This is a genomic window from Sphingobacterium faecale (genome assembly GCF_016746095.1).
GTDB classification, from domain to species: domain Bacteria; phylum Bacteroidota; class Bacteroidia; order Sphingobacteriales; family Sphingobacteriaceae; genus Sphingobacterium; species Sphingobacterium faecale.
In genome coordinates, this window is sequence record NZ_JAERTY010000008.1 from 171,470 (window position 1) to 286,812 (window position 115,343).

Consider the following 115,343-nt stretch of genomic DNA (forward strand, 5'->3'; position numbering starts at 1 on the left):
TCTCTGAGGATTTGATTACTTCTATTGTCAATAATGAGCGCAAGTCTCAGATTGCACGAAATGATAGTTATCAAAGTAGAGCGGAAGAGTTAATGGGGGCTTTTACCTCCGAGTTGGATTGGGCTAATGAGTTGCGCAATACCGATTGGTTAGCTACGGTGACTAAAAAAGATATCGTTGATTTTGCTAACAAATATCTGAATGATCAAAACTATGTGGCTATTTACAAGCGTCAGGGAGTAGATGAAAATGTGGTGAAGGTCGTGAAACCGGAGATCACACCGGTAACTGTAAACCGGGAAGCGCAATCGGAGTTCTTGACGAAAGTTAATGCGATGCCTGAAGAGGAAATTAAACCGGTATGGTTGGATTACAGCAAAGATATCCAGAAATCTTCCTCTCACGGCGTGGATGTTTTGGCCGTAGAAAATAAAGACAATGAATTGTTCAGTTTAGTATATCGCTTTCCTTTGGGCTCATGGAATAATAGACTGTTGGGATTAGCAACGGGATACTTGGAGTTTCTGGGAACTAAAGAGAAGAGCAGCGAACAATTCAGTAAGGATTTTTATAAGTTAGCTTCTGATTTTTCTGTTTCTGCGGGTAATGAGGAAACGACTGTTTCTATAGCCGGACTGGATCGTAATTTTGAAGCTTCTGTAGCCTTGATACAAGATCTGTTGAGAAATTGTGTGGCGGATCAATCTGCATTCGATGCTTATATCGGCCGGTTGAAAAAGTCGAGAGTGAATGCCAAGGAAAACAAAGATGCTATCATGAACGGTCTTAAAGCTTATGCAAAGTATGGTGCGAAAAATCCATTCAACTATACATTTACCGATGCAGAATTAGATCAGCTTAAGGCAGGGGATTTGGTACAGGCATTGCATGACTTATCGAAGACTAAACATACCGTTCTTTATTTTGGCCCTAAGAAGGTAGCGCAGTTGACCGCTGCTTTGCCTGCGTTGAAGGTAGGTGCCGGAGCATTTGTGACTATTCCACAGGGTACATCGTTTAAAGAGTTGGCTACGACCGAAAATCAGGTGCTGTTTTCTAACTATAACATGAAGCAGGCCGATATCTTCTGGTTTAGAAATTCGGATACCTACAATGCGGCTTTAACCCCTACGGTGTCTTTATTCAATAGTTATTTCGGTGGCGGAATGGGAAGTATTGTTTTCCAGACGATCCGCGAGTCCAAAGCTTTAGCCTATTCGACCTATGCTTTTTACGGCGCTCCTTATAAAAAGGAAAATCATTATACGGTAGGTGCTTACGTGGGAACACAGTCCGACAAATTTATGGACGCTATAAAAGGTATGAATGAGCTTATCGACGTATTACCGGAATCTTCAAAATCTTTCGAGACGGCGAAGATCAGTTTAATGAAATCTATCGCTAGTGAACGTATAACTAATACAGGAATCTTGAATAGTTATCTGGCTGCTGAACGCTTAGGTAATCAGACGGATATCCGGAGGTCTGTATATGAGAAAATACCGGCTCTTACTTTTGCTGATGTGAACACGTTTCACAAGAAAGAATTTAGTAAAAAACCTTATATCTATTGTATCGTGGCGGACGAATCAGGTTTGAAAGCAGATGATCTGAAGAACTTGGGGCAATTCAAGAAATTGACGTTGGCAGAAATATTTGGTTATTAAAATACATACAACTACCTAATCATATACCTCAATTCATGGATGTGAACGGGACGCTCAACTAAAGAGCGCCCCGTTTTTTTTATTGACACCAAAATTTTACAACATTTCATCGGAATGATATAAATGAAAACCTATCTTCGTTGCATAACTTTGTGGCTGTTGCTATGAGACAATTATTCGTCGTTTTAATATCGCTTCTGTATCTGCTGTTGTCTTCGGGCTTCACGCAGTTTTCGCATGAGTGTAAGGGAGCGGCGGTCAGGTTGGTTAGCTTAACCTCTTCGGCGGCAGTAGGAGATCAACCATGTCCGATATGTCTTGGCAAAGAAAAGAACCTGAAGAAATCTAAAAAGGACTGTTGTAAGCATGCCAGTAAGACACTGAAAGTAGATGTCTCTACATCGGGGAGTGGACATACTGACTTTGCCTTTAAGATATTTGCTCATGTATTTCCAGAGCGGATGTTGGGCGCGCTGTTTGATAGGAATGTCGAAGGAGATTTCCTGTTCAATGCACATTATTATTCTACCAAACTAGTCCCCTGGAGCAATCCACTTTATATTTTCTATTGCGTTTATAGAATTTAAACCCTCGTCTATCTTCATTTAAGTATCAATGCGGTTTCCCTTAGCGGAAGTCGTACTATTCCTTTTTTTTATTTTAAATGTATCGTATAGATGAATATCAAGTTCATGGCATCTATAGGTATGGTCTTGGGATTCTCTGTAAGTAGTATTGCCCAGGTACTAGATCTTAAGGATGCGCTAAAACTGGCTGTTGATAATTATGATAAAATCAAAGCCAAGGAAGTCCTTGTTGAAGCTTCCGCACAAAACACCCTTTATCAACAGAAACAATATCTGCCTGATGTAACAGTAGCTGCTCAGCAGAGTTATGGAACCATCAACGCTCAGAATGGACCATTATATGCTTATGGAGGACTTGCCTCAGCAGCGACATCCATGCCATTGGCCGATCAGAATTGGAACGCAGCCTTTGGTTCGCTGTATTTTGCCAATGTAAACTGGAACATATTTACTTTTGGTCGCCTGAAGAAGCAGGTCGATCTCGTTGTGTCGAAAGAAAAGACAGCGACGGCAGATGTGGATCAGGAGATTTTTCAACATCAAGTCAAGGTCAGTGCTGCTTATCTGAACCTTTTGGCTACACAGCGTATCAAGTATGTGCAGCGTAAGAATTTTGAACGTGCAGAGGTTTTTTATGAAATGACCAATACGCGGGCAAAAAGTGGTTTAATCCCCGAGGTGGACGCTTCGCTGGCAAAAGCAGAGGTGTCAAACGCGAGATCGATGGAGATTAAGTCTTTTGATAAAGAGCTGGATTTCTCCAAGCAGTTGGCTGTATTAATGGGAGAGGATTTTAAACTGTATGTACTGGATAGCATATATAGTACAGCAACCCCGACAGCAGTAATTGGACGAATCGCTGATAACAACTTTGAAAATCATCCTTTTTTAGTGTGGCAACAATCTAAAATAGACGAAAGTAAAGAAGTAGAACAGCTTATCCAGTCCCAAAAAAAGCCTAATCTATCGGGATTTGGAGTAATACAAGGCCGAGGGTCTGGCTTTGATTGGAATTATGTTCAGGACAATTCGGCTTACTCTTCGGCCTATCTTAAAGGTGTTGGTATTAATCGGGGTAATTTTTTATTGGGCGTTTCGTTGAGCTGGAACATCACCAATTTGTTCCGTTACGATAGTAAGGTTAACGAACAACGTTTGCTGACAAAATCTTTGGAGTACGATTATGATCGTATGAAAAAAGATCTGGACGCCCAATCTATGTTGGCAAAAAAGCAAATTACCAACTCTTTCGAAAATTTTGAAGAGACGAAAGTACAGCTTGCCGCCGCAGAGCTAGCTTACAAACAACATACAGCACTTTATGAAAATGGCTTAACGACTTTGGTGGATTTCACACAGGCTCTATACAGTCTGCGTCGTGCTGAGATCGATTTTGAAATCGCTCAGAATAACGTATGGCAAAGTTTACTGCTATTGGCAGCTGCAGATGGAGACCTTACTATGCTCTTGGACGCAAGTGTAAAATAACAATTGAGGTATTAATGAGTTCGCGCCCATAAAAATGCTTTGATGGAGCGTATAGAAGAAATTGGCCCGCTAAGTAGGGGGCGTGAAGTAATTATTGACATATGGAATTAATAAGATTTGCACTCCGGAAGCCCATAGCGATTATCGTGATGGTGCTCGGACTACTGTTCTTTGGGATTAAGGCAGCCCAGGATGTTAAAGTAGATATTCTGCCTGAAATGGACCTCCCTGTTGTATATGTAGCTCATTCATTCAATGGCTATACACCACAACAGATGGAAGGGTATTTTATCAAGATGTATGTAAACATGCTTTTGTTTACAAACGGTATCAAGAGTATAGAATCCAAGAATACGCAAGGCCTTACTTTAATGAAGGTGGTTTTCTACGAAGGGACGAATATGGGGGAGGCTCTTGCACAGATTAATGCATTATCGACGCGTTCGCAGGTATTTCTGCCGCCGGGAGCGCCACCCCCATTTATTATCCGCTTTGACTCTTCATCGCAGCCTGTAGGGCAGCTGGTGTTTCGAAGCAATACGAAGAACAATAATCAACTGCAGGATATTGCCAACTTTAACGCACGTCCGTTTTTGATTGCTATTCCAGGACTGACTACAGCACCTCCATTTGGTGGTAGTCCGCGGACAATTGAGATTAATATTGATCCTGTTAAACTGAGGTCACATAATCTCTCTCCTGAGCAGGTTGTAGAGGTTATTAGTAGAAATAATATTACATCGCCCTCAGGTAATGTCTATATCGGTGATACAAATTATTTGACACCAACGAATAATACGGTCAAAACCGTAGAGGAATTGGGAGATGTGCCACTATTTAAAGGTACCGTAGATAATGTATACATAAGGGATGTGGCTACGGTCAAAGACGGAGCCGATATTGCGACAGGCTATGCCCTGATCGATGGCAAGCGTTCGGTGTATGTTAATATCGCTAAGGCAAGCAATGCTTCGACACTGGATGTCGTCAATACGTTGAAAGAGTCGCTTCCTATGATACAACGGAATATGCCGGATGATGTCACGATTTCATATGAGTTCGATCAATCGGTATATATCTCTAATGCCTTGAAAAGTTTGATTATTGAAGGTGTGCTTGGAGCTTTATTGACTGGTTTGATGGTGATGTTGTTCTTGAACGATAGACGAGGAGCGCTGATTGTAATTATGACAATTCCGATTTCCATTATATCAGGCGTTCTGTTTCTGAAGCTCTTCGGACATACTATCAATATCATGTCACTATCCGGTCTGGCCCTAGCGATAGGGATATTAGTGGATGAGAGTACGGTGACTATCGAAAATATACACCAGCATTTCGCCATGGGCAAAACCCGGGCACAAGCCATATGGGATGCCTGTAAGGAAATCGCGTTTCCTAAGTTGTTAATCATGCTTTGTATTTTGGCGGTTTTCGCGCCAGCATTTATGATGACGGGAATTCCAGGAGCATTATTTATGCCTTTGGCCTTGGCTATTGGTTTCTCTATGGTGGTTTCGTTCTTGTTGTCACAGACCTTTGTCCCGATTATGGGCAATTGGATGATGAAGCATAATCCAGAGACCTGTGCAAACCCTTCGCATAAAGATGATTGGTTTTCGAAGTTTAGAGACCGGTTCGTAAATGTGCTCACTGGAATGATGAAATTTAGAAAACCTATTGTTATTATCAGTCTTGTATCTATTCTATTTACGGTTTTTGCACTGTACCAAATTACAGGAAAAGACGTGCTTCCAACAGTAAACTCGAGGCAGTTTCAAGTGCGTATCAAAGCTGCTGAAGGAACACGTATCGAAGTGACGGAAGCAAAAGTAAAAGGTTTTCTAGACCATCTTGGAAATGTCGTGGGTAAGGATAATGTTGCTATTTCTTCCGTATTTATCGGTCAACACCCATCTACTTTTGCGGTGAGTCCTATCTATCTTTATAATGCCGGTCCCCACGAGGCACTGATGCAGGTGGCTTTGAAAGAATTTAAGGGTAATTCTGACGAGCTCAAGGATAAGCTACGGGCATATTACAAAGAGAAAATGCCGGACTTGCATATTTCTTTTGAACCTATCGAACTTACCGAGAAAATTTTGAGCCAAGGTGCTAATAATCCGATCGAGATCCGGGTGTCAGGGATGATGAAAAAGATGAACCGTATTTATGCCAACAAACTCTTGGCAAAGCTTAAAGAGTTGGAGTACATGCGTGATCAGCAGGTCCCTCAATCAATGGATTATCCTGCTTTACAGATTAATATAGATCGTACCCGCGCGGCTCAATTGGGGCTGGATGCACAAGATATCGCTAAATCTTTGGTGGCAGCTACAGCATCTACACGTTATACCAATAAAAACTTCTGGGTAGGTGGTATGATGGGGATTGCCTATGATGTACAGGTGCAGACGCCGCAACATATATTGAATAGCAAAGAAGAGTTGGCCAACTTACCGTTGTCCAAAAATGCCGAGCGACCTATATTAAGTGATGTGGCAACGATTACGCCGACGAAGGAATTGGGCGAAAGCTATAACCTGGGAACCATGGGGTATACAACGGTGACGGCTAATATCCATAAAACGGATTTGGAACGTGCATCAAAGGATGTAGAAGCAGCTATTGCTTCTTTGGGCGAATTGCCAAAAGGGGTAAATATTAACATTGCTGGTTTGGCTCCGGTATTGGATGAGACGATGAAGAGTTTGGCTACGGGGCTGTTGATTGCCGTTGTTGTTATCTTTCTAATGCTGTCAGCTACTTTCCAGTCTTTTAGGGCTTCTTTAGTGATTTTGACTACAGTTCCTTTTGTAATGGTTGGCTCTTTGGTACTGTTGAATCTGTCAGGCTCTACGCTGAACTTACAATCGTATATGGGGTTGATTATGTCTGTAGGTGTATCTATCGCGAATGGGGTTCTGTTAATCAGTAATGCGGAGAGCGTACGTAAGCAAGGAGTTGACGCGATGGCCGCAGGTTTGGAAGCGGCTAAGCTACGGATAAGACCTATCATCATGACGACACTGGCAATGGCAGCGGGAATGCTTCCGATTGCTATTGGATTTGGCGAGGGTGCCGATCAGATATCGCCGTTGGGTAGAGCAGTGATTGGAGGATTGATTTTCTCTACTTTCTCCGTTTTGGTTATACTCCCTCTAGTGTATGGATGGGTGATGAGAAATGTGAGTATCCTGAGTCCGTCATTGGATCCAGAAGACGAAGAAAGTGTTCACTTTAATCAGTCCGTAAATTAATAAAGTAATTATTCGTTTGGATCTGTGAAGTCCCAACGAATGTTCATTATGTTTTTAAAAAATCAAATTATACAGGTATGAAGTTATTAGTATATACAGCTATTGCATCAATTTTTGTTTTTACAGCATGCAATAGCGAGAAGGCAGAAGTAAAAGAAGAAAAAAAGACCGAAAGCAAGGGCATGGGCGGTATGGGTATGATGATGAATCCGTTTGAGACGGTAGTGGTGGCGAAGAGTAATCCCTTGGTGAAACTGCAGCTAGCGGGAGAGTTGATGCCTGATCAATATACTGAATTGTTTGCTAAGGTGAACAGTTATGTGAAAAGTATCCGAGTGGATATTGGAGACAAGGTCTCGCAAGGTCAGGTTCTGATGGTATTGGAAGCGCCGGAGATTCAGTCGCAAGTGGCTAGTGCTAAAGCAAAGTATGAGGCCCAAAATGCGATTTACCTTTCTACGAAGTCGACCTACGATCGTATGTTGAATGCCGATAAAACGGAGGGGGCAATAGCAAAGGATGCTATCGATCAGATTACAGCACGCAAGCTGTCGGATGAAGCGCAATTGAATGCGGCTAAATCTGCCTACGAAGAGATAAGAGATATTGATAACTATCTTGTAATCCGTTCCCCATTTGCAGGTAGTATTACCGATCGGAATGTTGATTTGGGCGCCTATGTGGGACCAATGGGAAAAACACCATTATTGGTGGTTCAGGATAATAGGAAGCTGCGTCTTAATCTTTCTATTCCGGAAGCAAGTACGCCGTATATCAAACAGGGAGATACAATTCGATTCCATGTAAGGTCGCAACCTCAAACTACACATGTGGCATTGGTCACGCGTAAGTCTGGTAGTCTGGATGCTAAGTTTCGAGCAGAAAAGATCGAAGCGGATTTTGCGAATGGCGGTAATGTCCTTAAGCCATTTATGGTGGCTGAGACGGTTATTCCTTTACAGAATACGGTAGCTACATTCTTTGTGCCTAAAATGGCTGTTGTAGAAAGTGGTATGGGAGTTTATGTGATCCGTGTTGAAAATGGAAAAACAAAGAATGTGCCTGTCAGTAAAGGACGTATGATGCCGGATAAAGTAGAAGTATTTGGTGAACTGAATGAGGGAGATGTTATCCTTAAGATGGGTACAGAAGAAATCTTGGAGGGGACGGAGATTCCTGCCAAAACGGAAATGAAGAAATCATAATAGTAAGAAGTTTTTAAACTGTTTTATATGTACAGATTGTTTAAAACATGGGGTATCGCAACAATAGTTGCGGTATCCCTGATAGCCTGCAACAATACTGAAAAAAAAGTGCAGGATTCGGTGGTAACATCGGAGGAAGGAAATAAAATAAATATAAGTAAGAATCCCCTGAAAGGGAAGCAGGTACCTCAGAATCTGGTGTGCATGGTGAATGATGCTTATATGGGGAAAGAACAAATTCTAGTCGAGCATGAAGGGAAAAAGTACTATGGATGCTGTAATATGTGCAAGGAAAAGATTCCTAAGGATGAGAAGTCCCGTATTGCGACGGATCCTTACTCTTTAGAGAAAGTGGATAAAGCGAATGCATTTATCGTTGTGGTCGGGGATAATGGAGAGGTTGCCTATTTTCAGAAGGAAGAAAATTATCACAAGTTTATCAGTGAAAGTTAGCATGTAAGTTTTTTAGTTGTTTATAGTTTTTTTATTTAGATGCCTTTTTAATCGCCTATGGCGAGATTAAGACCTTTGAAGTTTTACACCGTTCCGCGCTTTCAATCTCTAGGTAGTTTGTCAAAGCCTATCTTCCGGGTTTTAATTTTAAAGGCATCTTAATGACCTAGATTTTAAGAGTGGTGTTGATGCTCGTTAACATTACTCTTCGGATATTTTCTTATCTTGCACTTTATACTCCTATCACCGAAGATAGGGTAAATTGTTTTTGATAGTTGACGAATGATAATGAATTAATTGTATGTATATGAATAAGTTGTCTGTATTGGGTGCAGCTCTGCTGATTAGCGTGACTACTGTCGCGCAGAGAAAGCCGGAAGTTAAAATTGATAAATCGTTAATCACAACAAAAGTGCAAGAATCGCTTGGAAAGAAAAACATGACGGCCATGGATCTTTGGGAACTGGGCCGTGTGTCAGCAGAAGGATTGAGCCCTGATGGAAAGACCTTATTATATGGCGTGTCGTATTATTCGTTGAATGATAATAAATCGGAGAAGGATCTGTATGCGCTGTCTTTGGCTGACAAATCGGTGAAGCAGTTTACTGCGGAAGCAGGAGGTGAATCTGTTTTGAAGATCGAGGCCAATGGTGATGTCATCTATAGTTTTAAAGGACAGTTGTGGCGCAAGAATCTACATGGCGGCGCTGCGGTTCAGTTGACCGATGTAGAGGGCGGATTGGAGAATGTTAAGTTTTCTCCCGATGGTAAACATATCCTTTTTAGCAAAGCGGTATTGTTGAAGAATTATCACAGTGTGGATAAATACAAGGATCTTCCTAAATCGAATATCTATATCTATGATGATTTGGACTATCGACATTGGGACAGCTTTAATGATGGACGTTTTAACCATCCGTTTATAGCGAGCTATACGGACGGAAAGATTGGCGAAGCGCTGGATATTTTGAAGGATGAGCCTTATTATAGTCCTACGGCACCTTTTGGTGGAGCAGAGGATTTTACCTGGAGTCCCGATGGGAAGTCGGTACTGTACGTATGTAAAAAGAAGTTCGGAAAGGATTATGCCACAAGTACCAATACGGATATTTATGAATATGAGATAGCGACAGGCAAAACGAAGAACCTTTCGGAGGGGATGCTGGGCTATGATACGAATCCTGTTTTCAGCCCTGATGGAAAACGCCTATCGTGGATGAGTATGAAAACTGACGGGTATGAGGCAGATAAGAATGATATTATTCTTGTCGATCCATCTACCTCGCAAAAGGTAAACCTGACGGCTCATTGGGATGGGACGGTAAATTCATTCGCTTGGAGTAAAGACAATAAGAAGATTTATTTTGTCGCTCCGACACGAGGTACGGTTCAGCTTTTTGCGATTCATGTTCCGGTAAATCTTAACGTACGTTCACTGCCTGTTATCGAACAGATCAGTGAAGGTCAATTTGATATTACGGGTATTGTGGGTGAGTTGAAGGATGGCTTGGTGGTGACTTCTACAAAGATGACACAGGCGACAGAGATTTATCACTATGCTTTTAAATCGAAAAAGCTTGCCCCGTTGACCACTGTCAATGATGCTCATTATGCGCGATTGAATGAGACAAAAGTCGAAGGTCGGTTTACCAAGGCTTCGGATGGTGAAGATTTATTCTCATGGGTAATCTATCCACCTAACTTTGATCCGACGAAGAAATATCCAACCTTATTATTCTGTCAGGGGGGGCCACAATCGGCCACTACGCAGGGGTATTCGTTTCGTTGGAGTTTTCAGTTGATGGCGTCGCAAGGTTATATCGTTATCCTGCCGAATAGACGAGGTATGCCAGGATGGGGCGTGAAGTGGAACGAGGATATCTCCAAGGATTGGGGGGGACAAGCTATTCGAGATTATCTTTCTGCGATCGACGATTTTTCTAAAGAAAGCTATGTCGATAAGTCTCGTATTGGGGCTATAGGCGCTAGTTACGGTGGCTACTCGGTATTTATGCTGGCCGGCGTTCATGAGGGGCGTTTCAAGTCATTAATCTCCCACTGTGGTCTGTTTGATATGACCTCTTGGTATGGTACGACTGAGGAATTGTTTTTCGCGAATCATGACCTAGGGGGAGCGTACTGGGACAAGAAAAATGAGAAGACTTATACGGATTTTAACCCTATCAAGCATGTAGACAAATGGAATACGCCTATCTTGATATTCCAAGGAGGCAAGGATTATCGAGTGCCTATTGGACAAGGACTAGAGGCTTTCCAGGCGGCACAACTTAAAGGTGTGAAAAGTCGATTGGTGTATATGCCGGACGAAAATCACTGGGTGCTATCGGGACATAATGCGCAGGTATGGCAACGGGAGTTTTTTGATTGGCTAAAAGAAACACTCTAATAAAAAAGAACGGGATCCAATTTGGATCCCGTTCTTTTTTATATTGTACTGAACCATTTTTGGAATAAATGACCTACAACTGGAAGTTCTTTTTGGCTACCATTGAAGGCCGAGATAAGTCCCATGATCCAAAGAATCAATAACGCTATGCCTACTACCATGCCTATAATCGCGCCGGCGACAGGGATGTACCGGAATACCCCCGAAACTAGTCCGATAACCAGCAATCCTAGGTTTTGACGAATATGAAACTTCGCGAAGCTGTTGTTTTTGTCTTTGTTCATGACGAAAGCTACGATTAATCCGATTAATGTGATGTAGGAGATAATCGCTATGCTTTTTCCCTCTTCCACGGTGTTTTTTACTGGTGTGTTGTCCATTGTTGTTAAGTTGAATTTGTTTTGAACAAAGGTAATGACAAAACCCATGCCTATTCGTCCCCGAAAACCGTGATATTTTTTTTATTTCGTATCCTTCTTCCCAAAGATTGAGATTTTTAGGTATTTTCCAGGATTTGTTTTCAAATCATGAACGAGTTCATTGAGGTTTGCCGAAGCTTTATTCAGATTGTCATAGAGCTGATCATCATTCAGCAGCAAACCAATGGAACCTTCACCTTTATTTATTTTTCCGGTAATAGCTTGTACATCTTTCATAGCTTTATGTGCGTTGTCAACCGTAGCTTTTATCTCGGTTTTGGAGAGGTCGTCTGAAAGATTGTCTAGGTTTGCTAAAATAGAGTTTATTTTCTCGTTGTTGTTTTTAAAGTTATCGGTAATGGATTCTAGATTTTGCATGATTTTAGCCAAGCGTATGCGCTCGGATCCCATAAGACCTTCTACATCACTGGTGATCTTTTCCATATTGGTTAAGGATGCCGATATACTACGTAGGCTCTTTTTAAAATCACGTTGGAATTCGTCATCCAAGGCTGTGTTTACAGCACTCAGTACCGAGTCTAGCTTGACAACGAGGTTCTCAATTTTTTTCTGTAAAGGCTCTACTTTTTCCATGAGGTTGGCCTGTACATCGGACTGTAAAGGATCTCCGCTTCTAGCCATGGTGCTGCTATTGCCAATGTCGAAAACAATAACTTTACTACCTAGAATACTTTCGCTGACTATACGGGCGATGGTATTAGAGGGGATATCATAGCTACTTTTAATCTTGAATTCAGTCCTGATTTTTCCATTATCCATGAGCGACATTTTGGACACACGTCCGATTTGGTAACCATTGACCATTACAGGCTTAGATGTTGCTAGACCATCTACATTGTCGTAGTCCGTATAAAACATATTGTCGGTACTGAATACATCATTACCCCGTAAAAAACTATAACCGATAAATAATAAGGCAATTGCGATTGCCGTTAATGCGCCTACTTTAGTCTCGTTTGATATTTTCAAAATATAATCATTTAAGGGTTTAGTCTATACCTCCATATAAACAGTTTAAACTTACATAAATTCATTTTTATATGCAATACAAGGAATATCGATATAAAAGCGACTTCTGTTTTTTATTAAACAATAAATATGGGGTAAATGTTTACTTCTCCGTGGCAGTTTTATACTTCTTTATAGCTTGAAAGAGATTTTCTACAATTTCGGCCTGCCCTTCGTCTGATAACATGTAGTTTTCTTCTTCCGCATTATTGATGAAGCCTATTTCCGTGAGTACTGCCGGCATGGAGGCACGAGCGAGAACGGCTAATCCCTGTTCTTTTACGCCACGGTCTACACGCTTTGAGGCGGTATATTCATGCTGTATGTAGGAAGCAAATCGAATACTTCTATCGCGATATTGTCTTCGCATCAATTTAAATACGATATAACTGGAAGGGTCTTTAGGGTCGAAGTTGCCTAAGTCACTATTGTCGTCATCATGTAACAACATATCGGCATTCTCTCGAATAGCTACGTCCTGTTCGGACATGCGATGGAATCCTAATACAAAGGTTTCCGTTCCAGAAGCCTTTGAAGTACGTTGACTCGTGGAGTTCGCGTGTATGGAAAGGAAAATATCGGCATTGTTTTTATTGGCTATTTCGGAACGGGTCCGGAAGGGAATGTCTACATCCGTTGTACGTGTCATTATTACGTTGATACCCAGTTTGTTTTCTAACTCTGTTTTTAACTTTTTAGAGACATCCAGTACCAGATTTTTTTCTAATGAACGACGGCCTGCTGCTCCTGTGGCTGGTCCTCCATGGCCCGGATCAATTACAATAGTAAACGTCTTTTTATTTTTTGTGACCGGAGGGTCGTTTGTAATAGCGGCAAATGAAACAGAGGTTACTAGAAAAGAGGATGTGAGTAGTGTAAAGCTTAATTTTTTAACAATATTTAAAAATTTCATCGGCATTTTTTTTACATTTTTGTCCTAGCTGATTTATAACGAACTGACAAAGATAGTTGTTTAATTGTATATGATAAAAATAAGAACCTTTTATTAATGATTTTGACTACTTTTGCCAGTAATAGTTTATTTTTACGACTAAAATAATATTTCGTATTTCAACTTTGGAAACGCCTACTCGTCTTTTACTCCTATTGGTGTTCTTATTCTTAGGAACACATACAGTGTTCGCTCAAGTGGAAACTACGAAATCTACCGGTACTACTATACAGGATACGGTATTAACGACCAAGGATACAACAATAAATCATCTCAAAGTGGCAAGCGGTAAAGATACCGTGGTTATGAAAGGAGAAAGTGGTCTGGAGACTGTCGTTACTATTGTGGCCAATGACTCTTCTTGGAATGAGGTCAGCAAAAATATTATTCATTTGTATAAAGGGGCAAAAGTAAAATATCAAGAATTTGAGCTTGCTGCTGACTATATCCGTTTGGATCGCAATACGAACATACTTTTTGCTAGTGGGGTCATAGATCATAACGACAAGTATGTAGGGCGTCCAGTAGTATTGTTTCCCAATGATACGCCTAAGGCTGTGGATTCGCTGCGTTATAATTATAAGACACAAGAGGGAAAGACTTTCGGGATTATGACGGAGGTCGATGGCGGTTTTATTCAGGCTCGGGTATTACGGAAAAACCTCTATGATGAGATGTCTATTTTTAAAGGCTTGTATAGTACCTGTGATCTTCCTGAACCGCATACCCACTTCGGTATACATATCACCAAAGGGTTGGTCACTGATAAGCAGATTATAGCCGGGCCTTCGTATTTAGTGGTGCAAAATATTCCCCTCAAGTTTATAGCATTGCCTTTCGGGTTTTTTCCTAAGCAGGATAAAAAATCTTCAGGGTTTTTATTCCCTTCTTTTGGGGATGATGTCGCTAGAGGTTTTGGTCTGCGCGATTTGGGGTGGTACCTTACGTTTAATGATTATTGGGATTCGGAACTTCGAGGAAGTTTTTACTCCAAAGGTTCATGGGACGCTTCAGTACGTACTAATTATTTGGTAAATTATAAATATAGTGGTGGCTTTAATATTCGCTTTGCATCCACTAAGGTGGGTACAGAGGGTGCTAGCAACTACGGTAGTAATAAGGACTTTAACGTCACGTGGAACCATACACAGCGTCAAGAGGCAAATCCAGGGACTTCTTTTTCGGCCTCGGTCAATTTTGGTACGTCTTCTTATTTCCAGAATACAGGTGCAAATAGTACTTATGATTATGATCAGCTGACCCGAAATAATATGTCATCGTCGATAAGTTACGGAAAGGTCTTTGCAGATGGAAAAGTCAACTTTACGTCTAGTTTGAGTCACCGACAGGATATGGCTTCAGGTAAGGTTGATTTGGAATTGCCTACCTTCGCCTTAAATGTTTCGACATTTAATCCGTTTGACTCAAAGGATCGCGTCGGTGAGCAGAAATGGTACCAACGGATTACCGTAGGGTATAGTTTGCAAGGGAGAAACTCGATTTCTACGGGCGACTCAGTGCTTTTCAAAAAGGAGGCCCTAAAGCAGTTTACGAACGGGTTCCAGCATAATATACCGGTAAGCTTGAGCTTGAACGCATTCAAATATTTCCAGTTTAATACGTCGATGAACTATACGGAACGTTGGTATCTACAAACTATCCGAAAGGGATTGGATAATGAAATAAACGGTTATATTGATGTTCGGGATACGGTGTCTGGCTTTAGAAGGGCGTATGACTATTCGTTTTCGAGTGGACTATCGACTAAAGTATATGGTATGATGCATCCCAAGATAGGGAAGATAGAGGCTGTCCGGCACGTGGTCACACCTTCTGTTAATTTTAACTATAGACCCGATTTCTCTGATCCGAAATTCGGCTTCTATAAATCTTTTATAGATGAAAATGGTCGCTTGTCAGAATATTCGATCTTCGATGGAGCCATTTTTGGAGGACCTTCTTCTGGGCGTTCGATGGGGATTGGTTTTTCAGTAGATAATAATATTGAGGCTAAAATTAGAACGGAGAATGATAGTACCGGAAAGGGTACTAAAAAAATCCCTATTCTACAGGGGTTAACTTTTAGTGGGAACTATAATTTTGCTGCCGATTCGCTCAAACTTTCCACGATCAGTTTTTCGGGGAGGACTACGCTTTTTAAGGAAAAAATCAATTTGAACTTCAATGGTTCATTGGATCCCTATGAGCTCGATTATAGAGGACAACGTATCGATCGGTTCACCATCGAAAATGGTAAACTAGCCCGGTTAACGAATTTTGGGCTTTCCTTTGACTATAGTTTTAATCCTGATGCGTCAAAGAGTCGTAATGGAAATATTGACTCGATGCGTAACAGTATGCCGAATATGACAAAAGAACAATCGGAAGCTCTGTCACGTATAAGTAGAGATCCTAATGCTTTTGTTGATTTTAATATCCCTTGGAATCTGGCTGGATCATTTAGTTTTCAGCATTTCAAGCGCTTTGATCAAGAGATAAGAAAAGAACGTAGTGACTATTCAGCGACACTCAGTCTACATGGTGATGTAAATGTAACTCCGAAATGGAAGATACAGTTTAACTCGGGCTATGACTTTAAGCAGAAGGAGGTTTCTATGACACGTTTCTCCATCTATCGGGATCTGCACTGTTGGGATATGTCTGTGGGCTGGGTTCCGTTTGGACGTTATCAGAGTTATAATATTACGATCAGAGCAAAGGCTTCTGTCTTGCAGGATTTGAAGCTGACAAAGCGCAATAGCCATTATACTTATTAAAATAAAGCTATAGCGGTGATATAACTTTATTACTTTATTGTAACCATGAAAGCTGAAATTATAACCATTGGTGATGAAATACTGCTTGGTCAAGTGGTCGATACCAATTCGGCCTGGCTCGGCCAACTTTTAGATTCCTTACATATCGCTGTTCATCAAATCTCTTCGATTTCGGATAGTAGGGAAGCTATATCGCATGCTTTGAACGAAGCTGCCAACCGCTCGGATCTTATCTTTGTGACGGGTGGACTTGGCCCGACAAAGGACGATGTAACCAAAGAAACTATTGCTTCTTTTTTTCAGAGTAAATTGATCCGGGACGAACGTGTCCTGGAGCATGTCAAATCTATTTTTGAAAAGTACGGAAATGGGCGTGTCATGCCAGACATGAATTACGGACAGGCAGATGTGTTAGCCTGCTGTGAGGTCTTGTTCAATGACGTCGGTACCGCACCTGGAATGTGGGTCGAATATCAGGGGCGGTGTTTTGTGTTTTTACCCGGCGTTCCTTTTGAGATGAAGTTTCTCATGGAGAAAAGGGTTATTCCAAGACTGTCTGGGTACCGCGCTGAGATGGTGATATATCACGCGCATGTTATTACTATGGGGATCGGTGAATCCTATTTAGCGGAGCTTATCGCTGATATAGAAGCTGAATTACCCAATCATATTCGCTTGGCTTATTTACCTAAACTTGGTACCGTACGACTTCGTCTGTCTGCTGTTGGTAAAGACGAGTCTGTATTAAAGAAAGAGACAGATGGCTTTGCACGACGTATAGCTATCCGTACAGGGGAATACCTTGTTGCTGAAAAAGATGTCACGATCGAAGAGGCAATTGTTGAGCGGTTCACTGAAGATCATATCCGCCTGGCTATTGCAGAAAGCTGTACAGGCGGACTTTTGGCAGGTTCGATTACTGCAGTACCGGGGGCTAGTGGAATGTTTGATTGTGGCATAGTCGCTTATCATAATCGAATCAAGCACGAAGTGCTGAGTGTAGAAGAAGCTGTGCTTATCGAATTTGGTGCTGTCAGTGAACAGACAGTCATTCAAATGGCGGAAGGGGTGAAATTATTAGGTGGAGCGACCTATGCTATTGCAACAAGTGGAATAGCTGGACCGACGGGGGGGACCGTAGATAAACCTGTTGGTACGGTTTGGATCGCTGTGAGTGGACCTTATGAAACTGTAAGCCAATTATTCCATTTTAGAAATGATAGACAAGTAAATATCGAACGTAGTATGGCACAGGCTTTGAATATGTTGTGGAAATTGTATAAGAAGGATAGTTCTAAATAGCAGAATATAATTCTATATTATCAATTATTCTAAATATTATATCTTGTTTTTAGGGATTTCATTCGTAATTCTTTAACTTAGTGCGATAAAATACAAAATAATTATGGGAATATTCAGATTGGTACTTCCAAAAATGGGAGAGAGTGTTTCTGAGGCGACTTTAACTAAATGGGTGAAGGCTGTTGGTGATCGGATTGACGAGGATGATACAGTGGTCGAAGTAGCTACCGATAAGGTGGATTCAGAAGTTCCCTCGCCTGTCGAAGGTGTACTAAAAGAAATTCTATTTAAAGAAGGGCAAGTTGCACAGGTCGGTGATGTGATCGCCTTATTAGAGGTGGAAGGGGCTAGTGATATAGAAGGATCCGCAACCCGCATATCTACTGATATAGTTGTAGAGGAGGAATCAAAAGATACACCGTCTATTCCTGGATTAGATGTGTTGGAGCAATCTAAGGTAGCTGCCGTAACCGAAGATTCATATTCTTCTGATGGACGCTTCTATTCTCCGCTGGTTCGAAGTATTGCTCAGCAAGAAAACATATCGTTAGAAGAACTGGCAGGCCTTAAGGGATCAGGATCTGATGGTAGAGTAACGAAGCAGGATGTTTTGAATTATGTGAGCAAAAGATCTGCTATTCCATCTACTGCTATTCCTCCTGTTGTTAAAAGCGCAGATAAGCCAGTTTCTGCTGCTCCGGCGCAGGTGGTGAAAGTATCTAATGGAGATGAAGTTATAGAGATGGATCGGATGCGGCGTTTGATTGCTGATCATATGGTCAATAGCATACGTACATCACCACACGTATTTTCAGTGGTTGAAGCGGATGTTACGCATTTGGTAACTTGGAGAAATAAAGTAAAAGATAGTTTCAAGAAAAGAGAAGGAGAGAATATTACCTTCACGCCTTTGATTATCGAGGCTATAACAAAGGCTTTGAAAGATTTTCCTATGATCAATGTATCGGTTGATGGGCATAATATTATTAAAAGGAAACATATTAATATCGGAATGGCCGCCGCGTTGCCTTCGGGTAATCTGATTGTTCCTGTGATTAAAGATGCCGATCAATTAAGTTTGGTTGGATTGAGTAAGGCTGTCAATGATCTGGCTAGTCGTGCGCGCGGCAATCAATTGAAGCCTGACGATACTCAAGGTGGTACGTTTACGTTTACCAATATTGGAGCTTTCGGTAATATTTTTGGTATGCCGATTATTAATCAGCCTCAAGCGGCAATATTGGCCGTAGGAACTATCACTAAGAAGCCTGCTGTTTTAGAGACAGTTGATGGAGATGTGATCGCTATCCGTCATATGATGTATCTAACGATGTCGTATGATCATCGGGTTATTGATGGGGCGCTAGGTGGCACATTTCTAAAAAGGGTAGGTGATTACCTGGAAAATTGGGATAAAGATCGGGAGATATAAATTATACAAGAAAAAGCCTATGCGTGAGCATAGGCTTTTTCTTGTATAGGCCTTGAATAATTGGTATATTTCGGTTGTTAAATATATATCCATCCTATGGAAACAATAAAGCCATTTGTTGATTTTGCTTTAAGTTGGTATTGGGTTCCTCTGTTGATCCTTTATGTGGGAGTTATCAGTGCCATTTTAATTGAGAACCGAAATCCAACTAAAACAATTGCTTGGATTTTAGTGATTATATTTATTCCTTTTTTAGGTTTGATCTTATATTATTTTTTTGGACAGAAGTTTGTTAAAGTCCAAAAAATGAAGAAAATAAATAAGCAGCAATCGCAACGCTTAGAAAAGCAATGGGAATTATTAGATCCTGTGATGGAGTCATTTATTCGGAATATTCATGATGAAATCGGGGATCTGTCTAAGGTGTTCCGGTTGATGAAACGGGAGAGGTTGTCTTCGCCAACGTTGGATAATGATGTGCGATTACTGGTCAACGGGGAGGAAAAGTTTTCTGCGCTGAAAGAGGATTTAAAAAAGGCTAAGCATTCTATTCACATGGAATACTATATTTTTCAACCGGATCACGTAGGCTTGGAAATTTTAAAGATCTTGGAGGAAAAAGCGATGGAAGGTATTGTTGTTCGGTTGATCGTTGATAGCTTTGGCTCGCCTGATCTGGTGAAATATATGCGTCGCTCAAAGGGTTCACGAATAGATTTTCACCCCTTTCTTCCCGTGACATTTACTTCTTTGGCTAACTCTAATTATCGAAATCACCGTAAGATTGTAGTGATTGATGGCATGATTGGGTATATCGGTGGTATCAATATATCGGATAGATATAGTAATACCTCAGCAAATAGAAAAGCTGCTTATTGGCGGGATATTTCTTTACGTATTGAGGGATTAGCAATTAATATGCTACAGATAAATTTTTGGAGTTCTTGGAATCAGACGGACGGTGACCCCTTTTTATTGGAAGATGGTTATCTACATATGATAAGAGTAAGTAAAGATACGATTGGTGATGCCGGTGTTGGGTTTGTCTCCAGTGATCCGGCTTCTGTAGGGCCGTATAATATGGAGGCTATGTTGATTGCTATTGGAGAAGCTAACCAACATATACGATTATGTACACCGTACTACATTCCTAGTGAAGAGTTGGAACGGGCATTGATTGTAGCTGCAGCTTCTGGGGTAAAGGTCGAACTGATGATACCTGCGACTTCGGACTCTTATTTTGTACAACACGCATCATTTTCTTTTCTGAAGCCTCTGCTCGAGCGTGGTGTGGATGTCTTACTGTATAAAAAGGGATTTTTACATGCTAAAACAATGACAGTAGACGGCAAAATGACATTTGTTGGCACGGTCAACCTGGACATTAGAAGTTTTTATATTAATTATGAAATAGCAGCAGTTGTTTCTGATACCTCTTTGTGTGTACAAGCGGAAAAGTTGTTTGACTCGGATAAGTTGGATTGTGATGTATTGACTCTTGAGGATTGGCTGAACCGGCCACGTTGGAAGCGAGGGGTGGATTCAGTATGCCGGCTTATGGCTCCCTTATTATAGATATATCTGAAAATGTGTTAAATTGTCTCGTTATTTAGAGGTTTTTCGACGGATAAATGCAAAAATATCTATCTTTAGCTAAACATGCTTTGATGGAACCGGAGTGCCGGTTTAAGATAATTATTACATGAAAAAGATATATTCTATTTATTCCGTATTCTTATTGCTTTTATTTGTTCAGATATTGCAGGCGCAGGAAGTGCCTAAAATCCCTATCAATACGGTTGTCGATCGTGTGCAGAAGTATTTTGGGGTATACCCTTTGGAAAAAGTTCACGTTCATTTCGATAAGCCTTATTACGCCGTGGGGGATACCCTATGGTTTAAAACTTATCTTTATCACAACCCTGTAGCCTATGATCCTAGCAAGATTACTTATGTGGATATTATAAATGGCCGGGACTCTCTGATCCAGACTTTACGTATTCCTTTAAAGAATAATTCGGGGTCGGGATATTTTGTTTTGGACCCTCAGGTGGTCAAACAGGATAACTATCGTTTTAGGGCGTATACAAAATGGATGATGAACTTTGATGTGGGATATTTCTATAATAAGGTCATCACAGTGGGAGATGCTATTAATAAAAAGCTTGCTTCTGAGATCAGCTATCAGCCGGAAGGTAATAAAACGAAAGCAACAATTCAGTTTAGGGATTCCAAGGGAGCTTTGTTGAGCAAGAAGAAAGTGACTTGGGAAGCGATAGATGGCTGGGATCCTTTTGACAAAGGTAAATCGGAAACGGATGATATGGGAAGAGTAACCCTTTCTTTTTCTTCTAAAGACAAGGAGATGCTGAAGAAAGGACGCCTGATCGTAAAAGTTGATGGGGAGTCTTCATTAGTCGGTGATTTCCCACTGAGGAATGCCTTGGCAGAAATGCTGGATGTGCAGTTTTTTCCAGAAGGAGGAGATTTGTTGGCTGGGGTCGCCAAGAACGTAGCTTTTAAGGCTGTTGATACGGATGGAAAGGGAGTGAAAGTGAAGGGGAAAATTATCGATAGCAAGAAGAAAATGGTGGTTGAATTTGCTGACCTAGGTCTAGGTATGGGACAATTTAACTTGCTGCCGCTAGCAGGAGAAAGTTATAAGGCTGTTGTTTCTGCCGATGGTCGAGGCGAGAAAACTTTTGATTTGCCGGCGGTACAGGCTGAAGGTATAAATGTGGTGGTCACTAAAGTGGAGGAAGATGCTATACAGGTGGGTTTGGTAACTAGCGACAGTTATTTTCCAAAAGTCGAAAATCAACCTTTTTATATCTTTGGACAAATGAACGGACAACTTATTTATGGTGCTCAAGCGACGATGAAAAATGCGAGCCTGGCATTGTCTGTACCTGCGAAGGAATTGCCAAACGGTATTATTCAGTTTACGCTGATGAGCCCACAAGGGAAGGCTTTGAGTGAACGACTGGTGTTTTATAGCTTTGCTGAAGACCTGAACATTCAGGTAAAAACGGATAAAGCTGATTATGCCAAGAAAGAAAAGGTGAAGCTAGATATAAACAACATGACGTCGGAGAAACTGGTGAGCTCTTTATCGATTGCTGTAATCGATGAAACAAAAGTTCCTTATGATGATCACCAGGAAAATGGAATATGGAGTAGTCTTTTGTTGACATCGGATTTAATGGGGTACATTGAGAAACCTGGTTATTATTTTGATAAAGAAGTGACGAATAGGAAGGAAGCGCTTGATGCATTATTGATGACTCAGGGATTCCGTCGTTTTAGTTACGATGACTTGGTGGCCGAAAAGTACCCGCAGGTTAATTTTATGCCTGAACAAGGGATAACCATAGCAGGGACATTACGTCTGAATACAGGTAAGCCTTATCCGAACGGTGGGCTGTTGTTGTCAATACCTGCACGTGCATTACGCAAAGATGCCTATACCGATAAAGATGGACGTTTTGTTTTCCCGGATTTAAATTTTCCGGATTCGGTTAAGGTAACGGTAAATGCCCGTAGTAATGATAATTACAGGAATCTGGTTATCAATTTGGATCAGTCGTACTATCCCGATGTGGATAATAATAATCCGTACAAAGCTAATGATATACTCAATATTGATAAGCAGATGGAGGAATATCTCGCTAACAGTAAGAATGAATTCAGAACATCTAATCTCATCGACGAGGTTACAGTGACGGCTTCGCGTAAGGAAGTACGTACGAGTAAGGAGTTTTCGGCATTATCTGGACTTTCTATGGCGGATCATCGGGTTGAGGGAGACCGTCTGAGTGGTTGCAATGTGTTGACTATGTGTTTGAATACATTGTTAACAGGAGTAACTTATGATAGTCAGACTTTGAAGTACTATCTGACCCGTAGTTATAATCAAGGTAGCCGGATTCCTGTACAGTTTTTCTTGAACGGAATGCCTATTGATGAGAATACGCTTAACTCTATTGTCCCAGCGGAGATCGAGGCCATTGAGATTTTTAATAGAGACGATCTAGGAACGGTCAGCCGTTTGTATCAGAATGACGGGGTTGTATCTATTATAACCAAGAAAGAAAAACCAAAAGGGCCGCGTATGACATTAGCACAGATCGAAGCTTTGCTTCCAAAATCGAATGTTGTGGATCTGTATCCTTTGGGATATATTAAGGAACGTAAGTTCTACACACCAAAGTACGATACAGATCAGAGTAGGTCGACAAATGATTATAGAACTACGGTATATTGGAATCCGGATGTGGTGGTGGACGAGACAGGGACGGTAAGTCTGGATTATTTCAACGCTGATGGTAATGGTAGATATAAGGTTGTCGTAGAAGGCATAGATAATGCTGGGCGTATCGGAAGGACTGTATATTATTATAATGTGAAATAAGTAAACAAGGTGTCTGAAAAGGCACTTTTTTTTTCTAAGCCCCCCGGAACTTAGCCATAATCTTCTGATCAAAGAGGTTGAGAAAGACGCCTATCAATATTATGGTAATAGCAATAATACTCATGGTGTTGAAGCTTTCATCAAATAAAAAAAAGCCAAAACCTAGCGCATAAATGACACCTAGGTAATTAAGGCTAGCCACCTTGGCAAGATTGGCTGTTTGGTAAGATAGTGTCATGTAATATTGTGCTAACTGGGTGAATATACCGATCAGTAGCAGGTAAAACCAGTCTATACCGACGGGGGGAACCCAATCGTAAAGGGAGTAAATTGCCGCTACAGGTATTGTCAGCAGTGGAAAGTAAAAAATAATGACAAGTGGATGCTCCTCATTTTTAGCTCTGGCAATCATGTTGTAAGCTAGCCCTGCAAAGAAGGCTGCGCCTAGACCGATGATAAGATCTAAGGTGCTTATCCGAAAGTCAAAGCCCTTTAGCAGTATGACGCCGGTGATGGAGATTGCGAAATATAAAAACTGTACGGCCCTCACTTTTTGTTTGACAATGAATATTCCTAGTATAGCTGTGAAAAATGGAGAAAGGTAATTGATGGTGACAGCTGACGCTAGTGGAATATGCTGTAACGTATAAAATGAACCAATTAAGCCGAGACAGCCTGCTATGCCTCGTAGTGTTAGTGTTCCTATCTTGTTTCCTAAGGGGGGAATATTGTTTTTTCGTAGTAGGTAGTACGTTACCACAAGGCTGAATACGGACCGGAACAAGACGACTTCTAGCGTAGGGAGATGAGAGACATACTTGACACATACGTTCATAATAGCGAAGAAGCACCCCGCTAGAAGCATGTATTGAATACTTTTATCCTGTACCTTCAATTATATAGAATTCTGTTTTTTTCGTGAGGTATTTTGATTTTCTTTACTTGGGTCTATCTCTAGTTCTGTTTGTTTGATAAGTACAGCAAAGGATGCTGGTGTGACCCCCTTTCCATATCGTATAGCGTATTCCTTGGTGAACTCAGCGCCAAAGTATAGTATGGCTGCGGAATAATAGACCCATGCCAGAAGGATGATAATAGACCCCGCAGCACCATAAGCTGTTGCGGTAGCATTGACCGAGAGATACAGTGAAATTCCGTATTTTCCGATCATGAATAATATAGTGGTAAAAATAGAGCCTCCAAGTATGTCTCGGAAACGTACTTTGGCATCCGGTAAAAATGCAAAGATAAAGCCAAATAGTACGGCTATGACGATAAAAGTGATCCCTGAGTTGATCCAGCCAAGTAACTGGATATCCCAATCGCCTAATAAGTTTCCTATATGACGTGCTAGAATTCCTATTACGCTGCTGATAAGTAGCGATGCCATCAGGAGGAAACTCAGCCCTAATATCATGGAAAACGATATTAAACGGTTTATGATTAGTTTTAACCAGCCTTTTTTTGGTTTGACTTTAATTTTCCATATGGTATTGATGGAGTTTTGGATGTCTACGAAAATAGTGGTTGCGGTTACGATTAAAGTAGAGATACCGATGACGAGTCCAATACTGGACTTATTTTCAAAAGAAATCTTCTGGACAGCACTTTCGAGTAATTTGGAGATATCGGGACCTAGTAAATCCGTTAGCTCGGACATTACGGTGTTTTGCGCCCCGTCCGGTCCTTCAAGGTGATTGCCGTATAGAAATCCTAAGGCCCAAACGAGTATAATCAGTAAAGGGCCTATGGAAAAAACGGTGTAGTAGGCGAGCGAGGCACTAAGCTTCATGCAATTGTCGTCTATGAAACCATTTCCAGCATCAATTAATAGACGGCCGAAACCATTTAACTTTTTTACTAACGTATTTTTTTCTTTTGTTTCCTCCGTATTATTCTGCATAGATACCTTTAATCGTCGTGTCAAATTTTTGTAGTATCACTTTTCTCTTCAACGATAGTTTTGGTGTCAATTCACCGCTGTCTATAGTCCATTCTGTAGGAAGCAATACGAATTTTTTAATTTGTTCCCAATGGCCAAAGTTAGCATTTGCTTTGTTAACTTCCTGCTGATACTTTTCTAAAATCTGTGGAGTCTCGATTATCTTTTCTTTGGACTCGTAGGGTATTCCTTTAAACTTACAGTATTTTTCTAGTTCTTCGAATGCCGGCACGATCAGTGCGGAAGGGAAGCGTTGATTTTCTCCGATAACCATAACTTGGGCAATCAAGGTGGATTCCATCAATTTATTCTCTAATACCTGAGGTGCGACATATTTACCACCCGCGGTCTTGAACATTTCCTTTTTTCGGTCGGTAATACGTAAGAAACCGTCTGATGTGAGTTCACCGATATCACCCGTGTGAAAATAATGCTGCTCGTCGATTGCTTCTTTGGTCGCTTCGTCGTTTTTATAATAACCTGTAGATATGGAAGGTCCTTTTACAAGTATCTCTCCATCTTCAGCAATTTTGACATCGAGATTTTTTAATACACGTCCTACGGATCCAAATTTGACATCTTTGGGATCCCAAGAATTGACGGCAATAACCGGAGAGGTTTCTGTAAGTCCATAACCTTCAAGCACTTTGATTCCGGCGGCCCAGAAAACGCGAGCGAGCCTCTCCTGTAGTGCGGCTCCGCCTGAAATAATAAATTTAATATGGCCACCAAGGGCTTCTTGCCATTTCGAAAAGATCAGTTTTCTGGCGATGCCTAATTTAAAATTATAAAAAGCTGAATTCAGTGCCGGTTCTTTATATTCGTGACCAAGATTAACGGCCCAAAAAAACAGTGCCTTTTTAATACCGGTTAATGCTTTCCCTTTTTCAATAACTTTGTCGTAAACTTTTTCTAAAACACGTGGAACCGTAGTAAAAACCTGAGGTTGTACTTCATTGATGTCTACAACGATATTGTCGAGGTTTTCGGCATAATAAATATGTACACCATTCGATATATACAGGTATACGACCATTCGTTCGAATATATGGCAGAGGGGGAGAAAACTTAAAGCCTTGGTAATGTCATCAGTTAATAGGTGGGTACAGGCTTGCACATTACTGATGATATTGTGATGGGTAAGACATACACCCTTGGGTTTGCCTGTAGTGCCCGAAGTGTAGATCAGGGTAAGGAGATCTTCTGGGGTGACGGCGTCATTATATGGTGTAAGGTCGATTGTTTGCTTTTTGCCCTCTTCAACCAGCTCATAGTAGTTTTTAAAACCTGTAAGATCATCAAATGTATAGATGTCTATCGTTAAATTGTTTTCTTCGAGTACCTTGTTTACCTTTTCTGTAAGTTCTTGGTTGCTTACAAATATCAATTTGACATCTGCATCATTGATGATATAGGAGAGGTCCTGAGCCGAAAGGGTGGGATACAGGGGGACCAATGCTACACCGATCTGATTACATGCAAAGTCGATTATATTCCATTCGGGTCTATTTCCCGACATTAATGCAATACGGTCTCCTTTTTTGAAACCTTTGGCGAGAATTGCCTTGCTAAGGCTGTCGACAAGTTCTATTATTTCATCTTTTTTGTACTTTTTCCAACCGTTTGTATCTCGTTTAGCAAGTAATAGTTCGCGACCCGCTGTAGGGAAGTCTTTTTTTATATAATCAAATAGTCTGGTTACACTGCTCATGATTTTGTTGTTTTTGATGTTTACAAATGGGTATGAGCCCTAAACTGTGGCTTCTATAAATATAGTGAATCACAGTGAACTATTGAAATCAAAAATGGTGAAATAGGTGTTTGTGATATACCTATTTTGATTTTTATACGTTATAAACTATAAAACTTAGACCGGGATGTATGATTAGGCTGTGGAGTGCCAAATAAGATAGGTAGGCACTTTGCTGTTAAGGATTTTTTTTACACTGGAAATGTATTAATTTTGGAATATAATATTTAGTATGAATCACATTTTACGTAGTTTTTTATTTGTAGCAATTTTGCTTTTCGTAGGTAAGGATAGTTTCGCTCAGTTAGACAGTCAACACGCAGTCGGTGCACGCTTTGGTTCGGCGACAGGTATCAATTATCGGTATACGTTATCAGCGGATCGTGCTGTCGAAGCCATTATGAGCATACAGAGCAATTCGAGATCTAATCGTTTTAGGGTGGTCGGATTGTATCAGTTTCACAAACCCATCAATGATGATTTTTCATGGTATTATGGTTTTGGCGGAAGTGTAGGCAGTTATAAATATAAAGCATTTACAACTGCGGATGGCCAAAAAGTTCCGGCAAATTCGGAAGTTGCGCTAAGTATTGATGGTGTTATTGGAGCTGAATACCGTATACCCACTACTCCCTTGTCGGTTTCGTTGGATCTGAAGCCTTATTTTGATTTTATTCAAGAGTCTAGTATCCGTTTGATCGATCCATTTGGCTTTTCGATCCGTTATAAGTTTTAAGCCTTAGTGGTTGTCTCTATAGAGACAACCACAACTTACCTAATGCTGCTGTTGAAGCTTCAATATTTGGAATAGCTTCAATGCTAAACGCTTTTTTATCGGATTGGAGTACCGTAATTTCTAATGTGCTCACTATACCGTCACGGGCTATGAGCACATTAACAGTGTCGTGCACTTTTGCTTGTGTAAGGATGTGGTCAAGGGCTTTGCCTTGTGGGTCGATGCGGTGTCCGTTTATTGCGATTAGCTCGTCTTCAACATTTAATCCTCCTAGCCATGCTCCAGAGGCACGATCGACTTGTTTAATAATGCTTTTTCCTTCACTATGTGCTACTTTTATGCCTAAGGTTGCGTGGCTCTGACCGGCGTTATGATCGACTAACTGGTAACCAACACGGTTGAAGTATATATTGTAATCAAGCTCTTCTAGGCTATGTGCTGCCTGAAATATTTTCTGTAGGTCGACACCGGTTACTTGTTCGGCCAATCGTAAAAGTTCTTCTTCTTCAAATCCTCTATTTTCGATGAGGTAAAACTGTTTGTAGGCAGCTTTAAGTACATCGTCTAAACGATATTTTCCTTGTGTATCTGCTATTATTTTGAGATCCATTGCTACAGCAAGCATTGCTCCTTTGTTGTAGTAGGAAATACTCGTATTATGGGAGTTTTCGTCAGGTCTGTATTGTTTGATCCATGTGTCAAAACTGGACATAGCTGCACTTTGTAACTCGTATCCAGGTCTGTTGTAGACCGTGTTGAAGTCTATTGCTAATTGTTGCAGGTACTCCCGTTCGTTATAGAAGCCACACCTCCGAATGATCAGGTTGTCGTAATAAGATGTAAATCCTTCCATGATCCATAAGCCGGTTGTATAGTTTTCCTGTTCATAATCGAAGGGTCCTAAGGCTGTAGGCCGTAAACGTTTTACATTCCAAAGATGAAAATATTCGTGTGCCACAAGACTCAGATAGGCTTTGTATGTATTTGGCTGACTATAGGTATACCTCGACGCGGCTAATATCGTTGAGTTAAGATGTTCGAGTCCTCCGTGTGCATTCTGATAATTGTGGGTGACGAAGGTATAATGCTGGTTGGGATTAGAGCCCCATATGCTGTTTTCTTCGGCTACTATTTTGGATACATCTGCGCTGAGCTGTTCACGGTCGTAGTCCGCTATACCTACCATCGCAAATTCATGGGGAACACCCTCTACTTCAAACGACCAAGTATCTTGATTGCCTATTTCTAGGGGGCTGTCGTAAAGTATGTCAAAATTAGCTGCATGGTAACTGTTTGATGTGCTTGCGCGCTCTAAACCCGTTGAAATTTTACTCCAATGTGGGGGGGGATTTACAGTAATATCACAAGGTAGATATAGGTATCCGTGAATATACATAAAAACTCCTACTGGACTAAGGAAGGCGTGCGAATAATCGATATGACTGGTACGGACAGAGTTCTCGAAAGCATATACTGCATATTTAACGATAATGTCGTTTTTTTTATGATCTACCCTCCATGTGTTTTTACTTGTTTTGTATGCTTTAAGTTCTTTGCCATCAGTTGATGAAACGGAAAAACGCTCTATATTTTTTGGATATTCGCGAATCAGGTAGGAGCCCGGTGCCCAGACGGGCATCTTCAAATCGATATAGTCAAAAGCGGTAAATGATTTGATATGCATTTGCACTTCTACATAATGTGCCTGCGGTTCGCTGAAAGAAAGTGTAAAATGGATAGAGGGGGTCATTGTATAAATTAAGTTGTTTTTGCTGGATTCAAAGGTAGGGCTAATGCCATGGAGTTCAAAATTATATCTAATATATAAAATGTACGAAAGACGGTTAATTTTTCGTTTAGGTATTGGTGAATCCAAAGCATTTTATCTAAGTTTGGCTTAGAAAAGTATTATTGTTTATCAAAGTAATAGTGAATGATTTTAGTTGCTGATAGTGGCTCTTCTAGCTCGGATTGGATGTTAAACGTGCCGGATAGTACTCCTTTGTTCTTTAAGACAAAAGGGTTAAATCCTTTTTTCGTTAATGAGAAAGAAATTGAAAAGGTGTTGAAGGATGTCCCTGAAATTATTCCTTATATCGATGAGATAAAGGAAGTGTATTTTTTCGGGGCCGGCTGTATTACTCCAGATAGGAGGGAGATTGTTTCTAACGCTTTGACGGTTTTGTTTCCGGAAGCTTTTGTATCAGTTGAATCGGACTTGTTGGGAGCAGCCTTCGCTACCTGTGGCTCGACAAAAGGACTTGTAGCAACATTGGGAACGGGATCGGATATCAGCTATTATGATGGGGAGAATCTGTTGCCGAGTATACATGGCAACGGGTATGTTTTGGGCGATGAAGGATCAGGAGCATGGTTTGGTAAAGCCTTGATAACAAGTTTTCTTTATGGGACTATGCCTAGGGATCTCGCTAAGCTTTTTGAAGCCAAGTATCATGTTACAAAAGATATCGTGATCAAAAATGTATATCAACGGGATAGGCCGAATTCTTATTTGGCTTCGTTTATGCCGTTTATGTCAGAGAATAGGGCGCATCCATATGTCGATAAGCTATTGACTGATGGTTTTGATGAATTTGTACGGACTAATATTATGACTTATCCTAATTTTTGGGAGTATAAGTGCAATTTTGTAGGAAGTATTGCTTATGTTTTTGATATGCATCTACAGGCTGTATGTAATTTGCACGGGGTAGAGGTTGGAAAAATATTACGTTCGCCAATAGAGCAGATATTTCATTTTATTATACAGCGAGAAGCAAGTAGTGTTAGTTTTTAACGGTTTTAAAAAAAATAGATTTAGTTATGTTTACAGTTGCATTGATTATGGTACTTAACATGATTGTACCACCAGCCTCAAGTGTTTATGATTTTTCTTTTAACGCTATAGATGGAAAAAAGGTGGAGTTGTCAGAGTTTAAAGGGAAAAAGATATTGATTGTGAATACCGCTTCAAAATGTGGTTTTACGAAGCAGTATAAAGATTTGCAGGAACTTCACAAGTTGTATGGTGATAATTTAGTTATCATAGGTTTTCCTGCAAATAATTTTGGTAATCAGGAACCTGGGGCTAATACGGATATCAAGGAGTTCTGTGAGGAGAATTATGGGGTGAGTTTTTTGATGGCTGAAAAGGTCGAGGTGAAAGGGGATAAGATTCATCCACTTTTCAAATTTTTAATCGAGCAGCCTAATCCGGATTTTACTGGGGCTATCAAATGGAACTTTGAGAAGTTCTTAATTGATGAAAATGGGAAATTAATACATAGATACCGTTCGCAGGTCAACCCGATGGATATGGTGTTGACAGGACAGTTATAAAAAAAAACACTCTTGATGGGCAAGAGTGTTTTTAACTAACCAATTTTTAACCTAAATTTTGATGAAACTCATCTTTATGAAGTACACAACAAAAGTACGGTGCGTCTTGTGTATTTAAGGTTACTTAAAATTAAGTTTGTGTTAAATATTGTTGGTCATGAGATAGCAGTATCTGCACAGGGGTTCGTAACTTTCTTTTTCTCCTAATAATACGATGTTTTCATTTGCTGTGATTCGATGGGAGAAGTTTGCAGGCGCTCCGCATCTTAAACAGACAGCGTGTACTTTTGTAATATGTTCGGCTATTGCTAATAGAGCCGGAATAGGTCCAAATGGTCTGCCTTGAAAATCCATGTCTAATCCTGCTACAATAACACGTACCCCCCGGTCTGCTAATCGGGCGCATACATTAGGGAGCTCCTCGTCGAAGAACTGGGCTTCGTCGATCCCTACTACTTTAGTATCACTACTTAATAGTAGTATGGCAGAGGAATGATTGACAGGGGTGGATGGTATACTGTTACTATCATGTGATACTACTTCTTTTTCGGCATATCGTATATCAATAGAGGGTTTGAATATTTCAACAGGAAGCTTGGCAAATTGGGCTCTTTTCATTCTACGGATTAACTCTTCGGTCTTTCCTGAAAACATCGAGCCGCAAATAACTTCGATACTACCTGTCTGCCCCTCTCTTCGGTTAAAATATTGTTCGGAAAATAGCATAATACTTTTTAATAAATTGTGCTTTGGGAATTGTTAATATATCTCAAATCCGTACTTACAACAGCACGAATATCGAAATTATATCTTATTTTTGATGTATATAGAGGGTAGGCACCTTATTTTCATTTAAAAAAACGATACTCATGGCGAAATCTAAAGATCAATTGTTCGCGAAGATAGATAATCTTCTTTCTGATATTAACTCTAAATATGAATTGCTAAAGTCTAATGAAGAGCTTGATGCCGTAGAGCTGACTCTTTTAGAGGGAGATATTGATTATTTGTCTAATCATATCAAAGCATTGGGATACTTTGTGGAGTTTGAGGTGACAGAGTTCGTGAATGATGTAGCTTTGGAAGCTGTTCCGCCTGTATTTGCACCGGAACCTGATGTGGTTACTTCGGAGGAACATAGGGATGCTCCAGAAGAAATGGCATTCTCTTCAAAGGTCTATTCTGAAGAGAAAAGTCCGGCAGCGGATATGCCGATAGCTAACTCCGGGCCGGTTGTGCATACTTCGTTGGTCGAGGAAAAGCGGGTCGAGGAACCTGTGCCGCAAAAAGTAGTTGAAACGGTGGTGCGTGAAGTTGTAGAAGAGGAGAAAGTGCTGATCGTTGAGCAGGTCGAAGTTAAAGTCGAGACCGTAAGACATGAGGAGCAATCCTCACGACCGTTGACTATCAATGAACTGATTCAGCAACAACGTCAGGCAGGTGTAAATATGACCCAACAGTTTCAGACCTCTACTGCGCAGGAGCGTGTGGTTGATTTGAAGTCGGCGGTCAGTCTGAACGACAAGCTACTGTTCATCAAAGATCTGTTTAACGGGTATAGCCTGGCCTACAGTGAAGCTTTGGAGTTATTGAATAGATTAAACAATTTTGCCGAAGCTGATGCATTTTTGCAATCTAATTATGCCTTGAAAAATGGATGGGCAGAAAAGCCACAGACTGTGGATAAGTTTTATATTCTCTTGAGAAAGAAATTTTCTAATTAAAGCATACAAAACAACGAGGGCATCCTTTTCGGGATGCCCTCGTTGTTTTGTAATTAAAAGAGGTAACTAATTGAGATCGAATTTGATCCAATTCGTATCGTTATGGCCAAAAATAAAATATTTGGGCTGAATGATCTCTGCTAAGATTTCTACATCTTGAAGATAGTTGTCCTCCTGTATATCGAACTGCTCCGTCTGGATAATGTATATATTGTTGTTCTTTATGGCTTTAGTTCCGGATTGCAGGTTGATAAAGTCTGGGATTACTCCATATAGACTCTCATCCCGCTGGATTATTATAAATATGGCAATGTCCTCTTGAAAATGATCGACCAAAGTACCTCCAGCTATTTTTACTTTTTCCTGAAGTAATGAGGATTGATTAATCTGAAAATTATTGTTTTGATCTATGATACAGACGGAGGGGATGGCATCGGCTGTTAGAAACTTTAGTTTATGAATAATGGTGTCGATTTCTTCTTCCCAATGTTCGGCCAATGCATTGTCTTTTTGTCTTAACGTAGCTATTATCTCCTTGTATTTTGTCATAGTGCAAATTTACACAGGGTAAGCATATAAACCTAATTATGTTGGTTATTTTGAGCTACAATCTTGATTTCGTATTTTGGTCGTAGAAATATAATGTAGATTAAAATAAATAGAATAAATACTATGTTTGATAAGTTGTTCCAAGCGCAACAAAAGGCGCAGGAGATTAAGTCCAGATTAGACAATATTTCAGTTTCGGCGGAGGCTGAAGGAGGAAAAGTCCGTGTGGTTGTGACGGCGAATAAAGAGATAAAGGAGATTGTGATCAGCGATGAACTTTTTGAAGATGGTGACAGAGAGCAGATGGAAGATTTGTTGTTGGTCGCGCTTAACAAAGCATTGACTCAGGCGGAGAACGTAAGCCAGACGGAAATGCAAGCAGCTACGCAGGATATGTTTGGTGGATTGGGAGGTTTAGGGAACCTTTTTAATAAGTAGTAATTAAATATTTGGTATGAACAGTAATACAGTCAGCGCTCGTTTTTTAGGGCAGTCATGTGTAGAGTTTGATTTTAATGGTACCAAAGTACTATTGGATCCTTTTATTTCATTCAACCCTCTGGCTAAAGGTGTGGATGTGCAATCATTGAAACCTTCATACATCTTTCTCAGTCATGGACATCAGGACCATGTGGCTGATATGGCTGTAATTCAGAAGAATAGTGGTGCTAAGGTGGCGGCAATTGTAGAGACTGCTGCTTGGGTCAGGGGACAGGGCGTTCCTGAAGAGAACGTATTGGAGTTTAATTTTGGTGGAACTTTAGATTTGCCCTTCGGAAAAGTGAAAATGGTGTACGCACTCCATACGAACTCGACACCAGATGGACAGTATGGTGGTCTTCCTTGTGGTTTTGTCTTTTTTGTAGGTGGAAAGAAAATTTATTTTGCGGGAGATACAGCGCTGACACTGGAAATGAAATTGTTGGAAGACCTTCAGTTGGACTGGGCATTCTTACCTATAGGTGGTCATTATACGATGGATATGTATGATGCTGTGAAAGCGTCAAAATTCATTAATTGTAAGCAGATAGTTGGAATACACTATGATACATTCCCGCCAATTTCGATCGATAAAGATGAAGCGATGAAAGTTTTTTCTGAGGAGGGACTAACCTTACATTTGCCCATTGTTGGTGATACGGTGATTCTATAAAACAGAGAGAGGAGCAATATATAATGCTCCTCTTTCTGTTTTATAAGATAAACTGTTTCTAGTTTTCTAAGGATCTATCGATATGGAATTTGACTAAATCGTCAATCGGTGAACGTAGTATCTTGCCTACCTTCATTCCGTACTGTGCAGCCTTTTCCTCTAATACATTTCTGAAATTGTAACCTACAGATCCTATACAGTTAAATGTATAGCTTTTGTAGTCTGGGTATTTACTTACTAAATTTGCAAAAAATGCTTCAAAAGAATCATCAACGATTTTGCGCGTATATTCGATGTTCACATTGTTGTCATAGACGAATTTGCTAAAACTAGCACAAAAGCGATTTGCTAATGGTTTGGTGTAAACATTGTCCATAATTTCGTCGGGAGTGAGCTTGTAGGTCTCATAGAATACTTTAGAGACATCTTCTGGCATTAACCCGCGGACAAAGTCTGTTAATAGTTTTTTGCCAATGTAAGAACCCGAGCCTTCATCTCCTAGGATATACGCTGCAGAATTAATATTGTGGGTGATTTCGTCACCATCGTAGATACAGCTGTTGGTTCCTGTGCCTAATATGGCTGCAAATCCGGCTTCTTTGCCTAATAATGCACGGGCTGCGGCTAGTAGGTCATGGCCGATTTCGATTTTTGCATTTGGAAATAAAACGCGGAAAGCCTCTTCGACAATCTTGGCTTTTTCTTCGTTATGTACGCCTGCTCCGTAGTAATTAACTTCTTTAATTTTGTCTAAAGGAAGATCCTGTGGTAATCCTTTCTTTAGAGAGTTTACAATGTAGTCGCTTCCTACGAAGTACGGATTATAGCCCTCTGTATTAAAATAGATTTTTTTTTGATTATCGTCTAATAGGCACCAATTGGTTTTGGTTGAACCTCCATCTGCAATAATGATCATTCTAGTTTGTTTTAGTCCAGTAATTCAAATGTTTATATGCACCTCGAAGATACATTTTTATTAACAAATATCCATGATAAACTATTGTAATATTTTGAGAATAAAAGCTTGAAAACAAAAAAAACGCTCTTAAATTAATTTTAAGGGCGTTTTTTTTGTTTAAAACTTAGTGTAAAAAGTACAATTAGTTTTTGATTTAATGACTTACCGTACCTTCAACTTGGTCAATGTCTATATTTTGTTTCTTGAGGAATCGTTTAGCCAATAGTGCAAAAATGATGATATACATAAATCCGAATAAGGGAATAATATAAGAATTGTGTATGCCTATAATGTCGGCTAGTTTTCCTTGTATCGGTGGAATAATACCTCCTCCGAGAATCATCATCACCAAGAATGCGGAACCTTGTTCGGTATATTTGCCGATGCCCACTATGGAGAGGGAGAAAATCGAACCCCACATAATCGAACAGGCTAAGCCTCCGGTCAAGAAAGCATAAATTGCAACAGTACCAGAAGAAATAAGTCCGATCAGCATGGAGAGTACGCCTAGGCCACCAAAAATTACCAATGTGCGGACAGGTTTTTCTTTACTGATAAAGAATGCAATAACTTGGACGGCAATACAGACTGCGAAGAAAAATAAATGAGACATGTTAAATCCAGCTAGTGAATTTACAGCGAGTATTATTCCGAAAGCGACGAACGGTACCGTGGCTACGAGAATCTGTTTTGTGGCTTTCGCAAAGTTAAACGCGGCAACAGCGCCAGCCCAACGACCAATCATCATGCCTCCCCAATACATAGAGATGTAGGGGGTTATTTCCGAAGATTGTAGGCTACCAAACTCTTCTAAAGTCAATAGCTCTCCTAAATTGCTACCTATGGCTACTTCCACGCCAACGTAGATAAATAGAGCCAACATCCCCAATACAAGTTGAGGGTATTTCATTGCTCCCCATCCCTCGGCCGTCTTGGTTGCTCTGCTATAGGAGAATAACAATGATCCTACAACAACAATAAAAGCCCCAAATAATAGCGCCATTCGTTTTAATTCTAATGGGTGGCCAATTTCTTTGATTTGATCTTTTAACTGTTGGATTAGTCCACTGTCCGAGGTTGACTTGATCTGCTCTTGTAAGCCTACAATCTGTAGGGCGATATCACTTTTGTAACTTAAGAAAACAGGAATAAACATACACGCCAGAAGAACCGTCATGGTAATCAATGTGTTTTTTGCTTTGTTTGCCGATTCCATAGGTTCGTCGTTGATACCCGCAGGTACTTTCTTCGAGAAATGAAAGAGGGCAGCTGCAAGAATGAATAACAATCCGACTCCTATATAAAGGTATATGACCTTATTTAGGGGTAAATTTGATATTTCGGTGTCCGATATAGTCTCAAAGGTGCCGAATAGCGCATATCCAATCACCAATGGGCCAATCGTAGTTCCGAATGAATTTACAGCTCCACCTAGATTAACTCTAGAAGCTCCTGTTTTCGGATCTCCCAATAATACAGCGAAAGGGTTTGCAGCGGTCTGCTGTAGGGAAAATCCAAGGGCTACAATGAATAATCCAATTAGCATTCCAAAATAAAGGTTCACTTCGACAGCTACAATCATAGCTGCTGCTCCTAGGGCAGAAAAAAGTAGACCATAGACTATACTTCTTTTGTACCCCCATTTTCCCACAATATCTTTTCCTGATAATGTCCCGAAGATGAATAGCAGTAATGCTCCTACGTAATATGCGCTATAGAACGCAAAATCAATGAGCTGTGACTGAAATTGATCGAGGTGGAAGTAGTTTTTACAGAAAGGAATGAAAATACTGTTTCCAGCAGCGATAAAGCCCCAAAAGAAAAATACAACTATTAAGGTGTATAGGGCGGAATAATTGGTTTCCTTATTATTGTTCATTATGTATATTTATTTATGCTTGTTTTCTTATGTATAAATGAGCTCGTTTCACTCGGTTTGTTTTATTATCTATTATTAACTTGTTCCGATTAATCGGAATGGAATACTCACGAGTATTTGTGATTTGCTCAGCAGTTGTATTTCAATATATGTTAGTTTGTACTATTCGTACTTAACAGTGAATTTTTTTGGTTTAAGTACACTTACGGGAGTTAAACATACGAAAAAAATAAATATCTTCCATTGGGAATGATATCTGTATGGGCAATAAGTACTTGTATCCGGATAGAATTTTTATTTTTTCTTTGAAATATCAAATCTTATGGTTTTCTTTGTGCATTCTCAAGTTTATCCTGATTCAGAATAAGAAAGTGACATTTTTTCCGTTTTAATTATATTAACTTAGATAGGGAAACTTTTTTAAGTCGTAAGGTTAAATTTCAAATATTAAAAATCCAAAAAATACAATCATAATTCAACATTAATGAATATTAACGAATTGAATTCAAAGCTCGTGTCAGAATTGCGCGAGATAGCGAAGGTGTTAGGCATTGTAGAGGTTGAAAAACTTCGTAAACAAGAATTAATTGATAGGATTGCTGAAGTCGCTCAGCAACCTATGGCAGAAGTGCCCGTAGCAGCTCCAGCTGCAGAAGAAGAGGCAGGTGCAGCAGAAAAGACTCGTCGTCGTACGAGGACAGTCAAAACTGAAGCTTCTCCTGTTGTACGCAGAGATAAACCAGATGATCAACCTGCACCGAACTTATTTAGTTCAGAACCTGCCTCTAAAGATAGTGTGAAGACTTCTCCAGAGCAAGAAGCTCCTGTTGAAAATAAAAAAGTAGAAAGCTCTTCCTCTTCGGCTAATACTGATTTTGATAACGTTATTGTTAATGAAGGCGTGTTGGAGATTATGCCGGATGGTTATGGTTTCTTACGCTCTTCGGATTACAACTATTTGACATCTCCGGATGATATCTATGTGTCACAGTCTCAAATCAAATTATTTGGACTTAAGACCGGAGATAATGTAAGAGGCTGTATCCGCCCCCCTAAAGAGGGAGAAAAGTATTTTCCTTTGGTAAGAATTGAATCGATCAATGGGCAAAATCCTGCTGAAATCAGAGATCGTGTTCCTTTTGATTTCTTAACTCCTTTATTTCCTGATGAGAAGCTGAACCTGGACCTGGGTACAAACAATTACTCAACACGTATCATGGATTTGTTTACACCTATAGGTAAGGGACAACGTGGACTGATCGTGGCACAACCTAAGACCGGTAAAACGAATTTGTTGAAAGAGGTTGCGAATGCAATCGCTAAGAATCACCCCGAAGTGTATCTTATCATTCTGTTGATTGATGAGCGCCCTGAAGAGGTGACAGATATGGCTAGATCTGTGCGTGCAGAGGTAGTTTCTTCGACTTTTGACGAACCTGCAGATAGGCACGTAAAGATCGCTAATATCGTCTTGGAAAAGGCGAAACGTATGGTAGAGTGTGGGCATGATGTCGTTATTTTATTGGATTCAATCACAAGACTTGCCCGTGCTTATAATACTGTGGCGCCTGCATCAGGTAAAATCTTGTCTGGTGGTGTGGATGCTAATGCTTTACATAAGCCTAAGCGCTTCTTTGGAGCCGCTCGTAATATAGAGAATGGAGGGTCATTGACTATTTTAGCTACTGCTCTTACAGATACAGGATCTAAAATGGATGATGTTATTTTCGAAGAGTTTAAGGGGACGGGTAATATGGAGTTACAGTTGGATCGTAAGCTTGCCAACAAACGTTTGTTCCCAGCTATAGACCTTACTGCTTCAAGTACGCGTCGTGATGACTTGTTGATGGATAAGGATTCTTTACAACGTCTATGGGTGTTGAGAAATCACCTTTCCGATATGAATTCTACGGAAGCTATGGAGTTCTTATTACAACAGTTAAGAGGGACACGTTCGAATGAAGAGTTCTTGATTAGTATGAATGGATAATCTGTAGGGGAATAATGTGCTCTTTTATGGTGATTCCATATTAAATTGATATTTTTAAGCCATCTAATTTTAGATGGCTTTTTTGTTACTTATTTTAAATATATCGATGAAAAAATATATACCTAATACAATAACGTGTTTGAATCTTTTTAGCGGCTGTATCGGTGTTCTGTGGGTTCTTAAAGGGGAGTATACATTGGCTTTGTATTGCGTGGTGGCTTCTGGTATTTTTGACTTCTTTGATGGAATGGTGGCGCGATTGCTTCATGTAAAATCATTAATCGGAAAAGAGTTGGATTCTTTGGCTGATATGGTTAGCTTCGGTTTTTTGCCTGGAGCGGTGATGTACACACTGTTGTTACAGGCAACGGAAAATGTCTATATACCATATCTTGGTTTTTTGATCACCGTGTTTTCGGCTTTGCGCTTGGCAAAGTTTAACATAGACGAGCGACAGACGTCCGATTTTATTGGTGTTAATACGCCTATGAATACATTCTTAATTGTTTCCCTACCTTTTATGGTTGCATCTTTTCCTTTGATTCTGGGAAATGTTTATTTTTTGTTGGGATTGACTTTGGGCTGTAGTTTATTGCTTGTTTCTGAACTTCGTCTTTTTTCGATGAAGTTGAGTTCTGTGGGCTGGGCTGAAAATAAGTTTAAATATATATTTCTGCTTGTCTCATTAGTACTTATTCTGGCCTTCAAAATCGCAGCTGTTCCTATGGTATTTTTGTCTTACATTTTGTTTTCTGTATTTCATTTCAGACAGCAAGGACGTAATGTGTAGTTTTTAGCAGTAATTATATTCCTGGATCGTAGATTCTATTTTATCTACCCAAAGCTTGGTGATCGCTGCAAGTTCATATTTTTCCTCTTGAGCAAGCTGTATCATAATATGATTGAGTGTTTGGTGCATTTCAATGTATTCGGGAAACTGACCATATATGTCCTTGAAATCATTGAGAACCTCAGCGATATGGCAGTACATTTCATATTCGATAAATTTGAGCCGGTGACAAAGGTTAGCATCTAGCCAGTCCTGTTCTAATTTAAAGCCGCTTTTGATATGGGTGTCGCAGGCGGAATTGAAATCTGTCCTCGTACGAACAAGGTCTTTCTTTATATTTTCTTTTTTTAGGAGAAGATCTTCGAAAATCATTGTCAACTTTTCTTGCAACTCCGTTTCCTTTGGTATCAGTGCCATAAGTATGTTGGTAGTTTGTTCGCGTATAGTAGGTAACAATTTGATTTGCTGTTTGTTTTCTTGTTTTTATATCTTAGTAGCTATAGCTGAATCCGAATGTCGGGAATATTGTTTTACTTGCTTTGCTGTCATTTATGTAGGTTCCTTTTATCGATGCCGTAAATAGTGGTAAATTGTATTTAAATAGGTTAAAGTCGAGGTCAATTCCTAAACTATTCGACTTCGGGATAAGGTTTGCCTGATGTATATTTTGATAGTTTGCAGAAAGACGTGCCCGTATACGTTTTATGTAGGCAAACTGACCTATAGATAGATCGGGGTAGCTGAGCGGTAATCTGTAGTCAAATAATAATGTGTTTTTAATTTTATGGTAGGGGATGTAGGAAAATCCTTCTATAGTAGGAATGTCTTGGGTGTAGGTGTATCTGCCTGTAGTGGATTGCATGCTGTATCGTGCCTGTAAGCTGTGGTTTAGTGCAATACCTGGGAAATAGAAGTTGGTGCGGAGGGACCAAGCTGTTCCACTGAGTTGTTCTTCAAAAGGTAAATGACGGAAGGTGAAACTGAAATTCTGTCCCCAACGCGGCATGATGTCCATAGTTGCTCTACGGGCATTTCGATTGAAATAAACTTGGTAGTTCAATGGGAAGGCCAGTTCGTTACTGAAATTCTGTAGATTGGCTAAACTTATATTATACCTTTTGATGTAAGATGTGCCGAAATTGAATCCGTACGAATATATAGTGTTACCACGATACTTACTGAAAGGCAGATTAATGTCTAATGCGGTGATGTGCTCTCTCCAATCGAATGCTATTGTGGAAGAACTGTTTGTTTTTGCGGAGCCAATTTGTCCTTTGTCTGTGTAGGATAGGGTGATCTTTGGAAAGTATTTTTGATAGGAGATGGACGCTGAATAGGTGCTTTTCTGTATATCATTGTCGTACTCATACCCTAGCCTAAGGTAGGTCGTGTTGAGAAGGTCATTTGACAACCAAAAGATACCTGGTTTGAGGTTGTCAAAGTTTTCGAAATCATTACCGCTCAATGTTAAACTATGAAAGTTGATCATGTTTTTGATTGTGCTGTAGTCTTGTATTGTATATGCTCCGCTACTCGTATTATCCGAACTGTGGGTCTGATCTCTGGTTAAATTCTGATTGCTATATAATGTGGTTATAGGCTGTAGCGTAACAGGTTGTTTTTTTAACTGAGATATTGGGGTGCTGGCGATCTGATAGCCTTGCTGTGTGTAATCATTATACCATAATGTGTCGCAATGAAGAGAAGGGTTAAAGATACCAAATCGACTGTCTGTTAGTTGGGTTAGAGATCCTTTGTGCCATCTGAACAGGTCATCTTTATTTCCGTAATTGGCCTTGAATATAATGTCTTCCCGGTCGAAAATAGGTTTTTCAAATTGGATATTCGACCAGTCGAGAAGTGTAATCAATGATTTGTTTTGAAGGTCGATCTGCATTAAGTTTGTGCCTTTTTCGGACACGGCTATAGCTATGAGCTGATTCCCTGCTGCGTTGAACTGGGGTTGTTGAAGATGTATTCCTGCAGGGAGGGGGATGGAATCTATCCGCTGCGTAGAAGCTATATCTAGCCGTATAATAGAAGTTCTGTTTGCAAGATCTACTTCTATGCAAGCAATCTCTTTCAGGTCGGGAGATATTACGGGGCTATAGTATCGTGTGTTTTTACTCAGTGTTTTTTTTGTTTTACTGACGATGTCATAAAGCATAATAATATTGTAGGTTTGTTTTTCAAACCTTGCATCTTTCCGGTATTCGTCCCACGTGATAAGTTGATTCTGTAGGTGAAAATAAGGCATGAGTTGTATGCCTAAAGGTAGAATTGTGCGGTGTTTTTGTCCGCTTTTCTGGTTTATTTGAACTATTCTCGTCGATCTTTGAGGCCCTTCTTGTAGGGCAAACGTGCCATTGTTATTACGTTGAGGTAGAAGATAGCTCGTGGGATAACGGTCGCGTTTCGGGATTTCTGGGGTAACATTGTTGGTCTCCGTCTTCCATTGGAGTGCCAGATTTGCCATTGTCAACTTGAAAATATCACTGGATTTTGCTCCATAAGTCTTCTTCAGACTCCGTTGGAAATTAAAAGGACGGAGTAATTTTCCGTTCATTTCACCCAATATCTTGTCGTGTATGAAGGGGTCTTTTTGGAATAGTTCGCTGTTCATAAAGTAGCCTATGGTATAGAAACTAGGTACTATGTCTTTAAAAGAACCGTGTACATATTTATTGAAATCGTAGGTTTTTCCTGAGAGAATATCTGTTCGGATGGGCATCTGCCAGGACGAGAGACGACCTCTACCACCATTCGAAAATAGTGTCTCTTGTAGAACTGCATCACCTTCAAAATACCAGCCTGGAAGATTTAGGCCGAATAAGGCTAGGGCTAATTGCTCTCCAAATGGTGCTCTTATTTTTCCTGTCAAATTGTCAAACTGAGCAATATGACGGGTCTCATGAAGGACTAGGTTTGGTAGCCATTCCTGATTGTCTGCAATAGCGGAGGGGGTGGAGTAAACTTCTGATTTACGTGGTGCCAACTGTACAAAGCCGTTTTGCTGTACGTGGTTTTGCTGAACAATAATATCGATGAAACGTGATTTCCTTTCTAAATCTGAGGATGTATTTTGAATGTATTTTGAAAGATTATCGGCTAACTTGGGAGCGGCTGAGCTAAATTCACTTGGAAAGATAAGCCGGAATTGTTGGGTAGAGATTTGTTTCCATTTTACTTTATAATGCGCCTGGCTGTAATCAAAAACTTGACTAAATATTAGATAGGTATTAATTGTTAATATAAATGATAGTAATATCTTGATTTTCATTTATTAGTGATTTGCTATTAGTTTTTAATTGGCTTTTGCTAAAAATAGTAGTAATTATGATTTGTTTGATGTTTTTCTTTGCTTGATATGTTGTCTGTTAATTATTTGTTATTCAGAGTTTAAATAAATTTTTTGTTTTATTTTTTTAAGTTTTTTTGTGCTTATAAGAAAACGAATGCAGTCTGCAAGTTATAAACTACATCGTTTCGTTTATGTCCTAACTAAGGTACTGTTTTTTTAGTAAAAGGATATCATTGTTTTGTCTTGTCAGGTCGTCGCTGTTGTTCTTTTTTTAAGAAGGCAATACTGTTTTTTTGGGGGATAGTGCGCTTGACTTTTTCTGATAGATTTTGAGATAAGTTTTTGGGTATAGCAATGAGGATATTTAATTGTTTAGTGGAGCAAATGATATGAGTAGGTGTAATTATGATAAAGACTTGCTCCATTATTTTTTTATGTTTTGTGGGTTTGTTGGAGTGTGACATAATGTCTTTCCTTAGGTTCGCTCTTATCTTCTGTTGAGGCTGGTGGAGTCAAAAAAAAAGATTATATTTTTTGGTTTAAAAAAGCGACTTTTGCAAGCGTACTTAAACCACGGTTGTGTGTTTTGTAGGTGCACACTAATTAACATACTCTTTCAAAAGAAGTAAATCATGTAGGATAAATATCGGAGGCAATATGGAAGAATTGGAAATGCAGGTCGTGTATATAGAACAGCTGATTGAAGGGAATAATCTAGCGGAACTAGAGGGTTTTCTGAATGAACTTAATATTTCTGACGTTGAGGAACTGATTGATGAACTTCCTGAGCATGGCGCGCTTTTTTTGGAGACGCTTAGTTTAAAGCGAGCTGTTAATGTATTCCGTATTTTAGACTTTCCGACACAGGAACGTATCTTCAAAAAATTATCAGCAACAAAAGTTCGAGAGATTATCAATGAGATGCCTCCCGATGACCGGACTTCGTTTTTTGGGGAGCTGAAGGGAGATGTTGTAAAACGTCTTATCATCATGCTTTCTCCTGAGGAACGAAAGGAAGCGCTCTCGCTGCTGGGCTATCCCGAAGATAGTGTGGGGCGACTGATGACGCCAGATTATATTACGGTGAAAGCGCATTGGAGTATTACGCGTATCCTAGATCACATACGTAGGTATGGAAGCGCCTCCGAGACCATTGATGTGTTGTATGTGATAGATTCGGAAGGAAAGCTTATCGATGATATTAGAATTAAAGATATTCTACTGGCGGATCCGGATACCAAGGTCGGGGAGCTGATCGATAATCGTTTGATTTCTCTCAATGCAAATGATCCCCAAGAGGATGCAGTTACGGTCTTCCGGATGAATAATAGGGTCGCTCTACCTGTAGTAGATGAGCAGGGGATTATGTTGGGGATTGTGACTATTGATGATATCCTTTGGGTGGCTAACGAAGAGTATACGGAAGATATGCAGCGTATTGGTGGTACCGAGGCGTTGGATGAACCGTATTTGGACGTATCCATTATGCATTTGGTTAAGAAACGTGGAGGATGGTTGGTGGTACTGTTCTTGGGGCAGCTGCTGACAGCGACCGTTATCGAGCAGTTTGAGGGTGAGTTGGAGAAGGCTGTTTTTTTAATGGTGCTAATGCCATTGATTATGTCTAGTGGTGGTAATTCGGGTTCACAGGCTTCGACTTTAATTATTCAGGCTATGGCTATGGGAGAAGTGACGCTGTCGGATTGGTGGCGTGTGATGAAACGTGAGATAATTTCGGGCTTGTTGCTGGGGGTGATTTTGGGTATACTGGGGTTTGTGCGTGTTGCGGGCTTTGAAGCATTTTTGGATGCCTATGGTGAGTATTGGGTGTTGATTGGGATAGTCGTGAGTCTTTCTTTGGTCGGTGTCGTTATGTGGGGGTCGTTGACAGGGTCAATGTTGCCTTTTATTCTTAGGCGACTGGGTGCTGATCCTGCGAGCTCGTCGGCTCCTTTTGTATCGACCTTGGTTGATGTGACAGGATTGATAATTTATTTCACTATTGCTAGTCTTATCCTGAGAGGAATTTATTTGTAAAAAATCTGATTGGGTTTGAGGAAGTTGCAATTTTATGCTTAAAAATATTTGCAAAGACAAATTAAACTTCCGATAATTGCATCACCGAAAGGGAAAACAACATAAGATTCCTGAATAGCTCAGTTGGTTAGAGCATCTGACTGTTAATCAGAGGGTCGCTGGTTCGAGCCCAGCTTCAGGAGCCAATTTAAAAAAGCTGTTTTTGATATCAAAAACAGCTTTTTTTGTTTTTTAGGACGATTAGGACGTCTTTCCTACGCCGTGACGGATACCCCTAAACGGTGTGATTTACATAGTTTTTTGTTGAACTTCACGTCGTTTTGTTACAAATATGTAACAGAAATTTTGGCGTGCTTAAGGAAAAAAATTATGGCAACCGTAAGCGCAAAAGTTTATGAGCACCACAAGAAAAGTGATGGCACTTACAATGTAAAAATCATTGTCTACCACAAAGGTGAAAGAAAGTACATCGACACGACACACTTCGTAGTCAAAAGACAGCTGACCAAAGAGTTTAAAATCAAAGACCCATTTCTTGCGGATATCGTAGAGCAGCAGCTAAGGGATTATCGGAGAACCATCAGCAATATGGAAAGTAAACTCGACTACTTTTCAGCAGAAGCGTTGAGGAATTATTTAAGAGAAAAAGATAAGGACATCGACTTTATCAAGTTCTGCGATACCCATATTGCAAGATTGAAACAGGAAGGAAGGGTCAAGACTGCCGAAAATCAAAACGTAGTTCGGAACAGTCTGGTTGATTACTTCAATCGTGCTTCAGTATCTATCAACGAGATCCATTATAATATGCTTATGGCGTATGAGCGGTATCTAAAGACCAAACGTACCCTTACCCGTCTAAACCAATTCGGACAGCCGGTAACCACCACCGTGGATGGCGTGAAAGATGCAACTGTCCACAACTACATGCGCGATCTGCGGACGCTTTTCAACGAGGCCCGAAGGTATTACAACAACGAAGATATCGGTGTCTACCTTATCAACCATTATCCATTCAAGAAATATAAGGTTGGTTCACCCCCATTAACTAAAAAACGCAACAATTCGCTCGAACAGGTATTGGCCATCCGCGACTGCATCGTAAAACCAGGAAGTCGTGCCGAATTGGCTACCGAGCTTTATATGCTTTCGTTTTACCTTTGTGGTATCAATGCTGTTGATCTCTATCAGCTTAAGCCAGAGGATATCCGAAATGACCGTATAGATTATAACCGCTCTAAAACAAAGGGGAAGCGAAAAGACCATGCTTTTATCAGTATCAAGGTCGTTGATGAAGCCAAACCGTTGTTGCAAAAGTATATCGGAAATCTTCAGTCTCGCTACTCTACTATAGGAGCTCTCAACAAAGCGTTGAGCAAGGGAATGGAACAGGTCTGTAAACTCACGGATATACCAAAAGCAACCTTTTATTGGGCCAGACACACCTTTGCCAGTACGGCTAGGAATGAATGTCGTATGAGTAAAGATGATATAGCTCTAGCACTTAATCATGTTGATGAAGGTAATCGGACAACTGATATTTATATCGATAAAGATTGGAAGATTGTGGACGATGTACAGCGAAAAGTTATTGCACTATTTAGAAAAGTTGAAATTAAGGTAATGAAGAAAATGCAAAAAGAAAATCAGACAGCTAATGTTGCTGCCTAGGAACGATAATGAATTACATGGGAATAATTTTCCGATGTAATTCTTTTTCAGTGTTAAAAACGTAAATTTGATAGACGATGAAAAATATAGTTTGGTTTTTTATAACCTGTATCATTGCAACCGTAGGCTTCTTTGCCGCTCTATCTATGAGAAGTCCTTGGATAGGTTTTGCTGTTGCCTTCGGTATATGGTTTATATTTATTTGGACAACTACAAAGCCAAGAAAACGTAAAAGATGATTCGAATTAATATATACTATCAAATATTGTGATATTAATTTGGATACAATTTTTAGCAATTTATCTATAATTCTGACTAGGAAAAGGATACCTAATATAAACTAATCAAATCGCATAAGAATCTCTTTGCGATTTTCCGCATATTGAGAAATACAAATTTCTAAGAGAGACTTGCGTACTTTTTCCAAAGTCACACGATGCTGCAAGTATAGCATTTAAAAATTCACTTTGCAGTGTGATTGTTTTAGATTTAGATAATAAAGAAGAAGTGGTAGGTATGGGGCGATTGGTTGGCGATGGGGGCTGTCATTGTCAAATTGTAGACGTATGTGTCTTGCCAGAGCACGAAAAGAAGGATTTAGGAAAGCTTATCATGACTATGTAGAATGATTTTATTGATAACGAGTTACCTTCTTCTTGTTATGTCAATCTTATAGTGGACGGAAATGCCTATGAGTTATATGCCCAATATGGTTTTGAGCCTGTATGGCCAAAATCAAGAAGTATGGGTAAAGTATTAAGAAAATGGGTAGCAAATAGAATATACCCTTTGACCAGTGTAATTTACTAGAGCCAATTTACTTAATGAATTTTAATTAATAAGAGTTTTCTGCTTTCCTACATCCGTCAAAAACTGGCAGCCCCATTTCATTGGAACTGCCTTAAATATTTTTCAGGTATCATTATTTTATTTTTGTTGTTTACGAAATTCCTCTGGACTAATTCCATAATTCTTTTTAAAAAAGGTAATGAAATATGATGAACTATCAAATCCAAGTTCAAATGAAATCTCCGAAACAGTTTTGAACGTATGGAATAGCAATCGTTCTGCTTCCAGTAATACCCTACCACGTATTAGATCTCCAACTTTTTTATTCCGTCTTTCTCTACATATACGATTCAAATAATTTGTTGAGATATTTAACTTCTCCGCATAAAATGATGGAAATCTTTCCTTTCTATAGTATTTTTCAAGTAACTGTTCGAATGTCCGTATTTTACCTTCTTTCTCATTATTGTTTGGAATACCTACGGTAATATCGCTACAACGATCCAACATCCCTAATACGATATTTAGGTAGGATCGTAGAATCGACTTTGAGTCTGCATTTAGACGTTTAAATTCGTCGTACATTGCATCCATCATCAGACACCATCTGGGTATATCTATGGTGTCCTCCAAATGATTATAAATAGAACTCACTTTTAAAAAGGAAAAATCGTGTAAAACGTTATCATTGTAACGCTTTGTAAAGAAAGCATCTAAGAAAAGCATAACCCACCCTTTAGCTTTATCATTTATTTCATATGTACAGACACTAGATGGTGCAATGCTAATTGCTTCTCCACTTTTAGCTTGTATGATCCTTTGATCGATGGCAAATCTCCCACAATCTTCTTCAAAGTAAATGATCGTATAAAACATTCTTTGATGAGGAACGGACAGAAAATTACCCTGCTGATGAAAAGTGTGAAGCGGCAAGATGATAAACCCAATATTTGGGTTTGCAAAGTCCTCCAGTGTCAAAACTTTTATATTTTCTGTTCTGACAACCATAATAATATTACCTTAACTTAAAAAATCGATAGATCAATTAAGTGAGCAATACAGGTGGTTTGAAAATATTAACGAAAAAACCATCAGACAAAGGTCTGGAAGACATTTGTGTAAAAACAATATCTTCTACGGTTTGTGGAGTGTCCTGTTTTTGATCCAAATCGAAAACAGGTAGTATCATAACAACTTCTAGAAGCTTGATCTTTATTTTTGATTCACTGCTATTATTTTCCTCTTTTATTTTCTCCTCTAGATAACAGGATCCTTTACAAACTGGAATGAGGTCAAACCTATTAATACATAGCTGATTTTCAATGTAATCCCGGTTAATTTCAAATCCCATATAAATCCACATACTACTTGTGGACTGCATAATAACAGCCAGAAGCAACGATATGTATATGAATCTTTTCAAAGTCCGCGAATCTAGTGAAATTTATATTTCTTTTCTTAAAATAATAACGTCTTCTAAAAGTCTTTTCATTTCTTTGTTCGAAGTGCCATCATATACTCCCCTGATATGAAGATTTTTATCAACCAAAAGAAGACCGCCACTATGTGTAAAACCTCCGGGAGCTAAACTATCAGGATGAGCTATAGCATAATAGGATTTTTCAGCTAAATGCATTACTTCACTCTGGTCTCCGTGTAGAAAATGCCATTTACCTTCTTTTGCCTGTATACGTTCTGCATAAGCCTTCAATGCAGGTACGCTATCCCGTTTAGGGTCTATGCTGTAGGAAAGTAAAACCACATCGTCCATACCAAGAGTCTGTTCCTGTAGTTTTTTCATATTTACGTTGATCTGAGGGCAAATCGTAGGACAAGAAAGAAAAATAAATGATGCTACATGGATCTTGTTCTTCAGCATGTTTAATGACATTTCCCTATTATCTTGATCAATCATCGTAAATGTGTCAATTGTAGGGTATATTGTAGTATCCCCCTGCACTAATGGATTACCTAAATAAGGTAATCTTTCATGCTGACAAGATGCAAAACAAAATACTATCAAAAGGAACAAGAGTGCTCTACTCATAAACGTGACAAAATTGTATGATTTTAATCCAAATATACATTTTGTAATGATAAATTTCAGGTTTTAGGTCTGTTTATAGCTTGTAAATACTACTTAATGCACGAAAACCTAAATCAATAGCACGCTTATATAAGTATCTAAGGAGGTTTATAGTAGTAACTTTGTTGCAATAAATTTGGTTTAGTCTGATATGTGGAAAAACTATTTGCAATCGTTCAAAGTATGGTCATTGTTTACCGGGATATTTATTATTTGCTCTTGCACTGAACAACACAATGATGAAGATTTACCGATTATAGGTGAAATAGAAATTCTTACTACAGTCAATAATGGTAAAACCATTATTGATACCGTCTATCATCGTATACCGGCATTTCGTTTCGTAGATCAAGACAGCGTTTGGATTTCCAATACAGATGTCGCCGACAAGATATATTTGGCAGATTTTTTCTTTACACGATGTCCAACGATATGCCCATTGCTTGCCAAAAATATGCTTTCTATCGCAAAGGAGTTTGAACAGGAACAAAGGTTTGTTATTTTATCTCATACCATTGATGAAAAACATGATACGCCCATCGTGCTGGGAGAATATGCAAAAAAACTTGGTGCTCCATCAAACTGGCGATTTCTTAATGGTCCCCAAGATGCTGTTTACCATATCGCAGGAAAAGAAGGTTATTTTTCATATGCAGAAGAAAACCCGAATGTTCCTGGTGGATTCGATCATAGTGGAGCCTTTACGCTAGTAGATAGCGGTGGACATGTGAGAGGTGTTTATGATGGTACAAATGAAGAAGAGGCTCAAAAAGCGATTTTAGATATTAGAAAGTTATTGAAAAAACAGTAAAATTTAGACCAAATTGAAAGGGATCATCTCATTTATACTGCTGCTATCACTTGCTTACCAATGTTTGGGAAGTATGGGGGTATTTGTGTGGTTTGAAAGTAATCGATCCTATATTGCAAAAGAACTGTGCGAAAATAAAACTAGACCCCAAATGCACTGTAATGGACAATGTGTCCTGATGAAAAAACTCAAAGCGCTGGAAGAAAAATCTTCTGACAAAAGCCTCCCACAGCAAATGAAATACGAAACGTTTATTTGTCTCATGCAGGATTGGTTCGCGATGCCAGAAGAGCTATCAGTTTGTGTGGTGAAAAAGCATATAGCATATTACAATACAGGCTATAATTTTACGCTATTAAAAAATAATTTCCGTCCTCCTCGATTCGAAGCCTAATCTATTCTTATAAAATTAGTTTTACTGTGTTGACTATTGATGCTTTGATTGACATTAATGGTTAGCAGAGCAAATTTGGCGTTGAATAAAATCGAGCATGAAATTGAGATGTAAATAATATTGACACACAGGTCAAAAATTATCTTCGATGAGCTCGCAAGCTCGGTTGTTTACATCGAGTTCTCATTTGCCATTGAAAAAAAATTTACAAATGAAATCAATTTACTTTGGAAAGACACCTATGTTATTTAGCATAGTAGCTATTGCGTTGGTGTATAGTTTGACCGGGTGCGGAAATAATACACAGAACCAAAAAACGGAAGAAACTGTTGACACGGAAGAGACATCCGTTGATATATCCGCTTTGACCAAAATAGCAGATACGACTCTTACAGACAAAAAGATCAGCGTACTTGTAAGGGATAGTCTGACCAGCAAAAATGAAACGTTCTATATAAAGGTCACCGATCTTGAAGGAAATCCCGTCACAAACACAAATCTAGATTATAACGTGATCATGGATATGGGGATGATGTCCCATGGAGGACCTTACTATCCCATAGTCGATCTTGGTAATGGCTTATATAAGGCTGAAGTGGTTTTTATTATGGCCAATATGAAGGACATGGGCAAGGGGTGGATATTGAATACTGTTGTTAATAAAACAGATACATTAGCCTTTCTTTTGCCCGTCTCGGAGGTAAAGCAAGTGCGCACCATTCCAGTCGGTACCAAAGATGACGGTCGTGTGTTTGTAAGCCTCCTGTTGGATGACGAAGTCAAAACGGGAAGCAAGCCTATTGATTTTACGCTGCACAAAATGGAAAAGGAAAAGTTTCCTGAACTGGACGGTTATACCATCGAGGCTAAGCCTTTTATGCCGGATATGGGACACGGTTCTTCTGGGAATGAAGCAGCCACAGGTAAAGGTAATGGACGCTATAGCGGAACTGTCAATTTTTCTATGAAAGGTCCTTGGATAGTTAAAGTAAACCTTTTGAAAAATGGTGAAAAGGTTTCTCAGGAAGAACTGGTATTTCCTGTAGTCGTCAAATAACAAATCAATTAGCATTATAAAGAATGAAAAAACAATCTGTGTTTTTAACAGCGCTTGCTGTTATATTATTTACTTCCTGCGAAAAAGAAGTGATCAAAGAAATTGAAATCGAAAAGACAGTTTATGTAAATGAGGATTTTGATCCGGAAAAAAGTGTTGTAAATCTTACGTTCAACCATCAAATTAATAACACAACATTAGAACTGGGCAAAAACTATACGGATGATGCTGGTAATACCTATGCTTTTGATGAAATCAGGTATTGGGTTTCCAATGTAACTTTAATCAAGCCTACGGGTGAAGCTGTCGCTATCCCGAATTCCTACTACTTGGTGGAAAAGAGAGAGGCCTTATACTTTCATGGTGTTAATGCTTCAAATTCCGAAGCGCATGTAGCTCCCGCCAAAACAAGAGAAAGCGTCCTGATTGGAAATGTTCCTACAGGAGAATACAGCAAAATCAAATTTGCTATTGGTGTTGACCCAACATATAATGACAATTTTGCCATCACCGCTGGCGAGCTGAATATCAATCAGATGTCGCAGGTAGCAAGTTGGGCATGGAATACAAGCTACATATTTTTCAGAACAAAAGGGACATTCCTGCCGAAAGGAGGAACTATAGCAGACGCACTTAATTTTGTTACTGAAACAGGAGGGAATAATCTTTACCGCGAAGTCGAACTTACTTTACCTTCGAAAATATCGGCTACAGCAGGCAGTACCAATGAGATCAGCCTATCTGTGAATGTGCTCAGCACATTAAAGGGATTAAACGTAGCCGAATTTACAGGTCAGAAAGCGGCAGGATGGTCTGCAGATCCTAACCTCGCCAAATACACAAAATTTGTTAATGCCTCTACAGTCGACGACATGACGACCATCTCCGATAATGTAAAAGCAGCTATCCAATTGAAATAAGTTGAAACAAAAAAAATAGACATGAATAAATTAATAATAATTGTTGCTGGCTTAATCGCTGTGTCTTTTACATCCTGCGAAAAGACTGAAATTAAAGAAGTTGAAAAAATCGTTTATGCCGATCAGGCGGGTTCTTTGTCGCTGACATTTGATGCCAAATATGGTGATTCCGATTTTGAATTGAATAAAAAATATCCCTACCAGTTGGTTAACTCGAGTGGAACCTATGATATGGAATTTGAATTTAGCCGACTTCGTTATTGGGTGAGTAATGTCAAGCTGATTGATAAAGACAATAAGGAGCATGCCATCGCAGATTCATACTATCTGGTGGAAGAAACCAATGAAATCGCTGTACAGCATTTGGTCAATGGTGAAAAATATCCGGCGACTAAACGCGAGGAGGTTAAGCTTAAAGATATTCCTTTGGGAGAATATAAGGCTATTAAGTTTTCTATAGGTGTTGATCAAAAATATAATGACAATATCGCATTAACTGCAGGCGAACTAGGATCACTTAATGGCATGGGTGTTAGCGATGGGTGGATGTGGTTTACCAGTTATAAGTTCTTGACGCTAGCTGGAACTATCCACTGGGCAGCTGGAACACCGACTTCTAAAGCCCTATCGTGGGAGACCGGATCAAATGCTTTATTTGATGGCGCTGAAAAAACGATAACGTTGACAACACCATTAAAAGTAGATGCACAAAATTCAGGTAAAGTTGTACTTAATGTCGACGTGAAGGAGTTGATCTCTGCTACAGACCTGCCTTGGGTCAATAATAGCATCAGTCAAGGAAAAAAAGATCTAATGATTGCATTGCGAGATACATTTTTAAGTAAGTCATTGACTTTGAAAGAGTCAACTTCATCTTCTGTTAAGACAAATTAATGTCGGTAACAAAAGAACATAAATATTTTAGCGGAGTCTTCTTTTTGTTGGTATTTCTGTTAGGCTTGTTTTCCTGTTCAAAGGAAGATGGCATGGACATTACTGACAAGGAGGAGTCTCCTTATACCTTGCGTCAACCGGCCTTGTTCCCAAAGGCGATTGAATCCGCTATTGATCCTAAAACCGGTTTGCCATCAAATCCACTGACCAAAGCGGGTGTCGAACTGGGCCGTAGGCTTTTTTATGACCCACTTTTGTCTGCCAATAAGCAGGTTTCCTGTGCAAGCTGCCACCATCAGGACAAAGCTTTTTCTGATGGTTTAGCGCTAACGACTGCTGGGGTATCGGGTAAGCCGTTGGAGCGACACTCGCCCACACTGATCAACTTAGCCTGGACAGACAAGGGCTTTTTCTGGGACGGTGGATCAACGAATCTGGAGTCGCAGGCTTTTGGTCCATTGACACATGCCGATGAGATGGGGATGTATTTGCCTGTTCTAGTCGAACGGTTACGAGCAGACGCTGACTATGTTGAATTATTTCACAAAGCCTTTGGGGATTTGCCAAGTGAACATCGGACGGCTATGGCCTTATCCCAATTTCAGCGGATCCTCGTCTCGGCAGATGCGCCATACGACCTATATCGTCGGGGAGAAAAGCCTAATATATTATCTGCCAGTCAACTTCGTGGACTAAATCTGGTTCAGCAAAAGTGCAGCAGCTGCCATGCTGGCGAACTGTTTACAGATAATAATTTTCACAATAATGGGATCGATGATGATTTCGGTGATGGATCGCATGAAGGTATTTATTGGGGAAGATATCGGATTACGTACAAACCGCTGGATTTAGGAGCTTTTAAAACGCCTACGCTGCGTAATGTGATGGTCAGCGCGCCTTATATGCATGACGGAAGGTTCAAAACAATAGATGAGGTACTCCATCATTATCGTTTTGGCATAAAACATACACCCGTCACGGCAAAAGCATTGTATCAAAACGATGGTCAGGTCGGTATACCCATGACAGACCAAGAGGTCGCTGATATTAAATCGTTTCTGAATACGCTGACAGATGATACGTTTTTAACGAACAAGGAATTTTCAAATCCCTTTAAGTAAACAACAGAAGAGATACAACAATGAAAAAAAACTTAAAAAATATAGTAGTGGCAAGTGTAGCATGCATACTTATGCTATCTGCATGTAAAAAGGACGATGACATTATCGATGAAAGTAAAATGGGTGATTTTTCCATTGAATTTGATCACATCGTAGGAGAGGACCGGTTCTATATTGATCCGAACTACCTCTACCGAAATGCCAAAGGCGAGCAATTTAGTATCCGAATCCTGATGTATTATATCAGTAATATCAAGCTTTATAAGGCTGACGGCAGTATTTATACGGTACCACAGGATGATAGTTACTTTTTGGTCAATGGAGCAGATCGAACAACACGGTTTACGAAAGTCAAGGTGCCCGAAGGAGATTATACAAAGGTTGAATTTATGATCGGTGTCGATCAGGAAAGAAATATGATGCCTATGGAACGGAGGACCGGCGTACTTTCATTCAATCCCGGAGAAGGACATGCTGGAATGTTCTGGACATGGAGCCAGGGTTACATATTTTTCAAACTGGAAGGCAACAGTGACGTAGTATCTGACGACCAACAGGGAGATCCTACAGGGAATAAGCAATTTAAATATCATATCGGAGGTTTTGGCTATCCTTTTGACGATCCCGAAGCAATGAATAACATAAAGGTTATTTCGGTTGATTTAACAAAGACAAGTGGAGATCATTTGGCACATGTTAGAACTGGCTTCAGGAGCAATGTACATTTGATGGTTGATCTCATGCAGATCTTTAATGGTCCAAATCAATGGAGCATTGCGAATAAACCTAATGTGATGTTCAATAAGGAAGACAGTGGTAAGATCGTAGGTAACTTTGCATCCTTGTTTACACACGACCATAGCGAGAACTATGTGAAAAGCGAGGAAGAATTGTCATCCAACCAGTAAAATGAGGTAGAAATATGAAAAAGATTTGGGTGCTGTCCTTAATTCTAGGACTGATCTGGGCCTGTAAGAAAGGTAACGACATTTTAGAGGAGGAGGAAATTTTTATTGGATTTGTACAGCCATCGAATTTTCCCGAACCGACTTACGATCTTTCCCGAAACCCAATCACTAAGGAAGGGTTCGAGTTGGGTAAAAAGCTTTTCTACGAACCCAGGCTATCACGAAACAACACCATTGCCTGCGGGAGCTGTCATATCCAAGGTGCTGGATTTACACATCATGGGCACGACGTAAGCCATGGGATAGATGACCGGTTGGGTACACGCAATCCTATGCCTATCATGAATCTGGCTTGGCATAGTGAGTTTTTCTGGGATGGTGGTGTATTTGATCTCGACCTGTCAGGAGTAAATGCCATACACAGCGAGGTAGAAATGGATGAAACAGTTCCAAATGTTTTATTGAAGCTGAGGGCTCGCCCCGAATACACCGCAATGTTTAAAAAAGCTTTTGGCACGGAGGAAATCACCGATGCGTTGTTTTTTAGGGCATTATCACAGTTTATGCTTATGGCGACAAGTAGTAACTCCAAATATGATAAAGTAATGCGGAAAGAAGATGGAGCGTCATTTACCGATTCGGAAACACGAGGCTACCTATTCTTTAAAAATAACTGTGCAAACTGCCACAAGGAACCTTTGTTTACAGACCTTAGTTACCGCAATAATGGAATACGTCCGAATCGAAGTGACGATAAAGGACGCGCTGTAGTTACGCATAATGTCAAAGACGAGTATAAATTTAAGGTGCCCTCTTTGCGTAACTTGTCTTTTACCGCACCCTACACGCACGACGGACGTTATCTTACGGTTAGTCGGATGCTGGATCATTATCGCCATGATATGGTGGATTCGCAAACACTGGACCCACTATTTCGTCAATCGGATGGTACGCTAGGTATTACAATGACAGAGGGAGAGAAAGCAGATTTAATGGCTTTTTTGAAAACGCTGGAAGACCCTACTTTTTTGTCAAATAAATTACTTTCGGAACCTTTTGGTTCTGATTTTATCGTGAATTAACAATTAGAATATGAAAAATTGGATTATACTATCGGTTTTGTTGGTCGCTACAATTTTAGCCAACATTCCGAAGACAATGGCTTGTGATGTTTGTGGTTGTGGTGTCGGTAGTTATTATTTAGGAATTCTACCTGATTTCAATAAGCGTTTTATAGGCTTACGTTATCAACAGAATAGACTACAGACCCATTTGGGTTCTAACGGTATCCGTACACCGAACTCTACAAACGAAACCTATCGCACAATGGAACTATGGGGGGCTTGGAATTTTGGCAATAAGTGGAGAGTACTGGCAATTGTTCCCTATAGTTTTAACGAGCGAACAGTTGGAACAAATACGTTAGAAACTGGTAAGAAGAATGGATTGGGCGATATTGTTGTGATGGGGCATTACAAATTATTTGATGATGCGCATACAACATCGTCAAACAAGCTACTTATGCAATCGCTTTGGGTGGGTGCTGGGATTAAGACACCTACCGGTACATATGATACCAGTGAACAGTCCAGTGCAGAGATGGGAGCTCCGAATAATTTCCAATTAGGCACGGCAAGTACTGATTTCATGATCAATGCTGCCTACGATATTCGGCTAATGGATGCAGGGGTAAATGTTAATACTACCTATAAGATCAATACGGAGAATAAACACGATTATCGATATGCAAATAAATTAACGGTCAACGCTCTGGCTTACTATAAATTCAATATCAAGAATAAAGTTCGTATTTCTCCAAATGCAGGAGTATTGTACGAGACCCAATCTAAAGATGTGCTTTACAATCGTTTCGACGTTGCTCAATCTGGCGGACAATCTACGATCGGGATTGCAGGTGTTGAGATCAACGTAGGGGCAATTTCAATCGGTGGGAATTTTCAGTCTCCGCTTAGCCAGAACTTGGCTGATGGACGGATCAAAGCTGGCAATCGTTTCATGACACATGTGTCGTTCTCCTTTTAATTCCAAAATTTATACAAATCAGCTATGAAATGTCCAGACTGCAAACCGAGCTTACGAGCTTTCCAAAGGAAATTTGTACATTCCATATGACCATTAAAAGTCAAATTGCTTACATATGAAAAGATTATATGTTTTATTCGGTGTCTGTCTTCTTGCAACAGTGATTGCCTGCAATAATGACCCGAAGACAAAGGACGCAGAAAAGCAACAGGAGTTAGAGGAGGAACGAAATGAAGTTGTCGTGCACGATTATCTTAAGGAAGGCAATAAAGGGATAGGGTCTATCAAATCCTTTACACAATCCGCATTTGATCAAGCTATTGTAGACGAAGGCAATAAGCTTTTCATCGTGAAGTGTACGATGTGTCATGAATATGGTGAAGATAAACTGGGGCCTGCTTTAAAGGGGGTAACGAAGAAAAGGACACCGGAGTGGATTTTAAACCTGCTGCTAAATACCGAAGAAATGTTCGAAAAAGATCCAGATGCATTAGCCATCAAAGATGATTTTCCAAGTATGATGGTCAGTCTAGGTCTGAACGAACTGGAAGCAAAATCCATACTCGAATACTTAAGGCAGGAAGATGCTAAAGTGAAATAATACCGGTTCAATCGATATTAATAGATTGAACCGATATTTGGTATTTTATATAAAATACCAAAGCTTAATTATCTTAGTTATTGTTTTACTCCAGAAGAATAAGTCTTCAACAGCCTTTCAGCCTCTTGCCTCATTTCAGGAGTGTATTGCATATGTGGGTTCGCTTCCATTATCTGGATAACTTTCTCTTGATGCTTAACGGCTAATTTAGTATCTCCATTTGTATGGTACACCTTAGCCAAAAATTCTTGGATACCTTTGTTGTTTTCATCTGAAATCGCAGCAATTTGTTCCGCAAATTTGACAGCTAAAGGGTAGTGGTCTTCTTTCTTATTGTCCATTATTGCGACAGCAAAATATGCTAATGTTAAAGGATCTTTATTATACTTTATTAATGCTGCATTAGCGATATTGACCGATTTGTCTATGTCTATTTTGGTATAAATTAAATATCTTTCTTGATCGAATACAGTAGACATCGCAGGACGCATACTTTCAAGTGAGTCCATTAGTAAAAGCGTTTGCTCAACATTATTTTCGCTTTTTGCGGTCTTGAATCTCTTAAATAGTGCGCTGTACAATTGACTTTCTTTCTGTGCAGCTTCGCGGAGTTTTGCTTTACCCTGCTCGTCATACTGGTTATTCACAATAGCATTTAGGACTTCATCTAATGAGGTCGGGCTACCCTTCCACGCTATTTTGCCATCTCTATCAACAATGAATGCTAAGGGGATTCCCGAGCTCCCACTAGCTTTTACCCATGTTTTCCACATTGTTGCTTCCGGTCCGTCAATCGCAACTGAATAATCCATTCCATCACCTAGTTTTTCGACAAATCTCTCTACCTTTTCAATATATGGAGCGTTTTTGTCTTTGGATCCCGCTAGCTCAAATGTGTTAAAGCTCAATATAGTTGCTCGATCTTTATATTCCTTTGATAATTTACTAAGGTGTGGCATTGCTGCTATACAAGGTCCACACCAGGTTGCCCAAAATTCCACCACGTAAACCTTGCCTTTTTGAAAAGATTTTACTTCTTCGCCTTTGATCCACTTTATATATTTGAGAGGTGGGGCCGGCATTCCTATTTGTAAAGTACTTGTTTTAGATGTATCGGTTTGAGCTAATGAGGCGTTCGTTGTACCAAATAAACAAATTGCCAAAAGTGCTTTTGTAGTACAAAGCGATATTTTTTTTAGTTGTTTTTTCATATAGTTTTACTTTATGGGGGTCTAGTATTTTTTTACTGAATCAGGTATGATTACATCTCCGTTTTTTATCACCATTTTGATTGATTGATAATTTCTAATGTTTTCTAGTGGGTTGGCCTCTAAAATTACAATGTCCGCATCTTTGCCGATGGCGATTGAGCCTTTTTTGGAAACACCACCAAAAGTTTCTGCAGCAATCAGAGTTGCGGATCTTAAGGCGTCAATTGGAGTGAATCCACACTTATCGATAAGTACTTGTAACTCATCGTAGATTGTCGGGTGTGGCTCTTTGGTATCGACCGACCAATCGGTACCCGCGGATATTTTAATACCTGACTTATATAATTTCTTTGTGAATTCAATTGCGTGGGGATAAGTTCCTGCTTTTTCACTAATCCATAGGGTAGCGTCCATAATAATGTTATTTGTCAACGCAGCTTCTATGAATGGATCTATGTTGACATTTTTAAAGTCAATAGAATTATACCTTGAAAGACTAACGTTTACATTTTTACCCGGATCTGTTAGACCTTCCCATTCAAGCATGTAAGCATGAGACAGAACCTTCATTCCTGATAAAGCAACTTCCGTCGGCTTGGCTGGAAATTGCATAGCATGTCCCCACACTTCTAAATTGAATTTCTTGGCGGCTTCAGCGAGATTTTTAAGGTACGATTTGTCATATCCCATATAGATTTTTATACCAGTTGCACCCGTCGCTTTGGCCGTTGCCATAACTATATCTAAATTATCACCCGGATTGACAAGTTGCACCCATGGTGCGAACTCTTGATCTTTAAGACCGACCATCCATGACTTTTGTTGACCATGTGTGAAATAATCGCGCGTTGCCATAAAAGCTGAATAATATATGTCGGGACCAATAGCCTCCTTTGCATCAATTGCTCGCTTGATTTCTGCTAATTGTCTAGCGTCACTACCTACGTCACGAACTGACGTTATTCCATGTCTAAGAAGGTAAGCAAGATCTTTTTTTAAGTCTTCACGAGATTTAAATGTAGTTAAGTGAGTATGAGCATCGATTATACCTGGAATTACAAACTTTCCTGTCAGATCTACAACCGAATCCTTTTCTTCATACTTTACTTTTTGACCAATGGCTGTAATTTTTTTGTCGGAGATGACTATGTCCATTTCTTTATGGATGGTTTTAGCCTCCACATCAATCAGACTTACATTTCTAAGTATTAATCTTTTCTGCGTATTCGTTTTTTTAACAGTCTGCGCTTGTATTGATAGAAATGATAGGATGACCGTTAGACAAATAATACCTTTTAGTACTGTATTCATATAATGTATTTAAAATAGGAGTTGTGTAAGATTAATTTTATTCTTCAAGGTGTTTGAAAGTTTGTCCGCAGTATCTATCAATATTGGCTTGTGGATATCATAATTTTTCTGTTTAGCAAGATGTGTGAGGAAGATCAATAAATTTTGTTTATCCGAGTCATTTAACGTCTGACTTCGCTTCAATAAAATTTTGCACAGCGATGAAATATCAGATTCTAGTATCAAACCTTTATTCTGAAGAGTGAAATCAGTAAGGGCGCTGGACAAAAACGGGTATTTACCGATTGTAGTTGACAACTCATTTAATAGTTGCTTTTGATCTGATCGTTCTTTGGTTAATGTTAAAGTCCAAGCTGGATTGGAAACCATACTTTTTAGCATCATAGTGCATTTTTCACCGTATCTTTTTTCAGCCCACTCAAAGTTCTCAATTAAGTAATTTATTATTTGACTATCCAAGCCGAAGAAATATTGGACTTTAGATAAATACTTATCAAAGAAGGTTTCCTCACTATACGTATAAAACAATGTTTCATAAACTTCTTTTAACTTTCTCTTATCTCCAACTTTTACTAAGCTCTCAATATATTTGTCTCCATATTCTGCTGGGTTAGAAACAAACTTTTCACGCAGCATGTTCAGTGGATCGGACTTGGCACTTTCTAATTTATCAATGAAAATTTTTGCGGAATTTGCTCCTCCCGTCGCTCTTGTAAATTCTTTACCATCTTTGTCCAAGAACAGAAAAGTAGGATACGAGGAAACTCCATAAGTTTTCTGTATATCATCGGGATCGGCTTCGTCAATGATGTATTTTAAAAATATATAGTTTTTGTTAACATAGGAACCCACTTCTTCTAATGGAAGAATATCGGCTACTATAGCTTTACATGGAGCGCATGTCGTACTGGACAACATGGCTAACACCTGCTTACCTTCTGTGTTTCCTTTGATAATGGCCTCTTTTAGAGAGCCTTCAAATACCGTAACTTGCGCTGCAGAACTTCCTATGAACGCAATAATAAATATAAATAATAATATTTTTTTCATGTCTTGTGAGCTTACATATAATTAATTTCGTCTTTACTGTAATCAAATGTCGGTAATGCATATTGGACATCTTTAACTTTTCCTTTACCCTCTAAGACCATCGCCGGAGCGCCGGTCGGTTGTCCACCCAACATGTTGTACAGGAATAGCCTGTATCTGCCGTCTTTAAAGGTTGCTAATACTAAGTAATTAAATCTATTGGTAGCATCATTAGCCCCATTCCAATATTTGTGTGCGATGTATGTGACTTCTTCATCGAGAGGGAAGGAATCTGGGGTAAGTTTTATCTCTTGCTCTGTATCAATATTATAAGCATATATTTCATTTTTCGATGAAACACTATATAATATACGGACGTCCTTTCCGTTTGTTGCATATCGAGACGCTTTGGACGAAGCCAAATCCTCTCTAAGTGTAATTACTTTTTCGATCGGATTACTGAAATTGGAATTTTTATAGTTAATACTGTATAGAAGTCTTTGATTAATGTCAGTATTACTTTGAAAGATAGCGGTAATACGGCTTCCTATAGAACTATGATGGAATGATCCCATAAATAGGCAGCTGTGAGGTATTTGATTAGGCGTTGCTATTTTACCATCGTCACTAAATTCATGGATCGCTCCGTTACGGTCTGTGGCGAGAAAGCGCTTGCCTGAAGAATCAAAATAGAATAAACTAGATGCTTGTTGACATTTGACAATATAGGGGCTGATACCAGCAGGTTGTGTAGCTATCCCAAATTTTCCGGAAGTATATAGACCAAATTCGGGCATTGAAACTGTTGAATATATTCCTTGACTGGTTACCATATATGTTGTGTATCCTATTCTGTTGAAAAAATATGGTACTTCATTCGTATTTTTATCTTCAAAAAACATGTCTTGGTAGCCGTATATCTGCTGCATATCATTTATTCGTAAAGTACGTGCCTCTAATGTAGTCATCGGAACGATAACTTTACCTCCGACCATTTTTTGTACTTTATTATCAATAAAAGAATATCCGAAATTTATACCAAGATTCGTAGGCTTTCCAGGCATTGAATGCCCCTCTGTCCGTATGATCAAGTCTTCTGCTTTGTTCATATCATTGATGTGAAGATCTAAATCTGTTTCCCCAATATTGGTTTCTTTCAGTACATAAAATCCTCTAGCAAAGCGAGTCGTTGACTGTAAATTGGTACTCTTTGAGACGATATAGTTATTGGTTTTATTTTTTACCTGAAATGTCAGAATATAATCTCCCTGAGGTATATTTAAACTATAATTTAGATCTTTTTTATCACCAATCGTGTCAATTTCTGCAACCGTGGAATTTTGTTTGGGGTAAACCATCCAAAGATATTCTAGATTTTTTTCATCTATTTTTGTATCTATATTGGGCACGATCGAAATTGTTTCTTCTAAAGAATATCCAGAATAATTTTCGTTTATCCCATTTATAGCAATTTCTTCTATAGGCAAGTATTCATAGTTTCCCTGATCTTTGTAGCAAGAAACTATTAGAAATATTGTGCATGTGGCTATCGCAATGATTTTCGTTCTCATGATAATTTTGATTTATGGAAATGAAACAACTGTTTTATTCTCTTCCTGGAGCGGAGAAAGTGCTGGAGTCATAGCAGCTCTTCTTTGGTTTTCCTCATTAAGTTTTCGTTTATAAATTCCATTTATATACGTAACATAATCACCATCAAATTTTTCATTATAAAAACCGACAGTAGCAAAGCCTAAGCCGTCCATATATTTTTCATCGATGGCTTCTCCAGAAGCATCAATCATGAATTGATGCTTCACTTTGCCATAATTTCCGAAGTAAAAGGTCGCAGCACTGTTCCAATTTGCGGGTTTTGATAGTGCATCGGTTATAGTAATTAGCAGTTCAGACCTCGATTCGTAACCAGCTCTAAATACGCCATTATCTTTTATACGCAGTTTTAGATTTACTGTTCTGTTTTTTAGAGATGCTTCTCTATGAACAATAATTGGTAGGGAAGCTGTAGTCGATCCAGCAGGAATTATGTAGTTTTTTTTGTATTGGTCAGCTGTTAATGCTGTAAAATGTACGTCAGGATCCGCATCATTTTCACCGGTAAGAACTTGTTCAAGTTCTATAGGACGGTCGCTATTGCGAATGAATCCGATAGTTTTTAATTTAACATATAGTGTATCAGTGTTCTGCGTTCCGTATACAAAAGTATGTGCCAAAACATAGCTACTCGGTACGGAGGGAAGTATTACACTTCCTGTTTCCTCTCCGTGCAGAAAGATTAATTTGTCTTGGTCATCACTGTAGAGTGGTAAGTCTTTGGTGCAACTGATTTGTATCAGAGTAACAAAAGTTGCTGCGTAAAAGATTAAATTTTTCATAAATTTGGATTAATTTCGGTTAAAGGAAGCGGTACTAAGTAATTATCTTCAGTAACTGGAGTTACAAGATCGATCATAGATGAGGAGCTTTTCCTTTTATAGGTAAAAAACATTTGTCCTTCTGCATAGAATTCTCGACGATATTCTTTTATCAATTCTCTATCCAGTAGCTCTTTATTCGAAAATCCAGTACTTGTCAATACGTTTCTAGCTGCCATATATTTTACATATAGCTCGTTTGCTTCTGACAATGGCCCTGTCTCCATTGCAATTAAATACAACTCTGATAGCCTTAATATGGGTATGATACGATTTGTCAAGTTGCTTAAATTTTGTACTGGATTATATTTTTTTAAGGATGGTCGTCTTACAGAAGATGTAATAGAGACTGTATTTCGATTCCAGGTAAATGTATTTCTTAAGCTCGTTTCAAAACCTAAGAATAAATCTCTAAATCTAGCCTCTGTTAATGAAAGAGTTGAAGTACCTACAGTTGTTTCTCCGCCCAAAAGATTGGGGATGTAATTTTGTAATTCGTTATTACTTAATGCCATTAGACATTCTGAAGGGAGGGCATATCCACCTTTATTGTAATCTTCTTGTGTAGCAAGCGTAATGAATTGATTCCCTTCTTTAGTTTTAGCGTCAATAACTACTTTAGCTGCTTTGTATGCTTTTTCAGTTTGATTAGTGTATAAATAAAATCGTGCCTGTAAAGCCTTGACTGCGTAATAATTGAAACGAAACTGCCTGAACTGCAAAAATGAATCTTCTAAAATATCCGCTTCTGAGCTCAATTCTTCAAAAGTGTAATCAAAAAGCGGGTCTTTTTCAAATAATAATTCTTCTGCTTTAAGAAGGTCTTCTTCTAACTTTTGTATGTACTGTTCATAAGTGTAGTAAGGTACATTCTCTCTAGACACTTTATCCAAATAAGGTAAGGAAATTCTTTTTCCGGGATTTTGTGGGAGTTGTCCAAATAAGCGTAAAACATCCAATTGACAAAAACTTCTGATTGCCAAAGCCTCTGCCTCTATGATAGCTCTTGTATTAGGATTGCTGATTGTCGAGCCTTTTTCAGGTATATTTTCCAAAATAGAATTTGCCTGTACAATAACATTGAAAAGATTTCCATAAATTGAAGATACAATTGTCTGTGAAGCAGTGTGTGTGTAATCAAACCTGCTTACAGGATACAAGGTTGGGAAATTGGTTATATTATCGATTTCCCACAGTTGGGCCAATGCTTCGGTTACCGACATAGTCATGTTATCCCCATATAGACTTCGATTATTCATTTTTACATAGCATCCTGTAAGTACGTCTCGAAATCCTTTGTATGTGTCAAAATTTTGGTCTGCACGAACTTGTGTCTGTGGCCTAACTTCGAGCCAATCATTGCACCCTGTCAATGAAATTGAACATAATAATAGTAATATTAGCTTTTTCATGTTTACGTTTAATTTAGAAAGTCAGTGAGATATTAGTACTTATATTTCGAGCAAAAGGATAATCGATACCTCGCTCCACCTGTATAGTAGAAAAATAAAACACATTTGACATGTTGATACCTAACATCAATGATTCTATTTTAAATCGTTTGAGTTTTTGAGTATCAAATCGGTATTGTAAGCTCATACTTTGCAACTCAAATATGCGTTGATCCATGACAAATCTCGAAGATCCTCTGGTCGAATAACTGTCTGCAAAACCTTTGAAAAATGTTACATCTCCTTCTTTAACCCATCGCTGTTCTAATACGCGTTTATCAACATTTCTAGAAGAAATGTCTGCTGGGCTTACTTCGACTCTGTCAACCAATGTTTGATTATACATATAGCCCCCCCATTGTACACCGAAAGATAGATTTAGTGTCAGATTTTTATATGTCGTAAGAGAACTCATATTACCTCTGAATAATGGCTCCGCCGAACCCAAAAAGACTTTGTCGGAGGGATTCCATTGATCAGTGATATTACCATCACGATCGATGTAAACTTCTTTTCCGCTACTGGGATCTATGCCCTTAGATCTTACCGCGTAAATACTATTTTGAGGTCTCCCCTCAAAAAACAAGTTACTTACCTCAACATTCTGATCTCTATACAACTGATTTTGCATTTTGACAGCATCGGAAAGTTGTGTGATTTTGTTTCTATTGTATGCTAATTTAGTCGATAGCATCCAGGTGAAATTGTTTCTATCATCCTTAACAACAAATCCTGATAATGCAGATTCAAACCCTAGGTTTTGTACCTCTCCAACATTGTCCGTGTATGTCGAAAATCCTGTAGCGAGTGGAATGTTCATTGCGGAGAGCAAGTTGCTTGTTTGCTTTTTATACAGATCGAAAGATCCTGATAAACGATTATTAAACAGCGCAAATTCCAAACCTCCATTTAATTGATCCGTAATTTGCCATTTTAGATTTTCATTACCTAACCCCATTAGCCTCGAAGCATTCCAAAGCGCATAGCGTTGATCCGTATAATACTCAAAAGTTGAAAGCGCTTGATACGCCGCAAATTGTTGTGAGCCAGTTTCTCCGATTGAACCTCGCAACCGTAATGTGCTTACGGTAGCATTATTTTTTAAAAAGCTCTCATTGTGAAGATTCCAGCCTATACCGGTACTCCAGAACGGAGCAAATTTGTTACGACTCCCAAATTGGGATGAGCCATCTATACGTAATGAAGCGTCTATAAACAGTCTGTTGTCATACGTATATGTAGCATTAGAAGTAATCCCTAATCTGCGGTTTATATCTTCGTTAGCCGTCGGCTTGCCGTTCAATCTATACTGTAAAGCGTTTCCTAAGAATCCTAGACCATCATCGGAAAATCCTTCAGCGCCAAATTGATAATTATATGTACTTCTCTGAGCGATAGAATAATCAATAGCAGCATAGATCTGATGCTTTGCTTTAATTAACTTTGAATAACTTAAAGTCAAATTTGCGTCACCGTTAACATCCTCGCCGGTACCATAGTCATAAGTACCCTTTCTAACACTTCCATCTACGCCTTGATATACTTCGGATAGAAAACTAGAGTGTTCTGGTGAAAGGAAAATGTCACTGCTGTTCATCCTCTTCGATAAGCCCAATTGTCCTCGAACCATCAGACTTTGGGTTAAATTCCACTCTATTGAAAAGTTATTTATAATTTCGGTATATTTACTCTGATTTAGATTGTTTAGAGATGCATCATATAGCGGATTACTCAATCGACCTGTTTGATAAAAATCTAAAAAATATCTTCGCATTTCCCCATTCTCGTCGTGTATGGATTCATAAGGCTGTGCGTTGGCATACGAGCTCAACGATCCATATTTACTTTCGATTCCTTTGTTAATACCGACATTAGTCTGGTTTCTGAACAATAGATTTTTATAGGTGTAAGAAAGAGTTATGGCTCCATTAAAATTGTTTCTTACGGATCCTTTCATAGCCCCACTAATATTATTATATCCTAACGTTGTTCCCCAGCGAAACTCTTCTCCACCGCCTTCCAAGCGTAGATTATGTCTTTGACCAATACCGGTTCTTACAGGTTGGCTCAACCAATCCGTGTTCACCCCTTCCAAGACATTTTTTAACCTTCGCTGATAGAGGTTTTGATAATTTATTTCTGTAGTCGCATTGTTCGCGTTGCTGTACAGACCGGTCAGTCGCTCTAAATGAAGTTTTCCTTCAGCGTCCAATAATGAATAAGAAGTCAGGTCGGGAGCTTCGATGTTAACTCCTGCTTGATATGAAATCCGAAGTTTTCCGGGCTTTGGTGCTTTAGTAACAATGACAATCACGCCGTTTGAACCCCTGGATCCATAGATAGCCGTAGCAGCGGCATCCTTTAGAATATTTATAGATTCTATTTCCTGATCATTATAGTCCATTAGTTTAGTGAGACTAATTTCAAAACCGTCCATAATGATTAATGGTGTGTTGACTTTTTGTCGTACGCCCTCATTAAATTCCTGTACATTTAGTGGCAACGACGAATTACCACGGATATTAATTTCGGGAAGAGCGTTTGGGTTGCTTCCCAGATTATTATTAACTATAATGTTAATCGCAGGATCTATGTTACGTAATGTCTGGATTAGATTTTGTCCTTTGTACAAAGAAAGCTGTTCTTTCGTTATGGTAGAAACGGCTCCTGTATAGCTTTCGCGAGATTTTTTAAATATACCCGTTACTACAACATCATCAATTTGGGCGACTGCATCTTCCAACGTTATGTTAATGACGATTCGATTTCCAATTTGTGTATCTATACTTTTTTTACCCATGTAGCTAAACGTCAGGGTGTATTTTTTTTCGTCTGGTAAATGCATGAAGTAGCTACCGGTAGCGTCTGTAACTGTGCTAACATTTTGAAGTTCTTTAACACTTATTGTTGCTCCAGAAATGGGTTTACCTTGAGCGTCTGTAACTTTTCCACTTACGATTATTGTACGTTGGGTGTTTGCGGGGCTCGTTCTTTTTTGCGATTTTATAATGAAGACAATATTTTTGTCAATCTGAAATGTATATCCTACAGGAGTTAGAACGGTACCTAAAATGGTCTCCAAGGAGGATTGTTGCAGCTTTGATGACACTAAAATCGTTTCATCAATAATTTCCTTGTCATAAGTAAAAGTTACTCCAGTTTTTTGTTTAAGATCATTCAGTACAGTCCGTAATGTTGATTTCTGGTAGTTAATATCTAATTTTTTCTGGAACTGTGCTGTTGCAGTCAATGTAAATAGCAGGTTTGTCAATATTATTGCCATAACTGGAACTGAAAATTTGATCAACATTTTTGACGTTAGACCTACTTTTTTATAGGCTATCCATTTTCTATATTTCATAAATTAAAAAGGTTAATGTTAGTTTTTTTACTTCTAATTGCGTTATCCCAAAGGGGATGATCTGTTTTATTTCTGTACGGTTATCTTGTTTTCTTTCATTGTTATAGTTAATTTGCTTAGTAATCCTAATTTTTCTATTGTGTGAGACAAATTATATCGAGGTATCAATCCTCTATATTTCTTAGTTTTTGAAATGTTATTCCCTATCTGATAACCTACTCCATACCATTCAGATAACATATCCATAATCTCCTCAAGTGTTTTTTCTTCGATAACAAAATACCCTTCTCTCCAGGCAGAAATAAGATTGACATCCACATTTTTGACATCGAGTTGGCCGTTCTCTACATTTAAACTTGATTGTTGACCAGGAACCAGTTTCTGTATTTTACCGTTACTAGTTTCGACTTTCACGGTTCCTGATAATAAAGATGTAACAATATTGTTTTTGTACTCTACTACATTAAATTCAGTACCTAATACGGTTATATCTTGACCTTTTGTTTTTACTGTGAAAGGACTGTTCTTGTTTTCTGTAACTTTAAAGAAGGCCTCTCCTTGAAGTTGCACAGCTCTGTTTTTGCTTGAAAATTTTACGGGGTAGTTTAACTCCGAACCTGCATTGAGCCATACTTCGCTCTTATCACTTAGTACAATTTTATAGGTCATACCATTAGGTATTTTCAGCGTAAGCACGTCGGATTTCTTAATCTTTTCATCTATCTCATTAAGCGAAGTGCCGTCAGAATATTTTATTTCGTCACCGATTATAATACCATCCTGCGTATCGTTAAGGACTACTGATTTTCCATTCGCTAATGTCAGCGTTATTTTTTCTGTCTTTTTATCTCTTAATTCATTTTTATCGACTGTTTTTTCTTCTGCTAAAATATTATCTGTCACTGAAGATGTATATTTTATAAGCCCCCAGATACCTACGCAGGTAAATATAGCAGCGACAGCTCCCCATTTCAGGATGAAATTTTTCCGAAGTCTTTTAATTCTACTTCTTTGTGGAAGAGATACCTCTCCGGTTTGATGTATGATATTTCGTAGTTTTGATTTTGTGTTGAGACCTATACGATCAACTTCGGATTTTGGTAATTTACTTTCTTCATTCTTCTCGAATACGTTTCGTATTAAAAGAGCGATTTCTTGATTTTCAATATCATTTTGATCTTTTGTTACTTTTGCTAGAATATCGTCAAAATCATTTTTGGAATGTGTATCGTTTAAGAGTTTTTTAAACAATATGGACATGTCTTTTTTACGTTTGCTCATTCGTTCATGAATATTTAATACATTTTTTACATATTCTTAATATGTTATATGCTTAAGTGACAAAAAGCAATACCCCTGCTAACTTGTTTTTTTTTTAAGTAGCTGTAAATCAGTTTATTTTTTTTATGATTTATTTAAGATAGAAAGATATGGATGCTGTAATGAGCAGAATTAGGCCTTCCTGAGAAGAAAAATACTGGCGCAGAAATTTATTCGCTTCGGTAATATGTTTATTAACAGCAGAGGTTGAGATTCCTAATTGAGCTGCTACCTCATTGTAACTAAGTCCGTCTAGTTTGCAGAGTGTAAAAATACGTTGTCTTTGTGGGGGTAATAGAGATATAGCTTCTCTTACCAATTTAATATTTTCTTCACGTAAAAGATCTTCCTCCAGATTTGTATAGATGTATTTACTTGCTTGGAGTATGGAATTTTTCAATCTCTCATCTCTAGCCGCTTTTCTATACATTTCGAGTACTAAGTTTTCAGCAATTTTATTAAGCCAGGGCCTTAGTGGACGATCTGCATCAATTTGTCCTCGATATTGCCATAGCTTCAAGAATAGCTCCTGTAGTAGCTCTTCTACAAGTTCTGGAGATTTAAGTAATCTAAAAAAAATATGTGTCAAATTGGTATAATGTCGATCATACAATATTTCAAATGCAGTATAGTCTCCCTGTTGCAATAATACGACTAGCTCTCTTTCAGAGAGCGAATCATTTGAGGCATTTTGCATTACTGAAGAAGTCTGACCGTTCATAATTTTTTTCAAATTAAAACAATTTGAGAACTCTTTTCAAAATATTGTTTATTTCTTTTTATAGTTATCTTCGATTTTCTTTCTCTTAAAGATAAGAGTTATTTGGTATTGTGCTTTTATAGTAGCGTGAATTAAATAAAGATAAAATTTGTTGATTTTGATTTTTTTAAACAATTTAGCAAGAAATCAACACCCAGATGTCTCAAAGAAATGCCGACGATCAGAAAGAAAGTGAATTGTTAATTCAGCTGAAAGAAGGCGATGAGAAAGCATTCAGGGAGATTTATGAACTATATAGTATACCTATTTTAAGGCGGTTGAACTCTCTTCTTAAAGACAGAGAGGTTGCCAAAGAAGTTTTACAGGATATTTTCCTGAAATTTTGGGAGAAACGTGTTGAAATTAATATAAATAGATCGCTACGTGCCTATTTATATCAAATCGCCGAAAATCGAGTTGTAGATTTTTCTAGAAGAGCTAGATTGGATAGTAAATTTCTAAATCATATTATATATTTAACGACAGAATTACAACGTGATACTGAACAGGCTATCGATTTTAAGGAAAGTAGTGCGATATTAGATAACGCGATCGACAAACTTCCTCCTCGTAGAAAAGAAGTCTTTAAATTGTGCAAGATTGAAGGTAAAAGCTATGAGGAGGTAGCTCAACTACTTGGGATATCTATTGGTTCTGTTAATGATCACATGGTTAAGGCTCTCCGTTCTATACGTAAGTATCTCACAGATAACGATGTTCTCCTCATGTTACTTATAGCAGATATATTCCGTTATCTGAAATAAAGGTTTCCGCAAAGTCTTGTGAAAAATAAATTTTGTATTTTTTTCCATAAAGAGCATATGGTCGCTGGTAGTTGTACGTCTTAGCTTATAAATAGACCCATATTGTGCAGGAAAAAGAATTAAAAGAATTATTCGAGAAGTATTTGAAAAATACGTGTTCGGAAGAAGAGGTTAGAATGTACTTTAACTACTTTGATACCGATGCAGAACCCTGTATACGAAAATTTATTAGGGAAGAACTAGAAAAAGACTTAGTTACGGAGAATTTGGAGGAAGAAGCTCTTTTGGCTGATACTGCCTCGAAGGTCTATAATGATATTGAAATTACACTGAATTTAAAAAAAATATATCGTCCATTTTACTCGTTCAAGAGGTTTTGGCTTAGTGTTGGCGCGGTTGCAGCTGTATTTATATTCCTAATTTTAAGTACATATTATATTATCTATGAACAAGAATCGCCAGCTTTTCATATGCATTCTCAAAATCATAGCGATGATCTTCCTCCTGGGACTTATAGCGCATTATTAACACTGGCTGATGGTCGTAGTATAGATCTTAAAGATATCGACGGGGGGATTCGCATAGGGGGAGATATCAGCTATGACGATGGAGAGATTATTACGACAGCTACGACAGGTGACCTGAAGTTGACCGTGCCTAGAGGTGGAACGTATCAACTTACTTTAGAAGATGGAACCCAAGTGTGGCTAAATTCCGATTCAGAATTAATTTACCCGGCTCATTTCGGTACGAATAACCGTAATGTGGAACTGCGCGGTGAAGCCTATTTTAAAGTTTCTAAAGATCAAAAGCGACCATTTTACGTTGGATCTTCGGATCAGCAGATCAGAGTCATTGGTACGGAGTTCAATGTTAACAGTTATCCCGAGAATGTTGATGCCGTCACCACATTAGTGGAAGGGAAGGTACAGATTGTTGATACAAAAACCAATCAAAACAAGACGTTGGTACCAGGAGAACAAAGTATTGTTGGAGAAAGCAGAATAGAGGTGAATAGGGTTGATGTAGCGCCCGTAATATCTTGGAAGAAAGGACAGTTTAATTTCGAGAATAAAAATCTAAAGATCATCATGGATGAATTTGCCCGGTGGTACAATATTGAAGTGCAATATCAAGGTGTTATTCCCTCGGTAAATCTGTATGGAGACATAAACAGAGACGTCAATCTTTCCTTCGCATTGCAAGTTTTGGAGAGTGCTGGGATAAGGTACAAATTGAAGGGAAGGGTTCTAACAATTGTTGGAAGTAACAAATAAATAATATGTAATAACTAAAAATAATTATGACGTGTGATGCTAGCGTCTTTAAAAAAAGGGAATGATTACCCTTAATTAGCTACTGATCAATTGATGTTAAACTAACCAAAGCTTAATTAATGAATTCAAATTATTGTAAACTAAAGGTGAGAACATTTTTAGTGTTTTTTTTAGCATGTATCATGCAGTTAAATGCGAAGACCTTTTCGCAGACTATCACACTTAAGGCAAAAGACATGGCTTTTTTAGATGTGCTAGATGTCGTCAGAAAACAAAGTGGCTTTACAGTCACTGGTGATCGTAATTTACTGTTAAAGGGAAATCCAGTAACTGTAAATGTCAAAGATTTGCCGTTAGCTAGTTTTCTGAATCTTTTAATGAAAGAACAGCCGTTTACTTCGGAAGTTCAAAATAGAAGTATTATCATAAAGAAGGCGAAGAATAGTAACCAAAACCCAGTCAAGCTCTTAAAACCGTATAGCGAGTCGTAGGAAGGAATAGTTGTGAAGGGTAAGGTGCAAGATCAAAATGGAGTTGCTTTATCAGGTGCTACTATTCGGATTATTCTGAGTAGTAATGAAAGATCAAAGACTGTTATATCTGACAAAGGCGGCGATTTTGTAATAGAAAATGTACCTCAAAATGCCAAGATTGAAGTCTACTATTTAGGTTATGGTAGCCGGACACTTTTGGTAAAGCCTGATATGGGAGTTATTCAGCTCGAAGCTGTTACTAACGTAATAGAAGAAGCCGTTATTAATCGTGGGTATTATACAACGAGTAAAATTTTAAATACAGGAAGCGTTGGGTCTGTGGGCGCAGAAGATTTAGAAAAGCAACCGGTTACCAATGTTATGCAGGGGCTTCAAGGCCGAGTTGCTGGTGTAAATGTTGTTCAATCAAATGGTTATGCCGGAAGCGGAGTAAATATACAGATACGAGGTCAAAATAGCATTGACGCGGGTAATAGCCCGCTCTATATCATTGACGGCGTCCCCATTAGTGATGTTCCAGTTGACCGTCAAAGTAGTGGGGGATATATCAATATCCCGAATGGAGGTAACAGTCCATTAAATACCCTAAATCCAGCAGATATTGAAAACATAGAAATTCTGAAGGATGCCGATGCAACTGCAATATATGGTTCCCGTGGAGCAAACGGGGTAATCTTGATTACTACAAAAAAGGGTATTATAGGAAAAAGTACTTTAGACCTTAATATAAATCAGGGATTTGCACAGGTTACCCGTTATCCAAAGATGCTCGCGCTTAAAGATTATTTAGATCTTCGAAGAGAGGCATTTGCTAATGATGGAATCACACCCGATGCAGCAAATGCACCTGACCTTACGGTTTGGAGCCAAACGGAAGGACGTGATTGGCCTAAAGAGTTGATAGGTAATACCAGTTCTATATCTGACTTTGCACTTGCACTTAGTGGCGGGGATCAAAGAAATAGATATCTTGTTCGCGGAACGTATCGACGTGAAGGATCCGTTTTTCCGATAGACAAGTTTTCCTATAAGCGAGGTGGTGTCCACTTTAATTATACACATAATTCGTCGAATGATAGATTTACCTTAGGTTTAACGGGGATGTATAATAAAGATAATAATTTACTGCCTCATTTATATACACCTCCATTCAATTTCTTATATCTTCCTCCTAACCTGCCAATCTATAATGAAGACGGAAAGTATTTTTACTCCAATGAATTTACTAATCCATTTGCAGGAATGAACGCAGAACACAACGCAAAATCAGCTACGCTACAAAGTAATCTTTCTTTGAAATATAAGATCGGTCAAGGTATTGATTTTTTAATTAATTCGGGGTATACACGTATGGATATCAGTCAAGTAGCGACTTTTCCTCTTTCAGCTTCGAACCCTGCCTACGCGTATAATTTTGCCATGTACTCCATTGACCAGACACAAAGTTTTATCACAGAACCACAGTTGCAATATGGGAAAGAAATTGGATCTGGCAGTCTAAACGTATTATTAGGAGGTACATATCAGCAATCCGATTTTCAAAAGCCATTTCAGATGATCGGAAACAACTATCCGAACGATTCTCAATTGAAAAATATAAATGCTGCGGGTGAAGTATCCTCACTGACCAGTGCGTCATCTAAGTACAAATACATTTCTGTCTTTGGAAGAGCCAGCTATGATTGGAAAAAGCGTTACGTAGTAAATGCTACGCTAAGACGAGATGGAAGTTCAAGATTCGGTCCTGAAAATCGATTTGGAACTTTTGGTGCTCTCGGATTAGCTTGGGTATTATCTAATGAAGAGTTTCTGCAAGAATCTAGTTGGCTTAGTTTAGGAAAGATTAGAGCAAGTTATGGTACAAACGGTAATGACCAGACGTCAGATAATATCTACAAAGATGCTTACAGCTCGAATAATTATACTTACGGAGGACTGCCAGGATATATCCCTTCACGAATTTACAATCCATATTTCAACTGGGAAAAGACAAGGAAATTAGAATTTGCAGCAGATTTAGGGTTTTTTAAAGATCGAATTGGACTTACTATCAATTGGTTCGAAAGTCGATCCTCTAATATGATTACAGATATTCCTTTGACACCTCAGGTTGGATTTTCTTATTACATGGGCAATCTGGATGCCTTGGTTCGAAATAATGGATGGGAATTTGATCTAAACACAAAAAATGTGACAGGAGAAAAGTTTTCATGGCAATCTAATTTTAATTTAACGATTCTGCAAAATAAACTCCTTGCAATGGATGGATTGGAAAGCTCAATTTATCGTAATCAATTTGCTATAGGAAAGCCATTGAGTGCAATTCCCCTGTATCAGTTTACAGGATTTAACGATGGTATCGCGCAATTTGTTGATCAAGATAACAATGGAAGTATAGCTGAAGGTTTGGCAGTCAATGGCAGTGGTGATCAAGTGATCTTGGGTCAATCATCACCGTATTTATATGGAGGATTCTCCAATACATTTAGCTACGCTAATCTGCACTTGGATATTTTCTTCCATTTTATGAAGCAAGATGGGTATGATTTTAGATACTACCAGTTAGACTACAATTATGACGGAAGATCAATGCCAGGCTTTTTTAATAATCAACCTGCTTTTGTTGGTACTCCTGAAATACCTGTAACTCAAATGTCTGGAACAGAGATTGATAGGGGGTATCAAAATTATACACGATCTGATGCTATGTTGGTAAATGCATCATTTATTCGGCTTAAAAACGTTCAATTGGCATACGATTTTCAACAAAATTGGTTACAAAAAGCTGGAATTAGCAAATGTAGGGTTTTTACCAATGCACAAAATCTTTTCACGATCACTAAATACAAAGGGTTTGATCCAGAGACATTTAATCAAATGCCTCCAATGCGCGTGATTAACTTTGGTGTACAATTATCCTTTTAAAAAATATAAGACGATGAAGAATAAGTATCTTTTCAAATATGTAAAATTACAGACTATACTTTGGTCTTTCTTTACAATATCTTTTTTTAGTTGTTCAAAATGGTTAGAAGTTCCTGCGCCTTCTAACCAAATGGATGCATCAGAGGTCTTCCAAGATTCTTCTACTGCCAATGCAGCTGTTATGGGGATTTATAGTTATATGCATAACTATAATTACACAGAAGCAAGTGCCTTTAGAAATGTAGTTACTAATATAGGGGGACGTCTATCTGATGAGTTTAGATTATATCAAAGTGCATCGATGGATGAATTTGGCATAAATGTAATTTATCCAGAGAATCAGACTGTACTTAATTTATGGTCCGATCTGTATCAGGCTATATATTTTAATAATAGCTTGTTACAAAGAATAGAAGATTCGCAAAATATCTCTACAAAATTCAAAAATCAACTCATTGGTGAAGCACTATTTCTTCGGTCTTTCTGCTATTTTTATTTGTTAAATTATTTTGGAGACGTACCTCTGGTAAAGTCGATTGATGTCGCTGTTAACGAAAGGCTTCCCAGATCTGGGAAGGAAGAGGTTTATGCTCAAATTACAAAGGATCTCTTAGAAGCAAGGCAATTAATGTCTGACGACTATGCTTATGTAGATTCACGTAGAGGGAGGGCTACCACTTGGGCTGTAACGGCTTTATTGTCTCGTGTTTATCTATTTACCGGACGATATGATGCTGCTATAGAAGAAGCATCTAAAGTTATTAATAGAACAGATCTATTTGAGTTGTCCGCAATTAATAGTGTTTTTTTGGATAATAGTAGGGAAGCTATTTGGCGTTTTAATTCTAATAACGGACGAACATACATTCAAGATGTTTTCGCGCCAAATCAACAGACAAACAATCCTAGGGTTGTCTTTACAGACAGTTTCTTGCAATCTTTTGAGCAGGGAGATGATCGTGCTATGGAATGGTTAGGGAAGATTACCGCAGTAGATGGTAAGGAATATTACTATCCATCAAAATACAAATATACAACTGAGAGTAATGTCAACGGGAATGAAGCAGATTTGGTTTTGAGACTTGGGGAGCAATATCTTATTCGTGCGGAAGCTAGAGCCAGAATGGAGGTGCCTGATATTATGGGATCAATAGCCGATTTGAAAGAAGTTCGTAGAAGAGCAGGACTCGATACGGAATTTGACGGTATTAATCAATCAGACCTTTTGGGACGTATTGCAAAAGAGAGACGTACTGAACTTTTTGCTGAGTATTCGCATAGGTGGTTTGATCTGATACGGACAAAGCTAGCAGATGAAGTTTTGAGTGCTGAAAAGCCACTTACTTGGAAGGCATATGCGGTGAAGTTACCAATCCCTCAGAATGCTAGAAATTCAAACGTTACTCTTTCGCAAAACGATGGTTATCCACAATAACTAATTAAAATATGATGAAAAATTTATTTGTTTTTTGCATGGCCCTATTTTGTTTGTCATGTTTATCTGCACAAGAATTAAAATGCGTAATAAAGGGAAATATTGTTGATCTTGATAGTCCCGCTACGGTCTTTATGTTCGTTGGCAAAGACGTTGATTCTGCTAAAGTTGAAAACGGTCAGTTTGAAATAACTTCATTTAAAAAGGAACCTACTCGAGCAGAGCTTATAGTTATATATGGTTTAGAAGGACGGCGTTCTCCTCAGATAAGTGTTTTTTTAGAGAATGGAATCATATTATTGAAATCAGATACGTCTTTTTCGAATATTGTCATAGAAGGAGGGATATTAAATAATGAATTTCAATTTCTGCATGAGAAGTTAAAACCATTTAACCTTGAAATTGATCGAGTTTTTCATTCTTCATCTCAATTAGAAATGACTGATAGTTTAGAGAATAGATTGTTGGAAGAAGTGGAGAGGATTGAGGATAAAAAAAATGCAATAAGATTAAAATGGATCAACAGTAATCCTTCATCCCTAATCAGTTTTTTTGTCCTTAAAGACGTTGCTGGATTTGATCCAGAGCCAGATAAAATCATTTCCTTGTTTGAATCTTTGGATTATAATATTAAGCAATCTAGTGAGGGGAAGGCCTATTTAGAATTTCTAATGAAACTTAAAGCTACTTCTTTAGGTGCTGAGGCTACTGATTTCTCTCGGCGAGATATAAATGGAAATGTAATAAGCTTATCTGATTTCAAGGGTAAATATGTTTTATTAGACTTCTGGGGAAGCTGGTGTGGTCCTTGTCGAGCGTCACACCCGCATTTGCGTGACCTACATGCCGAATATAAATCTAAGGGATTGGAGATTATTGGTATTGCTAGCGAAGGAAGTAATTCTGAGCGGGCAAGAAAGGCTTGGGTAGATGCAATAAATGAAGATCAAATTGAATGGATTCATATTTTAAATGATGAGGAGAAAGATAAACAAGATCTTGTAAAGACTTACAGTATTACCGCTTTTCCTACTAAAATTCTATTGGATAAAGACGGAAAGATCGTATATAGAGGGGTCGGTAGTGGCTCGGAATTAAGCGATTATTTGAAAAATATTTTTACCACTGATTTAAAATAGTCGCGTCATAAGATGCCGCCGATCTAATATTTTATTTTTCTATAAATACAAAGTGATATATTGAATTGAAATTAGATGACCTAAAGCCCAAGGAGACAAAATATCAAGTTGCTAACTTAAACGGTGCTATCAATAACTGACTGATGAATTAATCTTTTTATCGGCGGATCTCGATTGTTCAGACCTTTCTGGCAATAGGGGGGAGTGACACTGTTTAGTTTGCCAGCAGATACATCACTACGGCCAGTAACTACGGATATGATTTACAAAATAGACTGATAGGCCTTTTATTTTAAGAGATGCCAGTATTTTAGGAAAGAGATCTTCTACATACTTTGCCTCATCTTTAAATTTTCTGTTTCAAATTTGAGAATTCGTAAAGCCGTTAAGTAATAATGATAGATTTGGGTAGAATGAAACACGTATTTTGTAGAAAAAAATAAATATTAAACATATTAAAAATAATTCGCATATACAGAATTTGATACCTAATGACTAAGTTGTTATGTTTGTTTTATAGTCCCAAGTAATCATATGAATGATAATAAAATTATGGATCCCGTTCAATACATACGAATAATCTACGCCCTAAAAAAAGATATTGAAGATTGGGCTGAAACAAATTTGCAAGATTTATGGCCTGGAAAATTTCAACTATCCTATATGCAAGTGCTTATTCACATAGACAGGGAAGGTACTACGAATAAGCTACTGGCAAAACAAGCCCAGATCACAAAGCAGGCAATGAGCCGTATCATATCAAGTATGGTCGAGAAGAACATTATTGAGGTTCAAACGATGGAATCAGATAAAAGATATTCAAAAATTAATTTAACAGAAATAGGGAAAAATATTGTTGATGAGTCACACCTGCGATTCAGTAGATACATAGATACAATTTCGGATGGAGTGGATCAAAAGTCAATTGCTAATAGTCTTAACATACTAGCCCTCTTACTTGATAAGTAATTTTTTTGTCATCGTAGTGTAAATAGAAGTAAAAATAGTAAGCATTGTTGACTAATATTAGTCAACAATGCTTACTATTGTACTATTAATTTGAAATACGATGCCAAGAATCAAAATCAAAAGAACAGCACCAAGTGTGGATATGACAGCAATGTCAGATGTTACATTCCTCTTATTAAATTTTTTCGTAATGACTGCGGTATTTAAGGCTCCCGAACCTATACCGGTTGATACGCCCGCATCCATCACAACTGAAAAGATACCCGATGAAAATTTTGCAATGATTACCATCAGTAATGATGGAAAGTGTCTCCTTTCCATTGCAGAAAAAGATGTTAAGGAAAAAACATTAGAAAAGATCGCAAATAAATATAGTATAGCTCTTACTCCTGAGGAAAAAGAGAAATTTATGGCATTGGAAACGTTAGGTGTTCCGCTACGCCAATTGAAACAATTCCTCTCTCTTCCGTCAGATAAACTAATGGACAAAGCATATAATCCAGGTATTGCCGTAGATACTACTACCAACCTTTCAAACGAGCTTTTTAACTGGATATCTGCTGCACGTACGATAAACTACCAATTACATGAAAAGCAATTACAGATATTGATTAAAGCGGATGCCAACGTAAAATTTCCGGCAGTGGGTCAGGTTATTGAAACACTCCGCAATCAAAAAGCGAATAAATTCAGTTTTATAACAAGTATGAAAAGTGAAGTTTAACCCTTAAAATTTTCATAACGGATGCCAGAAAACATAATTAAGTTTTATCGGTTGATGACATTCCTATTATTGGGAATCTGTTCTGTAGTCGTCGTATTATTTTTACTTTACATATATTACTTTCAAAAAAACTCCGATTATTCAGCAGGACTGAAACACGGTTTCTTATTGACAACCTTGATTGTAATTTATGAAACATATCATTTCATACGAAGTCAATCCGTATACTATGAATATGTGGGCATAGAGCAATCCGATCTTGTTGTCGAAAAGGAAAAAATGAATTCAGCATTAAAAACTCTAAGGGTAAAAGCCGTTGTCGTAATGGCTGGAATACTTATCGGCAGTATTTTATTTTTAGGTGAGATACTTCCCGAAAATCTATATCTACAAGGAATAAATGTTGCGCTTATTATTTCAGCATCTTTACTTTTTGTTATTATAGCAATCTTAAACAATCGATACAGATCTTTTATCGAAAGACTTTTTTAAATGTTTTAAGATTGGAGAATTAAATACAGAGTTATGCAGAATGGAGCGAAGCGCCTCGTCTCTGTTGTCATTGGACTGTATCTGTAGATCGGGCTCCCTAGGTCGCTATATCCAGTCCTATTCCATAATGCATAATCAGTTCGAGGTTGATATGGAACCATTGGTTAAATATGCATCAATAAGAGATGGGCTACTGTCCGTACACTGTATATATTTCATATGGAATCTAACGAATCGTCAATAAACCATTCGACATATTCCTTTATATCATACATTTAACGATTAAGCAGTCAAATTAAGACTTCAGTAAGTTTTCTTTTCCAAACTCTACAAGTTTATCGATAATTGGAATGGTCTTTAAACCAAGTTCGGTCAATCTATATTCTACTCTTGGCGGAATTTCCGGGTAGGCTTTCTTGTTTACCAATTTATTCTCAACAAGCATATTCAACTCTTGTATTAGCATTTTTTCGCTGATTGTCGGAATAGCTCTCTTTAACTCGCCGTATCGCATCACATCGTCACCTATCTGAAAGATAATCATCATAGTCCATTTACCCGACAAGAGGCTTAACGATGCTTTTACAGGACAATTATCATCGCACGGCAAAATTTTTTTTTCCTTCTTTTCCATTGTTTTATGTCAATTCTAACTTTTTTGTAAGTACCTTACTGATTTGTAAGTACTTGTGCAAAGGTAAGTTATGTATTACTTTTGTGCAAGTTATAGTTGTAAAAAAGTTAATAAGTGAAAATCCAGCAAATACGAAACGCCACCATACTGGTAGAATATGCCGGGAAGAAAATTTTGGTTGATCCAATGCTTTCTGAAAAAGGAACGTTACCTGCATTTATTCCATCCAAAACGTGGAGTTTCAAAAAAAATCCGTTAAGCGATTTACCAATTTCAAAAGAAGAAATTATAAAAAATGTTGATTTTGTTTTTTTGAGCCATTTACATATCGACCATTGGGATAAAGAAGCTATTAGGGTTTTGCCTAAAGAGATAAAAATATTTGTGCAGGACCTAGCGGATAAACTGACTATCGAAAAGTCGGGATTTACCAATGTGGAAGTTCTTACCGAAAGCTCAAGTTTTGGAGATATTCAACTATGCAGAACCAAAGCACAACACGGAAAAGGATATATTTTAAAAATTGCTGGTCTGGTCTGCGGATTGGTTTTAAAACATCCTGCCGAAAAAACCTTGTACATCGCTGCCGACACGGTTTGGTATGAAGGAGTACAGGACGCCCTGAATCAACATAATCCAGAAATTGTGGTCTTAAATGGTGGTGATAATCAGTTTGCCTTCGGCGGTCAGGTCATAATGAACAAGGAGGATATTTTAAAAGTTCATGGTGCAGTTCCACAATCTACATTAATTATCAGTCATATGGAAGGCGTAAACCACTTTAGGCTTACCAAAAAAGATTTAAAAGAATTTCTTCAAGAAAAAAGGTTAGTTGGGCTAGTAAAGGTTCCCGAAGATGGAGAATCATATAGTTTTTTAAACAATACACATAAAAATCAAGAAAAAATGAAAATTTTAGTATTCGGAGCTACAGGCTCACAACAATTCAATGTAATTGCAGAAGGAAAGAAAAAAGGTGCTGAAGTATTTGCAGCTACAAGTTCGGAAAAAAGCTTTGATAAGCTGAAAGATGCTGGTGCAACGCCTGTGTTAGGAGACTTAAGTGATGTTGCAAAAATGAACGAAATCACTAAAGGTATTGATGCTATCGCATTTATGATCCCTGTTTCATTACCAAATCCTTTTGATGGTTTAGTTTATGCGAAAAATGTAATAGACGCTGCCAAAGCAAACGGTGTTAAGAAAATTGTTTGGAACACCAGCGGATGGCTTCCTGAGCAAAAAATCGGTGTTCCTACTGATGATGTTAAGTTAGACATCAAAGATTATCTTGTAAACAGCGGATTGGAATATGTGATCATCGAACCGACAATCTATATGGAAAATATGATGGGTGGTTTTTGCGCACCATTTATCGTAAATGAAAAAAAATTAGCATACCCAACTCCCGAAGCAATGCCTATCGGATGGATAGCTTCTAAAGATGTGAGTGCATTTGTTGTTGAGGCAATCTACAATAATGATCTAAAAGCGGATACTTTCCAAATTAGTGGTTTGGAAAACCTAAAAGGAAATGATCTTGCGGAGAGGTTCTCAAAAGGATTTGGCGATAACATTGTCTACTATGCACAGCCTCCACAAGAATTCAAAGATATTTTAGCTCCTTACGTTGGTGAAGCAGGAGCATCTGCGGTTGCCTCATACTACGAAAGCTTGAAAACGGCTACCGAATATCCTTCAAAATTTAACCCTGAGATGAACAAGGTACTTGAAAAACTACCTGTAAAAATGACTTCTTTGGAAGAATGGGCTAAGGACAACAAAGGATACTTTACTAAGTAAAAATAACTTGATCTATGCAGGCAAAAGAAATTGTAGCATCTTATTTCGATGCATTAGCAAAGGGGGATACAGAAAAAGTTCTTTCTTATTTCACACCAGAAACCAAATGGAGCCAACCCGGTGATAATAAGTTTTCCGGTTTGAAAAATGGTCCAGATGAAATTTTTCAAATGATTGGCGGTATGATGAGCGACACATCGGGAACTATGGCAGTAAGAATTAATGGATCACTTATGGAAAGTGGTTCTTTGGTTGCTGTTCCGGTATGGTTCACGGGCAATAAAGAGACGAAGAACATTGATATGGGCGGAATTGATTTATTCGAACTGAAAGACGGAAAAATTGTTCACATCTGGACGTTTTCAGATGACCAGGATGATGAAAATGAATTTTGGGGTAAGTAAAACAATATAGTTTTGGGAGAGGCGGTTGGCATTTTATGCCATACCGCCTTTTTGTCTTTACTGCAAAATTAATAACTATCCAGATTTCGAATAGGAAAAAATCGGATAGACATACTAAACCATAGAAAGCCGTAAGAGATGGATTTTGAAAATTTGAAATCTACCTGCTACTAACTCATATAAAAATCTACAAATGGAACTTCTAAAATCTTTTGGAAATAAGAAAGTTGGATATTTAGATTTTGATACTTCAATTTCAGTCGGCGAAAAATTCCTGCCGTGCAGTGATTCATCAGATTGCTATGTTATTCTTTTTGCACAAAAAGGAAGTACCGTCAGCGTTGATTTTTCAACATATAAAGCTGAGCAGGATACGATGTTCTTTTTCAATATAGGACAACAATTTCAATTTGGAAATCACGCAAAAGGACATCTGATTTACTTCAATCCTCAGTTTTACTGTATTGCCTTCCATGACAAAGAACTCACCTGTGACGGTGTCCTTTTCAATAACGTTTTTGAGACGCCAATGATTGGTTTGGATACTAAAGAAAGTAATCACTTTTGCAGGATTATGGCAAGTCTGAAAGACGAATTTCAGATAGATGACTATTGGGCAGAAGAAATGCTCCGAACAAAATTGAAAGAACTTATTATTTCAGCAAGCAGAGCATGGATTGAACGGACGCCGGATAAAAATGATATGGAAGTGAAAGAAGACGGTGTGAGCAGGAAATTCAGTCAGCTTGTTGAAATTAAATACAATGAACTGCATAGTGTTAAGGAATATGCAGAACTGCTTTACGTAAGCCCCAAAACGTTGAACAGAAAAATAGTAAATGAGAAAGGGATATCACCAAACTCAATCATTAAAAATAGGATCATGTTACAGGCAAAGCGATTATTGGCCAATACAGATCTTACCGTAAAGGAAATATCAGCACAGCTCGGATATGATGACCAATCCTATTTTATCCGTTTTTTTAAAATACATACAGGGACATCACCGTTGGAATTTAGGAAGGATGCTACTATGGACTAAAAAAGGAAAAATGTCCTATACATTGTGCCTTATATCCATTGCCCAAAAACTTATGCAAAAGTAACTTTGTAGCATAGATAATTTAAAAAAATAGAAAAAATGGGAATAAACATTAAAGCCGTTTGGCAGGGAAATTTCAAACAGGGAAACGGGGAACTGAACATAGAAAACTCAGGTCTGGACGGTGTCAACTTCAAGCCTTTTTTTGCAAAAAGTGATGGCACATTTACAAACCCGGAAGAGTTGCTGGCCTCAGCCCATGCCACCTGTTATGCCATGACATTTGGGTACATTCTTTCAGAAAATGAATTTACTGCCGACAGCCTTGAAACCAATGTTTCACTGGTAATAGAAAATAACGTTGTAAAGAGTTCAAACATCAATTTTAAAGCAAGTATTCCGGGTATTGAGAATGATCTTTTTCAACAATTAGCCGATAAGGCCAAAGCGATGTGTACCGTAGGAAATGCCTTGAATGTTGAAATCACGTTAAACGCATCATTGCTATAATGAGATAAAGCCGTTGAAACAGACGGCTTATTTATCACGCTACGTAAACCTAAACAGGAAACAATGAATTTTCAGGAAATAATAAATCAGGACAAACCAATACTTATAGACTTTTTTGCAACCTGGTGCGGTCCCTGTCAGATGCAAGGGCCAATTGTGGAAGAAGTGAAAAAAAATATTGGAGATAGTGCCACGGTCATCAAAATCGATATTGATAAAAATAGAGAACTTGCTACACAACTTCAGGTTCGTAGTGTCCCAACTTTAATGATCTTTAACAAAGGAGAGCTGAAGTGGAGGCAATCAGGAGTTTTCCCCGCATCAGATTTGATGACATTAATAAACAGAGAGCTATAATTAAAAAATCAGCTTTACATATCAAATTTAAAATAGATAATAAAATGAAAATAGAAATATGGAGTGATGTAATCTGCCCTTTCTGCTACATAGGGAAAAGAAATTTTGAAGCTGCGCTGGAACAGTTCGAACATAAGGAGAATCTTGAGGTAGAATGGAAAAGTTTTCAGTTAGACCCGACAATTTCTGAGTTGACTGCGGAAGGCTACCACGACTATCTGACAAAGCGAAAGAATATGTCACAGGAACAGGTCAATGGCATGCTGTCAAATGTAACTGAAATGGCGAAGCAATCGGGACTGGATTATCATTTAGATCAATCTGTAATTGTCAATTCAAAAAAAGCACATCAGTTTATACAGTTTGCAAAATCCAAAAACCTTGGTGATCAGGCTGAGGAACGTTTATTTCTTGCGTTCTTTACAGAGGGTAAAAATATTGCTGATACAGAAACTTTAGTACAGTTAGGTTTGGAACTTGGTCTGGATGAAATTGCCGTAAAATCCATTTTTGACGATCAAAGTTTTGAGTATGAAGTTGCTCAGGATATACAGGAAGCTCAAAATATTGGTGTTACCGGTGTTCCATTCTTTTTATTTGACAGAAAATATGCTGTTTCGGGTGCACAGCCCGCAGAAGCATTTTTGGAAACATTAAATACTTCTTTCGAGCAGTGGAGAAAATCTAATCCCGAAGTGGTGATACAGGTTTCACAAGGAAAAAGCTGCTCTATTGAAGACGGTTGTGACTAATAGAAATACAAATTAACTATATCATGTTGGATATGTATCGGATGTTTGTTGTTCCTGACGGGAATTGGGGCGAAAAAGGAGCTGCAATGATGGTTGACAAGGGCGATACAATGGCAATAAAAGCAGTAGCGCTTCTCGATCTAACAAAAAAGGACCGTGTTATTGAAATTGGATTTGGTCCTGGAATAGCCTTGGAAGTGCTTGCAAAAATAGTTACCGATGGAAGTGTTGTGGGTATCGATCCATCAGATCTTATGCACAGGTTGGCTGCCGAACGTAATATTGAAGCTATCAATAAAGGAAAAATAGCTCTGTTTAAAGGAACTGTAAGCCATTTGCCTTTTGACGACAATAGTTTCAATGGCGCATTAGCAATGGACAATATGCATTTTTGGAACGATCCACTGAACGGATTGAAGGAACTGAAACGTGTATTATTACCTGGTTCTAAGCTTGTATGTTCATTCACACCTCAATCCGGTGGAAATAAGCGAGGCTGGGTGGAGCTGTTTACAAAAGCTGGATTTATTGAGTTCCATATTCGGGAGACAGAAACGGGGTTTTGTTTAGTTGGCATTGTACCCAAATAATTTTTTTTGTGCAGATAACAAGAAAGTAATGCAATTGATGGTTGAATATTAAATCAATATAAGTATGAAAAACTATTTAAGAAATTGGAATATTATGAGGGTGCTGAGATTGGCATTGGGCATCTTTGTAATTGTACAAGGAGTTATGGATCAACAATGGATATTAGCAATTTTAGGAGGTATGTTTGCATTAATGCCGTTGATGAATGTTGGCTGTTGTGGTGTTTCGGGTTGCAGTACACCTATTGCAAAAAGCAATAAAAAATTAGAAGAAGTTAGGTATGAAGAAGTTCGTTAAAAAACACTTCCTTACAATTATGGGAGTGTTTATCGGTGCAATTGCCGGATATCTCTATTGGAATTTCATAGGTTGCAGTTCGGGTAGCTGTGCCATAACTTCCAGTCCTATAAACAGTACGCTTTATGGTGCGGTTATGGGAGGGTTATTGCTTTCGATTTTCAAAAAAGAAAAGTCAACAATATGACGTTTACAGAAATAATCAAATAGTGACAACACGGGTTTGGAAGATTTCTTTGCCGGATGGTTGCTTCATACAAAATGATGTCTTCTGTTCTGGAAAATTTTAAACAGAAACCTATTAAGTCATTTCATATCAATAATATGAAGTAGATAAAATCGGGACTTATCAGTCCGCATATATAAATTTATTAATAGCATATTTATGGGCTTTTTTAGACAACTCTTTAGTAGTAATGAACAATCCAACAGGAAAGATTTTGATTGGATTCCCTTGAACGATCAGCAACAACTGCAGGATATCATTACGAATTCTTATCAAAAAACCATAGTAATTTTTAAGCACAGCATACGTTGTAGCATAAGCCGTTTTGTGTTGAATTCATTTGAAAACGAATTTGATTATCCGAAAGAAAAAATAGAAGCATTCTATCTGGATTTGATCCATTTCAGAGATATTTCCAATGAAATAGCAAGAAGATTTAACGTTCAACATCAATCTCCTCAAATCTTGGTTATCAAAAATGGAAAAGCAGTTTTTTCGGCTTCACACGAGAATATTGATGCAGGTTTTTTAGTTAAATTCCTCTAATCGGCAAGGACAAAATTTGAATTTCAATGAGAGGTATTGCCGTCATCAAATGGATTGGAATATATATAGACTAAATACGAAAATATGGTCTGTATTTAAGTGCTATTGATCAACACTGCCTGACAAAAAAATTAGTATGGTGCTGTTATGGGAGGGCTATTGCTATCAATAATAAAAAAGACACGAAAAAAGCGTAGGGTTCTTCAAGTGGTTCAAATGGATTTTTGAAATCTACAACCCGATAATTATAAAAATATTAGACAGCATGAATTATTCAGAAAGTCCTTTCAATATAAATCATATTTATGATAAATTTAAGTTGGATGAAACTAAGGTTAGGAAAAATCCAATGGAGCAGTTTGATGATTGGTTTGCAGATGGACAAATAAACGAAACCAGTGCGGTGTCGGTTTCTACCGTAGAAGAAGATGGCTGCCCCAGAACACGGATGGTTTTACTCAATTCATATAATTGGGATGGCTTCATTTTTTACACTCACTACGATAGCCGAAAAGGTAAGGCGATAGAAAAAACACGTCAGGCCTGTCTTCATTTTTTTCTGCCAAGGGTACAAAGGCAGATCATTGTTAAAGCTAATCTGGAAAGAATTCCTGAAAATGTAAGTGATCGGTATTTTCAGATGATCCCAAGAGGGAATCAGCTGAGTTCGCTAATAACCCGGCAAAGTAAGCAAGTACCCAACCGCGATTTTCTCACCAATAAAATGCACGAACTGGAAAAAGAATTTCGGGGTAAGGAAATTCCAAGGCCAGAATATTGGGGTGGTTATCTTGCAAAACCTTACGAAATAGAATTCTGGCAAGGCAGAGGAGATAGCCTGCACGACAGAGTTCTTTATAACTTGACAGCTGATCTTGAATGGGAAATTTCGAGGTTAGCACCGTAAGAAAATCAAAAAAGACTGAGCCTTTCTATTTAAATTTTAGAGCTTATTAAAAATTAAATATGGAGTAATGTTAAAAATTAGAAGGATCGTTAATCGAACTTTTCCTTCTTATTAAAAAGGAAAAAATGAACGAGATGATACTATCGCTGATTAAAGTATAAATGTAAACATATGTAGGTTTACCTTTTTGAGGGCTTTTCTGTATTTCCAGCAAAATATTTAATTATCTCGATCACCATCAGTATTGCTAATGCCTACGTAATCCGTTCATTAAACAAATTGTCTACATGCAAATAAATTGTACACAAATGCATCTAGTTACACTTTTGGCTATAGTAATTGAACTCGTTGCCATCGGTGCACAGAGCGCATTATACCTCAATCGCAAAAAAGAACATAAGAGACTATGGTATATTGTTTTATTGCTTCTACTTGTAATTTTCAACGTTGCGAATGGGCTTTTTCCGGATGATAAATATCATATCCCTATATATGTGCAACATATTGTTGTCAACGGAATAGGCTTTACTATTGCAGCCTATTTTCCATTTTATTTCTACTTGGCTTTTGGTCTGCAAAAGCTACGTTTTCTGGCGATATATGGTGTGCCGTTGTTTCTGTTGGTCCCATATCTATTTTTTTTTGTTATTGGATATTCTACTCATGAAGATTTGCATTTTACCCAAAAATATGGATACCTAATACCCACTATTTATTCTTTTATACTCTTGGCCGCTGTAGGTAAAGCTATCTGGTACGCATATCGTCAAAACAGAAATAAAAACCTTTATATTGAGGTGGTTGCAACATATTTTGCTGTTATGCCATGGGCCTTTATGGCTCCAGTTGTTTACTTTCAGTGGGGACAGCCTACAGAAACTCTATTTACAAATCTAGGGTTTGTAGCTATTAGTGCGTTACTTTTATATAGAACATTAAATGTTAGTCGTGCTGAACAGAAGTTGCTCAGCGAGCTGGAGCTGGTGCCTATCGATCGTATAATTATCGAAAGAAATAGCAAGCGCTTTGGACTAAGTAACAGAGAAATAGAGATCGTATATTTAATCTGTGAACGGTTAAGTTACAAGGAGATAGCTAACAAACTTTTTATTTCTGACCGTACGGTTAGTAAGCATGTGCAGAATATATTCAACAAGACACTCGTCAAGTCCAGGTCTACACTCGTTAAGAAAATGAACGACTATGATGACGTGTAATATTCAATCTATTAATATATTACGCTATAAATGCGTAGGAAAATACGTTATAGTTAACTATTCGTAGTACTCCTGTATTACTCAATTTTACCAGTTCATGGTTGCACACCTGATAATTGAGTGTTATGGAAAGCAGATCTATGGAATGGATTTATACGTTGGAGCATAATCTTAATCCCCAACGGCTAATAGAAAATCTAGAGAAAAACACGAACCAATCTGATATTGAAAATCGATTAGAGGTTGGTATTGGTATGTTCAGACCATATTTTGTCGAAAGACTTGGCTTCTCTCACAAGCAGGCCAAAACGGCACTGGTGCAATTGGTGATCACTAGTGACAAGATATATGACTTTTTGATTGAATCTGCTAAATATCGTAGCGAAGACACCACAACTCACAACATCAGACATCGATACTTGAAAATTCTTGGACAGCTCGAATCGCTCTTAGAAGATTGTGGTAAAATTGACGGTGATATACTCTACCATATTCCCTTGACTTTACATTCCATAGCAACTGTTAGGTTGGCATTGAGACATAAACTGACCATGTTACAACGAAAAATTGGTTTAGTGAACATTGATACGGAATTGAGCTCATTATTGATTAAAGGTTTAAGAATGTTGATTGCTAAGAAAGGTATATCTAGGTCAGATGTTAATTATATGGCTTCTATTATGGATGCGTTGAATGAAGTATCAGTACTCAAAACTTCCATTGTAGAAGAGCTACTTTACCGTTTTGATTTTAATACACCGATGTTTTTTTTGTATTGGACAGAACGCTGTAAAAATTTGCTAAACGACGAACCTAGCCTGCATCGCCAAAAAGAAATGCTGATTGGAATGGAAGATCGATTGAATGGTTTGATACCTAAAGAAAAAATGAAATTCTTGGCAGAAGATATATCTATCTGTGTTCAATTGAAAGAATTTTTAAAAGAAAAAAAACGGCATATCAACCAGCGTATTAAGTTAAGAAGAACGGAGCTTCAGGACAATAAGCTAGCAGAATCTGGTGGCCGTATACTGTTCAACCTCTCTGTTCCTCAATTTGGCTTACTGATTAGACTGTTTCTAGAAAATGGACTATTGACGAAAGAAGATATTCGAGGTACTTTTGCTCATTTTGCGGCACACTTTCGTACTCCCAAAACTGCAGCAATGTCTGCAGAAAGTTTACAAAAGAAGTCGACCGATGTGGAATTTTCAGCGGCTAAAAAAATGAAAGGATTGCTGATTGCTATGGTCAACTGGATCAACGAACATTATAACACGTATCGAGATAATGACGCTAATCTATGAAAGTGCCGTATACGCTATATATCGATGACGAATGCTTAGACCATAAGAAGCGAGTCGAAGATCCTCCAAAATGGTGCAGGTATCGATTGCCCTTTGCTAAAGAAAAACATCTTTTCAAAATTCAAGAATTAGAGTTATTTAGCCAGCAGTTGAACCTTAAGCCATTTTTTATTGATCTTGTTGAGATGGATGTCAAAGAGCCTTCCAATATTTCATTTGTTATTCATGATAGACAATTGTTTATGTATTTTATGTTAAAGGGTTGTTTACTTTATACCACTAGAGATAAGAAACCAATTGTCAGGACACCGGCCAATACCCTCATGATGTCCTATTTTGATAATGGACTTTATTCAGTATATTTTGAAAAAGGTAGACACATTGCCTTAGTCATCTGCTTACATCCCGAATGGATCAGGAGCATTACCCAAGATTATCAAAATGTTTTATACATCTTACAGAAGTTCGACGACAGCAATCGCCTTTATGAGCTCATGCATCAGCGTCGTATGGATCGAAAAATACAACGGTGGCTTTACAAAATTTACAGTTATTCACGAGACAATAAAGGCGCGTTGGACGGAAATTTGCGCAAATACACAAGTCTATTATTGGAATATTACAATGACTTACTGGAGGATCACGATATTGCTTTTGAAATCAAGAAGTTTTTGGAAGCGAATTATCTCGAACATAGTCTAAATACAAAATTTATAGCGGATCATTTTAATATGACAGAACGTACGTTGTCTAATGTATTCAAGCGACGTTACCATCTTACTGTCCAACGTTACTTTACATATCTGCGCATGGATAAGGCGCTCACCTTAATGGATCAAGAGAGCATGAGTATTAAAGACGTGTATATGAATGTCGGATATACCGATGAAAGAACATTTCGATATGCCTTAGAGGGCTACCAAAAACACAACAAATAACCATTCTCCCGAAAATTGAAAAATATGGTAAGATTTTGGCACAAGCTTGCTCAATTTTTACCGTTTCTTTCTTTCTCACGTTTCCAACTTTGGTGAACTTTATACCAAAGGATGATACAGGTATCAATAGCAATCAAAAGCAGTGGAAACAACGATTACATATCAAGACCAACGAAAGAGAAAACAGATCGCTTTCAATATAGTAATTGCACTATTGCTACTCCTTTGGGTGCCAGTCATCATCGATAAGATAATAGATTTTGCATCCTTTAAAGATGGCGTCTTAAAACAACCTTTTTCTAATGATTTAGGTTATGTGCTAATCTATACTCTACCAGCTTTGGAGCTATTGATCGCATTCGCGTTAGTATCAGAAAAATTCCGCAGGATAGGTTTAATCCTATCCACTTTTTTAATGGCGACCTTTACAGGTTATGTTGCCGTGGCTCTCCTGGGCGCATGGGAAAAATTACCCTGCGGATGCGGATCAGTCATCAAAAGTATGAACTGGACACAGCATTTTTTCTTTAATCTATTTTTCTTGGTCCTAAGTGTTTTGGGGCTTTACTTATGGTACAAACTACAAGGTAGTGACATGGGAAGTGAAACTACCGAGGGCGGGTCGGCCAAAAGACACAAATAAAATATTGTATAACGTCAAAATTCTAAGACAATGAAAAAGTTAAAAGTAAATCTAATGATGGTTCTTGCTTTGGTGATCGGAGTAGCAACCATGTCGTTTAAATTGGCAAGCAATAGCGAAGCAAATTCTTCTTCAGCATCACATTGGTACGTAAAAAATCAATCAACAGGTATCTATGAGCTTAAGCCAGCTCCCCCTGTTGATTGTCCCGAAGAAGAAACTGACGAAATCTGTGCATTAGGATTTAACTCTCCTCAAACAAATGTGACTGATGCGTCAATTACTACAGCTTCGGAAGTAAGGTTTGTAGATGAGCCGTAAGGAAACTTGTTTAAAGACATGAGGATTAAAAGTACCTCATGTCTTTTCTCTAGCGGTTATTCTGTGGCATTTCGGGATTGAATGAAATCACTTCATTTGGAGTGGGATAGGTATATTTAGGATCGTTGGGAAGCAACGTATATTCTTGTCCGTTTACTGTTCTATGTAAGGTTATATTCCTTCCCTCTAAATTTAACCGACGGAGATCAGTCCATCTAAGTCCCCTAAATATCAGTTCTTTCCTTCGCTCATTGAGTACAATATTTAAAACCTCTTCTTCATCATTAGAACTCAATGGCTCAAATGGAATATTCTTATCCCACCTACTTTTTAAAAGAGTATTTATATCAGTCAATGCGTCATCTAATTTCTTTTCCCTTGCATTATTCTCTGCTCTTATTAAATAAATTTCATCTATTGCAATACCTCCAAAACTATGTGCTACACCATCGTAACTTCCTTTATATGAGATTAAGCCACTTCTTGTTCCAAAGAACACTTTCTTGCGTAAATCTCCATTCAGATATAAATTATATAAATCAGAGGGTACAAATGCAATATTTGCCCTGAAAGGATAACTAAGGAGAGGATCACCAACAATTTTACACGCAAATATTACCTCTTTATGATTTTGAGAACCTCCTCTAAAGGGATAACTAAGTGCAGAATTTACGGTATTGTAATCTAATAGATCATCATTGATTGCAAGACAAAGGTTTGCATACTTTTGAGAATCGTCATACTTCTGCATGGTCTGATAGACCCTTGCTAAAAGGCCATACGTAGCTTGCTTTGATGGACGGGTTTTTATAGCAGGCAATTCAGGCAGTAAATCACTTGCTGTTTTCAAATCTTCTATAATTCTATCATAAGTCTGTTTTAAGGCTCCCCGTGAAATTTTTTCTTCCACCTCTGCTGTGAGCCTTAGAGGAATACCCCAGTCCTTAAATGCCGAAGTCTCGTTATATGGTGGAGCAAAGACCTGAGCAAGCTGATAAAAGGCATGTGCTCTTGCGAATAAGGCGCTTCCTCTTATACGGTCAAATTCAGTATAGTTATTATCAGTCCGCTCAACTGCTCCCAATCCATCTAACACGGTATTAGCGTAAAATACTACCTGATATGGAAAAACCCAATCGTTTACACCCGAACCATCGTAAGGATCTTTTGCCCAAGTATAGTAATTTTGTACTTGCGGAGACATTCTTCCGTTAAAATCAGCATCTAAAAGGTAATAATTATCACTTCCTGCTTCACCTAATCCAGGGACTGGGCCTCTTGCAGTAATACCTAAAGCGTTCATTTCTATGTCTCTATCCAATATAGCATCAAAGTCACCTAATGTCTTTGGCACTACGTTCGATTGATTGGGTTTTTCATCCAAAAAATCACTTCGTTTACAATCAGTGAACGAAAGCAAAAGAACAGTTATATATATAAGATTTTTCATGGTCATTGAATTAAAAGTTTATATTAGCACCTAATGAAATTCTTCTCCTTTGGAGAGGTACATTATTATAATAAGGGTCAATATCTGCTTTGTTGGCATACCACAATGCTCCAAGATCCGACATATACATAAATACCCGTATTTTTTCTAACGATTTGCTTTTTTTCGGGATAAAATCATAGTATAGGTTGAAATCCTCTAAACGGATATTGTCGGCTCGGTGAATATGTAAACTTGAATATCGATATACATTGTCCCTTAAAGGTTCAGCAGGATATAACATAGAGGGTACGTGGGTCGTAAGTTCGTCTCCCTTTTTTTGCCAACGCTTGCTAAAATCACCATGTCCTGTCCAACTGGCTACAAGTCCACTGTTGTATACTGATGCAGTCCTAAAATAATAGCCAAATTTGTAACTGATATTGAAAGAAAATCCAAAATTTCTATAACCGAACGTATTTCTCAATGCGCCATAATGTGTAGGCTGTATCGATCCATGATATTGAAGTTTCTCCAATGGCATAGTATTGTATATGCTATTATAATCTTCGCGCACTTCTCCATCAACGAGTATCTGCGGAGAACCAGTTTGAGGATTTAGCCCTGCCCAAATATAGCTATAAGCGGAAAATAGTGGATTGCCTATAACCGGCGTAATAGAAGACAGGTCAATCAGATATGTACTTCCCATGTTACTTACCGGCATGTAGTAATCAGTAACCTCATTTTTGGCATAGCTATACAGGAATGTGGTCTGCCAATCAAAAGCAGAAGACTTGATGTTGATCGAGTTTAAACTTGCGTCCAATCCTTTGCCAATCATTGATGCAATATTGGCATAGACATTGGAAAAACCAAGAGTAGGATCTGTTGGTGTCTGGGCTAATAAATCATCAGCATGTTTATTATAGTATTCAATAGTTCCGCTTATTCTGTTGTTTTTTGTGCCGAAATCAAGGCCTATATTAAAAACCTTAACCTTTTCCCAACGAAGGTTTTTGTTTGGTGGTGACATGATTGACTGCGTAGGATAACCATGCGTAGCCCCCCCTGCCAACCTAAGTGTAACCGTGTTAGCTGAGGCAAGTCTTGAAATATTACCGTTAACCCCATAGGTTGTTCTGATTTTCAGGTATGGGAGAAAAAATTGATTAAAAAAGGGTTCGTTGCTGACTGTCCATGCGCCACCAATCGACCACAAAGGTGTACCTTTCATATTTGCATTTACTCCAAAGAGATTTGCTTCGTCTTTGCGCAGGGAAGCGGAAATCGTGTATCTATTGTCATAACTATAAGCCCCATTAAAATAATAGGATAGAAAATTATCCGTGTATTTTCTGACATTGTTGACACCAGAGGGGATTTGCATCGTGTTATCATTGTCTAACATTGGATACCATGTTACTAAATCGACAATTGGATTGACTGATGCAAATTCCTCATCATAACCATATCGGAAATAGCTTTCTCCGGTAGTGACACGGCTTCTTATTTCATAACCTGCAATTGCATTTACATCATGCTTCAATGCCCAATTTTTAGAATAATTCAACTGTGCTCTACCTTGATGGGACTGCACTTCACTTGAATTGCTCTGTATTGTTCCACCTGTGGGGACAATATAATTTACAGAACCATTTGCATTTATTTGGGAAAACCTGTTAATCATATATCTTGAGTTATAGGCATCGGGACTATTTACCTCACGCATATTTCCCAATTGGTTCTGATATTGATATTTGATTTCTGCTGTCAAACCGTCCCAAAAAGTGTATTGCAATCCCGTATTAAGGAGCATATCTCTAACCTTATCGGTGTTGCTTCTTAGTTTGATTTCATCATAGGGTCTATAAAGCCAATCCTGTAAACTTCCGTTTCCAACGGTATCAAGAAAAGGCTTGCGATGAATATGATAGTAAGGTAACCCATTTCCGTTGTCATCAACTACACGTGCATAAGGACTTACACCATTATTAAAGCTTCCTATGTTCATCCCGTCATTTCCTCCGCTGATCTGCCTTGACTGTGTATACAATATAGAGGCTTCAGCTTTCAAACGTTCATTAAATCTATATTGATTGGACGACCGCAGGCTAATACGGTCATAGGATGTACCGACCAGACTTTCCAGATTTTTGTCGTACCCTGTTGAGAACATATAGGATAGGTTTGATGCGTTCCCCGATACAGAAATATTATGCTGTTGGTTTACACTGGATCGGTAAAAGTACTTGGATATGTCATCATAGACGTTTTGACCTGCAAGTTTATCAAGTCGCTCTTGAAGGTCTGCCGGATTAGCAATCATCAGCTCAACTGCTTCCGGTATGGCAACAGTTCTTGAAGAAAGCGTATTGCCTGCCTCGGCACTTTGGTAATAACCGGATTGATATAAATTTTTTTCCCATTCTATCCGATCTGCACTTGTCATCACTGAAACATTGGACAAGTCCGGCTTTCCCCGAAAAGTAACGTTTGTACTTAGTTGTACTTTGGGGTGTAAATTTTTACCTCTTTTTGTTGTTATGACGATCACTCCATTTGCCGCCCTCGCTCCCCAAATAGAAGCAGAAGCAGCGTCACGTAAAACGGTTACACTTTCTATTGTATTCGGATTGATATTTTGCAGATCTCCATCGTACGGGAAATCATCCAATACGATGAGCGGTTGTGCATCAGCAGTAATGGTACTCCGGCCCCTTATCAGAAAAGCATCGGTATTGCTTGCATCACCTCTGTTAAACATGAGGCCAGAAACAACATTTTCCAGACGATCTAGTACATTGGTAGATACAGAGCGGTTAAAAAGTTCGTTGTTTACCTGCTGAAAACTACCTGTAGCACGGTTCTTAGGCAACTGCTGATAGCCAGTACTTATGACATCTATAGCTGCTATATCTTTTGTTTCTCTTTTAAGCGTAATAAACTTCATTTCATCCAATTGTTTGACGGCAATAATCGATGTCTGGTATCCTATTGACGTGAAGATTAACGAATCGGAAGGATTAGCAGTTATTTCAAAACTACCATTTGTATCAGTCATGACGGTTGTATTGCCTATTTTCAGATGTACGGTAGCATTGCCCAAAGGTTCTTTGGTGTTGGCATCGATAACGGTGGATTTGTAATTTGCAGATTGAGCAAACAGCAGGTTTACTGCAGCGAATAATGTAATAAAGGAGATAATTGATTTCATTTGATTTTAGGATTAAGGTTGATTTTCAGATATGACGAACACATCAGCTTTACGCACCCCTTTGATAACCTCTAGATTATAGTCTGCAAGAAATTCATTCAGCTTCGGAATATCATTTTTTAGTTCAGCGATCTCTCTATTGGGATTTTCCACCCAAACAGACCCTTTATAGGTAGCCTCGACGATGAAACGTTTAGCATTTGGGCGCCAATTGAGAGAAAAATTCAGTAATCCAAATATGGTGTCAAATAGATATTCGTTTTTGCCGGATGTGTCAATTTTTAGAGGAAACAAACTATTGTCCTTATCTACTATAACATAGCATTCGATTTCCCTTTTCTCAAATCTACCATTCAGATTAAGGTAGCTATTTAGGTTGCTCACAGCTATGTTTTTCATCTGTATATCAGAGACTGTAGATGGGACGATCAGTTGATAGCAAAATAGGTTGTCATATACATTACGTGTCTTACGGCTGAACCATTCCTTATCATTTACCTCCAGTTCAATCATATTTGGGGATATTTTAAGAACGTTATTGTAGATAAAAGATATGGGCTGGTTGAATACATGGAGCTCTTTCAAGACACCATTGTGACCATGACCGGAATTGGCTATTCCGTTTATATATCCTGTAAGAACGGATTGAAAATCCTGACGGTGGCTTGTGGTATGAACATAAGGGATTATAGACCGAAATCTATCTATTTCAAATTCCTTTTTTAGGTTGAATTGCTGTTGTTTGCCAGCGAGTATGTTCGTGATTTTTTGGTGGTCAACTTCGTTTGCATTTGTGATTGCAATAACCTGTGATTTGTCAATAATCACTTGGTGGGGAACACTTAAATGAGGGAAATATTTTTTTGTCAACGTATCTGAAAAGGTACTTGGAAGTCTCCAACCTCTTTCCTTATATGCTTTAGCAACGATATTTCCTGCTTCATAACTAGCAGCAATTACTGCTATATCATCTTTAAATTCCTTCTGCAATGTGTCCAACTTGTACAATGACTTGACACAAGGAGCGCACCACGTCGCCCAAAAGTCAAGTATAATCAGCTTATCTTCGTATTCTCTTAGAGTAATGATTTCTTTACCATCAGGATGGTTTACAACCGGTAAAGGTAAATCCCACAATTCATCGGGAATAGTATCACCGATATTTAGAGGTGTAATTGTCTGTTTGTTTATAGCCCCGAGCTCAGCTCGGGACTGCGATCGGGCTCCCCCGATACTAAACAACATGAAACATAATATGCAAAAGTGTCTGAAGGATAATATTGAGTGATATCCGGTGGCGTATGGCCTAATTATTTTGTAAAACTTGTCGTCGCCAATAGGCCAAAGACAGGATGGATAGGGATGTAAGCGCCCTATGTAGCTGTAAAATAGCTTCATTTGTAAATAGGTTTATAACATTCATAATTTTGTTATTAAATAAAGACCTATACATTGAGGGCGCCCATCTTAGTGTAGGAAAGTGAAAGCCTAAACGGCTGCTTCCTTACTCTGGAGCAGAGATCAAATTTTTAAGAAATTGTTTTTTGTGAATCATACTCACCGTTTTTAAATGTGGTGAGTCTCGATAGTAAAGGGACTATAGCTGGGCTACTCCATACCGCTCCACAAGGTTCTCACACCTTCAAAGACGGGTTTACAGTAGTAGCCCATGTGCTATAGTATGACCTAAAGGTACATAAAATATCATCATGGGCATTAACCTACCGTCTCGCTTTGATTTATATGTGAGAATTTGTGGACGAGACTCAATTAGTTCAATACCATTGGAATACAAATTAGTATCCCACTACAAGTATACATATAATAGTTTTAATATCCAAAATTTGGTTATCAAATACTCCAAATTAGGATATTTGAACCTAGGTAAATCACCCGAAACTTTAGGATTTTTGGGAATGGACGAAAACGAATCATTGGGTAAATATATACAACGACGATTAAGAGAAAGAGGTATCGAGGATAAAGCTGTTGCTGATATTCTAAATCTGTCTGTAAAAACGATTCCCAAAATTTATAAACAATCTGAAATACCCAGTGACCGGATTGCAAAAATTAGCATTTTACTAAATGAAAATGTCTATTTACATTATTACGGCAGTAAAGAACCACTTAAATCTATCCTAAACCGAAACGCACAAGAATTAGAAGAAAAGGTTTCTAAATTGGATTTGCTGATTGAACAGCAAGCCAAAACAATAAATGATAAGGATCATATTATCGAACTTCAAAATAAACTCATCACTGAATTGGAGGAAAAACTATCGAAAAGAGATACTTAAAAAAACATTGCAAAATAGGACGAGGGCGAATTTTTAAAAAAATCGCCTTTTTCTTTTTTAACACTTACCAGATACCATAAAATTCAAAGCTGTTTCTCTTGGAACTCTTCAAGAAGTCCATGCTTATCCAGCATATTCAACAGATCAGCATACCATAAATAGGTAAATTCCTTTTTGTTTCGCAGATCGGTTAACTTAACATTCATAATGTCGCCCAGCGTTTCCAATCCCATACGTTTCGCACGCTGTATAAACTCAACATCACTCTGGATTTGGGTTAGGAATATATCTGTTGATGTCATTTTCTCATTTGATTAAGAGGTGTAAATTAAAAATAAATATCCTATCATCACAAATTTTTCAAGTCAAATGTGAAAGATGAGGTCTCTACTTCTTAACGGCTGTATGACAGACTATATTACATAATTTTCAATGCTAGACCATTCCCAAATGCGCTAGACAAATCAATGGCTCTTCTATCCACTCCCGAACCATTTCCTATAAAATATCGCTCTATTAAAAACCTTCAAAAACCAACTTTAGTACCATTTTAACTCATTTTATAGCGTAGGGGTGAAGCGTTTCTTTCACCCCCTTTCCCTGTTTTTGCGTCAGTTCGTTTTGGTGCTTTGTACCCGAATGGAAGAATAAATCCATCGGGAAGAATGAAGTACACGGAACTGGCAACGCTGCTAAAAAATGCAGCCGAACAAGGAACAGCAAACGCAATCAAAGAAGAACAACCTGTTCCAGATCAGTTGACCAAAGCCGACGCTTACCGCCTGTACGGTCGTAGCAATGTAGATAGATGGCTCCGTGAGGGGCTGATCTCCATCGGGCAATCTACCGACACTTCCCAAATCTTTTTTGGCAGATCGGAACTCGAAGCCGTTGCGGCTTCGAGCAATCGGATCACCTACCTGCCCGCAAGGGACAGGTAAGCGCCTCCGCTGCGATAGCGGAAGCATGGACGGTCTTTGACATCGAGGAGTGAAGCATTATCCTGCGAGCAGCAGGAAATTTTGCGAAAGTGAGGTAAGCTGAAATACTCGGCAGTACCAATATTCTGAAAGCGCATTGGCAGGCAGTAGCCCGGTCCGTACGGACTGACGTGAGTAGCTCCGAAAACTTACTATCAATCGGCAAGAGCGGATCATTTCGGGTTCGTTGCCCGTTGCCGGTTCCATTATGGGAAATCCCTTTTCCCCTTATCAGTAAACCATTAAACCCCAAAGAAGCCATGAACATACTATTGACACCGCTGCAATTGCAGACATTGCTTTCTTATGCCGCCGAAATGGGCGCAAAACTGGCCCTGTCCAAAACTGGTCATATCAGGCCGTACCTAAAAAAATCAGAGGCATTCAAACGGTACGGACGAAAAAACGTAGAGCATTGGATCGGTCTGGGGCTGATTACCCCGCGAAAGGACGGCGACTACTCTGCAGCGTGGAGGATCGACCGCATGGAGATCGAAGCCGTGAGCAAATCCCGCCAGGCTATGCGCTATTTATAACCCTATCCATCACATCAAAATCACTTCTTATGACATCTTACAAAAACAACACACCATCCAACGAAACGCCAGACCTCGTAACCCTGCTCAAAGCATTGGGGCATGAACCTGTATCGATGGGTGGCAATGAATTTCATTACGCCAGCGTATTTGGAAATCGAACCAATAATAAAATCGTCCTAACGGTCAATCAGCAATTTAAGAGCTGGTTTGACAGCTCACTTGGCAAAGGTGGCAACCTCATGGACTTTGCCCGTACCTATTGGCCCGATTTATCTACCGAACAGATTGAAGTAAAACTTCGGGAAATACAGGCCCAATCAGCAAAAATGGATAGACCACTACGCAAACGAAAAGCGACCAAGCTACCTCATTATAAGATCGACCGTACCTGCCCATTGGGCTATAATAAGGAAGTTACAGATTTTTTGATGGCAACCGGTCTTTGGGAGCTTGCCGATCTGAATATATGCGAAGTCCATTATTATGTCACTGACCAGAAGGGTAAGCGGAAGGATTTTTGTGCCGCAGGTTGGATAAACGAAAATGGAGGCTGGGAAGTGCGCGCCCAAAATTATACAGGCTGTATCGGTACAAAGGGAATAACCTTTAATCCGGGAAGCCAATCCGTACTTGCCATATTCCCCGAATATGTGGATTATCTGAAAAAACGGAATGACAAGCATCTGCACTACGCATCGGTACTGATATTGAACCATCCCGAATTTTTATCCGCAGCGCTGAAACGTGCCAGCCATTTTGAAAAGATACTATTCTATGTCGATGATACGAAGATCGGATACCAATCAGCGAAAGAAGTATTCGCGGACAAACTGCCGCATACCGAAGTTATACCCCTTTAATTATCCAATCCCTGCTTATGTCAAAATATGTAAACGTGGACGACCTGCGGGAAATCCCAATTTCGGATTTCCTCGCCCGGCTCGGCCACCATCCGGTGCGGAAAACGGGCAAGGAACTCTTTTACCACAGTATGCTACGGGAAACCAAGCAAGATACACCATCGCTGACCGTATGGGATGAGGGTGGAAAATGGATCGACCGAGGTGGCCCAAACTCGACAGGCATACAGGGCGGTAGTATCGTCCAGCTCGGTCTTGCCTATTGGCCCCAGCTTTCCTTTGTCGAAGTACTCAATAAAATAAAGGATACCTGCGATATTCAGGTGTCCATGATACCAGCTTATAAACCCGTCAAATCTCCTACAGAACAAGAGCAGAAAGGATACACCTTTGAACTCCTACGTACACAGCCAATCGGCCGAAACTTTGTCCTGACCAAATACCTTGAAGAACGTGGGATTTTGGACGTTGCACATGGACACCTGCACGAAATCTATTACAGAAACCGTCTTGATAACGAAAATAAAAATATTTTCTATGCTATTGGCTGGAAGAACGATCAAGACAATTGGGAGTTTACCAACGCCAAAGGTTTCAAGAGCAGTATCGGCAAGAAAGGTATATCCGTGATCTCCGGCAATCCAGATCATGCCGTTCTCTTTGAGGGTTATATGGACTATCTAAGTTGGCTCAAAGTGAACCGCCCAGATCCTGCACCTACCGCCATTGTCCTAAATTCCATTGTCCAATTGAAGAATGCCATCGAACGTGTCAAGGGCATACCCGTTGTGGACGTGTATTTCGACAATGACGATCCCGGCCGCAATTGTACCCAAAGACTGATCGAAGCCGTACCACAGGCCAAAGACCGTTCGGGTGTTTATGGGGCGTACAAAGATTACAACGATATGCTAAGGGATGCCCTAAATGAGCAGGAATTACAGCATCAACGGGCAGGCCCCAAGCGTTGATTTTTTGAGCGGTCGAAATCGGTTATTCAGCTATATAGATAACTGGATATAGATATATACCGATAGCTTTCTATATAGCTATCCCGATATTCAGTTATTCATATATCCCGACATCCCGATATATAGCTATCCATCTATACACCTATATCGATAGCTGTATATATGGATATGTGACCGATTTGAACGTGATTTATCAATCGGCCATCCCCGCACCTATATGCGAAAAACACCCCCCAAACCCACTTTTTTGCCCTTTGCGGTATAGCCCCTGTTTTTTGTTTTGTAGTGTGCAAGTTGTGTTTTTGTACGTACAGCTCTCGTACCTCGGCCGTACCCACAAAAACCAACTTGCCCCGGAACATCCCGGCTCCGATGGAGCGGGTCTGTACCAGGGTAGGAAAAAGGTCGCAACTCCCTTTTTCTCCTGCAAAGCTCACCATATCGTCGCTGCGCGACGAAACATTCATAAACCTTTAAAACCATTACCATGCTAAGACACGGTAGCCTTTTTTCAGGCATCGGCGGTTTTGACATCGCCGCTTCATGGATGGGTTGGCGAAACGTTTTCTCGTGCGAGAAAGATGCGTTCTGCCGAACCGTTCTCAAACATTATTGGCCAAATACAACACACTATGAAGACATCTACGATTTTCGGGCAGCTCACTATCGAGGACATATCGACATCATCAGCGGAGGGTTTCCCTGTCAACCGTTCAGCCAGGCCGGACGGAGAAAGGGGGCGAAAGATGACCGCTATCTCTTCCCGGAGACTATCCGAATTATTAAGGAAGCAAGGCCGGAGTGGATCGTTCTTGAAAACGTTACTGGACTGTTCACCATTCTCCAGCCCGATAGTCTTTCTGAAATGGAGATCAAAGCGGTTGAGCTTTTTTGTCAGGACAGTGAGCAACCTGCAACAAGTACCATTATCCGACTCCAACGACGGGTTATCGGAAGCATCATTTCAGAAATCGGATCAGCAGGATATGTACTTCCCACGCTTGAAGACGGCACACCAATCGTTTTGTGTATTCCGGCTGCTGCCGTTGGTGCTCCACACCAACGGGATCGGGTTTGGTTTGTTGCCCACGCCGACGGCCACCGAGATAAGCAATATAAAAACAACGATGGAACAGGCGCAGGACAGGCGACGGCTAAAGGACAGGAAGAACGAGCGGGGCAACGGCGGTCAAGTATCCTTGACAGATTTTCTGGTGTACCATGCGCTGATCTCCCTTTGGACACCGACCGAGGAAATAGCCGAGAGGATGCCCAACGAAATACAGAAGCGTTTGCTGAAAGTGCTGCCGACAGCGGAGCAGATCGATGGAACGACATTCCCCTATGGACGGGATGGCCAAGTGAACCCCCGTTTTGTGTCCGAGATGATGGGCTTTCCGAAAGACTGGACGGAATTACCTTTCCTGCGTGGCGGGCAGAAAGCATAAAAGCCTACGGCAACGCCATCGTTCCGCAGGTTGCCCTTGAAATCTTTAGGGCAATACAATCTGTCACCTTGAACTATAAAGCACCATGAAGAATAAAAAAGGAAACCGAAAACCCGCAGCCCATGAACAGCGTACCCGACGCTTTGAGCTCCGGTTGAGCGAAGCGGAACGGGCGCAGTTTCTTGAACTTGAAAAAGAACTTGGCCTAAGCCGCGCGGACATCGTGCGTATCCGTGTGCTCCAACATTCCAAAAAGATGCTGGTCAATACCACCGAGATCATGAAACTATTGGACAGTATTGGAACAGAGATCGGCCGATCCGGCAACAACATCAACCAATTGGCGAAACATGCCAATATCCTGCAACAACAGGGAATGTTGCGCGCTGTCCTTATCCGTGACCTTATCCCTTTGCTTACCGAATATGTCAGATTGCAAAGGGAATTGGAACAGTCCATCCGGCAGCTCATTAGGCTTATAAGGGGGCAAACATGATCGTTAAGATACTCGACCCCTCAACCACGTTCAAAGGGGTGCGTTACAATACGAACAAAGTGGACAAGGACAAAGGCGAATTGATGAAAGTATCGGGTTTCGGTGCCTTGCAGGCCCTGCAAAATCTCCGCCCAGAAGATTACGTCAATTATCTGGAAGCCCAATCCGCAGCCAGTAAACGGACGAAGTACCCACAGCTCCACGCCGTCATTTCCTGCAAAGGACGTTCCCATAGCAAGCAACAACTTACAGCCATCGCCGAACAGTGGCTGAACGGAATGGGCTACGGCCAGCAACCTTACCTCTTGGTATTCCATAAGGATACAGCAAACAACCATATCCATATCGTTTCCACGCGGGTAGACCGGGACGGCAAGAAAATAAACGACAGCTTCGAGAAAATCCGTGCCTACGAGGTACTGAACCGTATCGTCGGCGTGGATGAAAAACAAGAGGTCGACAAGAACATCGAGAAAGCGTTGAGCTATGGTTTCTCCACACGGGCGCAATTTATGATGATACTTGAAGCGCAGGGCTATTCCCTTAAACTTTCCGATGGGATATATCAGATCAGCCGTTACGGCAAAAGACAAGGCGCGGTCTCATTGGAACAGGTGGACGCAAAAATCGGCACATTCAGTAAAGACATCAGTCGTCTGGCACAGCTCCGTGCGGTCTTTGCCAAGTACCGTGGCCAGTACGATCCGGCAATCGTTCATGTTACGGCCCCGCTTCCCGGTAACAGGCCGTCCGCCCCATCGGGCTACACGTCCGCAATGGCGCAGATGCTATCGGACAAATTCGGGGTACAGATCATATTCCACGGTAAGGACGGAAAACTGCCATACGGTTATACCGTCATCGACCATTCGAGGAAAATGGTCTACAAGGGCAAAGACCTCATGCCGTTGACAGAATTTATCGCACCGTCAGAAGACATTCCCGAAATATCGGCCAAAGCAGAAACTAAAGCGGGGAGAGTTGAACAAAACGAAAAGGAACAGAAAACGCCGTCCGAAGAAACCCCCGCCTATACCGATCATGTACAGGGAACATCCGAGCAATGGATACCCAATATTCAGATCGACATTTCCGACGACATCGACGACGAGGCGATCCACGGACGCAACAGGAGACGTAAGCGCAAAGCCCGCACAAATACCCGTTGACATCACTTTTATCAACAACACCTTTAAAACCCACGCACTATGCTCATACTTATAGGAAACCAAAAAGGCGGGGCAGGAAAAAGTACGCTCACCCTGCTGCTCGCCAACTACCTGACCCAGCAACAGGAACGGCGGGTTACGATACTTGACATGGATTACCAGCAATCACTTTCCGCCAAAGCCGAGAAAGCAAAAATCTTGGAAAATGAACCGCTGTACGAAATCGTACCCGCCGACCTTAGCCATTTTCCGGCAATGCAACGGAAGTTGGGGAAGTCACCGAACGAAATCGTACTGATAGACCTGCCGGGCAAGATGGACGACGATGGGTTGATCCCCATATTTGCCGCCGCCGATGCGGTGATCTGTCCGTTTGCCTTTGACGAATTTTCGGTGGACTCCACATTGTTGTTTGCAATGGTCATCGGCAGGATCAACAAGCGGGCGCCTCTGATTTTCGTACCGAACCGTATCAAGAACACCGTGAAGTACGAAACACGGACGGAAGTCGAAAATGTCCTGCGCGGTTTCGGTACGATCGCACCCGGTCTGCCAGACCGGATAGACTTCCAGCGGGTAAATACGTTCCAGACACCGATTATCCTATATCCCGTTATCCTGCCGCTCTTAGACCTGATCTATGAACAGTACATTGCTAAGGAGGAACCGTTATGAGCGGAATAAAAAGCCTTGCCGACGAGCTTCGGGATTCCATGCGGAAAGGGAAACCTCCACAAGCAAATGAAATCCCCCCGGCAGAACCACCAAAGGACACACCAAAGAAAAAAACGGAAACGCTGGAACGCCTGTTTGAAAGTATCCAAAACCATGAACTGACCGGACGTGAACGGTTACTGATCCGTCTGGACGACAAGACCCTTATTCTGCTCAAACAACTGAAAGTTGCCAAAGGTATCGACATGACCAAGATCATATCTTACAGCCTGCACCAATTTCTAAAAACCCATCCCGAACTCACCCGATACATCAAAGAACACATTAAAACCCTTGATCTATGAACTGGACACAATTCCTGCTTGGCGTTATCGCCATCTATGGCATTTACTATGCCCTAAACGTACTGTATGACCTGTTTATCCACCGCCGTGCTCCGAGCGACGTTGATGGAGGAAACGAATTGACATTTGATGAAGATTCGCCACCCGAAAGGGTTATCCCCGAACCATCCAAAAGAGAAAACGAACCTATGGTAACCGAGGGGAAACCCGTTATCTCGTCCGGCCCCCTGCAATCCACCGGAGGCATAAACCTAAAGCAGCTCGTATCGCTCGTACAGAACGACGTTATCGAGTACACCAAAACCATCCCTTATTAAATCCATTATGCGACCAACCCGCTTTTTGGCAGTATTTCTTACTGTCATTTTTTTTGCCCTGTACGCAACCGCCCAGCCCGGCCTTGCCGAATTTAGGGAAGTGCGCAAGGAGGTCAATACGTGGTATTACAATTTCTCTGACCTTGCCTTTGTCATCGGCGCCGTGTGCGGGCTGCTCGGCGGATTGCGTGTGTACAGCAACTGGCAATCCGGCAAGCATCACATCGATGCGCAGGTCATGGGATGGTTCTTTTCCTGCCTTTTCCTATCGCTCGTCGGCGCCGCACTAAAGGCCCTTTTCGGGGTAAACTAACAATCCAATCATTTTTTATTCACTTTTTATCCATTATCTCTATGACAGTAAACACTAAAAAACTGTTCGCAATGGCCGCGCTTTGCCTTTCGGCGGCCCAATCAACATTCGCACAAGGTGGTACCGTGGGTATCGATGCCGCCACATCATCATTGACCAGCTACGTAGACCCCATTTCGACGCTCATTCTGGCCATCGGTGCCGTTGTTGGGTTGATCGGGGGAATACGGGTGTACATCAAATGGAACAGCGGAGATCAGGACATCAACAAAGAATTGATGTCGTGGGGAGGTTCCTGCCTGTTCTTGGTACTCGTGTCGGTGGTCATCAAAGCGTTTTTCGGCGTATGACACACGGGCGTTATCCAATCTATAAGGGGCTGCAAAAGCCCCTTATTTACCGCGGTTTCAAGGGCAAGTTTATCTATTGGGGCATAGGTTCCCTTATCGGAGGTCTGGCCCTCGGCGGGCTTATCGGCGCACTGACCAACCTGATCCTGGGCGGCTTTGCCACCCTTGTCCTGATGGGTGCAGGGCTTGCCTATACATTCATGAAACAGGGTAACGGTCTCCATGACAAAACCCGCCACCGAGGCGTATTTATCCACCCCGTCCATTTATCGATCAGCTATGAGAACAGAAAGAAAGACAGCCTTTGAAATGCCCTATGTGGGTATCGACCATTATCAGGGCATGTCCATACTGTACGGCAACCGTGGAGATTTTTCAGTCGTGATGCGACTTACCAATCCCGTCTTACAGTATGGTGCCGATCCCGAAGCCTATACCGCTTTCCAACAGGTATTGCTTAACGTTATCAAGATACTTGGCGAGGGGCATATCATCCAAAAGCACGATGTATTCATCAAACGGAAATACCAGCCCAAACCCGCAACCGAGTTCTTGGAACAGAAATACCAAGAACATTTTGAGGGTCGGGAATATACAGAGATCAGAACCTACCTGACCGTTACCCGTCTGGTCAAAAAAGGGGCATTCTACACCTATGACAAAAAAGTGCTGGCCACTTTAGGGCAGAATATGGCCAAAGTATTTGACCTGCTTTCCGGCGCCGCACTTAACCCTGCATACCTTACCGAAGCGGAAATAAACCGTTTTGTAAACAGAGTGCTCGCCGTGGAGTTTGAACAGCCACACATCACGTTGGACAATCTCCGCTCAGCAGACCGCGAGTTGCGGATCGGTGACCGGGCCGTCCGCTGTATCAGCATGGTCAATACCGATTCGGTTGACCTGCCCGAGAAGGTCGGAACCTTTACGGCCAAAACTGAAACGAACGGTATGCGCGATTTTCCGGTGGACAATCTGTTTTTCCTGCACAATGTTCCCGGTTATCGTACCATTATCTATAACCAATTATTGGAGATACCCAGCCAACAGATCACGCTCGGCAAACTTGAAGTAAAGCGCAAACGGCATTCGAGCGTACCCGATCCGGCCAACCTCATGTGCGTGGAGGACATCGACCGTTTATTGGTGGACGTAGCACGTGACAACCAGCTATTGGTAAACGCCCATTATTCCATGATCGTATGTGCCGATACGGACAAGATCGACAAAACGGCCAATTTTATCGAAGCCGCCCTGTTCCAACAGGGGATCATTCCATCACGCAATGCCTACAACCAATTGGAACTGTTCCGGTGTGCCTTGCCGGGCGTTGGCGTGGAACTGAAAAAATACGATTGGTTCCTAACGACCGCCGATGCCGCCCTCTGTTTCTTTTTCAAGGAACGGTTGCCGACGGACGAACCCTCAGAGTTTCTGTTAAGATTTACCGACCGTCAAGGGGTGCCCGTGGCGCTGGACCCGTCGGACCTCGTTATGAGGACAGGCCGTATAAAAAATCGCAATCGCTTCGTGTTAGGTAGCAGTGGCACAGGTAAGAGCTATGCCATAAATGCGATCGTCCAACAGTACCTACAATACAACATGGACGTGGTGATCGTGGACGTGGGACATTCCTATTCCGGTCTTTGCAGTACCTACGGGGGCAAGTACATCACCTATTCGGAGCAAAAGCCCATCACGATGAATCCCTTTGCGATCAGCGAGGAAGAATACAACATCGAGAAAAAAGATTTTTTGATAACGTTGATATGCCTGCTCTGGAAAGGTTCCGAGGGTTCGGTAACCACCGTCGAGCGTGACGTAATTTCCAATGTCATTTCAGCCTATTACGCCCATCATTTCGATAAGGCTATCGAAGACCGTGTAGACAGGTTGGACTTTAATTCCTTTTATGAATTTGCCGTTCAGAAAATTCCCGATATAAGGAATGAAGAAAGCATCGCTTTTGACGTGGAAGAATTTCGGTTTGTATTAAAGAAGTTTTACAGAGGGGGTGAATACGAAGCGATACTGAACGAAGATGCCGACCAATCGCTATTCAACGAACGGTTCATAGTCTATGAAATTGACAACATACAGAATAATAAGACGCTTCTGCCAATCGTAACGCTGATAATAATGGATCTGTTCGTGCAAAAGATGCGCCACCGGAAGAACCGCCGGAAAACACTGATCTTGGAGGAAGCATGGCGGGCCATTTCCTCGCCGATGATGGCAAATTTCCTTTTATACCTGAACAAGACCGTAAGGAAATTCTGGGGGGAGATTATCGAGGTGACACAGGAGATCAACGACATCATCGGCAATCCCATTATCAAGGACAGTATCATAAACAACTCGGACACTATTATCCTTTTGCAACAGAACGAGGCCGATTTTAGAAAGGTTGCCGAATTGCTCTCCATCACCGAGGCCGAACAGAAGAAGATTTTCACGATCAACCGTCTTGACAACAAAGAGGGGCGCGCCCGTTTCAACGAGTTTTATATCCGTCGGGGAAACGTAGGGGAAGTGTACGGCGTGGAGGTCAGTATTTACCACCATTTGGCATTCACCACCGAAAAACCCGAAAAAAGCGCCGTGGAGATTTATGCCAAACATCATGGCAGCTACCCAAAAGCCCTAACGGCGTTCGTGTCCGATATGGAAAAGAGCGGTCTTTTATTGGGCGATTTTGTGCAAAGGGTAAACGAGAACAATGCGCCAACCAGCACACAAAGAGAATATTTTAAACCTGATTTTACATGAAACGAATTATTGCAATAACGATCCTGTCCCTTGCTGTTTTCTATGCAAGGGGACAAATTTACATCGACCCCGCCGTAGCAGCCGCAACAGGCGTCCATGCCGGAGTGATGAATAGCCAGCTGGGCAACGTGAACGACAATCTCACGCTTATCCAGCGTGGACAGCTCGCCGTAACTGGCCAGCTACTGATCGTGAACGATTTGCAGGACAAGATTTACAAAGGGTTAAGCGAAGTATCCGGTGTTGTCCGTTCCCTGCTCACTGTAAAGGACATTGCCAGCATTTCCCTTGACATCGTTAACGACGTAGAAAAGGCAATGAACATCGCAAGGGGAAATCCGGTACTCCTGCTATTTGCCGAAGCGGGCGCAAGGGAATTTAAGACACGGGCGACTAACCTGTCTGCCGAGGTCAGTGCCTTTGTGCTGAAAGGTGGAAAGGATAACCTGATGGATGCGGGAGAACGGGCAAAACTGCTCAACCGTATAAGAACGGAGTTGACCATCTTGCGGGGCGTAGCCTTTGGGATGCACAGAAGCATGTATTGGGCGAAACAGCGTGGTATCCTTAACTCCCTTAATCCATACGCAGGTTTTATCAATATCGACAAACAGATTGCCGATGACATTATCCGTAATTCAAAATTGCTCAAACGATGAGATATTTTATCCTGACCCTCTTGCTTTTGGCCACCAGCTTGACCGGAGCAAACGCACAGCTCAACGTTGAACTGCTCCACCAATTGGTGGAACACAGCAAAGATGAATACGACCGTCAGATCACCGCAAGAAACAGACAGGCCATTGTCTCGGCCAACGAGGAAGTAAACCGAGAAGAAACGGCAAAACTCAAAACCCGCTATCGGCAGTTGCACAGCCGTTTTCAGGTTTTGGGAACAGCATTGCAGGGGCTTAGTATGGGGCTTGAATCCGCCCCAATAGTCACCGAGATCATAAACCAACAAAAAAGGATTATAGGCATCGTTTCCACAAACCCCGAATTTCTTTTGCTTGCCATCGATGCAGAAAAAGATATGGCAGAAAAAGCCGTGCAGCTCGCACGCTACCTGACCGGACTTTTTATCAGTATCGGCGACCTCAACCAGATGAAAGCGAGTGACAGGAGAATACTTTACGGGCACGTCCTGCAGGAGCTTCGGAAGATCGCAGGAGCATCACGGGGACTTGCAGCTACCCTGTACTATTCGACACGAAAAAAACTGCTCGATTCCCTCAATCCGTTTTCCGGTTATATCAATGAGGACAAGCGTATAGTCGATAATATTTTAAGGCAATTGGAGGAATTTAAACCATGAAACCTGCATGGGTACCATGCAAGCTTCATCACCATTAAAAAACAATAATATCGATGAAAACACAACTCATAATCCTGCTGTTTATCTGTCTTTCAAAGATGACTTTCGCCCAAAGTTATGTGACGATTATTTACGATGCCAAGCATCTCGCCATCGTAAACGAAAACGGTGCGGTCAGGTTGATTTCCGAACAGACCCATAACAATATGCTGGGTAACATCCGTGGACGGATCGACGATATTAACGTCAACCTTTCTTCCGTGGTATTGGTGCAGAACATGATACACCGATCACTGACCGAAGTGGATCGGGCATTGAAATCCGGTCGTTCCGCACTCCATATTTCGAGGCTTGTTCAGGACATCGCCAACCACAGCACCAAAATGCTCGAAACTGCCAAAGGCGAACCGTGGTTACTGCTCTTTGCCGAGGACGTCGCCCACCAGCTCAAAGACAGGGGTATAAACCTTGCCGCCGAAGTCTCCGAGTTTGTTCTACAAGAGGGAAAAAACGTGCTGATGGACTACGAAAAACGAGACCACCTCATGCGGAAGATCATTCTGGAACTGAAAGTAATCCGGGCATTGGTATTCAGCATGGAGAGGTCAATGTATTATGCCAAGATCAACGGCGTACTGAAAATGGCGAACCCATACCGAAATTTCATCAACATGGACAAACGCAAAGCAGACGAGATCATACGGAACTATTATCTACTTAAAGACTGAATATGAAAGCAAAATATATTACCACGGTACTATTGTTCCTATTTTCCATCACGGGAACGATGGCTCAGAACGTGAAGCGACAGACTGATAAACATATCGTAAACCAACAGGAACGCATGGTTTATAAGCAATGGAATCGAAAAAAGTTTACACCCACTAAGGGGTTTCTTGGTCTTAACCCAAACTATTGGCTCACCTGGGCGTGGCATCCAAACTACCCCAAGACCGACCGCCGACCGTTGAGCGGTACAGGCCCACAGACCTTGCGTATGGGTATGGTTCTGGCCATGCAACAGACGGACGAAGCCTATAAAAAACACGCCGATACGATCCGAAATGTAGCGGTCACGGAGGCCCTCAATTATTCCGGTCTGGTCACGGAGGCCCTCAATTATTCCGGTCTGGTCACGGAGGCCGACCCCTTGTGGCTACTGTATTACCGCAGGGAATTTGGAAACCTTATCGACGGAACAGAGGCCGATCCGCTCGCCGGACTTTCACCGGATGTCGGGGATTATTTGAGAAATAAAGGTCTATTGGAATGGTACAGCGAAGAACGTGCAGAGCTCAAAGAACGGTTGGAAGCGGCCCGAACGACCACGCTTGACCGAGGCAGTCGCATCATGGCCTATCACCGTTTACTTGGGGAGCATAGAAAACTACTGTCCGCATGGGAAGCGAAAAAGAACTATGCCGCCAAAT

General features: G+C 39.6%; 109 protein-coding genes, 1 tRNA gene and 1 pseudogene (2 of these 111 running past the window's edge). 79 read left to right on the plus strand and 32 right to left on the minus strand.

Translation table 11 applies throughout. The features are described 5' to 3' along the window. From JKG61_RS14620 to JKG61_RS14650, 7 genes are all read left to right on the plus strand, one after another. A protein-coding gene (locus JKG61_RS14620) for a M16 family metallopeptidase (protein WP_202103695.1) crosses the window boundary here: on the plus strand, positions 1-1,667 show its 3' portion. 1,273 nt of this gene lie to the left of the window's left edge; the window shows 1,667 of its 2,940 coding nt (coding positions 1,274-2,940); the start codon falls outside the window, past its left edge; the stop codon is at positions 1,665-1,667. Between the two features lie 164 nt (positions 1,668-1,831). Then, positions 1,832-2,254 carry a hypothetical protein gene (locus JKG61_RS14625; protein WP_202103696.1) on the plus strand — a complete coding sequence of 141 codons (423 nt, stop codon included), beginning with the start codon at positions 1,832-1,834 and terminating at the stop codon, positions 2,252-2,254. A 90-nt stretch (positions 2,255-2,344) separates the two neighbouring features. Next, positions 2,345-3,742, plus strand: a complete 1,398-nt coding sequence (locus tag JKG61_RS14630; RefSeq protein WP_202103697.1) for a TolC family protein — start codon at positions 2,345-2,347, stop codon at positions 3,740-3,742. A gap of 101 nt (positions 3,743-3,843) precedes the next feature. Then, positions 3,844-7,002 (plus strand): efflux RND transporter permease subunit, encoded by a 3,159-nt coding sequence (locus JKG61_RS14635; RefSeq protein WP_202103698.1) that lies wholly within the window; start codon positions 3,844-3,846, stop codon positions 7,000-7,002. 77 nt (positions 7,003-7,079) lie between these two features. Further along, on the plus strand, positions 7,080-8,207 hold the full coding sequence (locus tag JKG61_RS14640; RefSeq protein ID WP_202103699.1) for an efflux RND transporter periplasmic adaptor subunit: 1,128 nt from the start codon (positions 7,080-7,082) through the stop codon (positions 8,205-8,207). A 27-nt stretch (positions 8,208-8,234) separates the two neighbouring features. Next, the gene (locus JKG61_RS14645) at positions 8,235-8,660 is read left to right on the plus strand and encodes a TRASH domain-containing protein (protein ID WP_202103700.1); all 426 of its coding nucleotides are present in this window, start codon (positions 8,235-8,237) and stop codon (positions 8,658-8,660) included. A 307-nt stretch (positions 8,661-8,967) separates the two neighbouring features. Continuing rightward, complete coding sequence (locus tag JKG61_RS14650) at positions 8,968-11,067, plus strand: S9 family peptidase (RefSeq protein WP_202103701.1); 2,100 nt, start codon at positions 8,968-8,970, stop codon at positions 11,065-11,067. A gap of 38 nt (positions 11,068-11,105) precedes the next feature. Here JKG61_RS14650 and JKG61_RS14655 read toward each other — a convergent pair whose 3' ends face one another. The 3 genes from JKG61_RS14655 to JKG61_RS14665 all read right to left on the minus strand — a co-directional run bounded on the left by JKG61_RS14655 (position 11,106) and on the right by JKG61_RS14665 (position 13,428). Continuing rightward, positions 11,106-11,447 carry a DUF4870 domain-containing protein gene (locus JKG61_RS14655; protein ID WP_202103702.1) on the minus strand — a complete coding sequence of 114 codons (342 nt, stop codon included), beginning with the start codon at positions 11,445-11,447 and terminating at the stop codon, positions 11,106-11,108. Positions 11,448-11,528: 81 nt separating this feature from the next. Continuing rightward, the gene (locus tag JKG61_RS14660; protein WP_202103703.1) at positions 11,529-12,476 is read right to left on the minus strand and encodes an MlaD family protein; all 948 of its coding nucleotides are present in this window, start codon (positions 12,474-12,476) and stop codon (positions 11,529-11,531) included. Positions 12,477-12,618: 142 nt separating this feature from the next. Then, positions 12,619-13,428, minus strand: a complete 810-nt coding sequence (locus JKG61_RS14665; RefSeq protein WP_202103704.1) for an N-acetylmuramoyl-L-alanine amidase family protein — start codon at positions 13,426-13,428, stop codon at positions 12,619-12,621. Positions 13,429-13,664: 236 nt separating this feature from the next. Here JKG61_RS14665 and JKG61_RS14670 point away from each other — a divergent pair, with 236 nt between their 5' ends. From JKG61_RS14670 to JKG61_RS14690, 5 genes are all read left to right on the plus strand, one after another. Then, complete coding sequence (locus JKG61_RS14670) at positions 13,665-16,244, plus strand: putative LPS assembly protein LptD (RefSeq protein WP_317192410.1); 2,580 nt, start codon at positions 13,665-13,667, stop codon at positions 16,242-16,244. Positions 16,245-16,289: 45 nt separating this feature from the next. Continuing rightward, the gene (locus JKG61_RS14675) at positions 16,290-17,546 is read left to right on the plus strand and encodes a competence/damage-inducible protein A (RefSeq protein ID WP_202103705.1); all 1,257 of its coding nucleotides are present in this window, start codon (positions 16,290-16,292) and stop codon (positions 17,544-17,546) included. Positions 17,547-17,649: 103 nt separating this feature from the next. Continuing rightward, entirely contained in the window at positions 17,650-18,978 is a 1,329-nt protein-coding gene (locus tag JKG61_RS14680; protein WP_202103706.1) for a dihydrolipoamide acetyltransferase family protein, read from the plus strand. A gap of 96 nt (positions 18,979-19,074) precedes the next feature. Beyond that, positions 19,075-20,553, plus strand: a complete 1,479-nt coding sequence (gene cls, locus JKG61_RS14685; protein WP_202103707.1) for a cardiolipin synthase — start codon at positions 19,075-19,077, stop codon at positions 20,551-20,553. Positions 20,554-20,680: 127 nt separating this feature from the next. Further along, on the plus strand, positions 20,681-23,389 hold the full coding sequence (locus JKG61_RS14690; protein ID WP_202103708.1) for a carboxypeptidase-like regulatory domain-containing protein: 2,709 nt from the start codon (positions 20,681-20,683) through the stop codon (positions 23,387-23,389). A 34-nt stretch (positions 23,390-23,423) separates the two neighbouring features. Here the strand turns inward: JKG61_RS14690 and JKG61_RS14695 are convergent, their stop codons facing one another. From JKG61_RS14695 to JKG61_RS14705, 3 genes are read right to left on the minus strand one after another with little or no spacing between them, the layout of a single operon-like run. Continuing rightward, entirely contained in the window at positions 23,424-24,284 is an 861-nt protein-coding gene (locus tag JKG61_RS14695) for a DMT family transporter (protein WP_202103709.1), read from the minus strand. Continuing rightward, the gene (locus JKG61_RS14700) at positions 24,285-25,292 is read right to left on the minus strand and encodes a YihY/virulence factor BrkB family protein (protein ID WP_202103710.1); all 1,008 of its coding nucleotides are present in this window, start codon (positions 25,290-25,292) and stop codon (positions 24,285-24,287) included. Further along, positions 25,282-27,042: an AMP-dependent synthetase/ligase gene (locus JKG61_RS14705; RefSeq protein ID WP_202103711.1), complete on the minus strand. Its 1,761-nt coding sequence runs from the start codon at positions 27,040-27,042 to the stop codon at positions 25,282-25,284. The genes JKG61_RS14700 and JKG61_RS14705 overlap by 11 nt, the downstream gene beginning before the upstream one ends. Positions 27,043-27,313: 271 nt before the next feature. Between JKG61_RS14705 and JKG61_RS14710 the strand changes: the two genes are divergently transcribed. Further along, positions 27,314-27,817: a hypothetical protein gene (locus JKG61_RS14710; protein ID WP_202103712.1), complete on the plus strand. Its 504-nt coding sequence runs from the start codon at positions 27,314-27,316 to the stop codon at positions 27,815-27,817. Positions 27,818-27,833: 16 nt separating this feature from the next. On the opposite strand, the gene JKG61_RS14715 is transcribed toward JKG61_RS14710, so the two are convergent. Then, positions 27,834-29,567 (minus strand): M61 family metallopeptidase, encoded by a 1,734-nt coding sequence (locus JKG61_RS14715; RefSeq protein ID WP_202103713.1) that lies wholly within the window; start codon positions 29,565-29,567, stop codon positions 27,834-27,836. A 183-nt stretch (positions 29,568-29,750) separates the two neighbouring features. Between JKG61_RS14715 and JKG61_RS14720 the strand changes: the two genes are divergently transcribed. Further along, positions 29,751-30,614 carry an N-acetylglucosamine kinase gene (locus JKG61_RS14720; RefSeq protein ID WP_202103714.1) on the plus strand — a complete coding sequence of 288 codons (864 nt, stop codon included), beginning with the start codon at positions 29,751-29,753 and terminating at the stop codon, positions 30,612-30,614. Positions 30,615-30,640: 26 nt separating this feature from the next. Further along, entirely contained in the window at positions 30,641-31,156 is a 516-nt protein-coding gene (locus tag JKG61_RS14725; RefSeq protein WP_202103715.1) for a glutathione peroxidase, read from the plus strand. A gap of 141 nt (positions 31,157-31,297) precedes the next feature. Here the strand turns inward: JKG61_RS14725 and JKG61_RS14730 are convergent, their stop codons facing one another. Next, the gene (locus JKG61_RS14730) at positions 31,298-31,882 is read right to left on the minus strand and encodes a thymidine kinase (RefSeq protein WP_202103716.1); all 585 of its coding nucleotides are present in this window, start codon (positions 31,880-31,882) and stop codon (positions 31,298-31,300) included. Between the two features lie 143 nt (positions 31,883-32,025). On the opposite strand from JKG61_RS14730, the gene JKG61_RS14735 reads away from it, so the two are divergent. Next, positions 32,026-32,880 (plus strand): hypothetical protein, encoded by an 855-nt coding sequence (locus JKG61_RS14735; RefSeq protein ID WP_202103717.1) that lies wholly within the window; start codon positions 32,026-32,028, stop codon positions 32,878-32,880. A 66-nt stretch (positions 32,881-32,946) separates the two neighbouring features. On the opposite strand, the gene JKG61_RS14740 is transcribed toward JKG61_RS14735, so the two are convergent. Continuing rightward, on the minus strand, positions 32,947-33,429 hold the full coding sequence (locus JKG61_RS14740) for a hypothetical protein (RefSeq protein ID WP_202103718.1): 483 nt from the start codon (positions 33,427-33,429) through the stop codon (positions 32,947-32,949). A 123-nt stretch (positions 33,430-33,552) separates the two neighbouring features. On the opposite strand from JKG61_RS14740, the gene JKG61_RS14745 reads away from it, so the two are divergent. Then, complete coding sequence (locus JKG61_RS14745; RefSeq protein ID WP_202103719.1) at positions 33,553-33,867, plus strand: YbaB/EbfC family nucleoid-associated protein; 315 nt, start codon at positions 33,553-33,555, stop codon at positions 33,865-33,867. 16 nt (positions 33,868-33,883) lie between these two features. Next, a complete protein-coding gene (locus tag JKG61_RS14750) occupies positions 33,884-34,582 on the plus strand; it encodes a metal-dependent hydrolase (protein ID WP_202103720.1) in 699 nt (232 codons plus the stop codon). A gap of 58 nt (positions 34,583-34,640) precedes the next feature. Here the strand turns inward: JKG61_RS14750 and JKG61_RS14755 are convergent, their stop codons facing one another. Continuing rightward, positions 34,641-35,498: an N-acetylglucosamine kinase gene (locus tag JKG61_RS14755; protein ID WP_202103721.1), complete on the minus strand. Its 858-nt coding sequence runs from the start codon at positions 35,496-35,498 to the stop codon at positions 34,641-34,643. Positions 35,499-35,694: 196 nt separating this feature from the next. Next, positions 35,695-37,419, minus strand: coding sequence for an MFS transporter (locus JKG61_RS14760; RefSeq protein ID WP_202103722.1), 1,725 nt, complete (start codon positions 37,417-37,419; stop codon positions 35,695-35,697). Between the two features lie 484 nt (positions 37,420-37,903). On the opposite strand from JKG61_RS14760, the gene rho reads away from it, so the two are divergent. Together rho and JKG61_RS14770 are read left to right on the plus strand one after the other, a co-directional pair. Continuing rightward, complete coding sequence (gene rho / locus JKG61_RS14765; RefSeq protein WP_202103723.1) at positions 37,904-39,409, plus strand: transcription termination factor Rho; 1,506 nt, start codon at positions 37,904-37,906, stop codon at positions 39,407-39,409. Between the two features lie 106 nt (positions 39,410-39,515). Continuing rightward, complete coding sequence (locus tag JKG61_RS14770) at positions 39,516-40,199, plus strand: CDP-alcohol phosphatidyltransferase family protein (RefSeq protein WP_237249488.1); 684 nt, start codon at positions 39,516-39,518, stop codon at positions 40,197-40,199. Positions 40,200-40,202: 3 nt separating this feature from the next. On the opposite strand, the gene JKG61_RS14775 is transcribed toward JKG61_RS14770, so the two are convergent. Next, on the minus strand, positions 40,203-40,616 hold the full coding sequence (locus JKG61_RS14775; protein WP_202103725.1) for a hypothetical protein: 414 nt from the start codon (positions 40,614-40,616) through the stop codon (positions 40,203-40,205). A gap of 73 nt (positions 40,617-40,689) precedes the next feature. Then, complete coding sequence (locus JKG61_RS14780) at positions 40,690-43,479, minus strand: hypothetical protein (protein ID WP_202103726.1); 2,790 nt, start codon at positions 43,477-43,479, stop codon at positions 40,690-40,692. A gap of 678 nt (positions 43,480-44,157) precedes the next feature. On the opposite strand from JKG61_RS14780, the gene mgtE reads away from it, so the two are divergent. The 4 genes from mgtE (at position 44,158) to JKG61_RS23335 (ending at position 47,832) form a co-directional block, all read left to right on the plus strand. Then, entirely contained in the window at positions 44,158-45,537 is a 1,380-nt protein-coding gene (gene mgtE / locus JKG61_RS14785) for a magnesium transporter (protein ID WP_202103727.1), read from the plus strand. 108 nt (positions 45,538-45,645) lie between these two features. Further along, positions 45,646-45,722 (plus strand) — tRNA-Asn (locus JKG61_RS14790). Positions 45,723-45,906: 184 nt separating this feature from the next. Continuing rightward, positions 45,907-47,208, plus strand: a complete 1,302-nt coding sequence (locus JKG61_RS14795) for a tyrosine-type recombinase/integrase (protein WP_202103728.1) — start codon at positions 45,907-45,909, stop codon at positions 47,206-47,208. Between the two features lie 447 nt (positions 47,209-47,655). Continuing rightward, positions 47,656-47,832: a GNAT family N-acetyltransferase gene (locus tag JKG61_RS23335; RefSeq protein WP_394371092.1), complete on the plus strand. Its 177-nt coding sequence runs from the start codon at positions 47,656-47,658 to the stop codon at positions 47,830-47,832. Positions 47,833-48,135: 303 nt separating this feature from the next. Here the strand turns inward: JKG61_RS23335 and JKG61_RS14805 are convergent, their stop codons facing one another. The 3 genes from JKG61_RS14805 to JKG61_RS14815 are packed head-to-tail and all read right to left on the minus strand — an operon-like array spanning position 48,136 to position 50,044. Then, positions 48,136-49,005 (minus strand): AraC family transcriptional regulator, encoded by an 870-nt coding sequence (locus tag JKG61_RS14805; RefSeq protein WP_202103730.1) that lies wholly within the window; start codon positions 49,003-49,005, stop codon positions 48,136-48,138. A 37-nt stretch (positions 49,006-49,042) separates the two neighbouring features. Next, complete coding sequence (locus JKG61_RS14810; RefSeq protein WP_202103731.1) at positions 49,043-49,420, minus strand: hypothetical protein; 378 nt, start codon at positions 49,418-49,420, stop codon at positions 49,043-49,045. Positions 49,421-49,441: 21 nt separating this feature from the next. Then, on the minus strand, positions 49,442-50,044 hold the full coding sequence (locus JKG61_RS14815; protein ID WP_202103732.1) for an SCO family protein: 603 nt from the start codon (positions 50,042-50,044) through the stop codon (positions 49,442-49,444). Positions 50,045-50,234: 190 nt separating this feature from the next. On the opposite strand from JKG61_RS14815, the gene JKG61_RS14820 reads away from it, so the two are divergent. From JKG61_RS14820 to JKG61_RS14865, 10 genes are all read left to right on the plus strand, one after another. Beyond that, positions 50,235-50,894, plus strand: a complete 660-nt coding sequence (locus JKG61_RS14820; RefSeq protein ID WP_202103733.1) for an SCO family protein — start codon at positions 50,235-50,237, stop codon at positions 50,892-50,894. Between the two features lie 178 nt (positions 50,895-51,072). After that, positions 51,073-51,288 carry a hypothetical protein gene (locus tag JKG61_RS14825; RefSeq protein WP_202103734.1) on the plus strand — a complete coding sequence of 72 codons (216 nt, stop codon included), beginning with the start codon at positions 51,073-51,075 and terminating at the stop codon, positions 51,286-51,288. Between the two features lie 211 nt (positions 51,289-51,499). Continuing rightward, entirely contained in the window at positions 51,500-52,345 is an 846-nt protein-coding gene (locus JKG61_RS22940; RefSeq protein WP_237249489.1) for a FixH family protein, read from the plus strand. Positions 52,346-52,368: 23 nt separating this feature from the next. Then, on the plus strand, positions 52,369-53,265 hold the full coding sequence (locus JKG61_RS14835; protein ID WP_202103735.1) for an MbnP family protein: 897 nt from the start codon (positions 52,369-52,371) through the stop codon (positions 53,263-53,265). A gap of 21 nt (positions 53,266-53,286) precedes the next feature. Further along, complete coding sequence (locus tag JKG61_RS14840) at positions 53,287-54,159, plus strand: MbnP family protein (protein ID WP_202103736.1); 873 nt, start codon at positions 53,287-53,289, stop codon at positions 54,157-54,159. Continuing rightward, complete coding sequence (locus JKG61_RS14845) at positions 54,159-55,280, plus strand: cytochrome-c peroxidase (RefSeq protein ID WP_202103737.1); 1,122 nt, start codon at positions 54,159-54,161, stop codon at positions 55,278-55,280. The genes JKG61_RS14840 and JKG61_RS14845 overlap by 1 nt, the downstream gene beginning before the upstream one ends. A gap of 20 nt (positions 55,281-55,300) precedes the next feature. Continuing rightward, a complete protein-coding gene (locus tag JKG61_RS14850) occupies positions 55,301-56,188 on the plus strand; it encodes an MbnP family protein (protein ID WP_202103738.1) in 888 nt (295 codons plus the stop codon). A gap of 14 nt (positions 56,189-56,202) precedes the next feature. Continuing rightward, complete coding sequence (locus JKG61_RS14855) at positions 56,203-57,270, plus strand: cytochrome-c peroxidase (RefSeq protein WP_202103739.1); 1,068 nt, start codon at positions 56,203-56,205, stop codon at positions 57,268-57,270. Between the two features lie 10 nt (positions 57,271-57,280). After that, positions 57,281-58,231, plus strand: a complete 951-nt coding sequence (locus JKG61_RS14860) for a transporter family protein (RefSeq protein WP_202103740.1) — start codon at positions 57,281-57,283, stop codon at positions 58,229-58,231. A 115-nt stretch (positions 58,232-58,346) separates the two neighbouring features. Further along, a complete protein-coding gene (locus JKG61_RS14865; RefSeq protein WP_202103741.1) occupies positions 58,347-58,832 on the plus strand; it encodes a c-type cytochrome in 486 nt (161 codons plus the stop codon). 77 nt (positions 58,833-58,909) lie between these two features. Here JKG61_RS14865 and JKG61_RS14870 read toward each other — a convergent pair whose 3' ends face one another. The 9 genes from JKG61_RS14870 to JKG61_RS14910 all read right to left on the minus strand — a co-directional run bounded on the left by JKG61_RS14870 (position 58,910) and on the right by JKG61_RS14910 (position 71,668). After that, positions 58,910-60,043, minus strand: a complete 1,134-nt coding sequence (locus JKG61_RS14870; RefSeq protein WP_202103742.1) for a TlpA family protein disulfide reductase — start codon at positions 60,041-60,043, stop codon at positions 58,910-58,912. 21 nt (positions 60,044-60,064) lie between these two features. Further along, positions 60,065-61,354 carry an amidohydrolase family protein gene (locus tag JKG61_RS14875; RefSeq protein ID WP_202103743.1) on the minus strand — a complete coding sequence of 430 codons (1,290 nt, stop codon included), beginning with the start codon at positions 61,352-61,354 and terminating at the stop codon, positions 60,065-60,067. A gap of 9 nt (positions 61,355-61,363) precedes the next feature. Next, the gene (locus tag JKG61_RS14880) at positions 61,364-62,404 is read right to left on the minus strand and encodes a thioredoxin family protein (protein ID WP_202103744.1); all 1,041 of its coding nucleotides are present in this window, start codon (positions 62,402-62,404) and stop codon (positions 61,364-61,366) included. An 11-nt stretch (positions 62,405-62,415) separates the two neighbouring features. Next, a complete protein-coding gene (locus JKG61_RS14885) occupies positions 62,416-63,954 on the minus strand; it encodes a PKD-like family lipoprotein (protein ID WP_202103745.1) in 1,539 nt (512 codons plus the stop codon). Between the two features lie 12 nt (positions 63,955-63,966). Further along, on the minus strand, positions 63,967-64,776 hold the full coding sequence (locus JKG61_RS14890; protein ID WP_202103746.1) for a DUF4843 domain-containing protein: 810 nt from the start codon (positions 64,774-64,776) through the stop codon (positions 63,967-63,969). Further along, the gene (locus tag JKG61_RS14895; protein ID WP_202103747.1) at positions 64,773-66,227 is read right to left on the minus strand and encodes a RagB/SusD family nutrient uptake outer membrane protein; all 1,455 of its coding nucleotides are present in this window, start codon (positions 66,225-66,227) and stop codon (positions 64,773-64,775) included. Before JKG61_RS14895 ends, JKG61_RS14890 begins: the two co-directional genes overlap by 4 nt. A gap of 13 nt (positions 66,228-66,240) precedes the next feature. Continuing rightward, positions 66,241-69,627 (minus strand): SusC/RagA family TonB-linked outer membrane protein, encoded by a 3,387-nt coding sequence (locus tag JKG61_RS14900; protein ID WP_202103748.1) that lies wholly within the window; start codon positions 69,625-69,627, stop codon positions 66,241-66,243. Positions 69,628-69,693: 66 nt separating this feature from the next. Next, positions 69,694-70,908, minus strand: a complete 1,215-nt coding sequence (locus JKG61_RS14905; protein WP_202103749.1) for a FecR family protein — start codon at positions 70,906-70,908, stop codon at positions 69,694-69,696. A gap of 130 nt (positions 70,909-71,038) precedes the next feature. Further along, positions 71,039-71,668 carry an RNA polymerase sigma factor gene (locus JKG61_RS14910; protein ID WP_202103750.1) on the minus strand — a complete coding sequence of 210 codons (630 nt, stop codon included), beginning with the start codon at positions 71,666-71,668 and terminating at the stop codon, positions 71,039-71,041. A 197-nt stretch (positions 71,669-71,865) separates the two neighbouring features. On the opposite strand from JKG61_RS14910, the gene JKG61_RS14915 reads away from it, so the two are divergent. The 9 genes from JKG61_RS14915 (at position 71,866) to JKG61_RS14955 (ending at position 81,926) form a co-directional block, all read left to right on the plus strand. After that, positions 71,866-72,471, plus strand: coding sequence for an RNA polymerase sigma factor (locus tag JKG61_RS14915; RefSeq protein WP_202103751.1), 606 nt, complete (start codon positions 71,866-71,868; stop codon positions 72,469-72,471). A gap of 104 nt (positions 72,472-72,575) precedes the next feature. After that, positions 72,576-73,748, plus strand: coding sequence for a FecR family protein (locus tag JKG61_RS14920; RefSeq protein ID WP_202103752.1), 1,173 nt, complete (start codon positions 72,576-72,578; stop codon positions 73,746-73,748). 146 nt (positions 73,749-73,894) lie between these two features. Continuing rightward, entirely contained in the window at positions 73,895-74,239 is a 345-nt protein-coding gene (locus JKG61_RS14925) for an STN domain-containing protein (RefSeq protein WP_202103753.1), read from the plus strand. 12 nt (positions 74,240-74,251) lie between these two features. Then, positions 74,252-77,167, plus strand: a complete 2,916-nt coding sequence (locus JKG61_RS14930; RefSeq protein WP_202103754.1) for a SusC/RagA family TonB-linked outer membrane protein — start codon at positions 74,252-74,254, stop codon at positions 77,165-77,167. 13 nt (positions 77,168-77,180) lie between these two features. Further along, on the plus strand, positions 77,181-78,602 hold the full coding sequence (locus JKG61_RS14935; RefSeq protein ID WP_202103755.1) for a RagB/SusD family nutrient uptake outer membrane protein: 1,422 nt from the start codon (positions 77,181-77,183) through the stop codon (positions 78,600-78,602). An 11-nt stretch (positions 78,603-78,613) separates the two neighbouring features. Then, entirely contained in the window at positions 78,614-79,741 is a 1,128-nt protein-coding gene (locus JKG61_RS14940; RefSeq protein ID WP_202103756.1) for a TlpA disulfide reductase family protein, read from the plus strand. A 534-nt stretch (positions 79,742-80,275) separates the two neighbouring features. Further along, a complete protein-coding gene (locus tag JKG61_RS14945; RefSeq protein WP_202103757.1) occupies positions 80,276-80,710 on the plus strand; it encodes a MarR family winged helix-turn-helix transcriptional regulator in 435 nt (144 codons plus the stop codon). A 100-nt stretch (positions 80,711-80,810) separates the two neighbouring features. Continuing rightward, a complete protein-coding gene (locus JKG61_RS14950; RefSeq protein ID WP_202103758.1) occupies positions 80,811-81,434 on the plus strand; it encodes an ExbD/TolR family protein in 624 nt (207 codons plus the stop codon). Positions 81,435-81,455: 21 nt separating this feature from the next. Next, complete coding sequence (locus tag JKG61_RS14955; protein ID WP_202103759.1) at positions 81,456-81,926, plus strand: hypothetical protein; 471 nt, start codon at positions 81,456-81,458, stop codon at positions 81,924-81,926. A 295-nt stretch (positions 81,927-82,221) separates the two neighbouring features. Here JKG61_RS14955 and JKG61_RS14960 read toward each other — a convergent pair whose 3' ends face one another. Beyond that, positions 82,222-82,560: a winged helix-turn-helix transcriptional regulator gene (locus tag JKG61_RS14960; protein ID WP_202103760.1), complete on the minus strand. Its 339-nt coding sequence runs from the start codon at positions 82,558-82,560 to the stop codon at positions 82,222-82,224. A gap of 114 nt (positions 82,561-82,674) precedes the next feature. Here JKG61_RS14960 and JKG61_RS23185 point away from each other — a divergent pair, with 114 nt between their 5' ends. From JKG61_RS23185 to JKG61_RS15040, 16 genes are all read left to right on the plus strand, one after another. Further along, entirely contained in the window at positions 82,675-84,363 is a 1,689-nt protein-coding gene (locus JKG61_RS23185) for an NmrA family NAD(P)-binding protein (protein WP_202103761.1), read from the plus strand. Positions 84,364-84,377: 14 nt separating this feature from the next. Beyond that, complete coding sequence (locus JKG61_RS14970) at positions 84,378-84,767, plus strand: nuclear transport factor 2 family protein (RefSeq protein WP_202103762.1); 390 nt, start codon at positions 84,378-84,380, stop codon at positions 84,765-84,767. A 193-nt stretch (positions 84,768-84,960) separates the two neighbouring features. Continuing rightward, positions 84,961-85,809, plus strand: a complete 849-nt coding sequence (locus tag JKG61_RS14975; protein ID WP_202103763.1) for a helix-turn-helix domain-containing protein — start codon at positions 84,961-84,963, stop codon at positions 85,807-85,809. Positions 85,810-85,908: 99 nt separating this feature from the next. Then, a complete protein-coding gene (locus JKG61_RS14980; protein ID WP_202103764.1) occupies positions 85,909-86,319 on the plus strand; it encodes an OsmC family peroxiredoxin in 411 nt (136 codons plus the stop codon). A 63-nt stretch (positions 86,320-86,382) separates the two neighbouring features. Next, the gene (trxA, locus tag JKG61_RS14985; RefSeq protein ID WP_202103765.1) at positions 86,383-86,676 is read left to right on the plus strand and encodes a thioredoxin; all 294 of its coding nucleotides are present in this window, start codon (positions 86,383-86,385) and stop codon (positions 86,674-86,676) included. A gap of 44 nt (positions 86,677-86,720) precedes the next feature. Continuing rightward, the gene (locus JKG61_RS14990; RefSeq protein WP_202103766.1) at positions 86,721-87,428 is read left to right on the plus strand and encodes a DsbA family oxidoreductase; all 708 of its coding nucleotides are present in this window, start codon (positions 86,721-86,723) and stop codon (positions 87,426-87,428) included. Positions 87,429-87,451: 23 nt separating this feature from the next. Then, on the plus strand, positions 87,452-88,018 hold the full coding sequence (locus JKG61_RS14995; RefSeq protein ID WP_202103767.1) for a class I SAM-dependent methyltransferase: 567 nt from the start codon (positions 87,452-87,454) through the stop codon (positions 88,016-88,018). Between the two features lie 64 nt (positions 88,019-88,082). Then, complete coding sequence (locus JKG61_RS15000) at positions 88,083-88,316, plus strand: hypothetical protein (protein WP_202103768.1); 234 nt, start codon at positions 88,083-88,085, stop codon at positions 88,314-88,316. Further along, complete coding sequence (locus JKG61_RS15005; protein WP_202103769.1) at positions 88,300-88,503, plus strand: DUF6132 family protein; 204 nt, start codon at positions 88,300-88,302, stop codon at positions 88,501-88,503. Before JKG61_RS15000 ends, JKG61_RS15005 begins: the two co-directional genes overlap by 17 nt. Positions 88,504-88,701: 198 nt before the next feature. Continuing rightward, complete coding sequence (gene ytxJ / locus JKG61_RS15010; protein ID WP_202103770.1) at positions 88,702-89,088, plus strand: bacillithiol system redox-active protein YtxJ; 387 nt, start codon at positions 88,702-88,704, stop codon at positions 89,086-89,088. A 265-nt stretch (positions 89,089-89,353) separates the two neighbouring features. Beyond that, complete coding sequence (gene pdxH / locus JKG61_RS15015) at positions 89,354-89,995, plus strand: pyridoxamine 5'-phosphate oxidase (RefSeq protein WP_202103771.1); 642 nt, start codon at positions 89,354-89,356, stop codon at positions 89,993-89,995. Positions 89,996-90,303: 308 nt separating this feature from the next. Next, on the plus strand, positions 90,304-91,212 hold the full coding sequence (locus JKG61_RS15020) for a helix-turn-helix domain-containing protein (RefSeq protein ID WP_237249490.1): 909 nt from the start codon (positions 90,304-90,306) through the stop codon (positions 91,210-91,212). Between the two features lie 125 nt (positions 91,213-91,337). Beyond that, positions 91,338-92,519: a hypothetical protein gene (locus JKG61_RS15025; RefSeq protein ID WP_202103773.1), complete on the plus strand. Its 1,182-nt coding sequence runs from the start codon at positions 91,338-91,340 to the stop codon at positions 92,517-92,519. Next, the gene (locus tag JKG61_RS15030) at positions 92,516-93,457 is read left to right on the plus strand and encodes a helix-turn-helix domain-containing protein (protein ID WP_202103774.1); all 942 of its coding nucleotides are present in this window, start codon (positions 92,516-92,518) and stop codon (positions 93,455-93,457) included. Before JKG61_RS15025 ends, JKG61_RS15030 begins: the two co-directional genes overlap by 4 nt. 142 nt (positions 93,458-93,599) lie before the next feature. Then, on the plus strand, positions 93,600-94,100 hold the full coding sequence (locus tag JKG61_RS15035; RefSeq protein ID WP_237249491.1) for a MauE/DoxX family redox-associated membrane protein: 501 nt from the start codon (positions 93,600-93,602) through the stop codon (positions 94,098-94,100). A 30-nt stretch (positions 94,101-94,130) separates the two neighbouring features. Further along, positions 94,131-94,421, plus strand: a complete 291-nt coding sequence (locus JKG61_RS15040; protein WP_202103775.1) for a DUF6520 family protein — start codon at positions 94,131-94,133, stop codon at positions 94,419-94,421. Between the two features lie 49 nt (positions 94,422-94,470). Here the strand turns inward: JKG61_RS15040 and JKG61_RS15045 are convergent, their stop codons facing one another. Genes JKG61_RS15045 through JKG61_RS15055 form a run of 3 tightly spaced genes read right to left on the minus strand, consistent with a single transcriptional unit; the run spans position 94,471 to position 100,312 of the window. Then, positions 94,471-95,871, minus strand: a complete 1,401-nt coding sequence (locus tag JKG61_RS15045) for a RagB/SusD family nutrient uptake outer membrane protein (protein ID WP_202103776.1) — start codon at positions 95,869-95,871, stop codon at positions 94,471-94,473. A 10-nt stretch (positions 95,872-95,881) separates the two neighbouring features. Next, entirely contained in the window at positions 95,882-99,067 is a 3,186-nt protein-coding gene (locus tag JKG61_RS15050) for a SusC/RagA family TonB-linked outer membrane protein (RefSeq protein ID WP_202103777.1), read from the minus strand. Positions 99,068-99,079: 12 nt separating this feature from the next. Continuing rightward, on the minus strand, positions 99,080-100,312 hold the full coding sequence (locus JKG61_RS15055; RefSeq protein WP_202103778.1) for a TlpA family protein disulfide reductase: 1,233 nt from the start codon (positions 100,310-100,312) through the stop codon (positions 99,080-99,082). A 464-nt stretch (positions 100,313-100,776) separates the two neighbouring features. Between JKG61_RS15055 and JKG61_RS15060 the strand changes: the two genes are divergently transcribed. After that, positions 100,777-101,367 carry a hypothetical protein gene (locus JKG61_RS15060; protein ID WP_202103779.1) on the plus strand — a complete coding sequence of 197 codons (591 nt, stop codon included), beginning with the start codon at positions 100,777-100,779 and terminating at the stop codon, positions 101,365-101,367. Between the two features lie 83 nt (positions 101,368-101,450). Here the strand turns inward: JKG61_RS15060 and JKG61_RS15065 are convergent, their stop codons facing one another. After that, positions 101,451-101,669 (minus strand): hypothetical protein, encoded by a 219-nt coding sequence (locus tag JKG61_RS15065; RefSeq protein ID WP_202103780.1) that lies wholly within the window; start codon positions 101,667-101,669, stop codon positions 101,451-101,453. A 363-nt stretch (positions 101,670-102,032) separates the two neighbouring features. Here JKG61_RS15065 and JKG61_RS15070 point away from each other — a divergent pair, with 363 nt between their 5' ends. Next, positions 102,033-102,308, plus strand: a complete 276-nt coding sequence (locus tag JKG61_RS15070) for a hypothetical protein (RefSeq protein WP_202103781.1) — start codon at positions 102,033-102,035, stop codon at positions 102,306-102,308. Here JKG61_RS15070 and JKG61_RS15075 read toward each other — a convergent pair. Beyond that, positions 102,280-102,609, minus strand: a complete 330-nt coding sequence (locus tag JKG61_RS15075) for a hypothetical protein (RefSeq protein WP_202103782.1) — start codon at positions 102,607-102,609, stop codon at positions 102,280-102,282. The two genes, JKG61_RS15070 and JKG61_RS15075, sit on opposite strands and share 29 nt — an antisense overlap. Between JKG61_RS15075 and JKG61_RS15080 the strand changes: the two genes are divergently transcribed. From JKG61_RS15080 to JKG61_RS15090, 3 genes are read left to right on the plus strand one after another with little or no spacing between them, the layout of a single operon-like run. Continuing rightward, positions 102,608-102,883 carry a hypothetical protein gene (locus tag JKG61_RS15080; RefSeq protein ID WP_202103783.1) on the plus strand — a complete coding sequence of 92 codons (276 nt, stop codon included), beginning with the start codon at positions 102,608-102,610 and terminating at the stop codon, positions 102,881-102,883. The two genes, JKG61_RS15075 and JKG61_RS15080, sit on opposite strands and share 2 nt — an antisense overlap. A gap of 29 nt (positions 102,884-102,912) precedes the next feature. Next, positions 102,913-103,746 carry a hypothetical protein gene (locus JKG61_RS15085; RefSeq protein ID WP_202103784.1) on the plus strand — a complete coding sequence of 278 codons (834 nt, stop codon included), beginning with the start codon at positions 102,913-102,915 and terminating at the stop codon, positions 103,744-103,746. Positions 103,747-103,763: 17 nt separating this feature from the next. Then, the gene (locus JKG61_RS15090; RefSeq protein WP_202103785.1) at positions 103,764-104,717 is read left to right on the plus strand and encodes a toprim domain-containing protein; all 954 of its coding nucleotides are present in this window, start codon (positions 103,764-103,766) and stop codon (positions 104,715-104,717) included. Positions 104,718-104,851: 134 nt separating this feature from the next. Here JKG61_RS15090 and JKG61_RS15095 read toward each other — a convergent pair whose 3' ends face one another. Next, positions 104,852-105,184 carry a hypothetical protein gene (locus JKG61_RS15095; RefSeq protein WP_202103786.1) on the minus strand — a complete coding sequence of 111 codons (333 nt, stop codon included), beginning with the start codon at positions 105,182-105,184 and terminating at the stop codon, positions 104,852-104,854. A 20-nt stretch (positions 105,185-105,204) separates the two neighbouring features. Between JKG61_RS15095 and JKG61_RS23340 the strand changes: the two are divergent. The 15 genes and pseudogenes from JKG61_RS23340 to JKG61_RS15165 form a co-directional block, all read left to right on the plus strand. Continuing rightward, a pseudogene (locus JKG61_RS23340) lies at positions 105,205-105,543 on the plus strand (DNA cytosine methyltransferase); the annotation flags it as partial. Positions 105,544-105,582: 39 nt separating this feature from the next. Beyond that, on the plus strand, positions 105,583-106,254 hold the full coding sequence (locus tag JKG61_RS22945) for a hypothetical protein (RefSeq protein WP_237249492.1): 672 nt from the start codon (positions 105,583-105,585) through the stop codon (positions 106,252-106,254). 65 nt (positions 106,255-106,319) lie between these two features. Then, on the plus strand, positions 106,320-106,661 hold the full coding sequence (locus JKG61_RS15105; protein WP_202103788.1) for a plasmid mobilization relaxosome protein MobC: 342 nt from the start codon (positions 106,320-106,322) through the stop codon (positions 106,659-106,661). Continuing rightward, entirely contained in the window at positions 106,658-107,830 is a 1,173-nt protein-coding gene (locus JKG61_RS15110; protein ID WP_202103789.1) for a relaxase/mobilization nuclease domain-containing protein, read from the plus strand. The genes JKG61_RS15105 and JKG61_RS15110 overlap by 4 nt, the downstream gene beginning before the upstream one ends. A gap of 39 nt (positions 107,831-107,869) precedes the next feature. Next, entirely contained in the window at positions 107,870-108,505 is a 636-nt protein-coding gene (locus JKG61_RS15115) for a ParA family protein (protein ID WP_202103790.1), read from the plus strand. Further along, positions 108,502-108,849, plus strand: coding sequence for a hypothetical protein (locus JKG61_RS15120; protein WP_202103791.1), 348 nt, complete (start codon positions 108,502-108,504; stop codon positions 108,847-108,849). Before JKG61_RS15115 ends, JKG61_RS15120 begins: the two co-directional genes overlap by 4 nt. Next, positions 108,846-109,166 (plus strand): hypothetical protein, encoded by a 321-nt coding sequence (locus JKG61_RS15125; RefSeq protein WP_202103792.1) that lies wholly within the window; start codon positions 108,846-108,848, stop codon positions 109,164-109,166. The genes JKG61_RS15120 and JKG61_RS15125 overlap by 4 nt, the downstream gene beginning before the upstream one ends. 7 nt (positions 109,167-109,173) lie before the next feature. Beyond that, the gene (locus JKG61_RS15130) at positions 109,174-109,479 is read left to right on the plus strand and encodes a DUF4134 domain-containing protein (RefSeq protein WP_202103793.1); all 306 of its coding nucleotides are present in this window, start codon (positions 109,174-109,176) and stop codon (positions 109,477-109,479) included. Positions 109,480-109,520: 41 nt separating this feature from the next. After that, a complete protein-coding gene (locus tag JKG61_RS15135; protein WP_028069947.1) occupies positions 109,521-109,829 on the plus strand; it encodes a DUF4134 domain-containing protein in 309 nt (102 codons plus the stop codon). Then, positions 109,826-110,137 carry a DUF4133 domain-containing protein gene (locus tag JKG61_RS15140; RefSeq protein ID WP_202103794.1) on the plus strand — a complete coding sequence of 104 codons (312 nt, stop codon included), beginning with the start codon at positions 109,826-109,828 and terminating at the stop codon, positions 110,135-110,137. Before JKG61_RS15135 ends, JKG61_RS15140 begins: the two co-directional genes overlap by 4 nt. Next, positions 110,109-112,598, plus strand: a complete 2,490-nt coding sequence (locus tag JKG61_RS15145) for a TraG family conjugative transposon ATPase (protein ID WP_202103795.1) — start codon at positions 110,109-110,111, stop codon at positions 112,596-112,598. Before JKG61_RS15140 ends, JKG61_RS15145 begins: the two co-directional genes overlap by 29 nt. Then, positions 112,595-113,257, plus strand: coding sequence for a hypothetical protein (locus JKG61_RS15150; protein ID WP_202103796.1), 663 nt, complete (start codon positions 112,595-112,597; stop codon positions 113,255-113,257). Before JKG61_RS15145 ends, JKG61_RS15150 begins: the two co-directional genes overlap by 4 nt. Further along, positions 113,254-113,913 (plus strand): hypothetical protein, encoded by a 660-nt coding sequence (locus JKG61_RS15155; protein WP_202103797.1) that lies wholly within the window; start codon positions 113,254-113,256, stop codon positions 113,911-113,913. Before JKG61_RS15150 ends, JKG61_RS15155 begins: the two co-directional genes overlap by 4 nt. Before the next feature lie 53 nt (positions 113,914-113,966). Next, positions 113,967-114,641 (plus strand): hypothetical protein, encoded by a 675-nt coding sequence (locus tag JKG61_RS15160; RefSeq protein ID WP_202103798.1) that lies wholly within the window; start codon positions 113,967-113,969, stop codon positions 114,639-114,641. A 2-nt stretch (positions 114,642-114,643) separates the two neighbouring features. Beyond that, positions 114,644-115,343: the 5' portion of a hypothetical protein gene (locus tag JKG61_RS15165; RefSeq protein WP_202103799.1), read on the plus strand. Its footprint extends 119 nt past the window's final position; the window shows 700 of its 819 coding nt (coding positions 1-700); it begins with the start codon at positions 114,644-114,646; its stop codon lies off the right edge, out of view.

Excerpts from the sequence above, each read along its gene's own strand:
- JKG61_RS15145 (WP_202103795.1), top strand. The coding sequence starts at position 110,109 with ATGAGAACAGAAAGAAAGACAGCCTTTGAAATGCCCTATGTGGGTATC.
- JKG61_RS14745 (WP_202103719.1), top strand. The coding sequence starts at position 33,553 with ATGTTTGATAAGTTGTTCCAAGCGCAACAAAAGGCGCAGGAGATTAAG.
- JKG61_RS14840 (WP_202103736.1), top strand. The coding sequence starts at position 53,287 with ATGAATAAATTAATAATAATTGTTGCTGGCTTAATCGCTGTGTCTTTT.
- JKG61_RS15135 (WP_028069947.1), top strand. The coding sequence starts at position 109,521 with ATGACAGTAAACACTAAAAAACTGTTCGCAATGGCCGCGCTTTGCCTT.
- JKG61_RS22945 (WP_237249492.1), top strand. The coding sequence starts at position 105,583 with ATGGAGATCAAAGCGGTTGAGCTTTTTTGTCAGGACAGTGAGCAACCT.
- JKG61_RS14825 (WP_202103734.1), top strand. The coding sequence starts at position 51,073 with ATGAAAAAACTCAAAGCGCTGGAAGAAAAATCTTCTGACAAAAGCCTC.
- JKG61_RS15065 (WP_202103780.1), bottom strand. The coding sequence starts at position 101,669 with ATGACATCAACAGATATATTCCTAACCCAAATCCAGAGTGATGTTGAG.
- JKG61_RS15115 (WP_202103790.1), top strand. The coding sequence starts at position 107,870 with ATGCTCATACTTATAGGAAACCAAAAAGGCGGGGCAGGAAAAAGTACG.
- JKG61_RS14650 (WP_202103701.1), top strand. The coding sequence starts at position 8,968 with ATGAATAAGTTGTCTGTATTGGGTGCAGCTCTGCTGATTAGCGTGACT.
- JKG61_RS14945 (WP_202103757.1), top strand. The coding sequence starts at position 80,276 with ATGAATGATAATAAAATTATGGATCCCGTTCAATACATACGAATAATC.
- JKG61_RS15110 (WP_202103789.1), top strand. The coding sequence starts at position 106,658 with ATGATCGTTAAGATACTCGACCCCTCAACCACGTTCAAAGGGGTGCGT.
- JKG61_RS14960 (WP_202103760.1), bottom strand. The coding sequence starts at position 82,560 with ATGGAAAAGAAGGAAAAAAAAATTTTGCCGTGCGATGATAATTGTCCT.
- JKG61_RS14750 (WP_202103720.1), top strand. The coding sequence starts at position 33,884 with ATGAACAGTAATACAGTCAGCGCTCGTTTTTTAGGGCAGTCATGTGTA.
- JKG61_RS15090 (WP_202103785.1), top strand. The coding sequence starts at position 103,764 with ATGTCAAAATATGTAAACGTGGACGACCTGCGGGAAATCCCAATTTCG.
- JKG61_RS15020 (WP_237249490.1), top strand. The coding sequence starts at position 90,304 with ATGCATCTAGTTACACTTTTGGCTATAGTAATTGAACTCGTTGCCATC.
- JKG61_RS14690 (WP_202103708.1), top strand. The coding sequence starts at position 20,681 with ATGAAAAAGATATATTCTATTTATTCCGTATTCTTATTGCTTTTATTT.
- JKG61_RS15030 (WP_202103774.1), top strand. The coding sequence starts at position 92,516 with ATGAAAGTGCCGTATACGCTATATATCGATGACGAATGCTTAGACCAT.
- cls (WP_202103707.1), top strand. The coding sequence starts at position 19,075 with ATGGAAACAATAAAGCCATTTGTTGATTTTGCTTTAAGTTGGTATTGG.
- JKG61_RS14980 (WP_202103764.1), top strand. The coding sequence starts at position 85,909 with ATGGGAATAAACATTAAAGCCGTTTGGCAGGGAAATTTCAAACAGGGA.
- JKG61_RS14885 (WP_202103745.1), bottom strand. The coding sequence starts at position 63,954 with ATGAGAACGAAAATCATTGCGATAGCCACATGCACAATATTTCTAATA.
- JKG61_RS14780 (WP_202103726.1), bottom strand. The coding sequence starts at position 43,479 with ATGAAAATCAAGATATTACTATCATTTATATTAACAATTAATACCTAT.
- JKG61_RS14935 (WP_202103755.1), top strand. The coding sequence starts at position 77,181 with ATGAAGAATAAGTATCTTTTCAAATATGTAAAATTACAGACTATACTT.
- JKG61_RS15125 (WP_202103792.1), top strand. The coding sequence starts at position 108,846 with ATGAACTGGACACAATTCCTGCTTGGCGTTATCGCCATCTATGGCATT.
- JKG61_RS14645 (WP_202103700.1), top strand. The coding sequence starts at position 8,235 with ATGTACAGATTGTTTAAAACATGGGGTATCGCAACAATAGTTGCGGTA.
- JKG61_RS14905 (WP_202103749.1), bottom strand. The coding sequence starts at position 70,908 with ATGAGCAAACGTAAAAAAGACATGTCCATATTGTTTAAAAAACTCTTA.
- JKG61_RS22940 (WP_237249489.1), top strand. The coding sequence starts at position 51,500 with ATGAAATCAATTTACTTTGGAAAGACACCTATGTTATTTAGCATAGTA.
- JKG61_RS14735 (WP_202103717.1), top strand. The coding sequence starts at position 32,026 with ATGGCGAAATCTAAAGATCAATTGTTCGCGAAGATAGATAATCTTCTT.
- JKG61_RS14865 (WP_202103741.1), top strand. The coding sequence starts at position 58,347 with ATGAAAAGATTATATGTTTTATTCGGTGTCTGTCTTCTTGCAACAGTG.
- JKG61_RS14715 (WP_202103713.1), bottom strand. The coding sequence starts at position 29,567 with ATGACCCCCTCTATCCATTTTACACTTTCTTTCAGCGAACCGCAGGCA.
- JKG61_RS14635 (WP_202103698.1), top strand. The coding sequence starts at position 3,844 with ATGGAATTAATAAGATTTGCACTCCGGAAGCCCATAGCGATTATCGTG.
- trxA (WP_202103765.1), top strand. The coding sequence starts at position 86,383 with ATGAATTTTCAGGAAATAATAAATCAGGACAAACCAATACTTATAGAC.
- JKG61_RS14720 (WP_202103714.1), top strand. The coding sequence starts at position 29,751 with ATGATTTTAGTTGCTGATAGTGGCTCTTCTAGCTCGGATTGGATGTTA.
- pdxH (WP_202103771.1), top strand. The coding sequence starts at position 89,354 with ATGAATTATTCAGAAAGTCCTTTCAATATAAATCATATTTATGATAAA.
- JKG61_RS14640 (WP_202103699.1), top strand. The coding sequence starts at position 7,080 with ATGAAGTTATTAGTATATACAGCTATTGCATCAATTTTTGTTTTTACA.
- JKG61_RS14940 (WP_202103756.1), top strand. The coding sequence starts at position 78,614 with ATGATGAAAAATTTATTTGTTTTTTGCATGGCCCTATTTTGTTTGTCA.
- JKG61_RS15130 (WP_202103793.1), top strand. The coding sequence starts at position 109,174 with ATGCGACCAACCCGCTTTTTGGCAGTATTTCTTACTGTCATTTTTTTT.
- JKG61_RS15060 (WP_202103779.1), top strand. The coding sequence starts at position 100,777 with ATGGGCATTAACCTACCGTCTCGCTTTGATTTATATGTGAGAATTTGT.
- JKG61_RS14870 (WP_202103742.1), bottom strand. The coding sequence starts at position 60,043 with ATGAAAAAACAACTAAAAAAAATATCGCTTTGTACTACAAAAGCACTT.
- rho (WP_202103723.1), top strand. The coding sequence starts at position 37,904 with ATGAATATTAACGAATTGAATTCAAAGCTCGTGTCAGAATTGCGCGAG.
- JKG61_RS14880 (WP_202103744.1), bottom strand. The coding sequence starts at position 62,404 with ATGAAAAAAATATTATTATTTATATTTATTATTGCGTTCATAGGAAGT.
- JKG61_RS14990 (WP_202103766.1), top strand. The coding sequence starts at position 86,721 with ATGAAAATAGAAATATGGAGTGATGTAATCTGCCCTTTCTGCTACATA.
- JKG61_RS14815 (WP_202103732.1), bottom strand. The coding sequence starts at position 50,044 with ATGAGTAGAGCACTCTTGTTCCTTTTGATAGTATTTTGTTTTGCATCT.
- JKG61_RS14710 (WP_202103712.1), top strand. The coding sequence starts at position 27,314 with ATGAATCACATTTTACGTAGTTTTTTATTTGTAGCAATTTTGCTTTTC.
- JKG61_RS14675 (WP_202103705.1), top strand. The coding sequence starts at position 16,290 with ATGAAAGCTGAAATTATAACCATTGGTGATGAAATACTGCTTGGTCAA.
- JKG61_RS14950 (WP_202103758.1), top strand. The coding sequence starts at position 80,811 with ATGCCAAGAATCAAAATCAAAAGAACAGCACCAAGTGTGGATATGACA.
- JKG61_RS15075 (WP_202103782.1), bottom strand. The coding sequence starts at position 102,609 with ATGGCTTCTTTGGGGTTTAATGGTTTACTGATAAGGGGAAAAGGGATT.
- JKG61_RS14910 (WP_202103750.1), bottom strand. The coding sequence starts at position 71,668 with ATGAACGGTCAGACTTCTTCAGTAATGCAAAATGCCTCAAATGATTCG.
- JKG61_RS15140 (WP_202103794.1), top strand. The coding sequence starts at position 109,826 with ATGACACACGGGCGTTATCCAATCTATAAGGGGCTGCAAAAGCCCCTT.
- JKG61_RS15000 (WP_202103768.1), top strand. The coding sequence starts at position 88,083 with ATGAAAAACTATTTAAGAAATTGGAATATTATGAGGGTGCTGAGATTG.
- JKG61_RS14895 (WP_202103747.1), bottom strand. The coding sequence starts at position 66,227 with ATGAAAAAGCTAATATTACTATTATTATGTTCAATTTCATTGACAGGG.
- JKG61_RS14725 (WP_202103715.1), top strand. The coding sequence starts at position 30,641 with ATGTTTACAGTTGCATTGATTATGGTACTTAACATGATTGTACCACCA.
- JKG61_RS14955 (WP_202103759.1), top strand. The coding sequence starts at position 81,456 with ATGCCAGAAAACATAATTAAGTTTTATCGGTTGATGACATTCCTATTA.
- JKG61_RS15160 (WP_202103798.1), top strand. The coding sequence starts at position 113,967 with ATGAAAACACAACTCATAATCCTGCTGTTTATCTGTCTTTCAAAGATG.
- JKG61_RS14890 (WP_202103746.1), bottom strand. The coding sequence starts at position 64,776 with ATGAAAAATTTAATCTTTTACGCAGCAACTTTTGTTACTCTGATACAA.
- JKG61_RS14775 (WP_202103725.1), bottom strand. The coding sequence starts at position 40,616 with ATGGCACTGATACCAAAGGAAACGGAGTTGCAAGAAAAGTTGACAATG.
- JKG61_RS14820 (WP_202103733.1), top strand. The coding sequence starts at position 50,235 with ATGTGGAAAAACTATTTGCAATCGTTCAAAGTATGGTCATTGTTTACC.
- JKG61_RS14860 (WP_202103740.1), top strand. The coding sequence starts at position 57,281 with ATGAAAAATTGGATTATACTATCGGTTTTGTTGGTCGCTACAATTTTA.
- JKG61_RS14915 (WP_202103751.1), top strand. The coding sequence starts at position 71,866 with ATGTCTCAAAGAAATGCCGACGATCAGAAAGAAAGTGAATTGTTAATT.
- JKG61_RS14630 (WP_202103697.1), top strand. The coding sequence starts at position 2,345 with ATGAATATCAAGTTCATGGCATCTATAGGTATGGTCTTGGGATTCTCT.
- ytxJ (WP_202103770.1), top strand. The coding sequence starts at position 88,702 with ATGGGCTTTTTTAGACAACTCTTTAGTAGTAATGAACAATCCAACAGG.
- JKG61_RS15155 (WP_202103797.1), top strand. The coding sequence starts at position 113,254 with ATGAGATATTTTATCCTGACCCTCTTGCTTTTGGCCACCAGCTTGACC.
- JKG61_RS14795 (WP_202103728.1), top strand. The coding sequence starts at position 45,907 with ATGGCAACCGTAAGCGCAAAAGTTTATGAGCACCACAAGAAAAGTGAT.
- JKG61_RS15040 (WP_202103775.1), top strand. The coding sequence starts at position 94,131 with ATGAAAAAGTTAAAAGTAAATCTAATGATGGTTCTTGCTTTGGTGATC.
- JKG61_RS14700 (WP_202103710.1), bottom strand. The coding sequence starts at position 25,292 with ATGCAGAATAATACGGAGGAAACAAAAGAAAAAAATACGTTAGTAAAA.
- JKG61_RS14845 (WP_202103737.1), top strand. The coding sequence starts at position 54,159 with ATGTCGGTAACAAAAGAACATAAATATTTTAGCGGAGTCTTCTTTTTG.
- JKG61_RS14855 (WP_202103739.1), top strand. The coding sequence starts at position 56,203 with ATGAAAAAGATTTGGGTGCTGTCCTTAATTCTAGGACTGATCTGGGCC.
- JKG61_RS14625 (WP_202103696.1), top strand. The coding sequence starts at position 1,832 with ATGAGACAATTATTCGTCGTTTTAATATCGCTTCTGTATCTGCTGTTG.
- JKG61_RS15150 (WP_202103796.1), top strand. The coding sequence starts at position 112,595 with ATGAAACGAATTATTGCAATAACGATCCTGTCCCTTGCTGTTTTCTAT.
- JKG61_RS14655 (WP_202103702.1), bottom strand. The coding sequence starts at position 11,447 with ATGGACAACACACCAGTAAAAAACACCGTGGAAGAGGGAAAAAGCATA.
- JKG61_RS15095 (WP_202103786.1), bottom strand. The coding sequence starts at position 105,184 with ATGAATGTTTCGTCGCGCAGCGACGATATGGTGAGCTTTGCAGGAGAA.
- JKG61_RS15050 (WP_202103777.1), bottom strand. The coding sequence starts at position 99,067 with ATGAAATCAATTATCTCCTTTATTACATTATTCGCTGCAGTAAACCTG.
- JKG61_RS14705 (WP_202103711.1), bottom strand. The coding sequence starts at position 27,042 with ATGAGCAGTGTAACCAGACTATTTGATTATATAAAAAAAGACTTCCCT.
- JKG61_RS14665 (WP_202103704.1), bottom strand. The coding sequence starts at position 13,428 with ATGAAATTTTTAAATATTGTTAAAAAATTAAGCTTTACACTACTCACA.
- JKG61_RS14850 (WP_202103738.1), top strand. The coding sequence starts at position 55,301 with ATGAAAAAAAACTTAAAAAATATAGTAGTGGCAAGTGTAGCATGCATA.
- JKG61_RS14835 (WP_202103735.1), top strand. The coding sequence starts at position 52,369 with ATGAAAAAACAATCTGTGTTTTTAACAGCGCTTGCTGTTATATTATTT.
- JKG61_RS15045 (WP_202103776.1), bottom strand. The coding sequence starts at position 95,871 with ATGAAAAATCTTATATATATAACTGTTCTTTTGCTTTCGTTCACTGAT.
- JKG61_RS15120 (WP_202103791.1), top strand. The coding sequence starts at position 108,502 with ATGAGCGGAATAAAAAGCCTTGCCGACGAGCTTCGGGATTCCATGCGG.
- JKG61_RS15080 (WP_202103783.1), top strand. The coding sequence starts at position 102,608 with ATGAACATACTATTGACACCGCTGCAATTGCAGACATTGCTTTCTTAT.
- JKG61_RS14975 (WP_202103763.1), top strand. The coding sequence starts at position 84,961 with ATGGAACTTCTAAAATCTTTTGGAAATAAGAAAGTTGGATATTTAGAT.
- JKG61_RS14875 (WP_202103743.1), bottom strand. The coding sequence starts at position 61,354 with ATGAATACAGTACTAAAAGGTATTATTTGTCTAACGGTCATCCTATCA.
- JKG61_RS14995 (WP_202103767.1), top strand. The coding sequence starts at position 87,452 with ATGTTGGATATGTATCGGATGTTTGTTGTTCCTGACGGGAATTGGGGC.
- JKG61_RS14755 (WP_202103721.1), bottom strand. The coding sequence starts at position 35,498 with ATGATCATTATTGCAGATGGAGGTTCAACCAAAACCAATTGGTGCCTA.
- JKG61_RS14970 (WP_202103762.1), top strand. The coding sequence starts at position 84,378 with ATGCAGGCAAAAGAAATTGTAGCATCTTATTTCGATGCATTAGCAAAG.
- JKG61_RS14760 (WP_202103722.1), bottom strand. The coding sequence starts at position 37,419 with ATGAACAATAATAAGGAAACCAATTATTCCGCCCTATACACCTTAATA.
- JKG61_RS15070 (WP_202103781.1), top strand. The coding sequence starts at position 102,033 with ATGAAGTACACGGAACTGGCAACGCTGCTAAAAAATGCAGCCGAACAA.
- JKG61_RS14680 (WP_202103706.1), top strand. The coding sequence starts at position 17,650 with ATGGGAATATTCAGATTGGTACTTCCAAAAATGGGAGAGAGTGTTTCT.
- JKG61_RS14900 (WP_202103748.1), bottom strand. The coding sequence starts at position 69,627 with ATGAAATATAGAAAATGGATAGCCTATAAAAAAGTAGGTCTAACGTCA.
- JKG61_RS15005 (WP_202103769.1), top strand. The coding sequence starts at position 88,300 with ATGAAGAAGTTCGTTAAAAAACACTTCCTTACAATTATGGGAGTGTTT.
- JKG61_RS15055 (WP_202103778.1), bottom strand. The coding sequence starts at position 100,312 with ATGTTGTTTAGTATCGGGGGAGCCCGATCGCAGTCCCGAGCTGAGCTC.
- JKG61_RS15085 (WP_202103784.1), top strand. The coding sequence starts at position 102,913 with ATGACATCTTACAAAAACAACACACCATCCAACGAAACGCCAGACCTC.
- JKG61_RS14730 (WP_202103716.1), bottom strand. The coding sequence starts at position 31,882 with ATGCTATTTTCCGAACAATATTTTAACCGAAGAGAGGGGCAGACAGGT.
- JKG61_RS14740 (WP_202103718.1), bottom strand. The coding sequence starts at position 33,429 with ATGACAAAATACAAGGAGATAATAGCTACGTTAAGACAAAAAGACAAT.
- JKG61_RS14805 (WP_202103730.1), bottom strand. The coding sequence starts at position 49,005 with ATGGTTGTCAGAACAGAAAATATAAAAGTTTTGACACTGGAGGACTTT.
- mgtE (WP_202103727.1), top strand. The coding sequence starts at position 44,158 with ATGGAAGAATTGGAAATGCAGGTCGTGTATATAGAACAGCTGATTGAA.
- JKG61_RS15025 (WP_202103773.1), top strand. The coding sequence starts at position 91,338 with ATGGAAAGCAGATCTATGGAATGGATTTATACGTTGGAGCATAATCTT.
- JKG61_RS14770 (WP_237249488.1), top strand. The coding sequence starts at position 39,516 with ATGAAAAAATATATACCTAATACAATAACGTGTTTGAATCTTTTTAGC.